Here is a 112243-nt window from a genome sequence, read left to right on the forward strand (position 1 = left end):
CGAGCATGTGGGCCCAGTCGCGGAGCTTGCGGTCCGGGTAGGCGGCGTTCAGGTCGAGGCAGGCTTCGATCAGGCGCCGGGGGTGGTCGGGCACATCGAGGAGGAGCAGGGCCTCCTTGTTGCCGATCCGGCGGTCGACGGTGCCGGTGGTCTCGGCTGCTTTGGTGGCGTACTTGGCGACGTAGGAGGCCACGGCCTGTTCGGTGATTTCGGAGCAGTCGCCGAATGCCTTGATCTCGCGCACGTCGAGGCGGTCACCCCAGCAGAAGACGCGGGCGGGATGCTCGCCGGAGGCGTCCAGGTCGACACGGACCCGGGCAGCCGCGGCGTGGAGCGCGTCGGTCAGCAGGGCGACGCTCGCCCAATGCGGAGGCAAGGAGCCAGGTCCGTCCGGCCCGTCGAAGCGGACCACGGCATGGAAGTGGATGGCGCCGCGCTTTTGGTACTCGGCGACCTTGCCGAAGGACACCTTGGACTGCTCCCGGGCCGCTTTCTGGGTCAGACCCGCGCGGGCGGCGACCTCGCGGCGCAGGTAGATAGTGAAGAAGCGCCACAGCTCGGAGGCGTGGTTGTTCCACAGCACCGCCCCCGCGTAGTCGTAGGTCTCGGGGTCGAGCGGTGTGCCCAACTCGGGCGCGTCTTCGGGGTGGCGGGTGCCGCAGCGGCAGGGCCGGTTGTCGGGCCGGTTGTGGACCGGGCCGAAGCTGGGAGCGGTGAGGGTGGCGAAGACGCGGGGGTGGTCGCGGATGGTGTGCGGGGTGCCCTTGTCGGGGTCGCCGACGAGTCCGGCGCGGATCAGGTGGTAGGTGTCCCCGGCGTAGGTCCAGGCGCAGGAGGGGCAGCGCGAGGCCCGGCGGTTGCCGCACGCGATGCGGAGTCGACCGCCGGGCTCGGTGTCGGTCGAGTAGGAGAACAGGGCCTGTCCGGTAGCGCGGTCGCGGGTGACGGTCGAGCCGGTCAGGTGGATGGGGTCGGAGCAGCCGCCGGTACGGCGGATCTGGTCCTGGATGCGGTCGAAGCCCGGGGACCCGGCGACCCTCAGCACGTCGGCGAGGGTGGCCGGGTCCAGGCCCGCCACGGTGGCGGTGTCGGTCATGTGGTGCACCACCCGTTGTCGCAGCCTTCGTCATCGGTGTCGAAGTCGAACAGCGGGAGCTGGGTGCCTGCCTTAAACAAGTCGCGCAGCGGGCGGCCGGTGCGGGTGAGGTAGACCGACCGTTTGCCCTTGGCCGCGAGGAAGGTGTTGATGGTGTCCTCAATCTCGCAGGCCCGCTCGAAGCGCTCGGGGTCTTCGAGGTGCATCGCCTGCCACTCGGGGATCTTGCGCATGGGGCAGAAGTCGCAGGAACTCTTCGGCGGCACGGGCAGGCCCGCAGAGCGGATGATGCGCGGGCAGTCGGTGCGACGGATGCCGAGTTCCAGGAGCGGATAGACCAGCTCCTCGTACGGCATGGCCTTGCCCGCGTTGGCACGGGCGATCTCATCCAGGCTGATTCCCATGGCGACCGTGGCGCGGTTGGTCTCGGTGGCGCCGTGTGCCTTGAGCCAGGCGCCGGTGACAAGGATCTTGAAGTCGTAGGTGCAGTTGCGCTTGCCCGGCTTGCCGTTGGTCAGGAAGACGGGGATGGTCTGCCGGCTACCGCGGCTGGTCATGATCCGCTGCCGGATCGTCTCCGTCGTGCCCTTGGCCTCTCGATGCAGCTCGATCAGGTCCAGGCCGTGGGCTGCGGCGTAGGGGGCGGCGTAGCGCTCGACGTAGGTGAGGGTGTGCGGGTTCTCGCTGTCAGGCCCGACGTTGGCGAACAGGAAGGTCCGGAAGTCGATACGCCCCTGAGCGGCCAGGACGAGGGCGGCGGTGGACTGCCAGCCGCCCCCGAAGCTGAAAGTACGCAGCGCGGGAGTGGTGGTCATCGGGCACCGCCCTTACGGCTCTCGCGGGGCGGGTCGGAGTGGTAGCGGCTGGTGCCCAAGTCGCGGCCGTTCTCCTGGTGGCGCGGGGCGCTCGGGTTGTTGTCGTTCCAGTCCTCGGCGCACACCTTGTGGACGGGTTCACCGGAGTGGGCGCGCAGCGGGGTCGGCTTGCCGCACTGGGTGCAGGAGCAGTTCCCGGAGTGGTCGTAGTGGTCACCGTTGTTCCAGTTCAGCAGAGCCATCACGGTCACCGCCCGACGCGAGCGAGGAGGGAGGCCGGGGGGGTGTGGCCGTGGCCCTTGCAGGCGGGGCAGGTGGCGGTGAGCGTCTGGCGGGAGCCGTCCCGGTTGCGCAGGCCGGTCGTGATGGCGACGAGAGGGAAGCCGTCGCAGTCGGCGCAGATGCGTGCGCGGGCAGGGGTGGGCTGGGCCATGATGGAACTTCCTTCCGGATCGTTTGGTTCGGGCAGGAGGCGCGGCTCCGGAGCGGACGAAACTTGGCGGTAGAGGCCGCTCCGGGGCCGGTCAGCGGTTCTTGATCTCGCTGTTGATGAGCGAGCGGACGACGAGGGCGACGAGGGCGAGCGAGCCCGCGGTGATCGCGACCGCGAGGAGCATGGAGACCAGCACGGCGCCGACCACGAGGACGGCCGCGGTGCCGCCGCCGACGAGGAGCGCGATCGAGCCGGGAGTGAGCTGGACCGTGGGCCGGTTGTTCGCGGCCGGGGCGGGGGCCGGGTGCTGGCAGGCACAGGCCGGGGCGTGCTGGTGACCGTCCACGGCCGCGGTGTTGAGCGGGATGATCTGGCCGGTGGGCTGGTCGTTGACCGGGATCTTGGGGGTGAACACGAGCGGTCCTCCTTTCGCGGGTGGGTTAGTTGATGAGGGAGCCGACGACCGGGCCGAGGAAGCTTCCGGCGATGAGGTAGCCGCCGAGCAGGAGCAGGACCACGAGCCAGATCGGGGGGCGGGTGAGCTTGATGCCGAGCCATCCGACGACGAGCGCGGCGAGCCAGAGCGGGACGTCCATGGCGGGGTCTCCTAGGCGGTGCAGCGGTGGGTACGGGCGGCGAGTTCGGCACCGGAGCGGTTGTCGTACTCCGTGGAGAAGTCGCAGCGGGGCGCGGTGCAGGCGGCGGCGTGACGTTCGCGTCCGCGACCGTCGTAGAAGGTGGCGACCTGCACGGGGCCGATCTTCTGCACGTTGCGGAACTGGCGGTAGGCGGTCATGACGGGCGGTCCTTTCAGGTGAGTTGGAGGTGGGCGGCGATCGAGTCGACGACCTGTGCGGGGAGTCCGAGTTGGGCGCGCAGGTTGGCGACCGGGAGCTGTGTGCCGGTGGTCGTGCGGTGGTGGTCGGCGAGCTTTCGGGCGTGGTCCAAAAGGGCCGGCGGAACGTTCGCCGGGACCGGCTCAGGCTCCGCAGCCGGTTCGGGGGCGGGGAGTTCAGCAGGCCCGGGCGGCTCGGGGCGCTCATCGAGTTCGGGCGCGGGGTCGGTGCGGTGCATGTCGACCGCGGGTGCGTCCTCGGTCGGCTCCGGGGCCACGGGAGCCGCGGGGGTGTGGACGAGGAGCGTGCCGCCGAGGAAGGCGAGCGCGGGCCATCCCGCGACGACGATCCGGAGCCAGGCCGGGACATGGGCCAGGTTGAGGAGTCCGGCGGTGGCGATGTTGGCGCCGAGCGAGGCGAACAGGGCGATCACGAACCAGGCCCAGGCGGCACGGTCCCGGCGGGCGGTCCGCAGGCGCCGCCAGGCCGCAACGAGCAGCAGGTCGACACTGATCGGGTAGGCCCATGCCTTCCAGCCGGACTGTCCGGCCGCGGAGGCGAGGTCGTGCAGGTGGGAGAAGGACAGGGCACCGGCAATCACGGCCTGAACGAGTACGGCGTCCACGCGGATCGAGCGGTTCATGTCGCTTCACCTCCTTCAGGGCGTTGGGCCGGGGGCGGGGCGGGGAGTCGTGTCCGGCCGCCCCTGCCCCGGGCGGTCATTCGGCGGGGGCTTCGCCCGAGCCGAGGCAGGTCAGGCAGAGGCCGGACTGCTGGCCGACGACGCGGTGCTCACGGCCGACCTGAATGTCACGGGAGACCTCTCCGGAGCCCTTGCAGGTCGGGCACGCGGTGCTGGGTGGTGCGGGGGCGGGTTTCTTGACCGGGGCCATGGGTGGTGCTCCTTCCGGATTCGGGCATGGGCGGGGTAGGGACGTGGCGCGAGGCGGTCACGCCAACCGGGGTGAGCAGCAGGTCAGAAAGCTGCCGGGGCCTGTTTCGGCATGGGCGGGATGATCAGCGTCGGATCGAGCGGCACGACCGGCCGGAACGGCTCCAAGGCCGGGAGATCCGGGATCAGGTGGACGGACTCGCGGCAGGCCGCCACAGTCTCCTCGACCGAGGTCAGCGGGGTGCGGATGCGTCCCCAGCCGCCGGAGGCATCGGCGGCAACGGCCTGCCCGGGGCGGTCGGCGGGGATCGTGCACGCGGCTGGGATCGACTCCGGGGCCACGTCGTTCAGGCCCATTTCCGCGGTCTGCTTGTCGTTGACCCGGTGCACCACGCGGCCGGTGAGCTGGGCACGGAGCATGGTGGCGCCCTTGCCCAGCTCGGAGCCGAAGCGCTGCCCGCAGATCTCCAGGTAGATGCCGACCGCGCGGGAAAGCTGGGCCAGCCGGATCATCCCCGTCACGATCCGCTCGCGGCGTTCCTCGTCCTTCTTGGAGGAGATCAGGAAGAGTTCCGCGATCTCGTCGACCAGAACCACGATGGGCGCCGGGCGCAGGTACTCGGGGAGCTCCCACAGGTCCGAGACACCGTGCTTGGCCAGCAGATCGAAGCGGTCTTCCATCTCCGCCACCAGCACATCGATCAGCGAGGCGGCATCGTCCGGGGTCGTCGCGAGCGCGGACAGGCGCGGGGCGTAGCGAGACTGCTCGACCCCGCGCTTGCAGTCCATCCCGACCAGAGCGACCGGGAGTTGGGCCAGTCCCTTGATGAGGTTGCGCTGGTACATGGACTTGCCGGACTGGTTCGCGCCGAGGGTGAGCGCGTGGGGGATCTCGCGGTAGTTCCGCACGTAGGCGGTTCCGTCGTCGCGGAGGGCGACCGGTACCACCAGATCGCGCGGGGTGGCCTTCTTCGGCATCCGCACCCGGCGGAGCAGGTCGAAGCCGGTCATCCGCAGTTCCACGAAGCCGGGCTTGGTCGCGCGGACGTGGACCGAGTGGACACCCCAGGCGTGGCGCAACCGCTCGGAGGCGGCGGCCAGGTCGGCGGGCTCCAGACCGGCGGGCAGGCGCAACGTGACGCGAAGGCCGGACGAAGTACCCCACACCCGGCGGATCTTCGGGGCCATCGGTCGGACCTCGTGGCGGGCGACCCGGCGCGACATGAACGCCCGCAGTCCCGACGGCTGCACGGTCAGCCCGCACACGTCCATGGTGTTGCGGTAGGAGAGGGCGAACCGGCCGTAGGTGAGCGGCAGGCCGACCGTCGCCCAGTAGGCCCGGGGTGCACGGACCCTGGCGTATCCGGCGCCACCAGCCGCCGCTAAGGCGCCCGACGCCTCCAGCCACACGATCGGGTCGGCCATGATCAGGCCGCCGTCGTGATGGCGATCGCGCGGAACGAGATCCCGTGGCGCTTCTGGCCGTTGAACTCGTTCTCCCAGTCGCGGGCCTTGAGACCGGTGACCCGGACCGGGATACCCGGGGTGAGGTTCTCCGGGAGACCCGTCTCCGGGATGGTCACCTGGTAGAGGTTGCCCTCCCCGTCGTCCGAGACCAGCAGGCCCACGGTCGACAGCGGCGCGTTCGTGTCCCGGTCCATGGCCCGCTCGCCCGTCTTCTGGTTCACCAGCTTCGGCGTCGGCGCTGTCGCCACGAACACCACAGCGGTCTGAAGGTCGATCTTGAAGGACGGCATACAGCTCTCCTTGTGATCCACGACGCCCACGATGAGCGAGCGCCCAACTGGCTTGAGCCACTTACTGGCTTAAGCCAGTTGAGCACACGCAGCGCTCAGGGTCAACAAGGTGGCTTGAGCCAGTTGCTAGACTGCGGACATGACTCCGTCCGGCCCTCCGACCCAACGGCCTCCGAGCAGGCGAATTGCTGATGATCTACGCCGCAGGATCGAATCCGGAGAGCTGAGCAGCGGGGACAAACTTCCGTCGGAGCGCGCCCTGGCCGACGAGTACGGCGCGGCCCGGAACACTGCCCGGGAAGCCGTTCGGATCCTCCGCGAACAAGGCCTGGTGACGTCGAAGCACGGCAGCGGAGTCTTCGTGCGCGAGCCGCAGAAGCTCTTCCGGTTCGGTAGCGATCGGTACTCGCTCAAGAACCGCGAGACGGGCCTCACGCCGTTCAGGCTGGAGTGCGCCCGGCAAGGCAAGGTCCCGAGGATCGATGTCCCGTCCATTGCCCGTGAGCGCCCACCGACGGATGTTGCCGAGCGTCTGAAGGTCTCTGCCGACGAGGAAAGCGTGGTTCACCGCGAGAACCACTACTTCGCGGACGACGAGCCGGTGCAGATCGTCTCGACGTACCTTCGCTGGGATGAGGCTCAGGGAACGCTCCTGATGCAAGCCAAGACCGGCAAGGACGGCATCTACGGACGGCTCCAAGACCTTGGGCACGTCATGACCCGCGTACGCGACGAGATCAGCGCCAGGATGCCGACGCCGGCAGAGGCAGCGATTCTCGACCTACTCCCCGGCGTGCCAGTGCTCGACGTTCTGCACACCAGCCTCGATCAGGACGAAGTTCCCTTCGAGGTCTCCCGCTACGTCCACCGCGCCGACCGCACCGGGCTGCTCTACGAACTGCCCGTTGAGTAGACAGGAGTCCTCATGGCTTCCACGATCGTCCGCCCCTTCGAGAGCGATGACCTAGATCCCGCTGCTGCCGCGCTGGTTGAAGTCCACAAGACGGACGGCTATCCGGTGGAGGGGATTGAAGATCCTCAGGGCTGGCTCTCGTCAGACGATGTGCTGGCCGCATGGGTGGCCGACGAGGAGGGGGAAGTCGTCGGGCATGTCGCCATCATGCGACCGCGAGGCGAGGACGCTGTCCAGATGTGGACCAAGCAGAGCGGTGACGACCAGGCTCATGTAGCCGTCCTGGCACGGCTGTTCGTAGTCAGGGCTGCACGGAAACACAAGACCGGAGAGCGCCTGATGGAAGCCGCGATGCGCTTTGCTCAGGAACGGGATCTGCGCCTGGTGCTCGACGTCATGACGAAGGATGTCGCTGCCATGCGGCTCTACGAACGGCTCGGCTGGCTCAAGATCGGCAAAGCCACTCACCACTTCGGAACCGACCAGAGCATCCCCGCCGTTTGCTACGTCTCGCCCCCAACGGCCTGAGAGCTGTTACAAGTTTCTCTACCTCATCAAGCACCCGGCTGCGCTTCGCTCCGCCGGGCGGGCTTCCCGGCTCCGCTCGGGGCGCCGCTCCTGCCTTCGGCCCGCTCCGCCCCGGCTGCGCCGACGCCCGCCCACTGTGGATAGGCCCGGAGGTCATGAGTCGAGCACTCGACACGCTCGCGGCCCTCGGTCACAGAGGATGCCTCCGGCGGGGGATCGGCCGGCACCGGGTGGGAGGGGGCGCCGTTCCCGGCCGCGGGCACATCGTGGTGAGCGTGGTGGGCTCCCATCCCGTCCGCCGTCGACCCAGGCAGAGCCGAGCAGACGCGGCCCATGGCGTCCAGGTCGTTCGTACAGTGGCGCGCTCCACCTGGACGCCATGAACCACGCCCGCTCCACGGTGTGTGGGTCGACGGCGGACGGGATGGGAGCAGGGAGGGTGGTGGTGAAGGAGTCAGACAGCCCTCAGGTTGGGACGGGCTGCCACGCTGGTCATTTCGCCACCACCGTCGACGACAGTGGGCACGAGACCAAAGACGTGCAAGTTCAACTCTTCAACCGTCAGGTTAATTTCCTCGGCCATACGCGAAACAGGAATCTTCTGAGATCGTAGCGTCGAAAAAACCTTGCTGAGCAACTGGGAACTTTCTCGTGAAATCCCGCCAGGCTCGCTGCGCCTATAACCCATCTGCGACAGTTGCTTGACAGTGGTTCGATAATTCCACTCGGTGATTAGGTCAAGGTCTTTCAGGCGATAAGTGAGAGCAACTGCGGCAACTTGCCACTTGAGCTTAGCGCTGAGGATTCTCTTGGCGTCAGCCGAGTAGAGCTTTTGAGCCAGCAATCCAGACCTCGGCATTAGGAATGCTGAGGCGAACTGCTGCGCTTCCTGCTCCGCTTCCTGCCCATGCGGAATCCGATGCTCGGAGTGCAATACCAGGTGTCCTAGTTCGTGTGCAGCATCGAAGCGCCCTCGCTCGCCACTCTTTTCCAGGTTGAGGACAATAAAGGGCCGTGTCCTTTTCCAGCGAAACGAGAAGGCGTCCACTGATGCGCAGTCTGCAGCTAGGGAGAAGACGCGAACACCGTGAGATTCTAGAAGGTGCACCATATTGGAGATTGGCGCCTCTCCGAGTCCCCACAGTGCACGAACCCGGTCCGCTGCATCTTCTGGAGAGAGGTGCGGCAGGGTTGGGACGTCCGGCGCTGGAAGCCCGAAGCTGCGCTCAATCCAGTCATTGATCTCCACCACGATCCGGCCGGCGCCGCGCGCAGAGTCTCTGTCCAGGGCGCTCATCTTTGACAGAGCGCGGAAGCTCACTGCGTCGAGTTCGATCTCCTCGACGTCAGGTGCAGCGAAAAAGGCCAGCGGGAGGCCCAGTGCCTCAGCAAGGGATTCCATCGTTTCAGGTGCTGGAGCCTTGTGCCCGTTCTCGAAGGCTGTAAGACTCCGCACCGAAATTCCGGACTTGTTGGCCAGAGAAGATAGAGTCATGCGCCTCCTCTTTCGCGCAAGCACCAACCGCGAAGCAGTAAGCATGACTCTATCTCCCTGTCCCAGGGGACCTAGATGGCTCCCTTGAATTCAACCGGAACGTCCACGGGCGCCGCGGGCGGAATCTCGTCCAGGCGCTTGATGTCGAATTCTGCGCCGAGGAACGGATTGTCATCGAGGATGATGCGTTCCAGCCAGGTGTCCACGTGCTTTCCGTGCATTCGCACAGGAAGGGACAGTTCGAACATCAAGCCCGCTTTGCTCGACTTGTAGAGGAGGAACCACGTGGGGAGATCGTTAGCCTCTATCTCCTCTTCCTCGATCTCGTCGAGTTCGGGGAAAAGGGACATCTGGCCAGAGTTCCGCTCGACGAGCTTCGCCACAGCAGAGCCCTTGGGATTCTTCGTTCGAACATCCCCAGAGAAGTCCGCCGCCTCCTCGCCAACCATACCCGAGCCGCTCACGGCGGTGATCGCGAAGGCCCCGGACGGATGGATGGTACGAAGAATCGACTGGGAGTTGCTGTAAGTCCAGGCATTCAGCGTCATTCTCTCCCGGAACGTGCGATTGCTCCGAGACCAGAAGGCATACCCCGCCATGCCGGGAGCGTCCATATCGGTACACAAACGCGCTTCGGCCAAGCCGCCTTCGATCGCCCGGCGCACATCCTTGGGCGTGAGGCCGAGCTCGCGCAGCCGCCGCACTGCGGCTTCGCCGACATGACACACGGGTTCCACGTGCCCTCCATGGGAGTGAAGTAGGTTCCAAAAACTCTACCTCACCTGAGGGCTGTTTTTTGGAACCTTGGCGATGGGAACACTAGTTCGGCTCCTCGGGTGGGTCAACTCGTCGTACGGACCTGGCGCAGCGGTACAGCACGGAAGTACAGCAACCTCGGAGAACGACTACGGCCGACATCACGTCTCTTGGCCGCTCTTGTGGCCGGTATGGCCGTCAACGACCGATCTGCATAGAGCTACGGATCAGAAGGCGTTACGAAGCGGGCAACATGCCGTGCGCGAGGCCCGTCACTGCTTAGGACCGCCCGGCGGAGGAGGGCCCCGGGTGCCTGGCGTAGCTGTCGGTGGCCGCGCGTAGTCTTCCAGCATGCGCAAGGGTGCGATCACACGCGACGCTGTGCTCCAGGCCATCGCCGAATACGACGAGCTTGGTCGGTCGGGGTTCCTAGGCAAGTACGGCTTCAGCGAGGCCCGCTCCTACCTCCTTCTGCACGAGGGGCGGGAGTACGACTCGAAGGCTGTTGCAGGGGCGGCCCATCTGTGGGATCACGGCCGAGCACTGTTGCCAGAAGAGTTCAGCGGCGGGAAGGAACATGCCACGGCATGGCTCAAGCGGGCCGGGTTCAAGGTCAAAGCCATCAAGAATCCGGACTGGGCGCGCGACGAACTGATCCTGGCCTGCCAGCTCGTGATGACCAACGGGTGGAAGGGCCTGGATGCGAACGACCCACGCGTCATAGAGCTGTCTGGCCTCCTTCAGCTCCTGCCGATTCATGCCGAGGTCGACCGCAGCGAGAAGTTCCGCAACCCTAATGGGGTGGCACGTAAGACCTCCGATATCGCTACGCATCACCCGGATTACGAGGGAAGACGCACCAACGGCGGCGCCCTAGACGTTGAGGTCCTGCACGACTTCTTGTCTCGCCCAGCCGAGATGGGCAAGGCTGCCGAGCTCCTACGTCAGGGCATCACCGCCGGAAACTTGGTGTCGCCGCCGCTGGACGAGGATCTGGATGCCTACAGCGCTCCCGAAGGTCGGTTGCTGATGAGTCGGCACAGGCGTCGAGAGCGGAACAAAGGACTGCGGAAGAAGAAGATTGCTGCGGTACTCCAACGAGGCGGAACGCTGGCTTGTGAGGCATGCGGGTTCGACTTTGAAGAGGTCTACGGTGATCGCGGAAGCGGCTACATCGAGTGCCATCACGTGGTCCCGCTGCATGAGGCAGGCGAGGGTCGCACGAAGCTCAACGATCTGGCCCTTATCTGCGCAAACTGTCACCGCATGATCCATCGTCGCGCCCCTTGGCCCACTCCGAAACAGCTGCGGATTCTTCTCCAGAGCCGTAGGGGCAGCACCAACGCACAGATTCCGAGCCAAGAGAACGCAGAAGCCGGCGACTCTGCCGCGAACGTGTCTTGAGACCGGGCAAGTTCGGCGACTCCTACGTGTAGCAACGGCTCCAGGTGCCGGGCTCAGGCGAGGCCCGCGGACACGGCGGACGGGGAACCAGCCCAGCCCTGGTCTGTCCGCCACACTGCCGCGATCCCATGGTGCTCAAGGAGATTGACGTACACGTCGCCAACGGGTTCGGAAAAGAGTGCCATCTTGTGGGGCTGGGAGTCCGCTGGATACAGGCAGAAGGCGTAGGTTGCGAGCTGCCCAAGGGCCTCTCGTACAGCCCCCGTGGCGTTGCCGCGACGGATGAACTTGGCTTCCGAGAGCCAATGAACCCCGTTCTTGATGATGACCAGGTCCCGCGGATGGACGTTGGTACCGACTTCGACGCCCTGCTCGCGCAGATACGTGCCGTACTGGTGCACGAGAGTTTCGTGGCTGCGGCTCTTGCGTAGCCGTCGCGCTGTCACTATCTGGACGTACTCCTCGTCGCTCTTGGGCGCGAAGTGCAGCAAGATCTCCTGGGACTGTGTGGGAGGTTGCTCGACCACCGTGACAATGGTGTCGCGGGTGGTCTGACGTACTTCTTCTCGCACTGCCAGGGCGTCTTGATAGAGGTTGATCATGCGGCTGAGGTCGGCCCGCAGAGTCTGCTCATCCGGCAACGCGGCGATTTCATAGGTGGTGGCCAGGATGTTGCCGGCTTCGTAGGAGCGCGGCAATCCTGACTGGCCGCCAAGGTCAATCGTGTTATCCAGACCAGCTGTTGCCGCGGTCGGGAGGGCTTCCCTGATGGCCGTGGCCTGCGCGGCGAGCCTGTGGCGGGCGTCGCGAGCGCCGAGGGCTTTGGTGATCTCGGTGACGCCCTGGTTGAGGCTCAGCGCGAAGGTCTTCCTGTCCTCGGCCAGGAGGTAGACGAGGTACATGCCGCGCGTAGCCGTCGTGGTCTCATCGGGGTCGAAGAACGACACCCAGGGACAGACTGCTGCATTACCTCGGCCGGGGCTTCCTTCGACGAGGTAGCCCGCTGGTACCAGGTGTCCTATCTCTGTGGGCGCTGCGCGGAGCAGGCGTGCAGCGTCGCTGCTAGTGCTGGCGTCGGAGCCCACCCCGAAGGTGGTGCCGACTTTGTGAAGGTAGTAGCCGAGCTCCATGGTGGGGATGCTACGTGTGGCCACTGACAACGGCCCATCGTCCTTTCTGAGAGGCTGAGTTGACGGCCGCTCCTCTTTGAGATTGGCCGCTGTAGCGCTAGGTCTGTCCTGGCCTCCGGCACGCCTGTCGCACATGCGGCGGAGGTATCGGCCAACGGCGCCCAGGGCTGCGGTTGGTGGTGGCCGTCAGCCCTGGAGCGGGTACCCGCTGATGAGCGAAAGGCGTCGGTCAGTCGTCCAGGGGGTCCGGAAGCTGGAACGTCTCCGCGTCTTCGCCGCGGGCCGTCGCGACGCGCAGGCCCAGCTCCTTGATGTGGTTAGCGGGGAGTTTGTCACCGACCACCAGATAGGTGATCAAGTCGGCGGCGAGGTTGTAGTTCTCCTTCTTCGTCAGGATGTTGTGCGCGGAGTTGATCAGGACGTCGCGCCACAGCGGCGCCGTGATCTTCCAGTCGAGCTGGTAGGCGCGGTCGACCGCGTCCTTAAGGGTCAGGTCCTCATCGGCCCGGAGAATCTGGGACAGCGCCTGGAACAGCACGATGTGGGTGGCCGGCTTGAACAGCAGCCCGTACTCAGCCTCCTTGGCGCGCAGCTCAGGGAGGAGCTTGGTGTTGTCCCGGCCGTACTTCAGCTTCGGCATGCCGTCCAGAACGGCCGCCCACCAGCCCTCCACGTGTTCGTAGCCCTGGTCGATCGTCTCTTCCGAGGGGCGGACGTGGGTCTTCTTCTCGTTCAGGTCGTCCGCCATGTCGTAGTACTCGGCGATGATGCGGACGGTCTCGTAGATGGCGCTCAAGGTGGTGAGCTGGGTACTGCGTTCGGCGATGGTGTTGTTCTTGTAGTTCACCAGCGACTCGCCCTTGTGGTTCCTGCCGGCAAGGGGGCCGCCGTCGTCCGCCAGGCGTCGGGTGAGGATCGCGAAGCCGTCGTCCTCGCTGGTGAGGATGTTGTCGCCGCGGCTGGTGTTCTTCGCGTAGCGGTTGACCTTGTTGAAGATCTTCCGGGTGTGCTGCGTGCTGATACGCGGCACGATGATGACGGTCACCTCATCGTCCCCAACGTCCTTGGCGTACTCGCCTTCAACGGTACGGGCGAGGTGGACCTCGCGCAGGGCGGCGAAGCGGTGCTGACCGTCGAGGATGATGCGCTCGCCGCTGTCGATGGTCAGGAAGCCGAAGGAGTCCTTGCCCATGGTGGACCGGTACGCCTTCGGCAGGCTCTTGGCCACCTCGCTGAGCGGCTCGAACTCCGGCTCCTCATCGGAGTCCAGCAGCAAGATGATGGCGCCGAAGAACCGGTCAGGAGAGTTGGCGAGGTACGGGGCGATCTCGGTGCGCACCCGGGTGTCGTTGAGCTCGCGCTGCAGTCGTTCGGTCAGGCCCGTGGTGGCCCATTCCTCCTGCTCACTCGCCGGCCGGGCGACCTGAACGAGGTCGCTCACCTTCATGGTGGTCACGTAGTACGGGGTCGAGCCCATCTGGGCCCGGATGGCCGTGTGAAGAGTTGCCACGCCTACCTCCTGAGGTTGTTTGTGGCTCCAAAGTATCTGTTTGCGTATACAGTTTGCAACTGATTTTGGAATGTTTGCAAAAACAGTCGCTCGTGATCGCGCAGAGTCACACCTGATCAACGGTGAGCTTGGTTTGGCCAGAAGGGTGAACCTCGATGGAGGACGACGCGACCCGCGGTCCCCAGCTCGGTGCGGACTATCTGTGGACAGAGGTGCCCTTGAAAGCGACCTGCACGACGATGACCAGCGGAGACGCGTGACTCACACGAGCCCTCCGGAGCCGTGTGCGCAGGTTCGAATCCTGCCGGGGGCACCTTGGATCAGGTGCCTAAAAGACCCCGTCATCAGCGGAGACGCTGAGGTCGGGGTCTTTTCGCTCCCAGAGAGCCTGGGGCCCGCCTCTTCCCGTCACAAGAAGCCAAGCGTGTCAGTGGCGTCCGCTTGGATGAGCGAGTGACCGTTCAAGACGTTGCTCGGCAGTTGCCCGAGATATCAGTGCTCCGCGCGCATTGCCGTTCCTTGTCCGTGCTGGAGGCGATCCTGAGCCCCGAGTGGGAAGGCCGGTACTACTCCTTCGACGACCGATGGTCCGATACGGAGTCGATGGCCTCCATGCGAAACGGGTCGGGCGACGAGTTCTCGATCGTCTTCTCCCCCGCCGGCGTCTGCATTCGCGGGTTCGCGCACGAATCACCGATGAGCCCCTACGCAGAGGACGGGCCCTGGCCGGGGGTGCTGGACGAGGTTCCCGATGTCTTTCGATCGTGCGTCGAGGAGCCCGCGTTCTGCGACGAGGACGGGATGCCAGTCGTCACAGCGTGCATGTGGCGTGAGACAGGCCATGCCTCTTGGATGACAGGAACGATCGACTATCCCGACGAGCAGCCGGACGACCCGGACGGTGCGGGGTCCCTTTTCCAACTGCTCGTGGACCGCTCACCGGAAGGGTTCCAGCGGTGGGCCGAGGATTACTACGAAGTTCCGGTGGCACTGGAAGCCGTGTCTCACATCTTCGCTTCCCGTCCTCTGATCGACTCAGTCGTCAACGCGTTGAACCCAGAGGTCACCTTGGCCGATCTCACCAAGGATCTCGCGGAAATCGGCTACCCGCTGAGCTGAGGGTTGTCCCGGGCAGCCGGCGAGGGTGAGGTTGTGGAGGCGAGCGATGCCAAGCATCGCGTGGTGAACGCCGTCGCCCTTGAGTCGGCAGTCGCGGAGGATCTTCCAGCTCTTCATACGGGCGAAGGTGCGCTCCGCCCGGGCGCGGACTCCGGTGCCGGCCGCGCGTGGACGTGGGCCGGACGCCGCAGTCAGGCTGCCTCGTCGTGATGCCCACGCCCGCCGCACCCTCACCTGGGCCGCCTCAACAACCTGGGCGTCGAGTCCAAGTCACCGTAGGATCAGCAGTCCCTTGCGCGCGTCAACCGACCCGTCAGGAGCCTTCGTTGACCCATGCCATGGACGCCTCGGCCGCCGAGCCCCTCGGGCCGGCGCGGCATCGTCTGGATCCGGCGGGCGGTTGCCCCCATGCGCTCAACGCGCGGCTGATGACGCGTGGCGCCGTCGCGCCGGTGCTGTTGCCGGATGACGTGCCGGGCGCGGTCGTGCTCGGTCACGACGCCCTCAGGGAATTCCTCGCGCACCCCGACGTCGCCAAGGACGCCCGGCATTTCGCCGCGCTGGCGGACGGGCGGATACCGCAGGGATGGCCGCTGCGCACGTTCGCGACGGTCCCGGGGATGACGACCGCGGACGGCGACGATCATCGCCGGTTGCGCTCGCTGGTGAGCCGCGCGTTCACCGCGCGCCGGGTGGAGCAACTGCGGCCCCGTGTCGTGGAGTTGGTCGACGGTCTGCTCGACTCGATGGAGCGGGCCGCGGCCGCCGACGGCGTCGTCGAACTGCGCCGGCATTTCGCGCTGCCGCTTCCGATGAGTGTGATCTGTGAACTGTTCGGCGTGGACGTGGAGTTCAGGGAACGGCTGCACCATTTGTCGAGCCAGGTCGTCGCCACCGACACGACTGCCGAGGAGGCGGTCGCCGCCAACCAGGAGATGGTGGCGGTTCTCGCGCGCATTGCCGCGGCCCGCACCCGGGAGCCGGGCGACGACCTCACCTCGGCACTGCTCGCGGCCCGCGCGGAGGACGGTGACCGGCTGAGCCCCGAGGAACTGATCGGGACGCTGATGCTGTTCGTGGTGGCCGGGCACGAGACGACACTCAACCTGATCACGAACGCGGTGCGTGCGCTGTGCGGGCATCGCGAGCAGCTCGACCTGGTGCGCGCCGGAGCAGCCACATGGTCGGACGTCGTGGAGGAGACACTGCGCTGGGACAGTCCGGTCAGCTACTTTCCGTTCCGCTATCCGACCCGCGATCTCACCGTCGACGGCACGGTGATCCCCCGCGGTACGCCAGTGCTCGCCGGGTACTCGGGCGCCGGCCGGGACCCGGGCGTGCACGGCGCGGACGCCGCACAGTTCGACGTCACGCGCCCGGCAAAGGGTCGCCACCTGTCGCTGGGTCACGGCCCGCACTACTGTCTGGGCGCGCCACTCGCCAGGCTGGAGGCGACCGTGGCCCTGGAGCGGCTGTTCGCCCGCTTCCCCGGTCTCGACCTCGCGGTGCCGGACGACGAGTTGCCTGCGCACTCCGGGTTCGTCGGCAACAGCGTCCTCCGACTGCCGGTCAGACCAGGGCCGAGCACAGCCGACCGGTGAAACCGGCTTCGCGGCGCGCTGGTTCCACGAAGGAGATGCCACACGTGGGGCTTTGCATGCGGGTAGTTGGCAGTGCGGCGGGCCTCGACCCGTCCCGTCTCACCACATCTTCGTACCGGGCCCGCCCTTGAAAGGCCCCTGTACCTCCCCAGTGATCCAACCGCCGTAGAAGTCACCGTCCTGCGCCATGACCACCTCACCGCCGACGGTGCACCGGTCCATGAGGCTCGGGTAGAAAGCGAAGTACCCGGCGAGCTGTGCGTAATCAGACTCAGGGCGCGGATAGCTCCAGGCGGCGCGACCACGCACGTCGTTTCCCACCACGACGTCCCAGTACTGGGCCGAGCCCTTCCACTCACACCACGTACTCCGACCACTGACGGGCACCAGAAAGTCGATGCGGACATCCGCCGGAGGAATGTAGAAGACCGGGGGGTGACTGGTCTCCAGCACCCGGACCGCCCTGCACGTGTCCGCGACGATCTGGCCCGCGCACTCGACACGCACGCGGCGGCCGTCCGCCCGCATGGCGGGTGGACGGGGGTAGTCCCAGACGGACTCGTTCTCCCGAGTGGCGGTGGACAGCGAAGATTCGTCTGCTCGCAGCGGGTCGAGATACACCTCGTCCTCGTAGCACCAGGCCCACTTCTCGCCGGTTCCCCAGGAGCATGCCACCGGGTGGCCGCTCGACTCGAAGTGGGCTGTGGCATGCGCTCCGGGCGAGCTGTCGCTGCAACCCACATGTCCGCAGGTCAGACAGAGCAACAGATCGGTCCGGGTACGTCCCCGCTGCGCGCAGGGCACGCACGTCTCGCCGAGCGGCGCCGTCTCCGGAGCTTCGCTCAGGACATGTGGACAGCTGCGGCCCGACGGGCGGCCCCCGTCAGGCCGCACCACCCACCTGCTCATCGGATGCCTCCAGACCTCAGCACACAGCGACCCTGCCCCCGCTGTGCGCCACAGGCATGGGCCCCCGTGCCCACCAGGACGGCATCAAGGGCAGGCATGACGGCTTCTCCGCCAACTTTGATCATGTGGACTATTCTCCCGATCCTTCGCCACGGGATGCGGGAGGCGGACGGCTCCTGCCGGACCGCCCAGCGGACGCGGAACATGCGTCTGTCCCGCGACAGCACGACCGTGGCCGTGACCGTGAGCACCGACGAAGAGAGGTCCTGCTCAAGCACTTCACGATGTCCGGGCCGAAGGGCAGCCGTTGGCAGTTGCTCCCGTTCGACCTCCATAACCCGGGACGGGTACGCAAACTGACGGGCACCGGTGCCTGTGGGCGCTCCGAGAACTTCATCGCGTTTGACTCCTCAACGGCTGAAGCGCTCTGGTGCGGGGTGGAGAAGCGCGTACCCGCGGCGCTCTCCGCCGTGCACGCCGGCACTCCGTTCGCCGACCCGCTTCACGTGGCGGCGCTGCGCGACCTAGTCGTGCTCCACTACGTCCGGTCGCTCCCTTCCCGCGCCGTGCACGCCGACGCGCTTCAGCGGGCCCGCGCGCGCCTGGTCGCCAAGGTGATCAGCCGGTATCCGGAGCAGCTGCGCCGCGAAGCCCTGCGCGAGACAGGCCTCCATCTGTCCGGACGGCAAGCTCTTCCGCACCAGTATCGAAGGCACCTTCTACAAGATGCGGGCTCTGGCTTCGAGGCGGCGGCTGGAGGTGATCACGACCGGGACGGGCCAGTTCCTGATCGGCGACAACCCGGCCATGACCCTGTCCGTGAAGGGGAGTCGCACGAGGTTCGGCATGGCGTTCGGCGACGCTCAGACCCTCATACTTCCCATCGGCCCAAGGCACATGGGCAAGAAGCCCTTCAGGACTCAGCCGTGTGAGACCGCCCGTCAAGCAGCGTGAATCACGCTCTGGCCAGGGTGGCTGCCCTCTCTCGCGTCGAGCGAGAGCGCCGGAGCGGCGGCTGAACGCCACCAGCGGGTACGCCGGCCAGGCGCGGGCGAAGTTCAGGGACCGGGGCCGGATCCTTCAATCCAGAAGCAACGGCACCGCCCCCGGGATAGAAGAACCCCATGGACCTCAACTCTCCCGTCGCCGTCGCCCTCATCGCGGCGTCGGTGTCCGTCGTCGGAACTCTCCTGACGGTGCGGGCCGCTGCGCGGACCAACCACAACGCTGCCGTCCAGACGCAGTTCCAGGAGATCATCAAGAAGCGGATCGAGTGTTACCCCAAGCTCTGGGAGATCCATATTCGCTACGAGACCAACTGGGCCCTCGCAGACAGGCCCAAGACCCGCGAGTGGGCGGAGCAGTACGCCCACGAACTCAACAACTTCAACCTCACAGGTGGCGTCTTCTTCTCCCAGCCCGTCTACGTCAGGTTCGGGGAACTGCGCCACTACCTGTCCCAGGCCGTGCACGACACTCCGCCAGGAGCCGAAGTCTCACCAGAGCTCACGTACAAGATCAGACTGAGTGTGTACGGCGGCCCGGGCTACGGCGATGGTATGTCCACCCACTTGAAGGACGACCTCGGCAGCTATCAGAGCGTCTCCCTGACTCAGGCGGGCAAGACGAGTGGACCGCTGCTGAGAAGGGCCTACGCATGGTTGCCCCGAATCGCCCGCCGTTGACCACTCGACCATCCCTGCTGTTGGCGACGTCTCTGGTCAACACGTTGAGCGGTCCGTGGACTCGGTGGCCCGACCATCTGCCGGCGCCGGCGCCGAAGCCAAAGGGTCTTTGACGGGTTCTTCATAGGTTCTTCATAGGTCGCGCTCTACCTTCGTCGCGGCCGGTCCGGAGGGGGCGGTGAGGGGCAGGGGGAGGAGGCCGTAGGGATGCGTGCGCGTGTGGTGTTCAGGGGGAGATTGTGGGTCGTGGGGGTTGCGGCCGTCGTGGCGTTGGGTGTTACCGGTTGTGGTGGTGGAGGGAACGGGGGCGATGACGAGGTCGCTTCCGTGGCGACGGGGAAGGGTGGGGGCACCGCGGCCTCGCGTGGGGCGTCCAGTGAGTTGGGCGACTACGTCGAGGCTCAGCGCGCGTGGGTCAAGTGCCTGCGCGGCGCCGGGCTCGATGCTCCCGACCCGGATGCCAAGGGCAAGGTCGACCTGGGTGATCAGTCCAAGTGGAAGCGCGACCCGAAGGCCCTCGCGGCGCAGGAGAAGTGCGCGGACCTGAGCGTGCCGGTGCCCGACAGTGTCGAGAAGGCGCAGCAGCCGGAGCTATCCAAGGCGGAGATCGCCAAGAACCGGAAGTACGCGCGGTGCATGCAGGACAACGGGGCCTCGGACTTCCCCGACACCGACGCCGGCGGACACTTCCAGGACGTCACGTGGGACTCGACCTCGGCCGGTGCCAAGCGCGCCACCCGTGCCTGTGCCTCCATCATCGGCATTCCCGACGACGCCCCCACCCCCAAGGGCTGACGGCGCAGTGGACGACGAATACGGCGCGCCCGGCCCGCGACGCGGCAGGCGCGGGCCGATTCTGATCGTCGGGGGGTTCGTGCTGGTGGCCGCCGTCAGCACCGTCGGTGCGCTCGGGCTCGGAGGCGGCGGCTCGGACGACGACAGCGCGGTTCCGGGCCGCAGTGGGCAGGCGGTGCGGGTGACGCGGGAGACGCTCACCGATCAGACCGAGGTGGACGGACAGCTCGGTCACGGGCTCGAGGTTCCCTTCCCGGTGAAGGCGGAAGGGACGATCACCTGGCTGCCCGAGCAGGGCGCCACCGTACGGCGCGGGCAGCCCGTGTTGCGGGTCGACGACCGGCCCGTGACCTTGATGTACGGCAGCCTGCCCATGTATCGGGGCCTCGCTGTCGCCACCCCAACCGATCGGAGTTCCGGGACCGAGAAGTCAGGGGGATCCGGAGAGTCCGGAGGATCTGAGGGCTCCGTAAGTTCCGGTGGCCCCGCCCGCCCCAGTGACCCCGGTGCCCCCGGCGGCGCCACCCGCAGCGCCGCCACCACCACTCCCCTGCGCGGCATGGACGTCAAGCAGTTCGAGACCAATCTCGCCGCCCTGGGGTACTCCGGCTTCACCGTGGACGAGGCGTACAACGAGTCCACGGCGGCAGCGGTCAAGCGGTGGCAGCGGGATCTCGGGGTGCCACAGACCGGCAAGGTCGGCATCGGAGACGTGCTGTACGCGCCGGGCACCGTGCGGATCGCCGGCACCAGCGCGCAGGTCGGCGCCGCGGCGACCGGCAGTCCGGTGACGTACACCACCACGCGTCGCATGGTGACGGTCAACGCCGCCGCGAATGAAGTGGGTTGGGCACAGCGGGGCACCACGGTCGACGTGGATCTCCCGGACGGCACGTCCGTGAAGGGGACCGTGGCGAGCGTCGGCAAGGACGCCAGCGGGGCCGGATCCGGATCCGATGCGGGCGGGGACGGCGGCGGTGGCGGAGGCAGTGGGTCCGGCGACAAGGCGGCCACGGTCGTCGTCGTGGTCACCTTCGCGAACCAGGCGTCGCTGGGCAGGCTGCAGAGCGGTCCGGTGACCGTGCGGTACGTGTCCAAGCGGCACAAGGACGTTCTGGCCGTGCCGGTCGCCGCCCTGGTGGCGCTCGCGGAGGGCGGGTACGGGGTCGAACCCGCCAACGGGGAGGAAGACGCCGGCGGCGGCCCGGCGGGTCGTTTCGTCCCCGTGAAGACCGGGCTCTTCGCGGACGGCAAGGTCGAGATCAGCGGGCGGCTGGTGCGCGAGGGCATGACGGTGAGGATCCCCGAGTGAGGGCGGAGCATGACACTCCCGTGTTGCCGGTCGTCGCGTTCAGCGCGGTGTCCAAGACGTACCCGGGCAACGTCACAGCCGTCAGCGACGTCCATCTGTCCATCGGATACGGGGAGTTCGCCTGCGTGGTCGGGCCTTCCGGCTCGGGCAAGTCGACGATGCTGCATCTCATGGGCACCCTGGACCGGCCCTCCAGCGGGCGGATCACGATCGACGGGCACGCCGTCGCCGAACTGTCGGACCGTGAGGTGTCCGCGTTGCGCGCGCAGCGGATCGGGTTCGTCTTCCAGCAGTTCCATCTGGCGGTCGGGGTGCCGGTCCTGGACACCGTCGCGGACGGTCTGCTGTACGCGGGTGTGCCGCTGCGCGAGCGGCGCCGTCGTGCGGTGCGGACGCTGACCCGCGTGGGGCTCGGCCACCGGCTCGGCCATCTGCCGCACCAGTTGTCGGGCGGCGAGCGGCAGCGGGCCGCCGTCGCGCGTGCGGTGATCGGCGAACCGGCGCTGCTGCTGGCCGACGAACCCACCGGCAACCTCGACTCGGCCTCCGGCGCCGCCGTGCTGGATCTTCTGCGCGACCTGCACGCCTCGGGCACCACCGTGGTGGTCATCACGCACGACCGGGAGATGGCCGAGGCCTTCGAGCGGAAGGTGGAGATGCGGGACGGCAGGGTCGTCACCGACAGCGGCCGGTTGTCATCTCTCCCGTCCGACACGGGAGTTGCCGACAGATGACCTCGCGCCGTCGTCGTACGCGTACCGCTTCCCGTACGTCCTCGCTCCGGCCCGCCCGGCTGAGTCCCGCCGATTTCGTCCGGCTCGGCGGGACCGGGCTGCGCACCCGGCCGTTGCGGGTGTTCCTGTCGGCTCTGGGCATCGCGATCGGTGTGGCCGCGATGGTCGCCGTCGTCGGTATCTCCAGCTCCGGCCGCGCGGAGGTCGACCGCAAGCTCGACCGGCTCGGCACCAACATGCTGCGCGTGGCGCCGGGCCGGTCCCCCGACGGCTCGGCCACCCGGCTGCCGCAGGAGGCGACGGCGATGATCCGGCGCATCGGGCCGGTGCGGCAGGTGGCGGCGACGGGTGACGTCGAGGGCGCGGCCGTCTACCGCAACGAGCACGTCCCCGTCGGGCGTACCGGCAGCATCCGGGTCGCCGCGGCCGACGACCGGTTGCTGCCCGCGGTCGGCGGCAGCGTGCGGGTGGGGCGCTGGCTCGGTCGGGCGACCGAGGAGTACCCGGCCGTGGTGCTCGGGGCCCGGGCGGCCCGTCGCCTCGACGCGTACACGCCGGGGACGCGGCTGTGGCTCGGCGGCCGGTGGTTCTCCCTCGTCGGTGTGCTGCGGCCCGCGCCGCTGGCACCGGAGATCGACGGCTCGGCCCTGGTCGGATGGCGGGCGGCGCGCACCTATCTGGGCTTCGACGGGCATCCCTCGACCGTGTACGTGCGCGCCCGTGACGACCGTGTCGCCGCCGTACGGTCCGTGCTCGCGGCCACCGCCAACCCCGAGAAGCCCAGCGGGGTCCTGGTCTCCCGGCCCTCCGACGCCCTGGCCGCCCGCGAGGCCACCGAGTCGGCGCTGACCGGGCTGCTGCTCGGGCTCGGTGGCGTCGCGCTCCTGGTGGGCGGCGTCGGCGTCGGCAACACCATGGTCATCTCGGTGCTCGAACGGCGGCCGGAGATCGGCCTGCGCCGTGCCCTCGGGGCCACCAGCGGGCAGATCCGCGGTCAGTTCGTGTCCGAGTCGCTGCTGCTGTCCGCGCTCGGCGGGCTCGGCGGCACCGTTCTCGGCACGGCGATCACCGGCGGGTACGCCTCCGTACGGGGCTGGCCGACCGAGGTGCCGGTGTGGGCGCCCGCCGCCGGGATCGGCGTCACCCTGGTGATCGGGGCGGTCGCCGGTCTCTATCCGGCGGTGCGCGCGGGGCGCCTCGCGCCGACGCAGGCGCTGGCCGGGACGTGAGGGGTGCCCCGCTCCCCCGGCGGACCGAGGACTCATGACCGTACGACGTCGAGCGTGACGGTGAACGTCGTCCCGGTTCCCACCTCGCTCTCGACCGTGATCGTCCCCTGGTGGTCGGTGACGATCTGCCGGGCGATGGCCAGCCCCAGGCCGCTGCCGCCGGTGGTGCGGCCACGGGCGGGGTCGGCGCGCCAGAAGCGGTCGAACAGGTGCGGCAGGTGCTCGCCCGGGATGCCCCGGCCGGTGTCGCGGATGCGGACGACGGCCGTGTCGCCCGTCCGGTGCGCGGCGAAGGTCACGGTGCCGCCGGGCGGGGTGGCGCGGATCGCGTTGCCCGCGAGGTTGCCGACGACCTGCCGCAGCCGGTCCGCGTCCGCCCTGACCCACACGGCACCCTCGGCCGCCAACTCCAGCCGTACGCCCGCCGGTTCGGCCTTGGCGCGATGGGCGGTGCACGCGTGGTCGAGGAGTTCGCGCAGGTCGACGACCGAGCGGTGGTAGGTGAGTGCTCCGGCTTCGGCGAGGGCCAGGTCCTGGAGGTCGTCGACGATGCGCTGCTGGAGCATCGCCTCCTCGTGCAGGGAGTCGAACAGGTCGGGGGTGGGCTCGACGACACCGTCCTGGAGCGCTTCGAGATAGCCGCGCAGATTCGCCAGTGGGGTACGCAGCTCATGGGCGATGTCCCCGGTCATGCGGCGCTGGCGCTCCTCGGCGGCCTGGAGGGAGTCGGCCATCTTGTTGAAGGAGCGGCCGAGTTCGGCGATCTCGTCGCGGCCGGAGGCGGGCACCCGCCGTTCCAGGTCGCCTTCGCCCAGATCGTGGGCGGCCACGGTGAGGGCGCGGACCGGGCGGAGCACGGCCCGGCTGAGCAGGAGTGCCGCCAGGACCGCCGCGAGGGCGACAGCGCCGGCGACGGCGACCGTGGGCGCGGCCGGCAGTCCGGCCGGTGCCTCGTCGCGGGCGCCGAGGCTCACCTGGAGTCGGGGCGGGGCGACGTCCGCGGTGCGCTCGTCGAACACCCGCTGCAGGCATGCGGCGAGACGCGGGTCCGGCTCGCACTTCGCCGCCGCGGCGCTGTCCTGCGCACCGCGGGGATCCGCGCTCCGCGTCTGCCGCCCCGCGCACCCAGCGGGCTCGCGGCCGGTACTGATCCGCGGGACGCCGGTGCCGTCCGCGGTCGCCGTCACGGCCACGCCCGCCCTGGTCAGGCAGGCGGCGTAGGCGGCCGCGCGCCGGAAGTCGCCGATCGCGAGCACGGTCCGCTTCACCGACGCCCGGGGCACCTTCGTCACCGGAAGGCGCAGGCGGGGCCGCGGATCCACCAGGACCGGCGGCTGCCCGCTCGCCTCCCGCGGTGCGTGACCGGCCAGCGTGTCGGAGTCGGCGAGCAGGACGTCGGCCTCCGTGGTGACGCGGATCCGCTGCCCGGTGGACTCGGACAGGGCGCGCACGACGGGCTTCACTCCGTGCCACGTCCCGTGGGCGAACCCGTACGAGGTGAGCTCGTCGGTGATCCTGGTGGCCTCCTGCCGTCCGGCCCGCGCCGATTCCACCACCTGGCTGTTGGCCTGCCGCAGCGTCAGCCAGGCCGTCGCCGCCGTGGCGGCCATCGCGACCAGCATCAGCAGGCCCAGCACCCGGAGACGGAAGCTCACCGCCGCGTCCCGTTCTCGTCCAGCAGTCGGTACCCGCGTCCGTAGACGGTCTCCACGTACTGCTTCCGCACGCCGCCGTCGCCGCTGCCCGCCGCCTCCAGCTTGCGTCTCAGCTTCATCACATGGGCGTCCACCGTGCGCTCCAGGATGTTCTGGTCGAACCCGAAGACGCGGTCGATGATCTGCGCCCGGGTGAACGCCCGCCCCGGTTCCTTGACCAGGACGCGCAGGATCGCGAACTCCTTGCCCGTGAGGCCGACCGGCCTGCCGGCCACCCGTGCCTCGAACCGGTGCGCGTCGACCTCCAGGTCCCCGACCACCAGGACCGCCGGCTCACCGTCCCCCCGCACCGCCTTCGACCGGCGCAGCAGCGCCCGCACCCGGGCCGTCAGCTCCCTCGGGCTGTACGGCTTCGTCAGGTAGTCGTCGGCGCCGAGATCGAGGCCCAGCAGCATGTCCTCCTCGGTGGTGCGGGCGGTCAGCAGCAGGATCGGCACCTGGGACTCGGCGCGCAGGATGCGGCAGACGTCGAGCCCGTCGACGTTCGGCATCATCACGTCGAGCACGATCAGATCGGGCCGGGACGCCCGCGCCCGGTCGACGGCGGAGCGCCCGTCGGAGACGACCTGGACGTCGCTCCCCTCCCGCTCCAGATAGATCTTGATCAGCCGGGCCTGTTTCTCGTCATCCTCGGCCACCAATATGCGCGCGTTCACCACGGCCCCCTCCACTGAATTCAGCGATGCCCTGAATAAACCATGATCCGAGCCTCCCACGACAGACCGGAATTCGGAACGGAACCATCCGCGGAATCCGAAGATCCGTCCTGCTTCGTCACAGACGAGAAATCCGGCCACACCCCCGGCGATTCGGCCGTCGGCGCACGTCTTCGCGGCCGAAATTCGTTCGCCACATTTCCGGTCCGACGTGGAAAGCAATGGGCCATCCAACGACGGAATCCTTTCTTCAATTCACGGTGCTGGAGATCGTACTAACGCTGTTCACGCATCAAACGCGCGCACAGCCACTGCCGGCGCACCCGAAAGTCAACAGGAAGGCGAGCTCACGCGCGACGCAGTGCCGACAACACCACAACGAGGGGTCTCCATGAAGCGACGTATCGCAGCCGTCCTGCCGACGCTCGCGGCCGTGGCCGCCAGCATCCCGCTCGTCCTGTCCACCACGCCGGCCTCGGCCTCCGCCGCCTGCGGCAAGACGGCCGCCGACAAGGACAGCAGCGCCTGGAACGCCACGGCCGACGGAGCCAACGAGCGCAGCGGCTCCAGCACCGGCTGTGCCGTCAACGGCATCGCGTACGCCGGGCAGCGGCTGGACTACCACTGCTACACGGTGGCCGGCAGCTACACCTGGACGTACCTCAGAAACGACGCGACCGGCACGTACGGCTGGGTCCGCGACGACCTCCTGAGCGACTACGGGAGCAGCGTGGCCTGCGGGTTCTGACACGCCCGGGGCTGAACCCGCCCGACGGCACGGACCGGCCCGGTCCGTCGAGGCACGCACGGTGAGGTTCCCCGGGGCCGGCTTCTCGGCCGGTCCCGGGGAACGTGGCGGATCGCCGTCGGAGCGGATCGCCGTCGGGGCGGCGCGGTGCGTGGGATCGTTGACGGGTGACGAATCTGGAGGATCTTGTTCGGCTGCGGCGGGCCCGGGACCGGATGGACCGGGAGTACGCCGAGCCGTTGGACGTCACCGCGCTGGCGCAGACCGCGTTGATGTCGCCGGGCCACTTCTCGCGGAGTTTTCGTGCCGCTTTTGGAGAGACCCCGTACAGCTATCTCATGACCCGGCGGATCGAGCGGGCCAAGATGCTGCTGCGCCGGGGCGACCTGTCGGTGACCGAGGTGTGCTTCGAGGTGGGGTGTACGTCGCTGGGGTCGTTCAGCTCCCGATTCACCGAGCTGGTGGGGGAAACGCCGAGTGCCTACCGGGCTCGGGGGCGTGCGGAGGGGGGCGATCTGCCGGCCTGTTTGTCCCGGATTCACACCCGGCCGGTGAAGGGTCAGCCGGACCGTTCCACGGGCGTGTGACAGACACCACCCATGACCGGCACAGGTTTACGCGCGCCGCAATCGGTGACTACGGTGCCTGAGATGTCTCGCCGCCACATGAATCCCGCAAACCAGAGAAGACGCGTAGACGAGAGTCGAGGTTCCATCCGGGAGGGATCATGAGCGAACCACTTCAGCTCGCGGCGCAGCGAGCCCCACTACCGGACCAGCGCGCCGCCGCCGCACCCTCCACGGGCACCGCGGCCCCGGCGCCCGCCGCCGCGGCCGGGAAGAAGCCCGGCAAGGCACGGGACGCGTTCTTAGACAACGCCAAGTACCTGGCGATCGTGCTCGTCGCGATGGGACATTCCTGGGAGCCGCTGCGCGGGGACAGCCGGGCGGCGTCCGCGCTGTACATGACGGTCTACGCCTTCCACATGCCGGCGTTCATCGTCATCTCCGGCTACTTCTCGCGGTCCTTCGACGCGAGCCCGGGCCGGCTGAAGCGGCTGATCACCGGGGTGGCCGTGCCGTACGTCGTCTTCGAGGTCGCGTACACCTTCTTCAAGCGGACCGCCGGCGGCGACCCCGACTACCCGATCAGCCTGCTCGACCCCTGGTACCTGACCTGGTTCCTGATCGCGCTGTTCGTGTGGCGGCTGTCCACCCCGTTCTGGAAGGTCGTCCGCTGGCCGCTGCCGCTGGCGCTGGCCATCGCGGTCCTCGCCTCGGTCTCCCCCGACATCGGTGACGACCTGGACCTCCAGCGCGTGCTGCAGTTCCTGCCCTTCTTCGTCCTCGGGCTGTGCCTCAAGCCCGAGCACTTCCAGCTCGTGCGCCGCAAGGAAGCGCGGCTGCTGGCCGTGCCGGTCTTCGCCGCCGCGCTGCTGTTCGCCTACTGGGCGGCCCCCCGGATGAACGCCGCCTGGTTCTACCGTCGCGACAGCGCGCAGGAACTGGCGGCGCCCGGCTGGTCCGGCGCGGTCATGACCCTCGCCATGTTCGGCTGCTCGGTGATCCTCGCCGCCTGCTTCTTCGCCTGGGTCCCGGGGCGCAAGCTGTGGTTCACGGCGCTCGGTGCCGGGACCCTGTACGGGTACCTGCTGCACGGGTTCGTGGCGAAGGGGTCGCGCTTCTGGGACTGGTACGACGTCGACTGGGTGCACACGCCCTGGGGCGAGATCGTCGTCACCGTCGCCGCCATGTCCCTCATCACCGCGTTGTGCACGCCACCCGTGCAGCGCGCCTTCCGGTTCGTCATGGAGCCGAAGATGGAGTGGGCCTTCAGGAAGGACGCCTCCGAGGTCGCTCGGCGGAGGTAGTCCCGGCGAGACTCGGAACCGGTCGGTTCGGCGCATATATGCGCCGGGCCGACCGGTTTCCTTTTGTCTCCCCGCACCGCCTCAGGCAGACGCCTTTTTCCTCGGGGTCGCCTTTTTCGCCGTGGTGGCTTTTTTCGCCGCCGTGGTCTTCTTAGCCGACGTCGCCTTCTTCTTCGTTTCCGTCGTGGCCTTCTTCGCCGCTGTCGTCTTCTTAGCCGACGTCGTCTTCTTCTTCGCCGCCGCCTTCTTGCTGGTGCGGCCGGCCAGATGTGTCACCTCGGCCATCTCGCCGCCCGAGGCGCGGGCCTCCTTCGCGGCTTTCACGCTGCCTTCCAGCGCGGCCATCAGGTCGATCACCCGGCCGCCCCCGTCACCGGCCGCCGCGGGGGTCTTCTCCTGCTCGTCCCCGGAGGCCTTCGCCGCGATCATGTTCTCGACCGCTTCCCGGTAGTCGTCGTGGAGGTCGGCGAGGTCGACCTCGCCGAGGGTGTCCATCAGGGCGTCGGCCAGGTCGAGTTCGGCGTCGCGCACCGTGACCCGGGTGTCCGGCGCGACGTCCTCGGGGGCGCGGATCTCGTCCGGCCACAGCAGGCCGTGCATGGCGATGACGTCGTCGACGACGCGCAGCATGCCGAGCCGCTCCCGGCCGCGCAGGGCGAACTTGGCGATGGCGACCTTCTGGCTGCGCTTCAGGGCCTCGCGGAGCAGGGTGTACGGCTTGGCGGCGGGGACGCCGTTCGCCGACAGGTAGTAGGCCGCGTCCATCTGGAGCGGGTCGATGCGGTCGGCCGGGACGAAGGCGACGATCTCGATCGTCTTCGCGGTCGGGATCGGGAGGGAGGCCAGGTCGTCCTCGGTGATCGGGATGATCGAGCCGTCGGCGTCCTCGTACCCCTTGCCGATCTCGGCGGTCGTGACTTCCTTGTCCTCCAGCTCGCACACCTTGCGGTAGCGGATGCGGCCGCCGTCCTCCAGGTGGATCTGGCGGAAGGAGATCGCATGGTTCTCGGTGGCGTTGACCAGCTTGATGGGGATGCTGACCAGGCCGAACGAGATGGCGCCGTTCCATATGGAGCGCACGGTGTACCTCCCGTTTCGCCCGCTTTCGCAAGAAGAGTGCGGATTGTCAGGTTGTCTCAGTATGAGCGTATGACGCCCATGACAGAAGTGGAGGGGCGGCGGCTCGCGCTCAGCAATCTGGACAAGGTGCTGTACCCGGCGTCCGGGTTCACCAAGGGCGAGCTGCTGCACTACTACGCGACCACGGCCGGTGCGCTGCTCCCGCACCTGTACGACCGACCGGTCTCCTTCCTGCGCTTTCCGGACGGTCCCGGGGGCCAGCGCTTCTTCGCCAAGAACGTGCCGCCGGGCACCCCCGCCTGGGTGAAGACGGCCGAGGTGCCGCGTTCGGACGGGGACAGCGCGCGGCAGATCCTCGTCCAGGACCTGCCCACGCTGATGTGGGCGGCGAACCTGGTCACCGAGTTCCACACTCCGCAGTGGCGGGCGGACGCGCCGGGCGCCGCCGACCGGCTGGTCCTCGACCTCGATCCGGGGGCGCCCGCCGATGTCGTGCAGTGCTGCGAGGTGGCGTTGTGGCTGCGGGAGCGGCTCGCCGCGGATGGGCTGCACGCCTGCGCGAAGACGTCCGGGTCGAAGGGGCTGCATCTGCTCGTGCCGCTGGTGCCGACACCGTCCGCGCAGGTCAGCGCCTACGCGAAGGCGCTCGCGCAGGAGGCGGAGGGCGCGCTGGCGCACCTCGTCGTGCACCGCATGACGCGCAGCCTGCGGCCCGGAAAGGTGTTCGTCGACCACAGCCAGAACTCCGCGGCCAAGACGACGGCCGCGCCCTACACGCTGCGGGCCCGCGCCGAGCCGACCGTGTCCGCGCCGGTGACCTGGGACGAGGTGGCCGGTTGTGTGCGCGCCGACGACCTGGTGTTCCGCGCCGACGACATCGCGCCGCGGCTGCGCCGGTACGGGGATCTGCTCGGGCCGCTGATCAATCCGAACCGGGCCGGGCGGATTCCCCGGTGAGGCGGCCCGTGGAGGTGGCGCTGGCCGAACCGGTCGACGAGCTTCCGGCCGACGGTACGGGGGTGGCCTGGTCGTTCGAGCCGAAGTTCGACGGGCACCGGATGGTGGTGTTCCGGGACGAGGGCGGGGTGGTGCTTCAGGCACGGTCCGGGCGGACCGTGACACGGGCCTTCCCGGACCTCGTCGAGGCCGCTCTGGAGCTGCCGGCCGGGACCGTGCTCGACGGGGAGGTCGTGGTCTGGCACGGCGGACGTACCGACTTCGCCGCCGTGCAGCGACGGGCAGCCGCCGCGAGTGCCGGGCGGGCGCGGGGGCTCGCCCGTGAGCTTCCCGCGTCCTATGCCGCGTTCGACGTGCTGGGCGCGGAGGGGGTCGATCTGCGGGGGCGCGCCTACCGGGAGCGACGGGAGCGGCTGACCGCGCTGCTGGAGCCACTGGGGCCACCGCTGCAGGCCGTGCCCGCCACGACGGACCGGGGGACGGCGCTGGACTGGTACGAGGCGCTGGTCGCCACCGGGGTGGAGGGGCTGGTCGCCAAGCGGGTCGACGGGGTCTATCGCGGAGGGCGGCGGAGCTGGCTGAAGATTCGGCACAGCGACACCAAGGATGCCGTGGTCGTGGGGTTCACCGGTGCGGTAGGGGCTCCGCGGGCGCTGGTGGTCGTGGTCGCCGGGGACGGGGAGCCGGTGCTGAGCGTGCCGCTGGCCGCGGGGGTGCGGCGGGATGCCGGGCGGCGGCTGCTGGTGGGGGCGGTGAGTGGGGAGGTCGGGGTTGTCGTGGGGGTGGGAGTGGGGGACGTGCCGTATCAACTGGTGGGAGGGGAGACGGAGTTGGTGGTGGAGGTCCGGCAGGCGTCCACCCGGCACGGGGCGTTCTCGGCGGAGGTGGTTCGGTTTCGGTGATGTGGGGTGGGGCGGTGATGCGGGGGGGGGCGGGGGTGGAGGGGGCGTGTTGTCGGGTGCGGGTGCGTCGGGGCTGGTCGCGCAGTTCCCCGCGCCCCTGGAGCGTGCGCTGCGCGCTGCTCATCGTTCCCACGTGCCGGTCCAGTGGGGTTCTCGCGCAGTTCCCCGCGCCCCTGGAGCGTGCGCTGCGCGCTGCTCATCGCTTCCGCATGCCGGACCGGTGGAGTTCTCCGCGCGGCTCGCTTCAGACCCGTTGCCACGTGGCTCGGTCTCGGGCCATCGCGTGGAGGGCCTCCACGTCTGCCGGTTTGAGGAGGCCGCCGGATCGGGTGAGGGTCGGCAGGTCGGTGAGGGTCAGGACGCGTACGTCCCGTGGTGGTGTCTGCACCTCCACCGGACCCGGGTCCACCAGGACCAGCGCCGCGCGCACTTCGGCCGTCAGGGCGAAGGAGGCTCGGGAGGCGTCCGCGCGGACGCGGCGGAGCAGGGGGTGGGGGGCCGCACGGCCCGCCGCGAGCAGGGGGTCCGTGATGCGGATGCGCTGCTTGCGGGCGGGCAGGACGTGCAGGGCGAACAGGCCGCCGGGGCCGATCAGCAGGTGGTGGACGCACGCGCCGCCGGGCAGCGGCACCGAGTGCAGGACGCGCCAGCCGGCCGCTTCGAGTCCGTCGAGCACCTCGCCGACCTGCTGCTGCGCGGCGAGCGCCCTGCGGCGCGGGTCGACGCGCAGCCTGCGCGGGGGTGCGGGGTCCCGGTCGAGGGAGATCAGCAGCGCCTCACCCGGCCGGTTCGGCGCGAGGTCGTCGTCCGGGTGGAGACTGAGGCGGACCAGCTCCACCGGCGTGGGCACCGGCGGCGGTCCGACCGTGTACTGCCCGGTGACGAACGGGCCGAGCACCGCCAGCACGGCCTCCCTGCTGGACTCGCTGAGCAGGTTCACCCGGGCCGCCTCCCGGTCGTACCAGGCGACGGTCGTGCCGTCCTCCCCGTAGACGTAGAGCCGCTCCTGACCGTGTCGCCAGGTCGGAATGACGCGCAGTCCGTTCATGCCCCATCACCACCCCTCCGACCATGGGAGCAGCAAGAACGGCCGCAGGCAAGAAGCCCGCAGGACGCTCGGGGCGGTGCAAGGAGCCGGTCGCGGTCGGGTGATCCGGCGTCGCCCGACCGGCCCCGTCCCGGGCTCTTCCTGCTCAGCGCGCCGGACCGGTTGAAGTACCACCCCACGCCACCCCACCGGGTGCGTGCGGCCCGACGGGCTAATAAAAAGGACCTCCCACAGAAAAAGAACTTCCCTGACCATATGGTGTACGCGGCACGGCGGAAGCCGTGGCCGTCGCGGAAGCCGTCACCAGTACCCGAGGACGGACCGGAAGACAGGCCGGAAGACAGGCCGGAAGACAGGCCGGAAGACAGGAGCGTGGAGCGCAGTGGAGTCCTGGCGCGCCGGGCGTCGTCCGGCGGTGGCGCTCGCTCTCGCCGTACCCGCCGCCGCGCTGCTGCTGTCGGGCTGCGGCGACGCGGGCGGCCTGGAGAGCGCGGGCCCCACCCCGACGGCGGTCGGCCCGCGCGAACTGTGGCCGTCCCTGACCCCCGCCTCCGCCGCGGTCGACGACTACGGGGCGGGCGAGACCGATGTGGTCAAGGGGGTCACCGTGCCGGGCGGCGATCTGCGCCGGGTGGACCCGGTCAGCGTGATCCGCGCCCAGCGGGCCGCGGACCCGGACGCGTACAAGGACATCGAGAAGGGTCTGGCCGACTGCGGTGATCCGGGCACTCGCGGGCCCCGCTGCCCGGTCCTGCACGCCTACTTCGCCGATCTGACCGGGGACGGCAAGGACGACATGGTCGTCGGCTTCAAGGCGCCGAAGCAGCAGTTGGTGGTGCGCGTCTACATGTACGAGGGCGGCACGCTGACCCAGATCATGGACGACGAGGACGCCGTGATCAGCGTCGAGCTGGCCGGGGGCACCGTGGTCGTGCGGGCCGTCGCGGACCTGTCCGGGTACGAGTACCGGACCTCGTGGCAGTACGACGCCCATCAGAAGGCCATGCTGCCGACGCGCGACGAGATCGTGCGGACCGGGCCGCCGCAGACGCCCTCGGCGAGCCCTGCCGAAACGCCGTCCGAGACCCCGTCGGCGACCCCCTCGGCCCGCCCCTCGTCCGCCCTCTCCCCCGGCGCGTCATGACGTCCCCGGCGCGCCGGTCGTGGCTGCCCGCGTGGACCGCGTCGCTCACCTGGAAGGCGGCGGCGTTCATCACGGTGATGTGCTGCGCGCTGACCGCGCTGCTCGGGATCCTCGTGCACGTCTCGGTGACCCGGCAGACGGTGGGCGAGGCCAGGGACCGGGCGCTGTCGCGGCTCGACGAGGCCGCGAAGGCGCTCGCGGCCGGGGACCGGCTCGGGCCCGGCGCCGCGGTCGACCCGCCGGGCCTGCCCGCGCCGCTGCGCGACCTCGCGGCGCGGGGCCGGCACGGCACCATGCTCGGCCGGTCCGACACGCGCCCGGTGATGTGGGCGGCCGGTCCGGCCTCCGCCCCGCGGCCCGACCAGGCCGCGGGCGCGGGCCGCGCCCTCGCCGTCGAGGTCGACTACGAGCAGAGCGCCCGCACCATCGACGGCCTCGACAACGCCATCCTCGGCTCCTCGGTGCTGGCCATCGGCGCGACCCTGCTCGTCGGCGCGTTCGCGGTGACCCGGGTGACGCGGCGGCTGCACACCACGGCCCGGGTCGCCCGCAAGATCAGCGCGGGCGACCTGGACGCCCGCGTCAACGACCCGCGCACCAAGGATCCGCAGCGCCACCAGGACGAGGTCGCCGCCGTCGCCGGCGCGCTCGACTCGATGGCGTCCTCGCTCCAGGCCCGCATCCTCACGGAGCAGCGCTTCACCGCCGACGTCGCCCATGAGCTGCGTACACCGCTGACCGGGCTGCACGCGGCCGCCGAGCTGCTGCCGCCGGGCCGCCCCACCGAGCTGGTCCGCGACCGGGTCGCCGCGCTGCGCACGCTCACCGAGGACCTGCTGGAGATCTCCCGGCTCGACGCGCGCAGCGAGCGGGTGGAGCTGGACGCCGCCTGGCTGGGACCGGTCGCCGAGCGGGTCGTGCGCGCCTCGGGAACCGACTCCGGCCGGACCGAGGTCGTCGTCGTGCGGGACGTGTGCGTGGAGACCGACCGACGTCGCCTGGAGCGGGTGCTCGGCAACCTCGTCGGCAACGCCCACCGGCACGGCGGCCCGCCGGTGGTGCTGACCGTCGACGGGCCGGTGATCACCGTGCGGGACCACGGCGAGGGCTACCCGGACTACCTGGTGGAGCACGGCCCGCAGCGGTTCCGCACCGAGGGCGGGGCGCGCGGGCACGGGCTGGGGCTGACCATCGCGTTCGGCCAGGCCGAAGTGCTCGGCGCGCGGCTCACGTTCACGAACGCGGCGGACGGCGGGGCGCTGGCCACGCTGACGCTGCCGTACGACGAGCCCGCACCTTCCTGGGTCCGGCAGGCCGGGCCCCACTCCCCGTGACCTTTTGCGCACGTTACGTGGCGCTTTTAGTGTGAAGCACGGCTTTACACCCATTTCCGGGCACCCGCCGCACACCCTCCCCAAGGAGGCTCCATGAGCACACGGACCGCAGCCACCCGTCTCGGCATAGCCGTCGCCGCCGTCGCGACCCTGGCGGCCACCGCCTCCCCCGCCCTCGCCGCCGACGCCGGTTCCGGCAGCGGCCACCCCGTCTACAAGGGCCGGGTCACGGCCAAGAGCGGTCTGAACCTGCGCGACGCCCCGACCCGGGGCAGCCGCATCGTGCGCACCGAGCCGTACAACAAGATCGTCCCGATCTTCTGCAAGACGGGCGGCGACTCCGTCGGCGGCAACAACCTCTGGTACCTGCTGACCGACGGCACCTGGGCCTGGGGTTCGGCGAAGTACATCGCGAACATCGGCGCGGCACCCCGTTGGTGCTGACATATCCAGATATCACCGGTGAACTTGCTAGGTTCCGGTCATGACCGGATCAACGGGTTCATCGGGACCGGTGGCCGCCGCGGCCACCTCCACGGTTCCGGCCGTGCGCGTCCCCCGGCGCCGGGGGACCGAACTCGTCCTGATCGTGCTCGCCGTGCTCCTCAGCGTCTACGGCTACTGCGACGTGGGGCTCGCCAGGAACGGAACCGTTCCGCCCGGCGCCGCCGGTTACGGCGCCGGGCTCGGGGTGCTCGCACTCCTCGCCCACTGCGCGGTCCGCTTCCGCGCCCCGTACGCCGATCCGCTGCTGCTGCCGATCGCCGTGCTCCTCAACGGGCTCGGGCTCGTCCTGATCTACCGGCTCGACCTGGAGACCCCGGACTCGGACGCAGCCCCCACCCAGCTGGTCTGGTCGACGCTCGGCATCGGCCTGTTCATCGTCTTCGTGGTCTTCCTGCGCCACCACCGCGTCCTGCAGCGGTACGCATACCTGTCGGTGGTCGCGGCGCTGATCCTGATGATCCTGCCGATCTTCTTCCCCGCCGTGAACGGCGCCCGGATCTGGATCCAGATCGGCGGCTTCTCCATCCAGCCGGGCGAGTTCGCCAAGATCCTGCTCGCGGTCTTCTTCGCCAGCTACCTCGCGGCCAACCGCAACGCCCTGCGCTACACCGGCAAGAAGGTGTGGCGCTTCCAGTTCCCCACCATGCGGGTGTTCGCGCCGATCCTCGTGATCTGGCTGCTGAGCGTCGGGGTGCTGGTCCTGGAGACCGACCTCGGCACGTCCCTGCTCTTCTTCGGGCTCTTCATCGTGATGCTCTACGTGGCCACGGGCCGCGGGAGCTGGATCGCCATCGGGCTGGTGCTCGCCGCCGCGGGCGCGGTCCTCGTCGGATCGTTCGAGCCGCACGTGCACAGTCGCGTCGAGGACTGGCTGAACCCTTTCGCCTCCATCGACGCGGGCCTGGGCGCGGGACAGCTCGCCCAGTCGCTGTTCGCGTTCGCCTGGGGCGGGATGCTCGGCACCGGGCTCGGCATGGGCCACTCCATCCTCATCGGCTTCGCCGCCAAGTCGGACTTCATCCTGGCGACGGCGGGCGAGGAGCTGGGCCTGGCCGGACTGACCGCGATCTTCCTGCTGTACGCGCTGCTCGTGGAGCGGGGCTACCGGGCCGGGCTCGCGCTGCGCGACCCGTTCGGCCGACTGCTCGCGGTCGGGCTCGCCTCGATCGTCGCGCTCCAGGTGTTCGTCATCGCGGGCGGTGTGATGGGGCTGATCCCGCTGACCGGCATGGCGATGCCGTTCCTCGCGCAGGGCGGCTCGTCCCTCGTCACCAACTGGGTCATCGTCGCGATCCTCGTACGGATCAGTGACTCGGCGCGTGGCTCGCTGCTCCCCGAGGGCGCTTCGGAGGCCGGCCCGTGACCAAGTACATCCGCCGCGCGTCCGTCTTCTGCTTCGTGCTGCTGGTCGCGCTGCTGCTGAACGCGGCCCGGGTCCAGGTCTTCGAGTCGCCGTCGCTGGACGACAACCCGGCCAACCGGCGCGAGACCATCCAGCGCTACGACCAGCCGCGCGGCGACATCCTCGTACAGGGCAAGCCGGTCACCGGCTCGCGGGACACCGGCGGGACGTACAAGTACGAGCGAACCTACAAGCACGGGCCGATGTACGCGCCGGTCACCGGGTACGCCTCGCAGACGTACGGCACGACGTTCGTGGAGAGCGCCGAGGACGACGTCCTCTCCGGCACCGACGCGATGCTGTCGACGGTCCCCTTCTGGAACGAGATCTCGCGCTTCCAGAATCCCGGCGGCGATGTCGAGACGACGATCAACGCGGCCGCGCAGAAGGCCGCCTACGACGGGCTCGGCGGCAAGAAGGGCGCCGTCGCGGCGATCGACCCGGCGACCGGGAAGATCCTCGCCCTCGTCTCCACCCCCTCGTACGACCCGGGGAACATCGCGGGCACCGGCCAGTCCGACGTGAGCGCCTGGAACAGCCTGAACGCGTCGTCCAGCCGGCCGATGCTGAACCGGGCGATCCGCGAGACCTATCCGCCGGGCTCGACGTTCAAGGTGGTCACGGCCGCGGCGGTGCTGGAGAACGGCATCGTCGACGGGACCGGCACGGCGACCGACACCCCGTCCCCGTACACCCTGCCGGGCACCACCACCCAGCTGACGAACGAGTCCTCGTCCGACGCCTGTGAGAACGCCACGCTGGAGTACGCGATGGCGGCCTCCTGCAACACCGTGTTCGCCAACCTCGGGGTGAAGGTCGGGCTCTCCGGCATGGTGAAGATGGCGCAGAACTTCGGGTTCAACGACACCCGGATGCGGATCCCGATGACCGCCGCCAAGTCGAACTTCGACACGGACATGGACAAGGCGCAGCTCGCGCTCTCCTCCATCGGACAGTTCGACACGGCGGCCACCCCGCTGCAGATGGCGATGGTGTCGGCGGCCGTCGCGAACGGCGGGACGCTGATGCAGCCGCACCTGGTGGAGAAGACGACGAAGCAGAACGGCACGACGGTGTCGACCACCGACAACAAGAGCTACCAGCAGGTCATGTCGGCCTACACCGCGACGCAGCTCCAGCAGCTGATGGTCGACGTCGTCACCAAGGGCACGGGCACCAACGCGCAGATCCCGGGCGTGACGGTCGGCGGCAAGACCGGCACCGCGCAGAACGGCGTGAACAACGAGGGCGTGCCGTACGCGTGGTTCATCTCCTACGCGCAGGGGCCCGACGCCTCCACCCCGCAGGTCGCGGTCGCCGTGGTGGTCGAGGACGCGTCGGCGAACCGGGCGGACATCAGCGGCGGCGGCAGCGCGGCCCCCATCGCCCGCTCGGTGATGGAGGCCGTGCTCGACACGTCGGCCGGGTGACGGCGCCGCCCACGCCCGTACGCCACGGGGCTCGGTCAGCCCACCGGCTGCCTGATCTCCTCGCGGATCTTCGCGGCCGTCTCGGCGGCGGCGTCCAGGTCGACGTGTTGCGGGTTCTTGGTCGCCGTCTCCGCGGTGACCTCGCCGATGGAGGCGCCGGTGTTGCCGTCGACCCAGGCGCACATCGGCATGGTGATCTTCGTGACGCCGCTGCTCTGGGTCAGCACCTCGCAGGTGATGGTGACGTCGGTGCCCGCCGGGTGGAAGTCCTTCGGGGGGACGGCGACGGTGGCGTTGTCGGACTCCGCGGCGCCCTTCATCATGTTTTCGCGCGCGTCGTCGGTGTTCTTGAACCGGCCATACATGCCGGAGATGACGAGCACGCCCTCGTTCTGGTCGCCGCCGAGCGCGTACTGGCCGATGGCGGCCTTGGTGTCCCGCGCGTCCCAGGCTCCGTCGGCCTCGTCCTCAAGGGCCTGGCCCTTGGAGGCGGACAGGTCCTGCACCAGCTCGTACTTCTCGTCGAGCACCTTCTTCGGCAGCGTCAGCCGGTACTCGGCCTCGGGGAAGCCGGCGTCGGACTTCAGGCCGATGTACGCGAGCGCGCCCAGGCCGAGCGCGCCCACGACGATGACGCCGGCCACGATCCCGATGATCATCCCGACGCGGCGTTTCGGCGGCGGCGGGGGCGCACCCCATTGCGGGGCGCCCGGGTACTGCTGCTGCGGGAAGCCCGGGTAGGCGGGCGGCTGCTGGCCGTACGGGGGCTGCGGCTGGCCGTAGGGGGGCTGCGGCTGACCGTAGGGGCCGGGCTGCTGACCGTACGGGTTCGGGTTCGGCTGCTGCGAGGGCGGTGGTGGCGTGGACACGCCCGAACGCTACTCCATCCGGAGGACACGGGACGGTCGCGCGACGGAGGTCAGCCCGCCTCCCCGGAGCGGATCGCCGCCTCCACCTCGGAGACCCGCGCCTGTTCCTCGGCCGCGAAGCGCTCCGCGTCCAGCTTCTCCGCGATCTCCTCGTCCTGCGCCATCAGCAGATCGAGGTTGGAGTCGCCCATCTCGAAGACGCCCATGTCCACGTACGCCTGCTGGAGGCGCTTGCCCCACAGGCCGATGTCCTTGACGCACGGCACGATCCGGGAGAAGAGCAACTGCCGGAACATGGCGAGGAACTCGGACTCCTCGCTGTACTGCTCGGCCTGCGCCTTCGGGATGCCGAAGTTCTCCAGGACCTCGACCCCGCGCAGCCGGTCGCGCATCAGGTAGCAGCCCTCGATGACGAACTCCTCGCGCTCACGCAGCTCGGCATCGGTGAGCTGCCGGTAGTAGTCGCGCAGCGCCATCCGCCCGAAGGCGACGTGCCGGGCCTCGTCCTGCATGACGTAGGCGAGGATCTGCTTCGGCAGCGGCTTGTCGGTGGTGTCGCGGATCAGCCCGAACGCGGCGAGGGCGAGTCCCTCGATCAGGACCTGCATCCCCAGGTACGGCATGTCCCAGCGGGAGTCGCGCAGGGTGTCGCCGAGCAGCGCCTGGAGGTTGTCGTTGATGGGGTAGAGCATCCCCATCTTCTCGTGCAGGAAGCGGCCGTAGATCTCGGCGTGCCGTGCCTCGTCCATGGTCTGGGTCGCCGAGTAGAACTTGGCGTCGAGGTCGGGGACCGACTCGACGATGCGCGCCGCGCACACCATCGCGCCCTGCTCCCCGTGCAGGAACTGGCTGAACTGCCAGGAGGCGTAGTGCTTGCGCAGTTCCCCCTTGTCCTTGTCGGTCATCTTGGCCCAGTACGGCGTGCCGTACAGGGACATCGACTCGTCAGGGGTACCGAGGGGGTCGTGGGGATCGACCTCCAGGTCCCAGTCGATGCGTCTGGCACCGTCCCACTGCTTGTCCTTGCCCTTCTGGTACAGGGCCAGCAGGCGGTCGCGCCCGTCGTCGTATTCCCAGCTGAGGCGGGCCGAACTGGCCGATGGAACCTGCCAGTTGGACTCACCCACGGCCTCGGTGTACAGCTCATGGGTCGACATACCGGCAGGCTCACACGGTGGTAGACGCGCGGTCAACAAGTCGTGCGCAAGGGATTGACGCTCTTACTGACACGCAGTCTCATAAGTGGGACGGACTGATGTGACAGCCGGTAACTCACCGGCAGGGATGGGGAGTCAGCGATGACCACCGTGACTGATGCCGACGCGCTCGAAGGGCTGCGGGACGCGCTCGGTCTGCTCAAGGACCGGGAGCAGGTGGCCGAGCGGCTGCTCGACTCGTCCGCCAAGCACTCCTTCGACCCGGACAAGGAGCTGGACTGGGACGCGCCGTTCGAGGACGGCAAGTGGTTCTGGCCGCCGGAGCTGGTCTCGCTGTACGGCACCCCGCTGTGGAAGAGGATGAGCGAGGAGCAACGGATCGATCTGTCCCGGCACGAGGCGGCGGCGCTCGCCTCGCTCGGCATCTGGTTCGAGCTGATCCTGATGCAGCTGCTCGTCCGGCACGTCTACGACAAGGCGGCGACGAGCGCGCACGTCCGGTACGCGCTCACCGAGATCGAGGACGAGTGCCGGCACTCGAAGATGTTCGCGCGGCTGATCACGCGCGGCGGGACCCCGCACTACCCGGTGGCCCGCGTCCACCACAACCTCGGCCGGCTGTTCAAGACGATCTCGACGACGCCGGGTTCGTTCACGGCGACGCTGCTCGGCGAGGAGATCCTCGACTGGATGCAGCGGCTGACGTTCCCGGACGAGCGGGTGCAGACGCTGGTCCGGGGCGTGACCCGCATCCACGTCGTCGAGGAGGCGCGGCACGTGCGGTACGCGCGTGAGGAGCTGCGGCGCCAGATGGTGACGGCGCCGCGGTGGTCGCAGGAGTTCACCCGGCTCACCTCCGGCGAGTTCGCGCGCGTCTTCTCCGTCGCCTTCATCAATCCCGCCGTCTACACGAACGTGGGGCTGGACCAGAAGGAGGCCATGGCCCAGGTCAAGGCGTCGGGGCACCGCCGGGAGATCATGCAGACCGGTGCGAAGCGGCTCACCGACTTCCTGGACGACATCGGCGTCCTGCGCGGTCCCGGGCGTCAGCTGTGGCGCGCCTCCGGACTGCTGGCGTGAGCCCGGTGCGGCGTCGAGTGCCGGTCCGGTGGGGGCTGGTCGCGGGGTGTCGGTCGGCTGACGGCCGGTGGCCGCTTCTCGCCCCACCGGCCCGCGGACGAACGAGCCGAGCCAGGGGCACCCTCGTCCCGCTACGCTGCGCAGCATGACGTCGGCAACCGGTACGCCCGCCTACCGACGGCTCAGTGTCGAGGAGCGGCGGGCGCAACTCCTCGAAGCAGCGCTGTCGTTGTTCGCGCACCGGGCACCCGAGGAGGTCTCCCTCGACGACGTGGCGGAGGCCGCCGGCGTGTCCCGCCCGCTGGTGTACCGCTACTTCCCGGGCGGCAAGCAGCAGCTCTACGAGGCCGCGCTGCGCTCCGCCGCGGACGTGCTGGAGCAGTGCTTCGCGGAGCCCGCCGAGGGCCCCCTGACGACCCGGCTCGCGCGGGCGCTCGACCGCTATCTCGCCTTCGTCGACCTGCACGACATGGGGTTCGCCGCGCTGCTCCAGGGCGGCAGCGTCGTGGAGACCTCGCGGACGACGGCGATCGTCGACGGGGTGCGGCGGGCCGCGGCCGAGCACATCCTCAGCCATCTCGCGGTCGCCGTGCCCGGCGCCCGGCTGCGGATGACGGTCCGGATGTGGATCACGGCGGTCGAGGCGGCCTCGCTCATCTGGCTCGACGAGGGCAAGGAGCCACCGCTGGACGATCTGCGCGACGGACTCGTCGACCAGTTCATGGCGGTCCTCGCCGCGACCGCGGGCCGCGACCCGCAGACCGCCTACGTGGTGCGCCACGCGCTCGCCCTGGAGACCCCGGAGGGACCGGTCGGCGAGCTGGCGCGGCGGATGCTGCCCGTGGTGAGCGACGCGGCCCATCTGCTGTGACCGGCCGGGGCGTGCGTCACCGGGCCGTGCGTTACTGGTAGGCGTGAAGAGCGAAGACATCCCCTTTGTCGGCGGCCCCCTCGACGGGCGCAGCCTGCCGGTGCTGGTCACGGCCACCGGCAATCCGCCCAAGGTGTACCGGGTGCCGGTGCCGGACCCGGACGGCGGGCCCGACACCGTCCTCGTGTACGTGCGCGAGCCCGTGCCCGACGGGCGGGCGGTGCGCCTGGTGCAGAAGTGGCGGTACGCGTTCGCGCCGGACGGGAAGGTGGAGCGCTCCGTGAAGTGGCCCTGGACGAAGAAGGCTGAGAAGGCTGAGAAGCCGCAGGATCCGGCGTAAAGGCGGCTCGCCGGGCGCCCCCTCAAGGGATGGCGTAGTTGCGCCGAACCGCGCAGCCCTCCGGGCGGACGAGGTGACTGTCTGTTGATGATCGCGGTGCGGGCAGGCACCGGGGCTGCCCGCACCGGAGGTGACATGGTGTCAGGCAGTGTGGTGCGGTGGGTGTGCACGGCGGCCGTCGCGGGGGCGCTGCTGTCCCCCTCCGCCGCGGGAGCGGTGCCCGCCCCCGACGGAGGCCGGTCCGTGGCCGAGCTCCTGACGGACCTTCAGGGTCTGTACCAGCAGGCCGAGGAGGCCACCGAGACGTACAACGCGACGGCCGAGCAGCTCAAGGAGCGCCGCAGGGCCGCCGACGACCTGTCCGGCAAGCTGGCCGCGGCGCGCGGCGCGCTGTACAGCAGCCGGGTGGCGGCGGGGCGTCTGGCCCGCCAGCAGTACCAGGGCAGCAGCGAGATCTCCCCGTACGTACGGCTGCTGCTGGCCCGCGATCCCGAGCACGCCATCGACCAGGGGCACGTGCTGCGGCGGGCCGCGCGCGAGCAGGAGGCGACCGTCGACCGGCTCGTGGGCAGCGAGAAGAAGGCCGACGCGGTGGCGACGAAGGCGCGGGCCGCGCTGGACGAGCAGCTGCAGCTCGCCGCCCGGCAGAAGAAGGAGCGGGACGCGGTGCAGGCCCGGCTGAAGGAGGTCGAGGAGCTGCTCGCGTCGCTGACGGCCGACCAGCTCGGCGAGCTGGCCCGGCTGGAGGACGCCGGGACGGCGGACGCGCAGCGGACGTTCATGGCCTCGGGGGCGCTCAGCTCGGTGGGCCGCTCGCCGTCGAAGGCCGGGGAGGCCGCGCTCGCCTACGCCGTCCGGCAGATCGGGAAGCCGTACGTGTGGGGCGCGGAGGGCCCGGCCTCGTACGACTGCTCCGGGCTCACCTCGCAGGCGTGGGCGCACGCGGGGCGGCCGGTCCCGCGCACCTCGCAGGAGCAGTGGGCGACGCTGCCGAAGGTGCCGCTGTCCGAGCTGCGGCCCGGGGACCTGGTCGTGTACTTCCCGAAGGCGACGCATGTGGCGATGTATCTCGGCGACGGGATGGTGGTGCAGGCGCCGCGGCCCGGGGCGAAGGTGAAGGTCTCCCCCATCGCCGCGAATCCGCTGCTCGGGGCGGTGCGGCCGGATCCGGGGGCCGGTGCGATGACCGGGTACCGGGCGCCGGAGCTGCCGCCGGACGCGATGTCGGGCGGTGACGCGGGGTACGGCGCGGCCGGGGCCCCGTCCTCGGACGGCTCGTCCTCGGACGGCTAGGGCGTGGTTGTCGGCAGGAGGCTGGATGGCTTGCGACGGCTTCCGGCGAGAAAGGTCCGCCTCATAGGATCCTGAGCCCAGGCAGACCGCAGGCTGAACGGATTCGCCCTTTCTTCGTGCGCCTGACTCCGAACGGTGACGCCGGGCCGCCTCCGGGCTGCTTCACCGGCCCTTGTCCTGGAGTTTCTGGGCCCGGAGTTCACCGAGATCAGCGCCTCCGGCCGTCGGTGGGACGCGAAGTCGGTCCTCACGGGGACAAGTTCGGGATCCGCGTCGTCTCCGTCACCGGTCGAGGTCAACGAGATGTCCGGGGCCGTTCTCGGCACCGGCATCGTTCACTTGACGTTTTTCGCCGACGTGGGCGGCACGCATGCGCCGAGAACTCCACCAGCCCCAGACCGTGTGGCCGACCAGTGCGACCGCAACGGCAACGGACGCGAACCGGATGGTGGTCCAGGTAGCCAGGACGGCCTGGCTCGGTCCGTGCGACTCCATCTCCAGACGCATGGAGGTCTCGTAGAAGGCCACGAGAGGAATGAGCAGCCGGAAGAACAGGCCGCCGATGCCCTGCACCCGTGCGAAGTTCCCCACGAGCCCGACAGGTGCTCCGAACAGGAAGGCCAGCACTCCCCAGAGGGCGACCCCGGATGATCCCGCACCCGCGGAATCCAGTCCGTCCAGGGAGGCCAGGCTCCCCTTGGTCGAGTAGTAGGTCACGACACCGATAGCCAGTCCCAGGGGAGCGAGAACCACCGATTCGATTTTGGATCGGCGGAAATACCCCACCAGAAACGCGTAACAGGCCCATGGCCACCCGCCGGTGAAAACGGCACCCACGACCGCGCCCGGACTGCCGCCCGCATGTTCGGCGACGGGCCCCAGCAGGCCGAGCACCAGGCCAAGTGCGATCGGCACCGCGAACGACGCAGCCCGCGCAACCCAAAAATTCACTTCTCCCCTTCCGGCCCTAATATGATATCGCTCCGGGCTCGCGCGAGCCCGGAGTAATATCACACCCGAGGGAGGTCAGCCCTCATCTGGGCGAACACAATTACGAGACATTGTCGTAATACGCATAGCAGGTCCATCCCGCACCTTGCGTCGAGTTGGCGTAGGAAGTCTTCCCCGCCGCCGTCGTGCCACTATTGTGGTTGACGTCCTGGACCCTGACCGTCGACCTGTGCTTCACATCCGCGATGTAATTCGAGTAGCACTTCTTTCCAGCCGATACCAGGTCGTATCCATAGCACCACTTGCCATGAGTCACGGTCTTGCAGGTATTCGCCCTCGGCTGTACGCCAGAATCTGCGATTTCCAGCTTCACCACGCCCCACTCGGAGGGGTCACCCAGATCCGCAGGCGGGTTGACGCCGTCACCTCTCTCATGGATGACAGGCTGTCCAGGTATGAGATCGTCTCCGGCCTCAATCACCGAATTACCGGTGAGGGTTCCACCCTGAGGGGCATAGGCGACCGCCGGAGCGGCAAAGCTGGATACCGCGAGCGCAGCACCCGAGATACCGAAAAGAATTGACTTCCCGAACTTGTTCACTTTACCCCTTCTCCGATCCCCGCTATCGAGGGTTCGAATGGATCTTCCAATAGGGCAAAGCTGCGGTCAAGGCTTGGCTGATTTACGACCCCAACTCGGCTTGAAATCGGGCCGGCCGTTGAACCTGCCGAATGAAAGGAAAGCTCCCGACTCGCCGCCTCGAGTTCGTGTCGCCTTCTCGCGACCGCTCTTCGCATGGCTCCGTGCCGGCGCTGTCTCGTAGACGTCGTGGGGCGGGGCGGCAGGACACCGTCCATGGTCGCGGCGTGTCGGCCCCGCAGGGCGAGGCCGGTGGGTGGCGAGGCGTGGTGGCGCCACCCACCGGGGTGTGGTGGCGCCGGGGAGTTCGCAGGTCGGCGGCTTGTCAGGCGCCAGTGACCGACGACAGGTAGGCGTTCGTCTTCTCCGGCTCGTAGAAGAAGTTCTCGAAGTCCGCCGGGTTGTTGAAGCCGTTCGCGAAGCGGTCGGCGACGGGCTGGAGCTGGCCGGCCGCGCCGATCAGGTTGAGGACGTGCTCCGGCGGGGCCTGGAGCATGGTGTTCGTCCACTTGGTGACGTGCTGGGCGGTGTCCCAGTAGCGGTCGAACGTGGACTGCATCCACTCCTCGTCGAACGGCTTGTCGCCGTGCTCGACGATGGAGGCGAGGTACGCGGCCGCGCACTTGGAGGCCGAGTTGGAGCCCTGGCCGGTGATCGGGTCGTTGGCGACGACCACGTCGGCGACGCCGAGGACCGCGCCGCCCGAGGGGAGGCGGCCGATCGGGTTGCGCACGGTCGGGGCGTAGCGGCCGGCGAGCGTGCCGTTGGCGTCGGTCAGCTCGACCTTGGTGGCGCGCGCGTACTCCCAGGGCGTGAACTTCTCCATCAGCTCCAGCGTGAGCGCCAGGTGCTCGGAGGGGTCCTTGACGCCCTTGAACGCGTCCAGCGGGCCGCCGGGGATGCCCTCCCAGAAGAGGATGTCGGCGCGGCCCGACGTGGTGAGCGTCGGCATGACGAACAGCTCGCCGACGCCGGGGACCAGGTTGCAGCGGACCGCTTCGAAGTCCGGGTGCTCGGGGCGCGGGCCCATGCCGTGGACGTAGGCGACGGCGAGCGCGCGCTGCGGCTCGGTGTACGGGGAGCGCTCGGCGTCGCGGCCGAACATCGAGACCAGCTCGCCCTTGCCGGCCGAGACCAGCACCAGGTCGTAGGTGCGGGAGAAGTAGTCCAGGTCGGAGACGGCCGCGCCGTGGATGACGAGCTGACCGCCGCGCTGGGCGAACGTCTCCATCCAGCCGGCCATCTTCACGCGCTGGTCGATCGACTGGGCGTAGCCGTCCAGCTTGCCGACCCAGTCGATGGCGCGCTGGGTGGGGCCCGGGTCGTGCGAGCCGGGGGCGGCGACGGAGACGCCGAGGCCCTCGATCTTCGGGGCCTGGGTCTCCCAGAAGTTGAGCTGGAGATCGCGCTCGTGCTGCAGCGCGGTGTGGAACATGCACTGCGTCGACATGACCCGGCCGGAGCGGATCTCGTCGGCGGTGCGGTTGGACATCAGCGTGACCTCGTAGCCCTGGGTCTGGAGGCCGAGGGCGAGCTGGAGACCGGACTGGCCGGCTCCGACGACGAGTATCTTCCGTGACATGGGGTGCCTCTAACTGGGTTACGGGTAAGGAGTTACGCGGGGGTGGCGTCGAGGGCGTGGCCGACCAGGGAGAGCAGCGTCTCGATCACCGCGATCCGGCGGCGCGCGTCCATGATCAGGACCGGTACGTGCGGGGGCACGGTCAGCGCCTCGCGGACGTCGGCCTCCTCGAACTCCTCTGATCCGTCGAAGTGGTTGACCGCGACGACGTACGGCAGTCCGCAGCTCTCGAAGTAGTCGAGGGCCGGGAAGCAGTCCGAGAGGCGGCGGGTGTCGGCCAGGACCACGGCGCCTATCGCGCCGCGCACCAGGTCGTCCCACATGAACCAGAACCGCTGCTGGCCCGGTGTGCCGAAGAGGTACAGCACCAGGTCGTCGTCGAGCGTGATGCGGCCGAAGTCCATGGCGACCGTGGTGGTCGTCTTGTCCGGCGTCGCCGTCAGATCGTCGGTCCCCTCGCTCGCCTGGGTCATCAGCGCCTCCGTCTGGAGGGGCTGGATCTCCGAGACGGCGGTGACCATCGTCGTCTTGCCGACACCGAAGCCGCCCGCGATCACGATCTTCGTCGCGATGGGGGCCCGGGTTCGGTCCGTCTGCCAAGCCTGCACCTGCTCCTCGTCGTCGAGGAGTTCAGAGACGGCGGAGTCCACTCAGCACCCTTTCGAGCAGCGCGCGGTCCGGCTGTCCCGGGCCGTGACCGGTTCCGTACACACGGATCTTTCCCTGGTCGGCGAGGTCGCTCAGCAGTACGCGGACCACGCCCAGGGGCATCTTGAGGAGCGCGGCGATCTCGGCGACCGTGCGCATGCGGCGGCACAGTTCGACGATGGCGCGCATTTCCGGCATCACTCCCGCGAGCGTGCCCTTGCCCAGTTCGAGCCGCTCGTCGGGGGCCTCCAGCGCGGCCACGAAGGTCTCCACGAGGAGGACGTGACCGAAGCGGGTGCGGCCGCCGGTGAGCGAGTAGGGCCGGACGCGGGCGGGTCTGCGGTCGCCGCCGCGCTTGGGGAGTTTGTTCGGGGTCGAGCTCGTACTGCCGGGGGTCATCGGGTGCTCTCCATCGACTGGCGCAGCTCGCTGCGGAGTTCGGGCGTCAGGACGTGCCCGGCACGTCCGACGAAGAGCGCCATGTGGTACGCGATGACGCTCATGTCGCAGTCCGGGGTGGCGTGCACGCCCAGCAGCGAACCGTCGCTGATGGACATCACGAAGAGGCTGCCCTCCTCCATGGCGACCATGGTCTGCTTGACGCCTCCGCCGTCCATCAGCTTGGCGGCGCCGATGGTGAGGCTGCCGACGCCGGAGACGATCGTGGCCAGGTCGGCGCTGGAGCCCTTGGGGCCGCCGCTGTGCTCGCTGGGGGTCTCGGTGTTCCTTCCCGGGTCGGAGGAGAGCAGGAGCAGCCCGTCGGACGAGACGACCGCGACGGAGAGCAGCCCTGGCACCTCCTCGACCAGGTTCGTCAGCAGCCAGTGCAGATTGCGTGCTTCGCTACTCAGTGCAGAGTTGTTGAGTGCAGGGGTGGGCGCAGTCAACTGCTTGCCTCCTCGGCTGTGTCCCCCTTGGCTTCTCCAATACGTGCTGTGGTGTTCCCGGTGGCACCCGTGTCATCGGCGTCAGCGGTGTCACCGATCTCGGCCGCCACGTCGCGCCGCCCCTCCTGGGCGCCCCGGTGGAAACCGCCCAGCCTGCGGCGCAGCGCGTCCGCGTCGACGGAGCCGGTGCGCGGCTTCGGAGCGGCGGCGGGGGCGGCGATCTTCGGGGTGCGCTTGGGCAGGCCCTTGTCCGTGAGGCGCTCGCGGCTCTCGGTGCGCTGCGCGGGGACCTCTTCGCTCCGGGCGCTCGCGTCGGGCGTGCGCTCGTGGGCGTCGGGCTCCGGCTCGCGCGCGGGCAGCGTGCGGGGGCGGACGGGCAGGCCGGGGCCCGCGGCGGGCGGTGCGGGGCGCTCGGCCGGCGGCTCCGCTTCCGGCTCGGGCTCCGGCGTCGGCTCCTCGTCGGCCGGCGGGACCGGCGCGATGAGCTCCATCGTGGTCTCGGCGGCGCTCTCGGCCGGGGGCCCGGGGACGACCGGGTCGGTGTCGGTCTCGGTCTCCGCCACCCGCACCGCCTCCTCGGCGGCCTCGATCAGCGGGTCGGCGCCGGTGTCGGTGTCGGGCTCGGCGAGCGAACGGCCGGACAGGACATTGGAGTTGGCCTCCGCCTCGGAGCCGGGCAGATGCACGGCGGGCGCGCCGCCGGGCACCAGGGCGGGCGGCGGCACCGACGCGGTGGGGGCGGCGGCGAGCAGGGTGGTGGGCAGGACGGCGACGGCGGCGATGCCGCCCTGCTTCTGGTCCCGCAGCCGGACCCGTACGCCGTGCCGCGCCGCGAGCCGCGCGACGACGTACAGGCCGAGCCCGAGTCCGTCGGTGTCCTCCGGGTCGTGGCCCTGCTCGGGGGTGAAGGCGGCGAGCCGGGCGTTCAGCTCGCGCATCCGGTCCTCGGCCATGCCGATGCCCTCGTCCTGGACGGAGAGCATCACCTCGCCGTTCTCCAGGAGCCAGCCGGAGACCTCGACCGAGGCGTCCGGCGGCGAGAACGAGGTCGCGTTCTCCAGGAGTTCGGCGAGCAGGTGGCTGAGGTCGTCGGCGGCGAACCCGGCGATGTGCGCGTGCGGCGGCAGCGCGGCGATGCGCACGCGCTCGTACCGCTCGATCTCGGAGACGGCGGCGCGGGCGACGTCGACGAGCGGCACGCTGCCCGCGTGGCTCTGACCGTGGTCGGCACCGGCCAGGACCAGCAGGTTCTCGCTGTGGCGGCGCATGACCGTGGCGAAGTGGTCCAGCTTGAAGAGCGTGCCGAGCCGCTCGGGGTCCTGCTCGCGCTCCTCCAGGCCCTCGATGACGCCGAGCTGGCGCTCCACGAGGCCGAGGGTGCGCAGGGCGAGGTTGACGAACGTGCCGTGTATGGCGCCCCGGGCGCGCTCCACCTGGACGGCGGCGTCGGCCAGTTCGGCGCGCAGCCGGTCCCGGTCGTCGGCCATCCGCTGGCGCTCGCCGATCAGGTGCCTGCGGTCGGACTCCAGGGTGGTGAGCCGCTCGTGGAGGGCGACGGCGTGGGCGTGCAGCGCGTTGACCGAGCGGACGACCTGGGCGAACTCGTCGTTGCGCCCGGTGAACTTCACGGGCTCCTCGGTCGCGGGCGACTCGGCCACCCGGGCGGAGCCGATGCGCAGTGCGGCGAGCGGCCGGGTCAGCGAGCGGGCCGTGCCCATGCCGACGCCGACGGCCGCGAGCAGCAGGACGCCGACGAGCGCTATCCGGATCTCCAGGGCGGTCACGTCGTCGTCGCGGAGCTGCTCCAGGCGCTTGAGCCGCTGGTCGCCGAGGGCGGACTCAGCGCCGCGCATCAGGTCGACGCGCGAGGTCAGCGCGGCGTCGACGCTCTTCTCGCTGTAGCCGAGTTCGGTGTCGGACAGCGTCGGGGCGTCGGTCAGCTGCTCCAGGTACTTCTCGGCGCGGGCGGCGTCCGGGCCGGTGACCGTCGAGTCGTACGCGTCCACGGTGGCGCCCGGCGCGGACTCGCGGAAGGCGTCGAGGGCGGCCTGCTCGCCGACCCGCGCCTGCATCGCGGCGGCGGTGAGGGCGTCGCGCTGCTTGCTGTCGGAGGCGGAGGACGACTGGCTGGTGACGGTCTTCGGCAGCCCGGTGACGGGGTCGATGACCGTGGTGGTGGTCGAGGTGCTCGGCACGGAGTACGCGGCGAGCAGCAGCCCGCGCGCGGCCGACGCCTGGTCGACGGCGCGGTCCAGGTCGGCGAGGGCCCGGGCGCCGTGGCCGGCCCGCACCGGGATGCTCTCGGCCAGCTCCTCGGCCTGCCGGTGCAGTTCGGTGATGGCGTCGGAGTACGACGTGTGTGCCTGGAGCGCGGTGTCCTTGCCGGTGAGGGCGGCACGGCGGACGGCCGCGACGTCGCCGAGGGCGGCCTTCAGGGAGCCGGGGGCGTCGGTGCGCAGCTCCTCGACCTGGCGGTCGACGCGGGCGCTGCGGCCCTCGCTCAGGCCCTTGCCCTTGGGGCGTCCGGCGGCGATGTAGGCGGTGACCTCGTCCCGCTCGTCGGCCAGCGCGTGCGACAGGGCGAGGGCCTGCTGGGTGCGGGCGGCGTCGTCGACGAGTTCCTGGGTCTGCCCCACCTGGGAGGAGGCGGCGAGCACCGCGGGGGCGCCCGCTCCGGCGACGGCCGCGGCGACGACGGCGACCGCGATGATCAGCCGGTTGCGCACGCGCTTGCGCTTGCCCGTGGGGGCCGGAGGAGGCGTGGGAGCCGGCGCGGACGCCTTGGGCGGGGCACTGGGGGTCGCGGAGGCCGCAGAGACTTCGGAGGCTGCGGAGCCTTCAGATGACTGCGTCCCCTGAGGCGACGGGCTGCTTCCGGACACCCCCGCGCCGTCCGGCTGCGCCAGCCCCTGGGACCCGTTACCGCCGGAGGTGTTCCGCACTGATGCTCGCATTCCTGACTCGTCCTACCCGTGGGTCCGGATGACGATTCGTCACCACATGGGCCCTTCTGGCATGGCTCCCGACCATTCCAGCGCCGGTGGGCAGGGGGCGCACATCACCTCGCCCGCCACCCGAAGGAGTGAACCCCGAACGGAAGTTGGCGGGCAAGTTCCCACGGCACAGTCACCACCTTTTCACAGCGCGCCGGTTGGACGTCCTTCACGGGCTTTGGCAAGATGCCCCGCCGGTGATCGACGGAGTTGATCATTCCTCCCCAAACCCGACGGCTGACCTGCTATGACGGGCCGAGCGGCCGATGTCCGCCGCGTCTGTGAAGAGCTCGTGCAGACTGGCCCGATGCGCATCGAACTGACCAGCGAGCCCGGTGACGTCGCCCGCCCGAACGAGGACTACACATCAGTAGCGCTTCCGGCCTCCGGGCAGGGCGGATCCCTCGTCGTCCTGGACGGTGTCACTCCCCCGCCGGCCGACGACGGCTGTCTGCATTCCGTCCCCTGGTTCACCGCCCGGCTCGGTGGCGCCCTGCTCGAACTGTCCGGTTCGCGGCGGGATATGACTTTGCGTGACATTCTCGCGGCTGCCGTGGCCAGGACCGCCGACGCGCACCGGGCGACCTGTGACCTTTCTCACCCGCGCACTCCTCAGGCAACCGTCGTGCTGGCCCGCTGGGACGCGGAGCGGGTCGAGCATCTGGTGCTGTCGGACTCGGTGTTGCTCGCCGAGGCGCCCACGGGGGCGGTCACGGCACTGCTCGACGACCGTCTGGACCGGGTGCCGCGCGCCTCTCTCGTCTCCGCCGAGGTGGCCGACGCGACCGTCCGGAACAAGGAGGGCGGCTTCTTCACGGCGGCGGCCGATCCGGCGGTGGCGGCCCGGGCGGTGACCGGCACCCTCGCACGGTCCGAGGTCAGGGCGCTGGCCGCGCTGACCGACGGCGTCACCCGCTGGGTGGAGAAGTTCCGCGAGGGCGACTGGGGTGACCTGTTCGCCCTCGTCCGCAAGGAGGGGGCGGAGGCGATGGTGGCGCGGGTCCGGGCCCTGGAGCTCGCGGACGCCCAGGCCCGCACGCATCTGGGCCGCGCCAAGACCCACGACGACGCGACGCTCGCGTACGTGGAGCTGTAGGCATCCAGGGTTCGTACTCGGCCGCAGGTGCGCGGTGGCTGGCCGCGGTGCTACTCGTGCTCGGCCCCGGCGTTCAACTGGTGGAGCAGCCGGGCCAGTTCGGCGACCTCCCGGCGATCCCACCCTGCGAGCTGACGGACGTAACGAGCCCGGCGGGCATCCCGCACCTGGCGGAAGTTCTCGCGGCCGAGGTCGGTCAGGGAGACGAGCCAGGCGCGGCCGTCGGCCGGATCGGGCTCGCGGGAGACGAAGCCGAGGTCCTCCAGGGCGCGGAGCTGACGGCTCATGGTCGCCTTCCCGACCCCGATGTACCCGGCGAGTTCGGTGGCCCGCTGCGCCCCGGACTCCTCCAGGCGCACCAGAAGCCCGTACGCGGCCGGTTCCAGATCGGGGTGCACCTCGCGGGCCATCTCCCCGGACGAGGCCCGGGCGCGGCGCAGGAAGACGGTCAACTCCCTCTCCAGGGACAGAAATTCGTGGTCCACACCACTCGGCGCGATATCGGAATTCGCGGTACGTTCCGCACTCCGTCGCCTGTCGTTCCCGCCTTCGTGCACGTCAGCGCCCATGGCCACAGTTTCCCCGGGTTTCGAGATTCTGAAAGTTTTCGCCAACCGCCGCCATTGCCGCAGCTCCGCCAGTATTTCGCAGGAGTAGACCAACGGCAGCACCCGGACCCCCTTCCCCCGCCCGGGTCTACATGCGTAGCGTCATGCATGGCATGTTCACACCACCATCCCCACGGCAGCATGCCAACAGGTCACCGGCACGTCCCAGCACAGGTCCCAGATCAGCGATCACTGATCCCCCACGAGGCCTTCGGAGGCACACCCATGCCCGTGCACAGACCCGGAACGACCCGCCGCACCCGCTTCGGCGTGGCCGGGACGCTCCTCGCAGCGCTCTCCCTGCTTTTCACCCTGCCGAGTGCGGCACAGGCCGCCGACACCCCCACCCGCGGTGAGGCCCGCATGGGCATCGGCGTCGCAGCGCACGACGGCGACACCGGCTCCGCCCCGTCCGGCAGCGCCACCCAGACGGAGGGGGTCGACGTCTCCGGTCACCAGGGCAACGTCGCCTGGTCCACGCTCTGGGGCAGCGGGGTGAAGTGGGCCTACACCAAGGCCACCGAGGGCACGTACTACACCAACCCGTACTTCGCCCAGCAGTACAACGGCGCGTACAACGTCGGCATGATCCGCGGCTCGTACCACTTCGCGACGCCGGACACGACGAGCGGCGCCACCCAGGCCAACTACTTCGTGGACCACGGGGGCGGCTGGTCCAAGGACGGCCGGACGCTGCCGGGCGTGCTCGACATCGAGTGGAACCCCTACGGCGCGTCCTGCTACGGCCTGTCGCAGAGCGCGATGGTGAGCTGGATCGCGAGCTTCCTGAACCAGTACAAGGCCCGTACCGGCCGGGACGCCGTCATCTACACGGCGACGAGCTGGTGGACCGAGTGCACCGGCAACTACGCGGGCTTCGCGGCCAACAACCCGCTGTGGATCGCGCGCTACGCCTCCTCCGTGGGCACGCTGCCCGCCGGCTGGGGCTTCTACACGATGTGGCAGTACACGTCGTCGGGCCCGACGGTCGGCGACCACGACAAGTTCAACGGCGCGCTCGACCGCGTGCAGGCGCTCGCCAACGGCTGAGCCCGCACCCGCGACGGCAGGCCGAAGGCCCGGATCCCTCACGGGGTCCGGGCCCTCGTCGTCCGGCGGCGTCCGTCACGCCGCCACCGGAACCTCCACCCCGGCCGGGGCCAGGGCCAGTTCGAGGACCTGGCGGACGTCCGTCACCGGGTGGACGTCCAGCTTCTCCAGGACCTCGGCCGGGACGTCGTCCAGGTCGGCCTCGTTGCGCTTCGGGATGATGACGGTCGTGACGCCCGCCCGGTGCGCGGCGAGGAGCTTCTGCTTGACGCCGCCGATCGGCAGCACCCGGCCGGTCAGCGACACCTCACCGGTCATCGCCACGTCCGTACGGACGAGACGCCCGCTGAGCAGCGACGCCAGCGCCGTCGTCATCGTGACGCCCGCGCTCGGGCCGTCCTTGGGGACCGCGCCCGCCGGGAAGTGGATGTGCACGCCGCGCTCCTTCAGATCGGCGACGGGCAGCTCCAGTTCGGCGCCGTGCGAGCGCAGGAAGGAGAGCGCGATCTGCGCCGACTCCTTCATCACGTCGCCGAGCTGACCGGTGAGGGTCAGCCCCGCCGCGCCGGTCTCCGGGTCGGCCAGCGAGGCCTCCACGAAGAGCACGTCGCCGCCCGCGCCGGTCACCGCGAGTCCGGTCGCGACACCCGGCACCGCCGTGCGCCGCTCGGCCGGGTCCTGCGCCGACTCGGGCACGTGGTGCGGCCGCCCGATCAGCGCCCGCAGATCGCCCTCGCCGACGGTGAACGGCAGCTCGCGGTCGCCGAGTTCGTGCTGGGCCGCGACCTTGCGGAGCACGCGGGTGACGGCCCGCTCCAGGTTGCGCACGCCGGCCTCGCGCGTGTACTCGCCGGCCAGCCTGCGCAGCGCGTCCTCGCCGATGGCGACCTCGCCCTCCGCGAGGCCGGCCCGCTCCAGCTGGCGCGGGAGCAGGTGGTCGCGGGCGATGACGACCTTCTCGTCCTCGGTGTACCCGTCGAGCCGGACCAGCTCCATGCGGTCGAGCAGCGCCTCCGGGATCGCTTCGAGCACGTTCGCCGTCGCGAGGAACACGACGTCGGACAGATCGAGTTCGACCTCCAGGTAGTGGTCGCGGAAGGTGTGGTTCTGCGCCGGGTCGAGGACTTCGAGCAGGGCCGCGGCCGGGTCGCCGCGGAAGTCGGAGCCGACCTTGTCGATCTCGTCGAGGAGGACCACCGGGTTCATCGACCCGGCCTCCTTGACCGCGCGGACGATGCGGCCGGGCAGCGCGCCGACGTACGTACGCCGGTGGCCGCGGATCTCCGCCTCGTCGCGGACGCCGCCGAGCGCGACCCGGACGAACTTACGGCCCATGGCGTGCGCGACGGACTCGCCGAGCGAGGTCTTGCCGACGCCGGGCGGGCCGACCAGCGCGAGCACCGCGCCGCCGCGCCGTCCGCCGACGACGCCGAGACCGCGGTCGGTGCGGCGCTTGCGCACGGCCAGGTACTCGGTGATCCGCTCCTTCACGTCGTCCAGGCCGAAGTGCTCGGCGTCCAGGACGTCCCGGGCGCCCTTGATGTCGTAGGCGTCCTCCGTCCGCTCGTTCCACGGCAGTTCGAGGACGGTGTCGAGCCAGGTGCGGATCCAGGAGCCCTCGGGCGACTGGTCGCTGGAGCGCTCCAGCTTGTCGACCTCCTTGAGGGCGGCCTCGCGGACCTTCTCGGGCAGGTCGGCGGCCTCGACCCGGGCGCGGTAGTCGTCGGACTCCTCGCCGTCCTGGTCACCGTTCAGGTCGCGCAGCTCCTTGCGCACGGCGTCGAGCTGGCGGCGCAGCAGGAACTCCCGCTGCTGCTTGTCGACGCCCTCCTGGACGTCCTTGGCGATGGTCTCGGCGACGTCCTGCTCGGCGAGGTGCTCGCGCAGCTGGGCCGTCGCGAGCCGCAGGCGCTCCACCGGGTCGGCGGTCTCAAGGAGTTCGACCTTCTGCGCGGTGGTCAGGAAGGGCGAGTACCCGGAGTTGTCCGCGAGGGCGGACACGCCCTCGATCTGCTGGACGCGGTCCACGACCTGCCAGGCGCCGCGCTTCTTCAGCCAGTCGGTGGCGAGGGCCTTGTACTCCTTGGCCAGCTCGGTCACCGCGCCGGGCAGCGGGTCGGGGACGGTCTCCTCGACGGTCAGGCCCTCCACCCAGAGGGCGGCGCCGGGGCCGGTCGTGCCCGCGCCGATGCGTACCCGGTCGCGGCCCTTGACGAGGGCGCCGGGGTCGCCGTCGGCCAGGCGTCCCACCTGCTCCACGGTGCCGAGCACGCCGATGTTCGCGTACGCGCCGTCGATCCGCGGCACGAGCAGCACCCGGGGCTTTCCGGGCTCGCCGCGCGCGGCGGCCTGCGCGGCCTCCACCGCGGCGCGTACGTCGGTGTCGTTCAGGTCCAGCGGCACCACCATGCCGGGCAGAACCACCTCGTCGTCGAGGGGCAGCACGGGCAGGGTGAGCGGTGCGGACGTCGAAGCCATGATCTCCCCTTTGGCAGTCAAGTTGAGCTATGTGGACTCAATGCACGGGAGGCTTCGGATGTTCCCAGCTCTGCGTTCGCTCTGAGCGATCACGTCTGCCCGGGGCGAGCATGCGGCGCGTAAGGTTCACTTACCGCTATCAACCATTACCCCGGGGGTACGCATGACCGGCGATCGCCACGTACGCGACTGGGTCGACGGCTGGGTCGTCTCCCGCGGGGCCGCGCCCCCTCTGGTCGAACCATGGGGCTACACGATTTATGTCGGCCTGGCGGAACACGTCGGACGGCACGTGCTCGGCGCCACCGGCGACGACGTGCGGGAGGACGACGTCCGCAAGGTCACCGGGTCGGTCACCGGGCGCGGCACCCACCTGAAGGTGTTCGCCGACCGTGAGCGGGTGCTGCCCTGGCTCGGCGCGGGGTGGGAGCCGTACGGCGCGGACGACTTCCTGATGACGGTCGGGCTGACCCCGGCGGCGGCGCCCTCGGCCCCGGCCGGATACCGGGTGCGCGCCTGGGCCCGCGGTGGTGTCACCCGGGTGCTGGTGACCGACGCCGAGGGGGCGTTCGCCGCGCGGGGGCAGGTCGCCGTGGTCGGCGCCGGTGCCGCCGTCGATCAGATCGAGACCTCGCCGGACCATCGCCGGAAGGGGCTCGGCAGCGCCGTGATGCGGACGCTGCACGCCGCCGCGTACGACCGGGGGGCGGTGCGGGGGGTTCTGGCCTGTACTCCCGCCGGGCGGCTGCTGTACGAGTCGCTCGGGTGGGAGGTCGTGGCGCCGCTCACCAATGCGAAGTTCGTGGGCGACACCGTGGGCTGAGGTCTCGGGGCTCCGCCCCGGACCCCGCTCCTCAATCGCCGGAGGGGCTTGTCGTGGCGGAGGGGCTGATTCTGCGCGTGCGCCAGCGGCGGACCAGGGGCCAGGTCGCGACGCCGATGGCCAGAGCCAGCAGATGGCCCCAGCTGGTCATCGGGTCGGTGAAGGCGATCAGGTCCTGGAGCAGCGTCGCAGCGAAGACGGCGAGCGTCAGCCAGCGCAGCCACGGGGTGAGCAGGCCGGCGAGGGCGCCGATGCTCGCCGCGACGCCGAAGCTGATGCCGTAGTCGAGGCGGTGCAGCGAGCTGTCGGGCAGATGGCCCGCCGCCACCGACAGGCCCACCGGCACCTCGGTGGCCAGGGTCGCCAGGACGTGGCCCAGCAGGAAGACGGCCGCCGTGCGCAGGCCCCCTATCCGCCGCTCCAACGCGGTCAGCACGACGACGAAGGCGATCACGAAGGGGGACGCGAGGCCACCCGCGATCCACAGCGCGCTCGCCACCAGGACGAGTACCGGGGACTGAGCCAGATGGGTGACATCGGTGCTCGATGCACGCAGCGCGGCGGACACCGCGTCCGGCGGCGCGAACTCCATGTACAGCGAGGTGACGACGAGCACGGCCGCGTAGCCGAAGGTGAACGGTGTGCCGGTGGGAGTGGGCAGCAGCAGCCACGGCCGCGGACGGCGCGGGCCGGTGCGGCGCACCGTCTCCAGGGCCGGGGGCCCGGGCTGTGCGGGGATGCCGTCGAGCGGACGGCCGCCGGCGGCCGTCGCCCCACCGGCACCGGTGATCACGCCTCCTGGTTCCACGAGGGCACCCCTTTCGCGCGCATCCGACCCAGACTTCGTCCCTGCCGGCCGTCCTGTCTATGACGGACGCCACGTGAGACGCGATGCACAGCAACCTCACAGGCCCCGGCCGCGTCCGCAACCGAACCCCCGACGCGCCAAACCCCTATCCGCCAAGATGGTCCGCATGAGCGTCGCGCACCCGGAAGAGGCCCCTGTCGTCCTGGACCGCCGCGAGGGTCCCCACGGCGAGGTGGTGCTGCGCCGGCACGGCGATCTGCTCCAGATCATCGCCAACGGCACCTTCCTCATGGACACCTCCGACGGCCGCTCCGAGCGGCTGCTCGTCGACGCGGCCCTCGGCGAACTGGACCCCGGCCGCGAGCGGCCCGCCGTGCTGATCGGCGGCCTCGGCGTCGGCTTCTCCCTGGCGCACGCCGCCGCGAACCCGCGCTGGGGCCGGATCACCGTCGTCGAGCGCGAGCCGGCCGTCATCGACTGGCACGTGCGCGGCCCGCTCGCACGGCTGTCGGCCGAGGCACTCGCGGACCCCCGGACCGAGATCGTCGAGGCCGACCTCGTCGACCACCTGAGCACCGGCCCCGCCGCCTACGACGCCCTCTGCCTCGACATCGACAACGGCCCGGACTGGACCGTCACCGAGGACAACGGCGGCCTCTACTCCCCGGCCGGTCTCGCCGCCTGCGCCGCCCGCCTCCACCCCGGCGGTGCGCTCGCCGTCTGGTCCGCACAGCCGTCCGCAAATTTCGAAGGAACCTTGCGGAATGCCGGATTCCGACGGGTCCGCACCGAAGAGATCCCGGTTGTCCGAGGCGTACCCGACGTGGTGCACCTCGCAGTACGGGGCGCGTAGCCGACCGGCGGTAACTCCCCGTACGCTGAGGCCCGAAACCCGATCATTCAAGCGTCAAGCGCGCCACGAAGGCGTGCATTCAGGGGCGGGGCGATGGAGCAGACACACACCTCCCACAACGGCAGCACGGCGACGACGGGGGCTCAACGACGAGTCCTCGTCGTCGAGGACGACCCCACGATCGTGGACGCCATCGCCGCCCGGCTGCGCGCGGAGGGATTCCTGGTGCAAACCGCCCAGGACGGTCCGGCCGCCGTGGACACGGCCGAGGCCTGGCAGCCCGACCTGCTGATCCTCGACATCATGCTGCCGGGCTTCGACGGCCTGGAAGTGTGCCGCCGGGTGCAGGCCCAGCGGCCGGTGCCGGTGCTGATGCTGACCGCGCGCGACGACGAGACCGACATGCTCGTCGGGCTCGGCGTGGGCGCCGACGACTACATGACCAAGCCGTTCTCGATGCGGGAGCTGGCGGCCCGGGTGCACGTCCTGCTGCGCCGGGTGGAGCGCGCGGCCGTCGCCGCCTCGACGCCGCGCAGCGGCATCCTCCGGCTCGGCGAGCTGGAGATCGACCACGCGCAGCGCCGGGTCCGGGTCCGGAACGAGGACGTGCACCTCACGCCCACCGAGTTCGACCTCCTGGTGTGCCTGGCGAACACCCCGCGGGCCGTCCTCTCGCGCGAGCAGCTGCTCGCCGAGGTCTGGGACTGGGCGGACGCCTCGGGCACCCGGACCGTCGACAGCCACATCAAGGCCCTGCGGCGGAAGATCGGTGCCGAGCGCATCCGCACCGTGCACGGCGTCGGCTACGCGCTGGAGACGCCGACCCCATGAGCGTCGGGGACCGGGCACAGCACAGCCGGCCGGACCGGCCCAAGGCGCTCAAGCCACCGCTGAACCCGTACTGGGCGACCGGCGGGCTGCGCCCCTTCTCCATCAAGGCGAAGCTCGGCACCCTCGTCGTCATCTCGGTCTTCATCACCACGGGCCTGCTCATGGTCGCGATGTACACGGCGACCGAGCTGCGCTTCATCACGGTGTTCTCGATCATCGCCACCCTGCTGATCACGCAGTTCGTCGCGCACTCGCTGACCGCACCGCTCGACGAGATGAACACCGTGGCCCGCTCGATCTCCAACGGCGACTACACGCGGCGCGTGCGCGGCGCGGACCGCCGCGACGAGCTGGGCGACCTCGCCGTCACCATCAACCGCATGGCCGACGAGCTGGCCGCCCAGGACCACCAGCGCAAGGAGCTCGTGGCGAACGTCTCGCACGAGCTGCGCACCCCCATCGCGGGCCTGCGCGCCGTTCTCGAGAACGTGGTGGACGGCGTGATGTCCGCCGACCCCGAGACCATGCGCACGGCGCTGAAACAGACGGAGCGGCTGGGCCGGCTCGTCGAGACGCTGCTCGACCTGTCCCGGCTGGACAACGGCGTCGTCCCGCTCAAGACGCGCCGCTTCGAGGTCTGGCCCTACCTGTCGGGCGTGCTCAAGGAGGCCAACATGGCCGTCTCGCAGCGCGCCGGCATCGCCTCCGGGTCCGGTACCCATACGCGGACGGACGTCCATCTCCACCTCGACGTGTCGCCGCCGGAGCTGACCGCGCACGCCGACCCCGAGCGCATCCACCAGGTAGTGGCGAATCTCATCGACAACGCCGTCAAGCACTCCCCGCCGCACGGCCGGGTCACGGTGCGGGCCCGGCGCGGCCTGTACCCGGAGTCGCTGGAGATCGAGGTGCAGGACGAGGGTCCCGGCATCCCGAAGTCCGAGTGGCACCGGGTCTTCGAGCGGTTCAACCGCGGCACCAAGGACCACGGGTCGAGCGGCAAGGGCGACGGCGGCACCGGCCTCGGCCTGGCCATCGCACGCTGGGCGGTGGACCTGCACGGCGGCCGGATCGGGGTGGCCGAATCCGAGCGGGGCTGCCGGATCAAGGTCACTCTTCCGGGAGAGCCCCGACCGCAAAGTTGACGTAGGGTTTCGGTCAGGCGGTGGTCAAGCCACGCCCTGGCGTACCCGGATGTGCCGGGCGCGCGATCCGCGCATGCGGAACCCCGGTTGTTTCCCGCCATTTCCCGGCCCGAAACACGACTTCCAGTGTGACTTACGCGACGGATCACCGGCCCGGTCTGCACGTCCCGCCGATGGAGGCGTAGCCTTTATTCCCGCTGTCCATCACCTTGTGAGAAGCGGAAGAGGGCGGTTCACGCCGTGTCGCCACAGTCCCCCAGTAACTCGACCACCGAGACCGACCAAGCCGGGCAGGGCAGAAACCCTGCGGCTGCCTTCGGTCCCAATGAGTGGCTCGTCGACGAGATCTATCAGCAGTACCTCCAGGACCCGAATTCGGTTGACCGAGCCTGGTGGGACTTCTTCGCCGACTACAAGCCCGGTGCCGCAGCCGCGGGGGCTGCGCCGACTGAGCCTGCAGCGCAGCCGGCCCAGAAGCCTCCGGCCCCGGCCGCCGCTCCGGCGCCCGCCGCCCAGGCCCCCGCCGCGCCCGCCGCGAAGCCCGCAGCCGCAGCTCCCGCACAGACTGCCGCCGCGCCCGCCGCGCCTGCGAAGGCCGCCCCCGCAACACCCGCACCTGCACCCGCACCGAAGAAGGCTGAACAAGTGACGACCGAGGCCCCTGCCGGCCCCGAGCTCGTGACGCTGCGCGGTCCCGCCGCCGCCGTCGCGAAGAACATGAACGCTTCCATCGAGGTCCCCACGGCCACGTCCGTGCGCGCCGTCCCGGTGAAGCTGCTGTTCGACAACCGCATCGTCATCAACAACCACCTCAAGCGCGCCCGCGGCGGGAAGATCTCCTTCACGCACCTCATCGGGTACGCGATGGTGCAGGCCATCAAGGCCATGCCGTCGATGAACTACTCCTTCGCCCAGAAGGACGGCAAGCCGACGCTGGTCAAGCCGGAGCACATCAACTTCGGCCTCGCGATCGACCTCGTGAAGCCCAACGGCGACCGCCAGCTGGTCGTCGCGGGCATCAAGAAGGCCGAGACGCTGAACTTCTTCGAGTTCTGGCAGGCCTACGAGGACATCGTCCGCCGCGCCCGTGACGGCAAGCTCGGCATGGACGACTTCACCGGTGTCACGGTCTCCCTGACCAACCCCGGCGGCCTCGGCACCGTGCACTCGGTCCCGCGTCTGATGCCCGGACAGTCGGTCATCATGGGCGTCGGCTCGATGGACTACCCGGCGGAGTTCCAGGGCACCTCCCAGGACACCCTGAACAAGCTCGGCATCTCGAAGGTCATGACGCTCACGTCGACCTACGACCACCGGGTCATCCAGGGCGCCGCCTCCGGCGAGTTCCTGCGCATCGTCGCGAACCTCCTCCTCGGGGAGAACGAGTTCTACGACGACATCTTCAAGGCCCTGCGCATCCCCTACGAGCCGGTCCGCTGGCTCAAGGACATCGACGCCAGCCACGACGACGACGTCACGAAGGCCGCCCGCGTCTTCGAGCTGATCCACTCCTACCGGGTCCGCGGCCACGTCATGGCCGACACCGACCCGCTGGAGTACCGCCAGCGCAAGCACCCCGACCTCGACATCAACGAGCACGGGCTGACGCTGTGGGACCTGGAGCGCGAGTTCGCCGTCGGCGGCTTCGCCGGCAAGTCGATGATGAAGCTCCGCGACATCCTCGGCGTGCTCCGTGACTCGTACGTCCGCACGGTCGGCATCGAGTTCATGCACATCCAGGACCCGAAGCAGCGCAAGTGGATCCAGGACCGCGTCGAGCGCCCGCACTCCAAGCCGGAGCGCGAGGAGCAGCTGCGGATCCTGCGCCGCCTGAACTCGGCCGAGGCGTTCGAGACGTTCCTGCAGACGAAGTTCGTCGGCCAGAAGCGCTTCTCCCTGGAGGGCGGCGAGTCCGTCGTCCCGCTGCTCGACGCGGTCATCGACTCCGCCGCCGAGGCCCGCCTCGACGAGGTCGTCATCGGCATGGCCCACCGCGGCCGCCTGAACGTCCTGGCGAACATCGTCGGCAAGTCGTACGCGCAGATCTTCCGCGAGTTCGAGGGCAACCTCGACCCGAAGTCGATGCACGGCTCCGGCGACGTGAAGTACCACCTGGGCGCCGAGGGCACCTTCACCGGCCTGGACGGCGAGCAGATCAAGGTCTCGCTGGCCGCCAACCCGTCCCACCTGGAGACGGTCGACCCGGTCATCGAGGGCATCGTCCGCGCCAAGCAGGACATCATCAACAAGGGCGGCACGGACTTCACGGTCCTGCCGGTCGCCCTGCACGGTGACGCGGCCTTCGCGGGCCAGGGCGTCGTGGCCGAGACGCTGAACATGTCGCAGCTGCGCGGCTACCGCACGGGCGGCACGGTCCACATCGTCATCAACAACCAGGTCGGCTTCACCGCCGCCCCGGAGTCGTCGCGCTCCTCCATGTACGCCACCGACGTGGCCCGCATGATCGAGGCGCCGATCTTCCACGTGAACGGCGACGACCCCGAGGCCGTCGTCCGCGTCGCGCGTCTCGCGTTCGAGTTCCGTCAGGCGTTCAACAAGGACGTCGTGATCGACCTCATCTGCTACCGCCGCCGCGGTCACAACGAGTCGGACAACCCGGCGTTCACGCAGCCGCTGATGTACGACCTGATCGACAAGAAGCGCTCGGTGCGCAAGCTCTACACCGAGTCCCTCATCGGTCGCGGCGACATCACCCTCGAAGAGGCGGAGCAGGCGCTCCAGGACTTCCAGGGCCAGCTGGAGAAGGTCTTCACCGAGGTCCGCGAGGCCGTCGCGAGCGCGGGCGAGGACGTCTCCCCGCAGCCGCAGGCCGAGTTCCCGGTGCCGGTGCAGACCGCGATCTCCCAGGAGGTCGTCAAGCGCATCGCCGAGTCCCAGGTCAACATCCCGGACAACATCACGGTCCACCCGCGTCTGCTGCCGCAGCTGCAGCGCCGCGCGTCGATGATCGAGGACGGGACGATCGACTGGGGCATGGGCGAGACCCTCGCCCTCGGCTCCCTCCTCCTGGAGGGCACCCCGGTCCGCCTGTCCGGCCAGGACTCGCGCCGCGGCACCTTCGGCCAGCGCCACGCGGTGCTGATCGACCGGGAGACCGGCGAGGACTACACCCCGCTGCTCTACCTGTCGCCCGAGCAGGCCCGCTACAACGTCTACGACTCGCTGCTCTCCGAGTACGCGGTCATGGGCTTCGAGTACGGCTACTCGCTGGCGCGTCCCGAGTCCCTGGTGATGTGGGAAGCCCAGTTCGGTGACTTCGTCAACGGCGCGCAGACGGTCGTCGACGAGTACATCTCGGCCGCCGAGCAGAAGTGGGGCCAGACGTCCGGCGTCACCCTGCTCCTGCCGCACGGCTACGAGGGCCAGGGCCCGGACCACTCCTCGGCCCGCGTCGAGCGCTTCCTCCAGCTCTGCGCGCAGAACAACATGACGGTCGCGATGCCCACGCTCCCGTCGAACTACTTCCACCTCCTGCGGTGGCAGGTGCACAACCCGCACCACAAGCCGCTGGTGGTCTTCACCCCGAAGTCGATGCTGCGCCTCAAGGCCGCCGCGTCGAAGGTGGAGGAGTTCACGTCGGGCGGCTTCCGTCCGGTCATCGGCGACGAGACGGTGGACGCGAACGCGGTCCGCAAGGTCGTCTTCGTGGCGGGCAAGCTGTACTACGACCTGGAGGCCGAGCGGAAGAAGAGCGGGAACACCGACACCGCGATCATCCGCGTCGAGCGCCTGTACCCGCTGCCGGGTGCCGAACTCCAGGCGGAGATCAGCAAGTTCCCGAACGCCGAGAAGTACATCTGGGCGCAGGAGGAGCCGGCGAACCAGGGTGCGTGGCCGTTCATCGCGCTCAACCTGATCGACCACCTGGACCTGGCGGTCGGCGCCGACATCCCGCACGGCGAGCGCCTGCGCCGCATCTCGCGGCCGCACTCCTCGTCGCCGGCGGTCGGCTCGGCCAAGCGCCACCAGGCCGAGCAGGAGCAGCTGGTGCGTGAGGTGTTCGAGGCGTAGGGCCCCGGATCCAGCGCGCGGAAGGGCCCGGCACCCTCGGGGGTGCCGGGCCCTTCCGCATGCCTGCGCTAGGCGGGCTGGGGCTCGAACTCCCAGTAGGGGCGCACCCGTTCGCGGGCGGACACGGTGTGGATGTGCTGGGCGCCCAGCGTGTGGGACAGCCTGCGCAGCGCCTCGTCCTCCAGCGGCCCTGCTTCCTCGTCGCGCTGCAGGGACCGCAGGTCGTAGGCGACGGCGATGCCGGCGGACAGGGTCAGCGGATGGTCGTCGCCGAGCACCGGGCGGGCGCCGTCGAGCGTGGTGCGGGACAGGGACAGCGCGTCCTCGTACCGGCCGATGAAGTTCCGGCTCCCCGAGGCGTTCATCGCGCAGCCCAGGGTCCACGGGTGCAGGTTGCCGAGCGCCTGCTCCATGCCCACCAGGGCCTGCTCGCACAGGCTGCGGGCCTCCTCGCGGGCGCCCTGTGCGCGCATCACGAGTCCGAGGTTGGACAGGGTCCCCAAGTAGTAGGGGTGGGCGGGGCCCAGTTGCCGCAGATAGATGCCGACGGCGTCCTCGGTACGGGTGCGGGCCTCGTCGAGGTTGCCGTACTCGCGCAGGTAGGACGCGTAGTCGGAGGCGATCATCAGGGTCGCCGGGTAGTCGGCGCCGAAGACCCGGCTGCTGCGTTCGTACACGTCGCGCAGTGCCTGTCCCGCCTCGGTGAGGTCGCCGCCGCGGCGCCGGCACAGGGCGAGGTTGTGCTCGGCGAGCAGGGTGAGCGGGTGGCTCTCGCCGAGCATGGCCTGGTTGAGGCGCAGGCTCTGCTCCTGGCGGGACAGCGCCTCCTTGTACTTGCCCATCAGGCGCAGCCCGCGGGCGCAGGAGATGCCGGAGCCGAGGATGCTGAGGTGCCGGGGGCGCAGCACGCGCTCGCGGCGGCGCAGGGTGTCGAGGTCCAGGTCGTACGCCTCGCCGTAGCGGCCGAGGAGGCGCATCACGACGGCCAGGTTGTTCTGGGCGTCGAGGCTGGTGGCGTCGTCCTCGCCGAGCAGCGCGCGGTAGACGTTCCAACAGTGCTCGAAGAGTGCGTGGGCGCGGTCGTACTTGGCGGTGCGCAGCAGCACGGAGCCGAGCATGCTCATGGCCCGCAGGGTCTCCAGGTCCCGGTCGCCGCGCTCGTCGGTGAGCTGCTCGACCATGGTGCGGCTGAGCTGCTCGGCCTTGCGGAACTCGCCCAGCATGCGCAGGGTGTTGCCGTAGACGTAGCCGAGTTCCCTGACGTGGGCGTGGCGTTCGCCGAGGGTGTCGCGCCAGTTCTCCTCGGTCTTCTCGCACAGGGCGAGGCAGGTGCGGTACTCGCCCGCGTAGTTGAGGTAGCGCAGGCAGCTCAGGACGAAGTTCTGGATCGCCGGGTTGGTGGAGTGCAGGGCGCCGGACGGCTCCAGGTGCGGGATGAGTTCGGCGTAGCGGGGCCAGTTGCGGGGTTCCGCGGGGGCGCCGGGGTCGGCCTGGGCGAGGACGCGGCGCACCGCCCGTGACAGGTGCTCGGTGTCCTTGTCGGACACGTACTGGCGCACCACCTGGTAGACCATGTTGTGCAGTTGGACGGTCTCCATGCCGCCGCCCGCGTCGACCGGCTGCTCGGAGTACTCCAGGCCCGCGATGGAGTACTGGACGAGCCGGTTGAGGGCGGCGTTCCAGCGGACGCGGTCGGTCATCAGGCCCGAGTACTCCTCGGGCAGGTCGCCGGCGGGCATCTCGCGCAGCAGCTTCAGCGGGACGCGGCCGGGGGCGAAGAAGACGCAGAGCCGCAGCAGGGCGCGGGCGTCGGGGTACTCGTCGCGGATGTTGTTGAGGAGTATCGCGATGGACTGCGGGAAGGGCGTCGGGTACTGCTCGGAGACGGTCAGCGTGTCCGGCGAGTCGAGGCGCCGGCCGAGCAGGTCCACGTACTGGCTCACGGTCATCGGCGAGTTGGCGAGCCAGCCGGCCGTCTGGTCCAGGGCGAGCGGGAAGTCACCGAGGGCCTCGGCGAGTTGTCCGGCCTCGGTGCGGTCCAGGCGCACGGCGCGGCGCTGGACGAAGATGATCGACTCGCGGCGGGTGTAGACGGGCACCTCGACGAGCTGGGTGTGGCGGCTGGCCCAGTCCCGGTTGCGGGAGGTGATGAGGACGTCGCCGGCGCCGCTGGGCAGCAGGTCGGTGAGGATGTCGGGATCGTCGCAGCCGTCGAAGACGATCAGCCACTTGCTGTACGGGGTGCCGCGGCGCAGCGCTTCGAGGGCGGTGCGGATCCGCTCGCCGTAGCTGGTGGCGTCGACGCCGAGCTGGAAGGCGGGCGCCAGCTCGGACAGTCGCTCGCGCAGTCCGGCGCGGCCCTCCGCGGGCACCCACCAGACCACGTCGTACTCGGAGGCGTACCGGTAGGCGTACTCGGCGGCGATCTGGGTCTTGCCGATGCCGGACATGCCGAGCAGCGTGACGATCTTGGCGCCGGACGGGGCCTCGGTGAGCTTCTCGCGCAGCTCGGTGATGACTTCGATGCGGCCGGTGAAGCGGGGGTTGCGGCGCGGGACGCCGCCCCAGACCTCGGGCGGGTCGTTGGGGAAGCGCGGTCCGCGCCGGCCGGAGCTGTGGCCGATCCGGTCGGTGGGCAGGCCGAGCCGGCGCAGCACCCGGAACTCGGCCTCGCGCGCGTCGATCCCCCACAGTTCGACCGGTTCCAGGGCGACGGTGGCGCCGGGGGTGTCGCCGCTGCTCAGCGAGATGCCGGCATAGCGCCCCGGGTGGCGTTCGAGGACCGTGGACAGGGCCTCGTTCCACTCCTGGTGGCTGTGGCCGCCGCGGCTGAAGTAGCGGTCGCTGAGCACCATGACGATCCTGCTGTCGCTCCGGGCGAGGTCGGCGAGGGCCTCGGTGAGGCTGCCCGCCGCCTGGGGGTTGAGGGACCGCAGGGAGACCTGGTGTCCCTGTTCCTCCAGACGGTGCTGGATCCAGCGGGCCCAGGGCCCGTCGAATCCGACATAGCTGACCGTGAAGCGCTGGTCACCTGTGCCGTCCTGCGTGTGTGTCGCTGGCCTGGCGCTCACTGGGGCCTCTCCTGATCGGCGTCCTTGACGAGACGCGCCGCCCGACGCGCGGCGCTCCTCTCCTGTATCGGCTCCTGGCTCGCGTGCATGAGGTCCGGTCCCGCTCCCCGGGTCGGCGCGGCCGCCCGGACGGCCAGGCGCGCCTCCCGCCACAGGCCGGCGCTGGGCGGATGCTCGCCCATGGCCCGCTCGGTCGCGGCCATCGCGGCGACGAACTCGCCTCCGGCGCGGGTGAGTTCGGGGGCCCGCTCGACCTCGGGCAGCACGGCGGCGACCTGGGCCCGGTAGCGGGCGTGCCGCGGCCAGGCGCCGGGCATTCCGGCGAGGGCGGCGCGCTGCCAGAGGTCGGCCAGGGCGAGGTGCGCGTAGGTCCCGTGCAGCAGGCCGTCGAACGGCCGCGGGTCGGGGCGCCAGGGTGCCCAGTGCCGGGCCGCGGTGTCGGCGGTGTGGAGTTGTACGAGGTCGCTGAGTGCGGCGAGTTTGCCGTGCTGCACCTCGTGCACCAGGGCGGCGGCGAGGTGCAGGGGCGGGCACGGGCGCACCAGGACGGCGCTGTGCGCGGCCGGGGCGGTGGCGCTCGCCGAGCGGGAGGTGCGGGCCAGCGGGACGACGCAGCGCAGGAGTTCGCCGACCTCGCGATCGCGGCGGTCGTCGATCCGGCGCAGCACCTCCCGTGCGGCGCCGAAGCGCGCGTCCCACTGGGCCCTGCCCTGCGGGCCGAGGCGGCGGGCGGCCCTGGTGCGGTCGGTGGGGGGCGGCACCCGGTAGGGGTCGAGGTCGTCCAGGAGCGGGCCCGCGGGTCCGAGCCGGTGCAGGGTCAGGGCGGCCGCGTCGGGGCCGCCGGGCCATCCGGTGTCGTCGAGGCGGACCGGGCCGGGCGCGGGGCGGCGCAGCGCGCCCAGTGAGGGCAGCGACAGGAGCCGGCCCGGGCTGTGCACGGTGAGCGTGAAGGGGATTCCCGCGCGCAGTGCGGCGGCCGCCGCGAGCGCGCCGAGCCGGGCGGTGTCGGCCGGGAGAGCGGAGCGCGGATCCGCGAGGCGGCGCAGGGTCTCCTCGGCCCAGGTGCCGACGGTCGGGTGGAGCAGCACCTCGCGGACCGGTTCGGGCGCGGCCCGCTGGGCGGCCTCGATCAGCGCCCACTGTTCGACGGCGGCGCCGTCGGTGAGCCGGGTGCGCAGCAGGGCGAGCAGCAGCATCCGTTTGCTGTGTTCCGCGGCGCGCAGCAGGGCGCCGGTGGCCGCGTCGTGGCCGCCGCTGCCGAGCAGGCGCAGCGCGGGCAGCGGCACGCTGAGCCGCCGGGCGACGGCGGCGGTCAGCACGGCGTCTCCCGCGGCCCGGCCGGGGCGAGGGTGCGCAGCCGGGCGGCGATGTGCCGGATGAGCGCCATCAGGTCGGCGCAGTAGACGGACGGGTGGCGGAAGCCGGTGCCCTCGCGGAACCGGTGGGCGTAGTGCCCGCCGCCGCACACGGTGAGCAGTTCGCACCGGCGGCACTGGTCGGCGAGTCCGTCGAGGCCCAGCTGGCGGGCGGCGAAGCCGGGGTGGTCGAGGAGGTCGTCGAAGGTGTGGCGGGTGAGGTCGAGTCCGGTGACGGCGGCGCCGTCGTAGGCGGACTTGAGGGCGTCGGTGAGTTCGAGGGTGCCGTCGGTCTCGACGACGGCCGTCGCGGCGGGGGCGATGCCGAGCGCCTCGGTGCCGGTGGGCAGGCCGAGCAGCAGGGCGATGACCTCTTCGAAGAGCCGGACGCGGGTGGCCCTGCGGCCCTCCTCGAACCACTCGTCGAAGACGGCGGTCAGCCAGTCGCCGTAGACGTGCGCGCCGTCCCGGGCGCCGGGTGGCGGGCTGGACCAGTGGGCGAGCGGGAGCAGCAGGTCGAGGGCGGGCGGCGCGAACCGTAAGAGGGACCGGTAGGTGTCGACGGGGTCCTGCTCGACGTCGACGACGCAGAGCAGTCCGGCGTACGACTCCGGCCGCCGTCGCAGGAGTTCGAGGCCGCGGCTCACCCGCGGCCAGGAGGGCCGGTGCGATGTCCGGTACACCCGGAGGGAGTTGTGCTCCTGATCGCCGCCGTCGAGGCTGACGCCGACCCGGATGCCCTCGGCGGCGAGCGCGTCGAGGCGGTCGTCGGTGAGCCGGGTGGCGTTGGTCTGCACGGCGGCGGTGAGGGTGCAGTACGGAGGCAGGGCGGATCTGGTCTCCCGGACCAGCGAGGTGAGGTCGGCGACCGGGGTGAGCAGCGGCTCTCCGCCGTGCAGGACGAGGTCGACGCGGTCGAGCCGGTGGGCGGCGGCGTGCTCGGCGATCCGCCGGGCGGCGAGCGTGCGCACCCCGGCGCTCATCGTGACGGGCTGCGCGGTCCAGCCGGTGTCCGCCATCTCGTAGACGTAGCAGTAGGTGCAGGCGAGGTTGCACCGGCTGTTGACCTTGAGGACGAACTGCCGCACGGGCGTGGGCCGGTGTCCGGCGGCGCGCAGGGCCGGCACGTCGAGCCGGGTGTACGGCCAGGCCGCGTGCCGGGCGTGCACGGCACGGGAACGGTGGCCGGCCTGTGGGCCGTGGTACGTGGCCTCCATGGATGTCCCCTCCCCGTCCTGCCCTCTCCCCAAGGGCCTGGTGCGAAATCCGCTGAAGGTACGGTGCGGTGTCAGTGCCGGCCGTCGAAGATGCTCTGGGTGTATTCGGCCAGGACCGAGACCGGGTCGACGATGCGGGCGAGCAGGTCGTCGATCACCTCGGCGAGCACCGGGTGGTCGAGGTCGCGCAGTTCGGCCAGGTCGAACCCTCTGAGATCGACGAGCCGGCCCGCGCAGTCGGCGGGCGCCGCGGTGTGGTCCGGTGCGACCGTCGCCGCGTCGTTCGGGTCCTTCATCAGTTCGGCTCCTTATTCCGTGTCCCGTGGACTTTCCCGCGGGCCCGCGCCGGAAAACGGTGCGGGCCGCCGCTCAGCTCCCCGCGAGCGCCTCGATCCGGGCCCGCAGCACGGCGGGGTCGGGCGGTCCCGTTCCGCCCTCGCCGTCCTCACCCGTCGCGGCCTCCTCGCACAGTTCGAGCGCCGACCGGTACGCCTCCAGCGCGCCCCTCGGCCGCCCCATCGCCTCCAGCACCTCCGCGCGCAGTTGCTGGATGCGGGCCGCGTGCCGCAGCGCCAGGGTGCGGCCGGGTCCGCCGGACACCGTGAGCGCGGCCCGCCAGCCCTTGCGGTACGAGTCGGCGGCGTGCTCCAGCCAGCCGAAGTCCGCGGTGACGCGGTGGAGTTCGCGCTGGACGTCGCCGTGCTCGGCCCAGGCGCGGGCCGCCGCCAGCGGGTCGCCCGCGGACCGGGCGGCCTGGGCGAGCAGGTACTCGGCCTCCCTGAGGTCGACCGCGTCGCGCTCCAGGCTGTGGCGCAGCCGCAGGCCCGCCGCGAGGGCGAGCAGCCGCTCGGGGACCCGGGCGTCGTCCCGGGGCAGCGCGGTCCTGGCCTCGCGCAGCACCTGTACGGCGGTGTGCACGTGCACGGCGCGGCCGGCGCCGCTCGCGACGCGGGCCCGCTCCAGGAGGGTGTCGGCCCATTCGGGCAGCAGGGACGCGTAGTCGTTGCCGTCACGGCCGGTCAGCCGGCGGGCCGCCGCGTAGGCCTCGTCGGCGGCGGCCAGGTCGGCCTGGTCCCGCCGCAGGTCGTAGCGGGCCCGGCGGACGCGTCCGGTGCAGAGCAGGATGTCGAGGCGCAGCCGCTGGTCGTCGTCGGCCTCGTCGAGCGCGGTGGCCAGTTCGCCGAGGGCCCGGTCGAGTGCGCCGGGCACGTGGCGCAGGGCGCGGGCGAGGTCGAGCCGGGCCCTGGCCCGCCGTACGGGCGCCGCCCGGGTGCCCAACGCGGCGAGCCCCGCCGTGAGTTGGCGTGCCGCCTGGCCCGCGTCGGCTGCGTCGCCGGTGCTCTCGGCGAGGGCGAGCAGCACCTGTCCGAGCGCGAGGTGGAGTCCGGGGTCGGGTTTGCCGGACGGTTCGCGCCGCTCGAACTCCTCCAGGGCGGCGCGGGCGTCGCGCAGATGGGCCTCGTCCGGGTCGAGCCGGTGCAGGCGCAGCAGGATCCGGGCCCGCCGCACCGCGCAGTCCAGGCCGAGTTCGTACTCGACTCCCTCGGCGAGGCAGACGGTGGCGAACTCCTGTTCCGCGGCGACGAGCAGCGCCGGGTCGAGTCCGCCGGGCGCGGCCAGCGCCCGCTCGTAGAGGACCTGTCCGAGCACGGCGCGGGCCCGGATCATGCCGGGGACGGCGGCGGCGGAGCGCATCGCCGCGTCGGCCTCGTCGAGCAGGCGCGGTTCGTGGGTCACGCTCCACAGCCGCAGCAGCACCCGGCCGAGTTCGAACCCGGCGTCCTCGTGGGTGGGGTCGGCGGCCAGGACGCGGCGCAGCAGCGCGGCGGCCGAGTGCAGACCGCTCTGGTTGCCGTCGCGCTCGTGGTCGGCGAGCAGGATGCGCGCGGTGCGGACGGCCTGGTCGTGGAAGGCGTCGCCGGGGACCGTCGGTGCCGGACCCGGCGGCGGTACGGGCGGGTCCATGAAGCGGCGGACGACGGCGGCGGACACCTCGGCGAAGGCGAGCGGCAGCACGGCTCCGGCCCGGCCGTTGTCGTCGGCGGCGTCGGTGTCCTGCCCCGCGGGTGGTACGGCCGGGTCGCCGGGCGGGCGGTCGCGGTCGATCTGGGCGATGGCCAGCGCGAGGAAGGCGCGGGCGCGGCGGCCGAAGCGCTGCTCCACGTAGTCCGAGCAGTGTTTCTGGACGAGCAGGGCGTCGTCGCGGGTGATCGGGCCGAGCAGCACGTCCCGTACTCCGGGGACGAACGCATAGCTCTCGCCCTGGGTGTCGAAGCCGCGGGCCGTGGGTCCGGCCGGCTCGGAGGGCGTCTCGGTGGTGCGCCGCAGCAGTCCGCTCAGCAGCACCTCGGCGAGTTCGGCGGGGCCCGAGTCGGGCAGCATCGTGCGCTGGACGAGCCGCATGACGGGCAGGATCAGCGGCGCGGCGGAGAGGTAGACGGCCAGCCGCATCGCGTCCGGCGAGGCCACCGAGCGGAACCGGCTGACCAGCTCCTCCGGGGTGCGCCGCGGCGCCGACGCGGGCGGCGGGGTCGCCGGGTGGTCGGCGTGCACCCGGCCGGTCTCGGCGGGCACCGGGCGGGCGCCGAGACCGGCGAGCAGCCGCGCCCAGGCGGAGAGCGCGGACGCGCTGGGCGGCAGCAGCGGCACGGACCGGCCGCCGGCCCCGCCCACGGGCTGCGCGCGCGGCTGGAACCGCAGGGGCGCGCCGGGCCCCTCGCCGCGGTGCAGGAATCCGGGCTCGGCGGGCAGGTGGGTGCGGCGCCACATGCGGTGGGGCAGCGGCTGGAGCACGGCGACCGGGGCGCACTCGGCCCAGCGGTGCAGCAGCCGCTGGGCCAGGCCGCGCCGCCACAGCTGTCCGGCACAGTCGCTGACCATGATCGTGACGGACCGGCCGGTCGGGTCGCGCAGCCGGTCGGTGGGGTGGGCGGCACCGCGCGGGTCGGGTCCGGCGCCGAGGGCCGGGGTGCCGTCGGGCAGCCCGTGCAGATAGTGGGCCTGGATGTCGCGGAACGCGCCGAGCCGTTCGCACACCCCGCGCAGCTCGTCGAAGAGTTCGTGCCACACGACCATGGAGGGCGACGCGTCGAGCACCAGGTGCAGGGTGGCCTCGCGGCGGTCGACGGGCCGCAGCACCGGCACCGTGAGCCCCATCGCGCGGGCGCTGGCGTCGGCGGTGGCCGCCTCGTCGAGCACGGTGCGGCGGCGCGTGCCGGGCGGGCGCAGCCGCTGCAACGGGCGCAGCGCGCGCTGGATCTCCAGGACCCGGGGCAGGGCGGCGGGCAGGGCGACGCGGACCGGCAGTCCCTCGGGTCCGGCGCCCGCGACCCGGCGCCGGTCGCCGTGGGCGGGGCGGGTGGCGCGGGCGTACAGGCCGAGCCGGTCGAACCGGGCGGGTGCCGCGCCGCCGTCGCCCTCGCCGGGCCGGGCCGGTGGCGCGGGTCCGTCCGCGGCCGGCGCCGGGTCCGGGTCCGCGTCCGGTGCGGGCGGTTCGCCGTCGGACGGCCGGGGCGGCGCGGGGGCCGGGTCGTCGCGTGCGGTGAGGTGCTCGCCGAGCCAGAGCGCGTCGGCCACCTCCTCGGGGGTCGGCGCGAGCCCGGCGGTACGCAGCATTCCCGCCAGGCGGGCGATGGGGTCCCGCGGCGCGCTCACCGGGTCACCTCGCGCGGTCGAGCCGCTGGACGAGCAGGTCGGCGAGGTTCTCCCGGGTGGGCGGTGTGGCGTAGTGGGTGAGGTAGATGGCGTTGAGGAGCTGGTCCGCGGCGATGACCTCGTGCTGGGAGCGGACGAGGAACTCGCGGATCAGTTCGGCGCCGCGCTCGGCCGCCTCCGCGCCGAGGTGCGCCTTGACCATGGCGCTGAGCCGCTTCTCGTCGGGCGGGGCGAGTTCGAGGTGGATGCAGCGGCGCAGCAGGGCGGCGGGGAAGTCGCGTTCCCCGTTGCTGGTGAGGACGGTGAAGGGGAAGGCGTGGCAGGCGACGCGGCCGCCGCGCACGGTGACCTTGCGGCCGTCGTCGGTCAGCACCTCGACCTCGGGCTGCCGGTCGGCGGCCCGCTCCAGCTCGGGGATGGCGAACTCGCCCTCCTCCAGGACGTTCAGCAGGTCGTTGGGCAGGTCGATGTCGCTCTTGTCGAGCTCGTCGATGAGCAGCACGCGCGGGCGCGCGCCGGGCAGCAGCGCCGTGCCGAGCGGCCCGAGCCGTATGTAGTCGCCGATGCCGGGGACCTCCTCGGGGCGGCCCGCGTTGGCGGCGACCTGGACGTCCTGGAGGCGGGCGAGCGCGTCGTAGCGGTACAGGCCGTCCTGGAGTGTCGTACGGGAGACGACGGGCCAGCGCAGGACGCGGCCGAGCTTCAGTTCGTGGGCCACGGCGTGCGCGAGGGTCGACTTGCCGGTGCCGGGGCGGCCGGTGACGAGGAGCGGACGGCGTAGGTACAGGGCCGCGTTGACCACGTCCAGTTGTTCGGCGTCCGGGGCGTCGGTGAGCTGTTCGCGCGCGACCCGGCCGAGGCGCCGCTCGGTGCCGGGGTCGGGGGGTGTCCGCGCGGCTTCGGCGGCGGGGACCGTACCGTCGAAATCGCGCCACGGCGGCGGGTCGGGCAGCCGCTCGATGCCGTCGTGCGGGACGCCTACGCCGCGGTAGATGAGCCAGTCGTTCATCAGATCTCCCCGTAGAGGGCCTCGTCGTCGCCGGGCAGAGGGTGTGCGGGGTCGTCCAGGACCAGGCCGATGCCGAGGGCCCAGAAGGAGTCGTAGTCGCGGTCGCGGACCTCGCCGCGCAGCCGTTTCAGCTCGTACGGGAGCTGCGCCACGCGGACGGCGCCGAGCCCCTCGCGCACCCCGCGGTGGAAGTCGGCACAGGCTCCGTCCGTCCCCACGGGGCCGGGTCTTCGGCCCAGGGCGACCGGGTGCCCGGCGCGCCGGGCGGCGTGCAGGGCGCCGAGGGTCGGTTCGGCGTCGGCCGTCCGGCAGTACACGGGCACGGTGTGGTCGGCGAGCGCGTCGAGCCAGGCCGGGTCGACGGTGCGCGGGCGGCCGTCCGCGCAGTCGATCCGCTCGGTGACGAAGGGCTCCGCGCACAGCCGTGCCCACCGCTCCCGCTCGCGTGCGGCGCCCCGCTCCCCGTGCGGCCGTACGCTCTGGTGCCGGAAGACGACCGGGCGCTGTACGCCGAGCGGCTCGTCGCCGTCGACGGACCATTCCTCGACGGGCAGGGTGAACAGCTCGGGCGCGGCGGCCACTTCGAGTCTGACCGGGTCGTCGGTGCCGCGGTCGATGCTGCGGAAGACGGCCAGCAGCGGCCCCCGCACGTCCCGTTCGAGCTGTTCCTCGTCGCCGCTGGTGCCGGAGACGGTGGGTTCGGCGCGGCCCCGTGCGTACAGGACGCCCACGCGCCAGCTGTACGTGCCTTCCCACGCGTCCCGCCACAGTTCGAGCAGCGCGGTCGGTCCGGTGGTGACGGCCGGGCCGCGGCCGTCCGGCGCGGGCCTGCGGACGGGCGGGGCGCCTCGGCGGCTCGCGCGGCGCAGCTGGAGGTCGTCGTAGCGCACGCGGATCTGGGCGTGGACCCGCGCGTCGTGCCACACCGCCTGCTCGAAGACCACCCGCCACAGCTCGGTCTCGACGTCCGGCGGCAGGCTCACGTCCCCGTCGGCGGCCACCGCGGCGACGTAGTGCAGCGCGGCGGCGGTCGCGTGCCGCTCCGGCGGCTCGTACAGCAGGCCGAGCCCGTCGCGCCAGGTCAGCGCGGCCGGACCGAACGCCGACTCGAACCGGTCGCCACGGGCGTCCAGCGCCAGCTCGGTGACCCGGTCCGCGCGGACCGGCGGGGCGAACTCGGCGAGCAGCCCCAGCAGGGTCGTGCGGTGTACGGGGTCGATGCCGTCGTTCACCTGGCACTTGCGCCGCAGATAGGCCCAGGCCGGGATGCGTCCGCTGCCGTCCCGCAGCCGGTCCAGGTGCCAGCGGTCGTGGGCGTGGACGACCTGGACGTAGTACGGGCTGTGGCGGAGCTGGGTGACGGCGACGGTGAGCCCGCCGGGCCGGCCGGGTCTGCTCGCCTTGACCAGACCCACGACCGCGCCGGTCCGCAGGTCGAGGACGGGTCCGCCGGACATGCCGGGTTCCACCTCGTCCTGGAGGTTGAGCCGGACGAACGCGCCGTGTCCCGCTTCCCCGGAGAGCCGGGCCATCCGGCCGGTGATCTCGCGCTCCCCGAACTCGTCGGTGCACCCGTAGTACGCGACGTCCCGCAGTCCGGGCCGGGGCCGGTCCCCGACCCAGACGCAGTCGTGCGAGACCGGGTCGCGCAGCCGCAGCAGCGCCATGTCGGGGGCGGGCCACACCTGTCCGTGGTCGTCGGGCGGCTCCTGCGGGGCGACCCAGTCGACGACGGCGACGGCGACGCCCTCGGCGCCGCCCGAGTCGGTGAAGGTGACGCCGACCTCCTGGCCCACGACGGCACCCTCCTTCCCCGCTCCCCCCGTGCCCCGCAGCCCCTTCACGACCACATGGGCGCAGGTCAGAACCCAGCCGGGGGCCACGAAGAAGCCGCTGCCCCAGGTGTCGTACGCGTCGTGCTTCCCGCGCGTGCCGTCCCTCGTGCCGGCCGCGCCGTGTCCTGTTGCTGCATACCCGGTCCGGACGGCGTGGACGCGTACACATGCGGCCAGCATGGAGCTCGCGAAGACCGTGAAGGCGCGCGCCGCCTCTTCCTCGCGCCCGGTGGAGCCGTCGGGTATGCCGTTGTCCGGCACTACGAGCCCGCGCCGGGGGTGGACGAGGGGCTGGAGGGAGTGCCGGTGCCGGGGGCCGGAGGCTGCGCCGGATCGGGGTCGGCCGGTGCGTCCTCGCCGGTCCGCCAGGCGAGCGTCACGGTCAGGGCCGCCTTGGCCTCGCTCGCGGCGAGCAGCGAGACGACCGCGCCGGGTTTGACGGCGAGCTCGACGCCGAAGGAGACGGTCACCTCGTCGGGCCGGACAGCGGCGGCGGCCTGCCGCATCGCGGTGCCGACCCCCCGGATGAGGTCGTCGAGCCCCTCGACGCCCCGGGCCACCCGGTCGGTCACCCGTCCCGCGTCGGCGTATCCGCTCTGGGTGGGCACCAGCGCGCCCACGTCGGCCGTCCGCAGCAGGACGGGTCTGCCCCCGACCTGCACACGCACCACGTCGTCCCGCCCTGTCACACCGTCCCGCGACGTGTCCTGTGTCACCGCGCCCCCGCCCCCCGACTGCCGCAACGCACCGCCAACTCCGCCTGGACATCGAAGAGTTGACTCACCAGGCTAACGCCGGGAACGACCTCGGGGCGAGCCTCCCGCCAGGGTCGGCCTATCCTGGCCAGGAATCACCGTCAATCAGTCATCTCGTCATCCGCACGGAGCAGATCTTGTACTTCACCGACCGTGGCATCGAAGAGCTGGAGAAGCGGCGCGGCGAGGAGGAGGTCACCTTCGAGTGGCTCGCCGAACAGCTGCGGACCTTCGTCGACCTGAACCCCGACTTCGAGGTTCCGGTGGAGCGTCTGGCGACCTGGCTGGCACGGCTGGACGACGAGGACGAGGACGACGAGTAGGCCGCCGCGCCCGGCGCGGACCCTCAGTCGCCGCGAGCCGCGCGCACCTTGTCGTACGCGAATCCCAGCGCACCGTGGGCGAGCAGGACGGCCCCCGCGGTGATCCAGCCGGCACTGCGCCGGCGCAGACCGTAGAGGGCGAGCGGCACACCGGCGGCGAGCTGGGCGGCGGCCAGGCAGCGAGCCTTGGGGCCGCGCAGCCAGGGCCCGATGCTGCTGCTCTCGACGACGTCGAGTTCGGCGTGCACGGCGTCCCGCCAGCCCGGCCAGTCGACCTGCTCCCCGTCCGGCTGGACGCGGGCGACCTCGCGCAGCCGGTCGGCGGGCTCACCGGGGCTCAGCCCGGCGGGCAGGGTGAGCCCGGTGCGGGTGAGGACGGCGAGCAGTCCGCGCAGCCGGGCCCGGGCATCGGCCTCGGAGTCGGGCAGGGCGAGGGTTTCCAGGGACTGCATGTCGAGCACCGGGTCGAGGCCGAGGCGGGCGGCGAAGGTGCGCAGGGCCTCGTGCTCGCCGACCGGGGTCCCGTCGGCCAGCCAGACGTAGCCGACCGGGCGGCGGAAGCCGGAGGCGAGCGTGAAGCCGCCGCGGTCCGCGTCCCACCAGAGCGCGAGCACCGGCCAGGGCGCACCCACGGCGAGCGCCCCGGCCCAGCCGCCGAGCACCTGCTCGACGGACTCCCCGTCGGTCAGCCAGGGCTTCGCCTCGGGCACGAGGACGCTCCACTCGCGTCCGGCCCGGGCCAGCACCATCCGCTCGCGCAGGAGCTGCGCGGCGGGTCCGACGACGGCGGGTTCGGCGCGGCAGAGAAGCAGGGCACCGGCGGGTTCGGGGGACGGCATGGCCCCACGCTAGGCCAATTTGCCCGGATCGGACCACAAATGACCACCCTCGCGGGCCAGGCCGCGGAACGGACGTTCGCGACAGTCTTGACTTTCCCCATCCGCGATATATCGTGTTTCTCAGGGGATGCGATATGGCGCGTTCACCCCGGAGGAGGTCGCACCATGTCCGAGTGGTCCGTCGCGGAACCGCAGAAGCTCGCCTTCGACGATCCGGTCACGACCCTGCACGTCCGCATCGTCAACGGCACGGTCAACGTGGTGGGCACCGACGAGGGTTCCGCCCGCCTGGAGGTCTCGGACCTGGAGGGACCGCCGCTGCGGGTGACCCAGGAGAGCGGCGTGCTCTCCGTCGTCTACGACGACCTGCCCTGGAAGGGCTTCCTGAAGTGGCTCGACCGCAAGGGCTTCCGGCGCAGCGCGGTCGTCACGCTCGCGGTCCCCACGGGGACCCGGGTCGAGGTCGGCGTGGTCGGCGCGGCCGCCGTCGTCTCCGGCATGGCGGGGCGTACGGAGGTGAAGGGTGTCACCGGGGACACGACCCTGGTGGGCGTCACCGGTCCGGTCCGCACCAGCACGGTCTCCGGCAGCGTCGAGGCTCAGGCGGTCACCGGCGACCTCCGGTTCAATTCGGTCTCGGGGGACCTGACCGTCGTCGAGGGCTCGGGGTCCTTCGTGAAGGCGGACACCGTGAGCGGTTCGATGATCGTGGACCTGGACCCGGCGGGCCCCACGGACGTGGCGCTCACCAGCGTCTCCGGCGAGATCGCCATCCGCATCCCGCACCCGGCGGACACCGAGGTCGAGGCGAACACGGCGAGCGGAGCGGTGTCGAACGCCTTCGACGGGCTGCGGGTCTCCGGCCAGTGGGGCGCGCACAAGATCGCCGGCCGGCTCGGCGCGGGTTCGGGGAAGTTGCGGGCGACGACGGTGTCCGGCTCGATCGCGCTGCTGCGCAGGCCGCCGGGCGAGGACGACCCGCTGGACATGGAGCCGCACGACGCCGCGCAGGACAGCCCCGCCGAGAAGAAGGTGCTCTGACATGTCTCCCGTCTTCGCCCACGGCCGCCTTCGGCTCTACCTCCTCAAGCTGCTCGACGAGGCCCCGCGGCACGGCTATGAGGTGATCCGGCTCCTCGAGGAGCGCTTCCAGGGGCTCTACGCGCCGTCGGCAGGCACGGTCTATCCGCGCCTGGCGAAGCTGGAGAGCGAGGGCCTGGTCACGCACACCACCGAGGGCGGCCGCAAGGTGTACGCGATCACCGACGCGGGCCGCGCCGAACTGGCGGACCGCAGCGGTGAGCTGGCCGATCTGGAGCTGGAGATCCGCGAGTCGGTCGCCGAGCTGGCCGCCGAGATCCGCGACGACGTCCGGGGCGCGGCGGGCGAGCTGCGCCGCGAGGTGCGGGCCGCCGCGGCCGGCACCCGCGCCCGGAGCAACCCCTTCGGCAAGCTGGGCGACCTCGGCGATCTGGGCGACCTCAAGGACCTCACGGACAAGGACTCCTGGCGGGCCGCCAAGGAGGAGATGCGCCGGGCCAAGCAGGAGTGGAAGGAGCAGGCCCGGCGCGCGAAGGACGAGAGCCGCCGGGCCCGCGAGGAGGCCCAGCGGGCGCGCCGCCAGGCCAAGGAGGCGCAGGACCAGGTGCGGGAGCAGGCGCAGGAGGAGTTCCAGCGCATGGCCCGGCGCGTCCAGGACCAGGTGCAGGACCACTTCACGCGCGGCGACTGGCCGACGGGCGTCCGCGAGGGCCTGGCCGAACTGGCTAAGGAGTTCGGCGAGTTCGGCAAGAGCTTCGGCAAGGACACCGCACGCACGCAGCCGGCGCCCGAGCCCGAGTTCCGCCCCGCGTCGGACGCGGCCCCGGCCGAGTACGTCCCGTCCTGGGCCACGGAGGAGTCCACCGGCGACCCGACCCGCGACCTGGACCGCCTCCTGGACCGCTTCCGCGACGACATCCGCGACAGGGCTCGCGACCACGGCGTCACGGAGGATCAGCTCCGCCTGACCCGGGATCATTTGTCGGACGCGGCCGCGCACATCGCGGCGACTTTGGCGCCGGAGCGGAAGTCGAGCACCTCTGACGACCGGGGGACGGATCCCCGATCAAGCCCCTCCGGCGATTGAGGAGCGGGGCCCGGGGCGGAGCCCCGCGACCTCAGCCACGGCGCGGGCCCCGCTCAATCCCCTGGGCAGCCACGGCGCGGGCCCCTGGGCACAGTCACCCGGCAGCCCGCCCCGCGTCACCCCCGTACAGCACCCGCTCCACGCCCACCGCATTCACCCCGTACCCCTCCAGCACCTCGGAGGCGGTACCACCGGTCCGGGACACCAGGGCGAGCAGCAGATGCTCGTCACCGATGGACCGGTCCCCGTGCTGTACCGCGACCCGCAAGGACCCTTCCAGCACCTTCTTGGCCTCGCGCGTGAAGGACCGCCGCCCGCCGACGCGCCGCCCACCGGCCAACGCCCCGACCCCGTGGGCCTCTTCGACCCGGGCGACGATCTCGTCCACGTCGATCCCCAGCCCGGCGAGCGCCTCGGTGTCGGCCCGGGAGAGCCCCGCCCGGCGCCGGGCGACCCCGATCGCCCGCCCGATCTCTGCGCGGCGCGCCTCGTCGGCGAGCCCGAGCGCGTCCAGCACGAAGGCTCCCCGGCTGCCGCGGCGCTCCAGCAGGGCGAGCAGCAGATGCCCCTCGTCGACCTGCTCGGCCCGCTCACGCTCCGCGTGGACGACCGCTTCCTTGACGACGGCCCTGGCCGCCTCGGTGAACCGTTCGAACATCATCGCCTCCCGTACTTCTTGTGCACGGCTTGTCGGCTGACTCCCAGCTCGGCCGCGATGTCCTGCCACGACCAGCCCTGATGGCGCGCACTGCGCACCTGTACCGCTTCCAGCTGCTCAAGCAGCCGCCGCAGCGCGGCGACCGCCCGCAATCCGACCCGCGGATCGCGGGCGCCCGCCTGCTCGGCGAGATCCGTTGCCTCGGTCATGATGTCAATTTAGGTTGACAGCGAGTCGATGTCAACCAGAATTGACACGCGGGGCGGCAGAAAGGGCGCCCCGGAGACCCGGGACGCCCTTCGACCTCGTACGCCCACTGCTCAGACGCTGAGCACGACCTTTCCGAACAGGTCGCCGCCGGCCATCTTCACGAACCCTTCGCGGGCCCGGTCCAGGGGCAGCACCTCGTCGACGACCGGCCGCACACCGGTGGCGGCGCAGAAGGAGAGCAGGTCCTCCAGCTCGTCCTTGGAACCCATCGTCGAGCCGACGACCTTGAGCTCCAGGAAGAAGATGCGGTTCAGTTCGGCGGCGGGCGGGTTGGGGCCGCTGGTGGCACCGGAGATGACCAGGGTGCCGCCCGGCTTCAGGGACTTGACCGAGTGCGACCAGGTCGCGGCGCCCACCGTCTCGATCACGGCGTCCACCCGCTGCGGCAGCCGCGCCCCGGACTCCACGGCCTCGACCGCGCCCAGTTCCAGGGCCCGCTTGCGCTTGGCCTCGTCCCGGCTGGTGGCGAAGACCCGCAGCCCGGCGGCCTTGCCGAGGGCGATCGCGGCGGTCGCGACACCGCCGCCCGCGCCCTGCACGAGCACCGAGTCACCGGGCCGCACCCCGGCGTTGGTGAACAGCATCCGGTACGCGGTCAGCCAGGCGGTGGGCAGACAGGCGGCCTCCTCGAAGGAGAGCTCCTTGGGCTTGGGCAGCACGTTCCACACGGGCACGGTGACCTGTTCGGCGAAGGTGCCCTGGTACTTCTCCGTGAGGATGGAGCGGCGCTCGCGCGGCCCGACACCGTGGCCGGTCTCGCCGATGACGGAGTGCAGGACGACCTCGTTGCCGTCGCTGTCGATCCCGGCGGCGTCGCAGCCGAGGATCATCGGCAGCGACTCCTCGCCGAGACCGACCCCGCGCAGGGACCACAGATCGTGATGGTTGAGGGAGGCGGCCTTGACGTTCACGGTGGTCCAGCCGGGCCGGTTCTCGGGGGCGGGCCGCTCCCCCAGTTCCAGGCCGTTCAGCGGCTGATCACGGTCGATGCGGGCTGCGTAGGCGGCGAACATGACCTTGACGATAGGGCCGGTGCCACGCGCGGGGAACCATCCCCGCCTGTGACACACGTCCTCTAGCCAGCGGGCCCGGCAACGGAAAAGGCCCCGCCGGAGCGGGGCCTCGACCCGTGGCGGACACGCGACGGCTCAGCGCCGGGCGACGCCCTCGGCCCGCGCCGCGGCGGCGACGGCGGCGGTGACGGCAGGCGCCACCCGCTCGTCGAACGGCGACGGAATCACGTACTCGGCCGACAGGTCGTCCCCGACCACGGCGGCCAGCGCCTCCGCGGCGGCGATCTTCATCGTCTCGGTGATCCGGGAGGCCCGGACCTGGAGCGCGCCCGCGAAGATGCCGGGGAACGCCAGGACGTTGTTGATCTGGTTCGGGAAGTCCGAGCGCCCGGTCGCGACCACGGCCGCGTACTTGTGGGCGACGTCGGGGTGCACCTCGGGGTTCGGGTTGGCCATCGCGAAGACGAAGGCACCCGGCGCCATGGAGGCGACCGCCTGCTCGGGGACCGTGCCGCCGGAGACGCCGATGTAGACGTCGGCGCCCGCGAGGGCGTCCTCCAGCGAACCGGACAGACCGGCCTTGTTGGTGATCTCGGCCAGCTCGCGCTTGACCGCCGTGAGGTCCTCGCGGTCCCGGCTGACGATGCCCTTGCGGTCGGTGACCGCGACGTCGCCGAGGCCCGCCTCGATGAGGAACTTGGCGATGGCGACGCCCGCCGCACCGGCGCCGCTGATCACTCCGCGCAGCTCGCCGAGCGTGCGCCCGCTGAGCCGGGCCGCGTTCTTCAGCGCGGCCAGCGTCACGACGGCGGTGCCGTGCTGGTCGTCGTGGAAGACCGGGATGTCCAGGTTCTCCTGGAGCCTGCGCTCGATCTCGAAGCACCGCGGCGCCGAGATGTCCTCGAGGTTCACGCCGCCGAAGGACGGCGCGAGGCGCACCACGGTGTCCACGATCTCGTCGACGTCCGTCGTCGCGAGCGCGATCGGCACCGCGTCCACGCCGCCGAACTGCTTGAAGAGAATGGCCTTGCCCTCCATCACCGGGAGGGAGGCCTCGGGGCCGATGTCCCCGAGTCCGAGCACGGCCGTACCGTCCGTCACGACGGCCACGACGCTCGACTTCCACGTGTAGTCGTGGACGAGCTCCGGCCGCTCGGCGATCGCGCTGCACACCTTCGCGACGCCGGGCGTGTACGCCAGGGACAGGTCGTCCTTGTCGCGGACCGGCACGGTGGCCTGCACGGCCATCTTGCCGCCACGGTGCAGTGCGAAGGCCGGATCGAAGGGCTCGTCAGCGCCTTCGTTGCCGGTATTCGCGTCGCTGCGAGGATTGACGATCTCCGCTGCCACTTGTCTGACCCCTTAAGTCTTATTGCTTCGTTGAGGGTGGGTCCGCCCCTGGTTGAGGAGCGGGCGGGCACCGCGTACGTCCCAGCCGGGCCCGTTTGTGGCCGGCTTCGCGGGTACGTACACGACGGACGCGCCGCACGCGCGCCCTGAGCCCCGGATGAGGGGTGTAAAGAACCTTCTTACCCGACGGACCGTGCCGCGGACGAGCCCATTCGTGATCGATCACGTGGCGGTGACATGACTCATAGCCACATGTCTGGACACGGCATGGAGCCGGGCCGCGCGAGACGGGGGGAAGCGACCCCATAGCGACCGAATAATGAGACAGCGGGCGGTTCGCCGGAGATCCTCCGGCCGGTGGGCGATACGTCCGCAGATGATGTGGACCCCATGCACCGTGATGTGCCGACCTGTTGACCGACTTGAGTCACCCGTTATCCGATTTTGACATCACCGCGCCCCTGAACGACCCGGTCCGAATGGCAAGATGCCTCATCACGCAGGTCGCGACACCCGAAGGCGTGTGCCACGGCGACCCTGACGGCCACTCCCCCATCCCTGCCGGAGGACCCCACCATGACCGCAAGCACCACCCGTCGCTCGACCGCGAAGGCCGGGAAGTCCGTGAAGACCCGGATAGCCGCGGCCGGCGCGATCGCGGTCGCCGGCACGCTGCTGCTCACCGGCTGCGGCGACCAGACGAAGTCGGACGAGTCCGGCTCCGACACGTCCTCCTCCAAGAGCGCGCCGCTCGCGGACAAGCTCCCCAAGGAGATCCGCGACAAGGGTGTCATCCGGGTCGGCTCGGACATCGCGTACGCGCCGGTCGAGTTCAAGGACAAGTCGGGCAAGGCCATCGGCATCGACCCCGACCTGGCCGACGCGATGGGCAAGCAGCTCGGCGTGAAGTTCGAGTTCCAGAACGGCACGTTCGACACCCTGGTCACCGGCCTGCGCTCGAACCGGTACGACCTCGCCATGTCGGCCATGACCGACACCAAGGACCGCCAGGACGGCATCGACTCCGACACCGGCAAGAAGGTCGGCGAGGGCGTCGACTTCGTCGACTACTTCAACGCCGGCGTCTCCATCTACACGCCGAAGGGCAAGACCCAGGGGATCAAGACCTGGGAGGACCTGTGCGGCAAGAAGATCGTGGTGCAGCGCGGCACGGTCTCCCACGACCTCGCCAAGGCGCAGGCCAAGAAGTGTCCGTCGGGCAAGAAGCTCGGCATCCAGGCCTTCGACGACGACCAGCAGGCGCAGACCCGGCTGCGCTCGGGCGGCGCCGACGCCGGCTCCTCCGACTTCCCGGTCGCCGCGTACGCGGTCAAGACCTCGGGCGGCGGCAAGGACTTCGAGATCGTCGGCGACCAGGTCGAGGCGGCGCCGTACGGCATCGCCGTCGCCAAGTCCCAGACGCAGCTGCGCGATGCCATCAAGGCCGCGCTCGACGCCGTCATCAAGAACGGCGAGTACGACAAGATCATCGCCAAGTGGGGCGTCGAGGCGGGCGCGGTGAAGGCCGCCACCGTCAACGGCGGCAAGTAAGGCAACCCGCAACGCCTGACGCGTCGTTGAAAGGCAACATCCGTGTCTGTTGACATAGGCAAGACGGGCGGCGGCCCCGAGGACACGCCGCCGCCCGCGACCCACCCGGAGACCATCAAGGCCATCCCGGTGCGGCACTACGGCCGGTACGTCGCCGCCGTCATCGCCCTCGCGCTGCTCGGCTCGATCATCTACGCCTTCGGCCAGGGCAAGATCAACTGGGGTGCGGTCCCCGACTACTTCTTCGACGACCGCATCCTGACGGGCGTCGGCAAGACGCTCCTGCTGACGGTCCTCGCGATGGTGATCGGCATCGTCGGCGGCATCCTGCTCGCCGTCATGCGCCTGTCGAAGAACCCGGTGACCAGCTCGATCGCCTGGTTCTACATCTGGTTCTTCCGCGGCACCCCGGTCCTGGTCCAGCTGTTCATCTGGTTCAACCTGGGCCTGGTCTTCGAGTACATCAACCTCGGGCCGATCTACAAGGACTACTGGTCGTCCTTCATGACGCCGCTGCTCACGGCCCTGCTGGGCCTGGGCCTCAACGAGGCGGCGTACATGGCGGAGATCTGCCGCGCCGGTCTGCTCTCGGTCGACGAGGGCCAGACCGAGGCGTCGCACGCGCTCGGCATGAGCCACTCCAAGACGCTGCGCCGCATCGTGATCCCGCAGGCGATGCGGGTGATCGTGCCGCCGACCGGCAACGAAGTCATCAACATGCTGAAGACCACCTCGCTCGTCGCGGCGGTCCAGTTCAACGAGCTCTTCCGGGCCGCGCAGGACATCGGCCAGCAGTCCGGTTCGCCGGTGGAGATGTACTTCCTGGCGGCCGCCTGGTACCTGATCATGACGTCGATCCTCAGCGTCGGCCAGTACTACATCGAGCGCTACTACGCGCGCGGTACGTCCCGCCAACTGCCGGACACTCCGTGGCAGAAGGTGAGGGCCACCGTGTTCTCCTTCTCGAACCGTTCGGGGGCGGTGAGCGCATGAGCGAGCAGCAGCACGCGATGGTCAGGGCCGAGGGCGTCCACAAGTCCTTCGGCAACGTGCAGGTCCTCAAGGGCATCGACCTGGAGGTCAAGCAGGGCGAGGTCTTCTGCCTCATCGGCCCGTCGGGCTCCGGCAAGTCGACGTTCCTGCGCTGCATCAACCACCTGGAGCAGATCAACGCCGGCCGGCTCTACGTCGACGGTGAACTGGTCGGCTACCGGCAGCAGGGCGACAAGCTCTACGAGCTGCGCGACCGGGAGGTCGCGATGAAGCGCCGGGACATCGGCATGGTCTTCCAGCGCTTCAACCTCTTCCCGCACATGACGGCGCTCGAGAACGTCATGGAGGCGCCGGTCCAGGTCAAGAAGGTGTCGAAGGCGCAGGCCAGGGCCCGTGCCGGAGAACTCCTGGAGCGGGTCGGTCTCGCCGACAAGGCGGGCAACTACCCCTCGCAGCTCTCCGGCGGGCAGCAGCAGCGCGTGGCGATCGCCCGCGCGCTCGCGATGGACCCGAAGCTGATGCTGTTCGACGAGCCGACGTCGGCCCTCGACCCGGAGCTGGTCGGCGACGTCCTCGACGTCATGCGCGATCTCGCCGAGTCCGGCATGACGATGGTCGTCGTCACGCACGAGATGGGCTTCGCGCGGGAGGTCGGTGACAGCCTCGTCTTCATGGACGAGGGCGTGGTGGTGGAATCAGGCCATCCCCGAGATGTCCTGACCAGCCCCCGGCACGAGCGCACCCAGTCGTTCCTGTCGAAGGTCCTCTGACCCAAGCCCCGCCCCCGCGCCCCTTTCGACGAGATGCCGCACGAAGTGCGCACCTCGGGGGGCGCGGGGAACTGCGCGACCCGCGCCCGACGATCACCGGGGAGCAGCGCGAAGCGCACGCTCCAGGGGCGCGGGGAACTGCGCGAGAAGCGGCCACCGCGCCGCGGACGAACGACAGCCCGACAGGGGCGCGGGGAACTGCGCGAGAAGCCACGACGCACCCGACACCCGGCACCCGGCACTCGCCCCCGGCACCGTCACCTCAAGGCCAGCACCAGCGCATCACTCGGCGACCCCCACACGACCCGCGCCTCCCCGAACCCGGCCCCCCGCAACGCCGAGACATGCCACCCCACCGACGGCGTGTCCCCCTCGGCATGCTCCCCGTAGATCTCGAACCGCCGCGCCGTGGGCCCGGCCAGCACCGGATCGGCGGCGGCCAGCGCCCACCAGTCGGCCCAGTCCACGGCCCCGCGCCCCCGCGCCTCCTCCATGCGAGCGTGCCGAAGAGCGCGCTCGGCACCATTGATCCGCGGGGTCGAGTCGTCGATCATGTGGTCCGCATTCATGAACACACCCCCGTCCCGCACCAGCGGGGCGAGTTGGCCATAGAGGGCGGCGAGAGGCTCGGCGTGCAGCCAGTGCAGGGCGGTGGCGGTGAGCACGGCGTCGTACGAGTCGTGCGGCAGCGCCCGCGTCCAGTCGGGATCCTTCAGGTCGGCGGTGACGAAGGAGACCCGCTCGTCCCCCTCGAACGTGCCGCGCGCGATGGCCAGCAGCGCCGGATCGAGATCGACGCCCACGCTCGTCGCCCGCGGGAACCGCGTGAGCAGCCGGTCCGTGATACTTCCCGTACCGCACGCGAGGTCGAGCACCCGGGGCGCCGTCCCCACACACGCCTCGACCATGTCGAGCATGACCCGGAACCGCTCCTCGCGGTCGGGCATGTACCACTCCTGCTGGCGGTCCCAGCTCTCCTGCCAGGAGCGCCAGTCGATGGTGGTCGGTGTCGTCATGAGAGGCCTCCCGTGCGGGCACCGCTCCCCGCGATGCGTAATACCCTGAAAGCAGTAGTGAGCATTACACTCACACTGGACGACGATAGCCCGCCCCGGTAAGGACTACAAGTGGAACTGGCCTATTACTCGGACTACGCAGTGCGCCTCGTCAACACCGAGGAGCCGGGCCGCGGCAAGGACTCCCTGACCACGGTCGACGCGGTGCGCGACCTCTTCGGCCCCAGTCAGGACGCGGCCCGCCGGGCCACGGACGCCGACCTGACCCGCTTCAGGAGCGTACGAGGGCGGCTGCGCGCGGTGTTCGAGGCGGCCGACGGCGGCGAGGAGGAACTCGCCGTGAACCTGCTGAACTCCCTGCTCCTGGAGTTCCCGGTGAGCCCGCAGGTCTCCGGGCACGACCACCGCGACGACGACGGCCGACCGCTGTGGCACATGCACCTGGCGGACCACCCGTCGAACGCGACCGCGGGTTACGCGGCGATCGCCGCGATGGGCCTCGCCTTCCACCTCACGGAGTACGGCGTGGACCGGCTCGGCCTGTGCGAGGCGGCGCCGTGCCGCAACGCCTATCTGGACACGTCCACCAACCGCTCGCGCCGCTACTGCTCGGACCGCTGTGCGACCCGCGCCAACGTCGCCGCCTACCGCGCCCGCAAGCGCCTGGAGGCCGAGGAGCGTTCGGAGCGCGCGGACCGTACCGAGCGGACGGGACGCACGGCGGAGAACACCCAGGACAGCACGGCGCCGACCGAGCGCTGACGCTCCCCCTCCACCCACGGCTTGCGCATCCGCAGCCGCCCGCGCACCCTGGCGAGCACCAGTTCGTCGGGGACCACGCCGTAGACGGTGCTGTCACCGCCGGCGGCGGCGTTGTCGCCCAGCACCCACCAGCCGCCCTCGCGCCGCTCGGCGATCCGCTTGACGACCAGCAGATCCTGCTGGAACGGATGGCGCAGGATGATCACGTCGCCCGGCCGCACCCGCGCTCCGTGGTGCACGAGCAGCCAGTCCCCCGGATACAGGGTGGGCACCATGGAGGGCCCCTCCACCTCGATGAGCTGGAACGGCACCCTGCCCTCCCGCGCTTCCTCCGCCGCCGTCTCGGGCATCAGACAACCTCCCCGGTCCCTTGCGGTCCCATCCTCCACCAGTCCCAGTCTCACCCTGGACTTTTGTCCTAAGCCCCCGGGGGCACCCGAGAAAACCCGTCCTGCACGGAGTAATGTCCCACCTGAGAAGACGATCACGAGGAAGGACAGCTACATGCTTTCCCGCCTGTTCGCCCCCAAGGTGAAGGCCAGTGCCCACTGCGACCTCCCCTGCGGCGTGTACGACCCGGCCCAGGCCCGCATCGAGGCCGAGTCGGTCAAGGCCGTCCAGGAGAAGATGGCGGCCAACGACGACGCGCACTTCCAGGCGCGCGCCACGGTCATCAAGGAGCAGCGAGCAGAGCTCGCCAAGCACCACGTCTCGGTGCTGTGGAGCGACTACTTCAAGCCCCCGCACTTCGAGAAGTACCCGGAGCTGCACCAGCTGGTCAACGACACCCTGAAGGCCCTCTCGGCCGCCAAGGGCTCGACCGACCCGGCCACGGGCCAGAAGGCGCTCGACTACATCGCCCAGATCGACAAGATCTTCTGGGAGACCAAGAAGGCTTGATCCCTGATCATGCCGTTTGACCTGCGTTTTCCTTGTTCGCATGGTCTTCCGGTCCGCACCTGGTCCACGGTTCGCCGCATCCCGGCACTCTGATGGACCAGGTGCGGTCTTCTTTTTCCCGGACTTCACTGACTTCCTGGAGTTCCCGGAGTTCCCGAACTTCCGGACTTGCTTCCGGACTTCCACCCACCCGCCCCAGGAGCCCCGCCCGTGCCGCGCAGCAGCCCCCGTCCCCGCGTCCTCTACGTCACCGACCTCGCGTACGAGGCCCGTGGCCGCCGCTACTGCGACGAGGACATCTTCCTCACCTCCCGGCTGCGCTCCGCCTTCGACCTGGCGCTGTGCCACCCGCTGGACGCGGCCGGTCTCATGGACGACTTCGACGCGGTCGTGGTGCGCAACAGCGGTCCGGTGCTCGGCTACCAGGAGGCGTACGACGCGTTCCGCGCCCGGGCCCTCGCGCAGGGCACCCTCGTCTACAACCCGCTCCACGGGCGGGCCGACATGGCGGGCAAGCAGTACCTGCTGGACCTGACCGCGGAGGGCCGGCCGGTCATCCCGACCGTCGACCGCCCCGCCGACCTGGAGAAGCTCCCGGAGGCGCCCGCCTACGTGGCGAAGCCGAAGCTGGGCGCGGACTCGATCGGCCTGCGCCGGGTGACCCCGGCGGAGCTCACCGAACTCTCTTACGAAGAGGGCCTCTTGGTGCAGCCCTACATCGACTTCGTCCACGAGGTCTCGTTCTACTTCGTCGACGACGCACTCCAGTACGCCCTCTACGCACCCGACCCGGACCGCCGCTGGGAGCTGCGCCCCTACGAGATCACCGCCGCCGACCGGGAGTTCGCCCGCTCCTTCATCGACTGGAACACCCTCCCGTACGGCATCCAGCGCGTCGACGCCTGCCGCACCCGCGAGGGCGACCTGCTGCTCGTGGAGCTGGAGGACCTCAACCCGTACCTCTCGCTCGACCTGGTGGACGACGCGACGCGGGACGCCTTCGTGGCGGCGATGACGGCGTCGGTCCGGTCGGCGGTCTCCGCGGGCTAGGGCGGAACACGCCCTAGCTCTCCGGCAGACTCCGCACGACCCGGGCCGGATTGCCCACGGCGACCACGTCGGCGGGCAGATCGCGGGTGACGACCGAGCCCGCGCCGACGACCGTGTTCGCGCCGATGGTGACGCCGGGGCAGACGATGACCCCGCCGCCCAGCCAGACGTTGTCACCGATGGTGATCGGCCGCGCGGCCTCCCACTTGGCGCGGCGCGGTTCCGCCTCGAGAGGGTGCGTGGGCGTGAGCAGCTGGACGTTCGGGCCGATCTGGACGTCCTCGCCGATCCTGATGGGCGCCACGTCGAGGAAGACGGCCCCGTAGTTGACGAAGGTCCGCGCGCCGATGCTGACGTACCGCCCGTAGTCGACGGCGAGCGGCGGCCGCACCACGACGTCCTCGCCCACCTCGCCGAGGAGTTCGCGCAGCAGGGCCTGGCGCGCGGGCAGGTCGGTGACGCTGCTGGCGTTGTACCGCTCGCCCAGTTCGGCGGCGCGCAGCGCGTCCGTCTCCAGTTCGGGGTCGTCGGCGAGGTAGAGGTCACCGGCGAGCATGCGCTCCTTCTGACTGCGGTTCTCGGGGCGCGGCCAGTCGCGCACCTCGGTCACCGCCGACACCGGCAGCGGACCGTAGAGGTGCGGGAAGCGCTCCCCGCCCGGCACCGCCTCCTCGACCCGCACCGGGACGCCGTCGAGGCGTGCCGGGTCGACGACGAGGACCACCAGGTCGCCCGGGGCGGGATCCGTCCCGTACAGCAGTTCGGCGACCTGGCGCACCTGGTGCGGGAACGAGAAGTGGATGAAGCCGACCTCGGGGAGGGTCCGGCCGCGGGTCGACATCTCGTACGTCCCCGCGGCCCGGGCGCTCTCCCACAGGCGTCGCTCGGTGATGTGCAGCAGCTCGATCATGCCCCCAACGTACGGGGCCGGTGGGGTCACCGTGTCCTGGTGTAGCGACGCACGAGCACGCCGTTGCCGAACGTGCGGTTCTCCGTGAGGTCGAACCGGTCGAGTGAGTACGCGCGTCCGCCGAACATCGGCATGCCGCCCCCGAACACCACCGGGTAGGTCTTCAGCACGAGTTCGTCGATCTCGTCCGCGAGCAGCCCGGCGAGCTGCGCGCCGCCGCACAGCCAGATGTCCAGGTCGCTGTCCTCGGACTTGAGTTCGCGGACCTTGCCGACCACGTCGTCATGGATCAGCCGCACGTTCGGGTGCGGGGACTCGGCGAGGGTGCGCGTGAGGACGTACTCGCGCAGGTGCCCGTACGGGCTGGTGAGGCCGAGGTCCAGGCCCACCTGGTAGCTGTTGCGGCCCTGGATCACGGTGTCGAACTTCTTGTTCGCGACCCCGTCCAGGCCGAGGGCCTCCCGGCCGGCCGCCGAGACGGTGTCCGGGTACTCGCTGGTCAGATAGGCGAGGAACTCCTCGTCGACGAACGGCATGAACATGGTGCCGTCGCCGGTCTCGTCTCCGATGAAGCCGTCGATGGACACGGCGACGAAGTACGTGAGCTTGCGCAAGCTGGTCTCTTTCCGCTGGGGACAAGGGAGTTGGGGCGTCGGGCGCCCGAACCACTTCAGTTATAGTGCTTCATGTGTAGTGGTTGCAAGGGTCTTTCTCGCGTCCCGTCGGGCGAGGGCGAGAGTCCATGGAGGAGGAGTCGGACATGGTGCGGAATCCCGAGCGCAGAGCGGCCCTGGTCGACGCGGGCGTCGAGGTGCTGGCGACCGAGGGGGCGCGCGGGCTGACCTTCCGCGCGGTGGACACGGCGGCGGGCGTGCCGACGGGCACGGCGTCGAACTACTTCGCCAACCGCGACGACCTGCTGCACCAGATCGACACCTGGCTGCACCAGCGGCTCGCGCCGGACCCGGACGCCGTCGCGGAACTGCTGGCCAGGCCCCGGGACCGGGCCCTGGTCGCTGCGTTCATGCACAACCTGATGGGCCGTGTACAGCGCGACCGCACCGGATTCCTCGCGATGATGGAGATGCGGCTGGAGGCGAGCCGCCGCCCGGACCTGCGCGCGTCCCTGATGAACTCGCTCCGCGGCGACCTCGACGAGGCCATCGCCTTCCACACGCAGTCGGACCTGCCCGGCGGCCCGGAGGAGATCACCCTCCTCTACCTGGGCATGCGCGGCCTCATCCTGGAACACCTGACGATGCCCGGACTGCTGGACGGCGCGGTCCCGGGGGCGATGGTGCCGGACGACCTGGTGACCCGCCTCGTCGAGCGGATCCTTCCCGAGGGCTGAGGGGCCGAAGGCTGAGGGGCCGAAGGCTGAGGGGCCGAGGACTGAGGGGCCGAGGGGCTGGTCAGCCGCCCTGCGGCTCGCGCCACATGGGCCACATCGTCGGTCCGTCCGGCAGCTGGAGGGGACGGTTCATGACGGTGAAGCCGAGCCGCTCGTACAGGGCGCGGCTGCGGGCGCTGCTGGCCTCCAGGTACGCGGGCCGCCCCGCGCGGTCGCACCGGTCGAGCACCGGCGTCATCAGCGCGGTGCCGAGCCCCTCGCCCTGCCGCTCCGGTGCGACGCCGATCATCCAGAGGTAGGTGTGGGCCCGCCCCTGCGGGTGCGCCTCGTCCAGCAGGCGGGCGATCTCCTCGATCCGCGCGTTGTCCGGATCGACGGCCTCGCGCACCTGGGCGGGCCCGTCCTCGTCGTCGGCGTGCGGCGCGTCCGGCACCTCCATCCAGAGCGCGACGGCCGAATCGTCCTCCAGCAGGTCGACGTACCCTCCGGACCCCTCGGCGAGCGTCGCATCGGTGAACGCCCCCATCAGCCCCGAGTGCCGGACCCGCCGGTACTCGGCGCCGGGAAACACCCAGCTGCTGACCGGATCGTCCATGAACGCCCGATCGAGCAGCCCCACTATCCGCTCCCGGTCCCCCGGCTCCCCTCGCCGAACCCCCACACCCACGCCCAACCGCCCCCACTCAACTGACCACGCCTACCTACCAGTTGGCACCCTAAACGATCAGCCCTCCCCCCGCACCCAAGCCCCGAAAGGCCCACGAGGAACTCCCCACCCAGCCTCCCCAAGGGGCGCGAGGAACTGCGCACCCAGCCCCCACCGGCCCGCACACGAAGAACCACCCAGGGGCGCGGGGAACTGCGCACCCAGCCACACCCCACCCGCACCCCACACCCAACAGCCCCCGGCACTCACCACGAACGACGGCGGCCCACCACGAACGACGGCGGCCCGCCACACAGCAGGCCGCCGAACAACACCCGCCCCGAGCGGAGCGCTACCGTTCCCTACGGGTGACGAACTCCGCCAGCGACAACAACCCTCCCGCCGCCTCCGGCACCGGCACCGCCCGCTGCAGCTCGGCCACGGCCCGGGCCATCTGATCGGCGGCCTGCGCCTGCGCCCAGTCCCGCCCGCCGGCCCGCTCGACCGCGAGCGCGATCGCCTCGATGTCGGCCGGTCCCTCCTCCCCCGGACCCGGCGGCCCGTACCGCGCGGCCAGTTCGTCCGCCGCGGGACCGCCGGAGGCCAGCGCCGCGACGACCGGCAGGGACTTCTTGCGGACGACCAGATCGGCGCCCGCCGGCTTCCCGGTACGGGCCGGATCCCCCCAGATCCCGATCACGTCGTCGATCAGCTGGAAGGCAAGACCGGCCGCCCGCCCGAACGCGTCGAGCGCCGCGACCTCCTCCTCCCCCGCTCCCGCATACAGCCCGCCCAGCGCACAGGCGCAGCCGAGCAGGGCCCCGGTCTTGGCCTCCGCCATGGCGAGCGTCTCCGCGAGACCGGTCTCCGCCGGGTCGCGCCGCTCCAGGGCGACATCGGCGGCCTGGCCCGCGCACAACTCCACGACGCAGGCGGCGAGCCGGGCCAGCGCGGCGGGGGCCACCGGGTGCCCGTCGTCGAGGAGCAGCCGCTGCGCCTGGGCCTGCAGCGCGTCCCCCGTGAGGATGGCGTCCGCGTCACCGAACACCGCCCACGCGGTGGGCCGGTGCCTGCGGGTGGCGTCGCGGTCCATCACGTCGTCGTGCAGCAGCGAGAAGTTGTGCGTCAGCTCGACGGCGGCCGCGGCCGGCACCGCCTGCTCGGTCCGCCCGCCGAGGGCACGCGCCGCGGCGAGCACCAGGGCGGGCCGCACGGCCTTGCCCGCGTGCCCCACCGCCGGTGTACCGTCCGCGTGCTGCCAGCCGAAGTGGTAGAGGGCGACGCGGCGTATGGACCCCGGCAGGGCCTCGACGGCCCGCCGCAGCGCGGGGTCGACCGATTTCCTGGCCTGCGCCAGGATCGTCGCGGCTTCCTGGGCCTCGGGCGACTGCAGCGTGTTCGCGGTCTCCGTCGTCTGTGTCACGGGCCCACCCCGGAACAGCGGCGATGCCCGGCCGCGTGGCCCCGCGGCACCCCCGCCCGGGCGGGCGGGGACACGGCGTACCGGGTGCGGCTCGTCACCGCCACCGGCCGATCTCGACGTTCTCCAGAACTCCCAGCGCGTCCGGCACCAGGACGGCCGCCGAGTAGTACGTGGTCACCAGGTACGAGATGATCGCCTGCTCGCTGATGCCCATGAACCGCACCGACAGGCTCGGCTCGATCTCGTCCGGGATGCCGGACTGGCGCAGCCCGATGACGCCCTGTTCCTCCAAGCCCGTACGCATGCAGATGATGGACGTGGTCCGCGCGTCGCTGATCGGGATCTTCCCGCACGGATAGATCGGCACCCCGCGCCAGGTCGGGATGCGGTGCCCGCCGACGTCGATGCTCTCCGGGACCAGGCCCCGCTTGTTGCACTCGCGGCCGAACGCGGCGATCGCCTTGGGGTGCGCGAGGAACACCTTGGAGCCGCGCCGCCTGCTGAGCAGCTCGTCCATGTCGTCGGGGCTGGGCACACCGTCGTGCGGCTGCAGCCGCTGGTCGTACTCGCAGTTGTTGAGCAGGCCGAACTCCCGGTTGTTGACCAGCTCGTGCTCCTGGCGCTCCTTCAACGCCTCGACGGTCAGCCGGAGCTGGTGCTCCGTCTGGTTCATCGGCTGGTTGTAGAGGTCGGCCACGCGCGTGTGGATGCGCAGCACGGTCTGGGCGACACTCAGCTCGTACTCGCGCGGCGCCGCGTCGTAGTCGACGAACGTGCCCGGCAGGACGGCCTCGCCGACGTGGCCGGCCGAGAGATCGATCTCCTTCTCGCCGTAGTTGTTCGACCGCTGCTCCGGCACGGAGCGCAGCTGCTGGAGATGGTCCCGCAGGGCTTCCGACCGCTCGGCGACCTGCTCCAGGTCGCGGCGCGGCAGGACGAGGACGGTGCACGCGGTGGCCGCGCGTGCCGTGTACTCCCAGATGCCCTCGTCGTCGAGCAGGGCCTGCTCGCCGAAGTAGGAGCCGTCGGCGAGGACGCCGAGCACCGCGTCGTCGCCGTACGGGCCCGTGCCGACCTTCTCCACGCGGCCGTGCGCGAGCAGGAACACCTCGTCCGCCTGGCTGCCGAACGAGGCGAGCACGTCGCCGGCCGCGAACTCCCGCTGCGCGCACCGCTGGGCCAGCTCGCCGAGGACATCGGGGTCCTCGAAGTCGCGCAGCGCGGGCAGCTCCCCCAGCTCGGCGGGGATGACCCGCACGTCGTCCCCGGTCTTCACGAAGGTGATCCGCCCGTCACCCACCGAGTAGCTCAGCCTGCGGTTCACCCGGTACGTACCGCCCTGTACGTCCACCCACGGCAGTGTCCTCAGCAGCCAGCGGGAGCTGATCTCCTGCATCTGCGGGGCGGACTTGGTGGTGGTGGCCAGATTCCGCGCGGCGGATGTGCCGAGGCTCTTCTGTCCCCCCGAGCCCGCCTGATCCGCACGGACCTCTTCGCCTACCGACATCGCTATGCCTCCCGATCATGAACCGACCTGCGGGGGAAAGCCTTCCAGTACAGCGAGTGGCGACGCCATTACACGAATGAGGGGGAATGGACCGGCCCGACACGGGGCATGGGCGGCATTTTTCGCACGCGGCGTTGCTCCGTACCGCCGATTTCCGGAACTCGAAGATCCCGGTGCGCGTTGATCGGGGAACGGCTTCCCACACGACTCCGGCAGAACCGACAGAAGAGGTGACCCCCATGGCGGGCTTCCTGGACAAGGCCAAGGAACAGGCGCAGCGCGGACTGACGCAGGGCAAGCAGAAGCTGGACGAGGTGCAGGCGCAGCGTGCGGGCGGCGACCTGCTGAAGAAGCTGGGCGCGGCGTACTACGCGGAGCGCTCGGGCACCGGCAGCCCCGAGGCCACGCAGGCTGCGCTGCGCGCCCTGGAAGCACACATCGCGACGAACGGGGACGGGGTCCTGCACAGCTGACCTCGGCTCCGGGCGGGGCGCACCGCTGTCCGGAACGGCTCGCACGGAATCCGAACGAGTAGTCCTTGCCGGGTCGTTCCGGGTACAAGCAGCAGTATGAGACGGCCCGCGGGAGGCGGCCGTCGCCCCCGCGAAGGAGTCGGTCATGGCCCCACCCATGTCCGCAGCCGGTTTTCTCACCGCTCTCGAGGCCGAAGGCCTGACGGTGGTCGAAGTCGGCGACTGGCAGCACCACAACCGCAACCACAAGGGCGCCTGGGGTCCGGTGAACGGGGTGATGATCCATCACACCGTCACCCGGGGCAGCGCGGCGACGGTCCGCATCTGCCGCGACGGACACGCGGACCTGCCGGGTCCGCTCTGCCACGGCGTGATCACCAAGGACGGCCGCGTCCACCTGGTCGGCTACGGCCGGGCGAACCACGCAGGGCTCGGTGACGACGACGTGCTGCGCGCGGTCGTCGCGGAGAAGGCGCTGCCGCACGACAACGAGGCGAACACGGACGGCAACAGCCGCTTCTACGGCTTCGAGTGCGAGAACCTCGGTGACGGCGACGACCCGTGGCCGGATGTCCAGCTGGCGGCCATCGAGAAGGCGGCCACGGCGATCTGCCGCCACCACGGCTGGACGGAGCGGTCCGTCATCGGCCACCTGGAGTGGCAGCCCGGCAAGATCGACCCGAAGGGCTTCACGATGGCCTGGCTGCGCGAGCGCGTCCGGGACCGGCTGAAGTAGGCCGCGACGGCGGGCGGGCACCCGGACACATGTCCGACAATGGCCGGGTGCCCCGCCCGCCCCTCGCCGACCTGAGCCCCCGACTTCCGTCACCCCTGACGGAGATCGACGACGACCGCTTCGCCCGCCACGGCGTCCGGGTCCTCCTCAAGCGGGACGACCTGATCCACCCGGACCTCATCGGCAACAAGTGGCGCAAACTCGCCCCGAACCTGGAGGCGGCGCACGGCCGCCCGCTCGTCACGTTCGGCGGGGCCTACTCCAACCATCTGCGGGCCACCGCCGCGGCCGGCCGCCTGCTGGGCATCGCCACGACCGGCATCGTCCGCGGCGACGAGCTGGCCGATCGGCCGCTCAATCCGTCCCTGGCCCGCTGCGCCGCGGACGGCATGCGCCTGCACTTCGTCGACAGATCGGCCTATCGGCACAAGGACGATCCGGCCACGCTCGCCGCGCTCCTCGCGGCGGCCGACGCCCACGACGCGTACGTGGTCCCCGAGGGCGGCAGCAACGCTCCCGCCGTGCGGGGCTGCACGGCCCTGGGCCGTGAACTGCGCGGCCGGGCCGATGTCGTCGCCCTCCCCTGCGGCACCGGCGGCACCCTGGCGGGCCTCGCCGCGGGCCTCGCCCCCGATCAGCGCGCCCTGGGTGTCGCGGTCCTCAAGGGCGGGTTCCTCACCGCCGAGGTCCGCGCCCTTCAGGAGGCCGCGTTCGGCGGTGTCCGCGGCGACTGGCAGGTGACGGACGACTTCCATTGCGGCGGCTACGCGCGCGTGCCCGCCGAGCTGAGGGCGTTCGCCGAGGATTTCGGCGAGCGGCACGGCGTCCCCGTGGAGCAGCTGTACGTCGCCAAGATGCTCCACGCCCTCGTCGCACTCACCGGGAGCGGCGCGTTCCACACCGGCACGACGATCGCGGCGGTCGTCACGGGCTCGCCCTCGTAGCCGCGGTCCGCTCAGTCGTCGACCTCGCGGTAGGCCGCGGCCTCCTCCAGGTCGAGCTTGCGCAGCAGCGTCCGCATCATCTCGTCGTCGATGCGCCGCTCGTCACGCAGCCGTACGAACACCTCGCGCTCGGCCGCGATCGCCTCTCGCGCGAGCCGCCGGTAGGTGTCGTCGGCGGACTCCCCGGTCACCGGGTTGGGCTGGCCGAGCCGCTCCCACACGGAGTTGCGCCGCCGCTCCAGGACGGTGTGCAGGCGGTCCTGGAGGGCCTGTGGCAGGCAGTTGCGCTCGTCGCTCATCAAGGCGTCCACCCGCTCCTCCGCGGCCGTCGACGCGGTGTTCTGCGCCTGGGCCTCGACCAGCGTCTCGGCCTGCACGTCCCGGCCCGGCAGCTTCAGCGCCTTGATGAGCGGGGGCAGCGAGAGCCCCTGCACGACCAGCGTGCCGATCACCGTCGTGAACGTCAGGAAGAGCACCAGGTTGCGGGCCGGGAAGTCCTCGCCGCTCTCCGTCACGAGCGGGATCGAGAACGCGATGGCCAGCGACACCACGCCCCGCATCCCGGCCCAGCTCACGATCAGCGGTTTGCGCCAGTCCACGTCGTCCTCGCGCTCCCGGACGCGCGGCATGATCCACCACGGCAGATAGGTCGCCGGATAGGACCACACGAAGCGCACCACGACCACGAGGAGGAACACCCCGATCGCGTACCAGACGGCCTGCGCGACGCTGTACTCGCCGAGACCGCCGAGGACCACGCGCAGTTGCAGTCCGATGAGCGCGAAGACCGACGACTCCAGGATGAAGGCGACGACCTTCCACACCGCCGCCTCCTGGAGCCGCGTCTCGAAGTCGACCTGCCACGACCGGTGCCCCAGGTAGAGCGCGACGGTCACCACGGCGAGCACTCCGGACGCCCCCACCTGTTCGGCGGCCGCGTACGCGACGAAGGGGATGAGCAGGGAGAGCGTGTTCTGCAGGACCGCCTCCTTGAGGTGCGTGCGCAGCCAGTGCAGCGGCACCATCAGGAGCAGCCCGACGCCCACCCCGCCGACGGCCGCCACCAGGAACTCCCGGATACCGCCCGCCCAGCTGGCCCCCTCCCCCACGGCGGCGGCGAGCGCCACCTTGTAGGCGGTGATCGCGGTCGCGTCGTTCACCAGGGACTCGCCCTGGAGGATCGTCGTGATCCGCGAGGGCAGCCCCACCCGCCGGGCGATCGCCGTGGCCGCCACGGCGTCGGGCGGCGCGATCACCGCCCCCAGGACGAGCGCGGCGGTCAGCGGCAGATCGGGGATCAGCTCGTACGCGAGCCAGCCCACGGCCACCGTGGCGAACAGGACGTACCCGACGGACAGCAGTGCGACGGGCCTGATGTTGGCCCGCAGGTCGAGGTACGAGCTCTCCAGGGCCGCGGTGTGCAGCAGCGGCGGGAGGATCAGCGGCAGCACGATGTGCGGGTCGAGCGCGTACTCCGGGACGCCCGGCACATACGAGGCCGCGAGTCCGGCCGCGACCAGCAGCAGGGGCGCCGGCACCGGAGTCCTGCGCGCCGCCCCCGCCACCGCCGCACTCACCGCGACCAGTCCCACCAGCGGCAATACGTCCATGGCCTGCCTTTCGCCCCACGTGATCACGCCACCCGTCGTAACCTGGCCATCATGAACGAGTGCTCGCATGTCGACACGCTGCCGCACCCCGAGCCGGCTCCTCTGAGCGAGACCTGTCTGGAGTGTCTGGCCGTCGGCAGTCACCCTGTGCAACTGCGGCTGTGTCTGGTCTGCGGCCACGTCGGCTGCTGCGACTCCTCGCCCTACCGGCACGGCACGGAGCACTTCAAGGAGACCGGCCACCCGGTGATGCGCACCTTCGAGCCTGGTGAGAGCTGGCGCTGGTGCTTCGTGGACACCGCACTCGTCTGATCCACGACGCCATCGGGATTCGACCGGCAGGCACCTGGGTACGTCAACCCGGCGCCCCCTCTTTCCAATTGGGCCCGCACACCCTCTAGCCACTGTCCGTGCCCGTGGGCTTACTATGAGTGACAGCAATGGGCCGGGGGTCCCCGGGACAGGAAAGTCGGGCGCGCGGTAGCGTCACCGCAGATATATGTGGCGTGTCACCCGGGGGACGACACCTCCGGAGCCCGAAAGTGCTTGTACCACCTTGGAGGTGAGGGTGTCCCAGTTTGCAGGCGAGCCCGGGAATCAGGACTTCGTGGAAGTCCGGCTGCCGGCTGCGGGTGCCTACCTGTCGGTGCTGCGGACGGCCACGGCCGGCCTTGCGGCACGTTTGGACTTCACCCTCGACGAGATCGAGGACCTGCGTATCGCGGTCGACGAGGCCTGCGCGATCCTGCTCCAGCAGGCCGTCGCCGGCTCCGTTCTCAGTTGCGTGTTCCGTCTCGTCGACGACTCCCTGGAGGTGACGGTCTCCGCACCGACCACCGACGGGCGGGCCCCGGAGCGCGACACCTTTGCCTGGACGGTGCTCTCGGCCCTCGCGGGCCAGGTCGACTCCTCGGTCGCGGAGGACAACACCGTCTCGATCAGCCTCTACAAGAAGCGCGGCGCGGGCCCCGGCCCGGCGTGATGAACGGGGAAGGTCCGGTGCGGGACGAGAAACGCGGCACACGGGATCTCCCGGCCGACGGCTCGGGCGGGACACGACGGCTGACCACCGCCATTCCCGAACAGCAGGCCAGGCCACATCCGCAGGACCGGGCGGACTCGGTGACGAGTCCGCCACAGCAGGCAGTACCGACCACCGGGGCCGACGTTCGCGGGGGTTCAGGGGGATCGGACGCGCGACGGGCGGGATTGATGAGCGACCACGAGCGACACGGCGAGCGGCTCAGCCGACGCGAGCAGGACCGCAGTGGTGCACGGGCGATGTTCATCGAGCTGCGCACCCTGAAGGACGGCAGCACGGAGTACGCGGAGCTGCGCAATCAGCTCGTGCGCATGCATCTGCCGCTGGTCGAGCACCTGGCGCGCCGTTTCCGCAATCGCGGAGAGCCGCTGGACGACCTCACGCAGGTCGCGACGATCGGCCTGATCAAGTCGGTGGACCGGTTCGACCCGGAGCGCGGCGTGGAGTTCTCCACGTACGCGACCCCGACCGTCGTCGGCGAGATCAAGCGGCACTTCCGCGACAAGGGCTGGGCCGTCCGCGTCCCGCGCCGGCTGCAGGAGCTGCGGCTGGCCCTGACGACGGCGACGGCCGAGCTGTCCCAGATGCACGGCCGCTCCCCCACGGTCCACGAGCTGGCCGAGAAGCTGGCCATCTCCGAGGAGGAGGTCCTGGAGGGCCTGGAGTCGGCGAACGCGTACTCCACGCTGTCCCTGGACGTCCCCGACACGGACGACGAGTCCCCGGCGGTCGCCGACACCCTGGGCGCCGAGGACGAGGCGCTGGAGGGCGTCGAGTACCGCGAGTCCCTCAAGCCGCTCCTGGAGGACCTGCCGCCGCGCGAGAAGCGGATCCTGCTGCTGCGCTTCTTCGGGAACATGACGCAGTCGCAGATCGCCCAGGAGGTCGGCATCTCCCAGATGCACGTGTCGCGCCTCCTCGCGCGCACGCTCGCGCAACTGCGGGAGCGGCTCCTCGTGGAGGAGTGAGCGCGTGCTCCCGCGTGTACGAAGGCGCCCGGTGCGATGTCCGCACCGGGCGCCTTCGTACACGCGGGAGGTCCACCCGCAAAAGGCTCTACTTCGATTCCTGTGTGCTGCCCGGGGTGCGGATGCCGAGCGCGCGGGTGGTCTCCCGGTTGACCAGCATCACCAGGGCCACGACCGCCACCACACCGAGCACGATGCCGCCGGGGATGGCCGCGCTGTCGGCCTGGAGCAGTGTGTAGGCGACGGGCAGCGCCATGATCTGGGTGATGATCGCGGGGCCGCGGCTCCAGCTCTTGCGGGCCAGCAGGCCGCGGGCGGCGAGCAGCGGCAGCAGCGCGAGCACGATCAGCGTGATACCACCGGTGATCGCCTGCTCGGGATTGTCGGGATGTCCGGCGAGCCCGGCGACCAGCATGTAGCCGCCGCCCGCGACGAGCGCGGCTCCTTCGAGTCCGGCCAGGGCGGCGGCGGCGGTCAGCCGGCCGGGACGCGGGCCTTCGTCCGCGGCGGTCTCGGGGGCGGGATTCTGCTCTGAGGTCACCTTTGCAGAGTAGCCCCCGGCCACGGCGGCGTTCTTACCCGACTCCTACCTCGGTCTGGGCGCGATCAAGGCCGCTAGGTACGCTGCCTTGCATGCGTGCACTTCTCGTGGTCAATCCGGCGGCAACCACCACCAGCGCGCGCACGCGCGATGTGCTGATCCACGCCTTGGCGAGCGAGATGAAGCTCGAAGCCGTCACGACCGAGTACCGCGGCCACGCCCGTGACCTCGGCCGGCAGGCGGCGGAGAGCAAGGACATCGAGCTGGTCGTCGCCCTCGGCGGCGACGGCACGGTCAACGAGGTGGTGAACGGGCTGCTGCACGACGGCCCCGACCTCGACCGGTTGCCGGGGCTCGCCGTCGTGCCCGGCGGCTCCACGAACGTCTTCGCCCGCGCCCTGGGTCTGCAGAACGAGCCCGTGGAGGCCACCGGACAGCTCCTGGACGCCCTGCGGGAGGGCCGGCAGCGCACGGTGGGTCTGGGGCTCGCCGCGGGCACACGGGGCACGGAGGACGAGGCGGTGCCGTCGCGCTGGTTCACCTTCAGCGCGGGCCTCGGCTTCGACGCGGGAGTGGTCGGCCGGGTCGAGCAGCAGCGGGAGCGGGGCAAGCGTTCGACTCACGCACTGTATGTGCGACAGGTGGTGCGCCAGTTCCTCGGCGAGCAGGACCGCCGGCACGGCACGATCACGCTCGAACGGCCGGGCGAGGATCCGGTCACGGATCTGGTCGTCTCCATAGTCAGCAACACCTCGCCGTGGTCCTTCCTGGGCAACCGGCCGCTGTATCCGACGCCCCAGGCGTCCTTCGACACCGGCCTTGACGTGCTCGGACTCAAGAAACTGTCGACTCCGGCGGTGACCCGCTACGGCACCCAGCTGCTGATGTCGACGCCCGAACGCGGCCCCCGCGGAAAGAACGCGGTCACGCTTCACGACCTCACCGACTTCACCTTGCATTCGAAGGTGCCCCTGCCCCTCCAGATGGACGGTGACCACCTGGGGCTGCGTACGAGCGTGACGTTCACAGGCGTACGCCGTGCACTGCGTGTGATTGTGTGAGTGGAAGGGCCCAAAGTCCTTTATCTCGAACGTTTGGGCTGGGCTCCACCCCATGGAAGTACGGCTGTGACCTAGCCGACACCGAGGAATCAAAAAAAACTTTCCTGAAGGGGTTGTATCCGCCGCCGAGGTTTGCGAATCTCTACATGGCGCTCGGGACGGCCCGCAACATCGGCCCCACAGAGAGCCCGAATCCCCTCCTCAAAACAACGGACCACCGTCGCGTATGTGACGTTCGGCCCTTCACTTGTTGAGGGATTCGTGAAAGCGTTCACATTCACAAGCAACCTGCACGTAATACCAAGGAGAGGTAGCAGCCATGGACTGGCGTCACAACGCCGTTTGCCGCGAGGAAGACCCCGAGCTCTTCTTCCCCATCGGCAACACCGGTCCTGCGCTGCTGCAGATCGAGGAAGCCAAGGCCGTCTGCCGCCGCTGCCCCGTCATGGAGCAGTGCCTGCAGTGGGCGCTCGAGTCCGGCCAGGACTCCGGCGTCTGGGGTGGCCTCAGCGAGGACGAGCGCCGCGCGATGAAGCGCCGCGCCGCTCGCAACCGGGCCCGTCAGGCCTCCGCCTGATTCCCCACCCCATCACGAGCCTGAGCCCGGCGGCGCGTACAGCGAGTACGCATCTCCCGCCCCCGAGCCGCAGCGCGCAGTACCCCCGATGCTCCCCCCAGGCTCAGCCCGGGACATGACCCGAGCACGCGAGTATGGAGCCCCGGACCGTATCCCGGTCCGGGGCTCTCTGCTGTGTACGTCCGCTCGGTTCTACTTCTGGGAGCGTACGGGGATGTCGAGGATCACCTGGGTGCCGCGCTCGGGTGCGGGCACCATGTCGAACGTCCCGCCCAACTCACCCTCCACCAAGGTGCGTACGATCTGCAGGCCCAGATTGCCGGCCCGCTTCGGGTCGAAGTTCTCGGGCAGGCCGACGCCGTCGTCCTGGACGGTGATCAGCAGGCGGGTCTCCTTGCTCGTGCCGCCGCGCACCGCCGAGACCTCGACGGTGCCGGTGTCGCCCTGGCGGTAGCCGTGCTCAAGGGCGTTCTGCAGCACTTCGGTCAGGACCATGGACAGCGGCGTCGCCACCTCGGCGTCGAGGATGCCGAACCGGCCGGTGCGGCGGCCGGTCACCTGACCCGGGGAGATCTCCGCCACCATCGCGAGGACCCGGTCGGCGATCTCGTCGAACTCCACGCGCTCGTCCAGGTTCTGGGACAGCGTCTCGTGCACGATCGCGATGGAACCCACGCGCCGGACCGCTTCTTCGAGCGCTTCGCGCCCCCGGTCCGACTCGATGCGCCGGGCCTGGAGGCGCAGCAGCGCGGCGACGGTCTGGAGGTTGTTCTTCACCCGGTGGTGGATCTCCCGGATGGTGGCGTCCTTGGTGATCAACTCGCGCTCGCGTCGGCGCAGTTCGGTGACGTCGCGCAGGAGGACCAGGGAGCCGATGCGGGTGCCCTTGGGCTTGAGCGGGATCGCCCGCAGCTGGATCGAGCCCTCCTCGCCCTCGATCTCGAACTCGCGCGGGGCCCAGCCGCTGGCGACCTTGGCCAGCGCCTCGTCCACCGGACCGCGGGACGGCGCGAGTTCGGCGGTCGTGCTGCCGAGGTGGTGGCCGACCAGATCGGCCTGGAAGCCCAACCGGTGGTAGGCGGACAGGGCGTTGGGCGACGCGTACTGGACGACGCCGTCGGCGTCGAGCCGGATCAGACCGTCTCCGACGCGCGGGGAGGCGTCCATGTCGACCTGCTGCCCCGGGAACGGAAACGATCCGGCGGCGATCATCTGGGCCAGGTCGGACGCCGACTGGAGGTAGGTCAGCTCCAGCCGGGAGGGGGTGCGCACGGTGAGCAGGTTGGTGTTCCGGGCGATGACCCCGAGGACCCTCCCCTCCCGGCGGACGGGGATGGACTCGACCCGGACCGGGACCTCCTCGCGCCACTCGGGGTCGCCCTCGCGCACGATGCGGCCCTCGTCGAGCGCGGCGTCCAGCATCGGGCGGCGGCCGCGCGGCACCAGATGGCCGACCATGTCGTCCTGGTAGGACGTGGGGCCGGTGTTGGGGCGCATCTGCGCGACGGAGACGTACCGCGTGCCGTCGTGCGTGGGCACCCACAGCACGAGGTCGGCGAAGGAGAGGTCGGAGAGCAACTGCCACTCCGAGACCAGCAGGTGGAGCCACTCGAGGTCGGAGTCACCGAGGGCGGTGTGCTGGCGTACGAGATCGTTCATGGAGGGCACCAGGCGAGCGTACCTGCCGGTCGGGAAAGGCCCGAACGGTCCCGAAAAGACCGACGAGCCGCGGCGCCGGGGGTCGGGACCCTCAACCCTTTCCCTGGCACCGCAGCCCTTCAGGTGCATCGGCTTCCAGGTGTGCGGTGCCCGGTGCCGATCGAGGAGCCGACGCAGTCAGGGCAGAGAGCGACGGGTCCTCTGTCCGTCCTCCTGTGCGGGGAGGGCGGAGGTCTCGTTACGCATTGTGGACTAGACCATTCTCCGATGTCCATGCATCGGCGGAGGATTGTTGTCGTCTGTTCCTACGACATCCACCGCCCTGCGCGCCCACGGTTACTCCAACGTACGTCCTTCACCACGCGCACCGGAACAGGTGGGTTCAATCCCGGGCCAGACCGCCATCGCCAGGTCCGCCACGGCCTCGAGATCGGCCCGGCTCGCGCCGTCCCGCGACTGCTGGGACATGCCCTGGAAGACAGCGGCGAAGCAGCGGGCGAGGGCGGTGGCGTCCGTACTCTCGGGCAGCTCCCCCGCGGCGACGCCCTGCCGCAGCCGGTCGGCGATGGCGCCGATGCTGGCGGCGCGCCGCTCGCGCAGGACCTGCTCGACCTCGGGCGTGGTGCAGTTCGTCGCGGCGTGGATGACCAGGCAGCCGTGCGGGAGCGCCGGGTCGGTGAAGTCGTCGGCGGCCTCCCGCAGCAGCCGCTCGATCGCGCCGCGGGCCGTCGGCTCCTCGGCGAGGGCGCGGCCGGGGCCGGCCCCGTGCGTGGTGCCGTAGACCCGCACGACCTCCTCGAACAGGGTGCGCTTGTCGCCGAACGCGGCGTAGAGACTCGGGGCGCCGATCCCCATCTCGCGGGTCAGGTCGGAGACCGAGGTCGCCTCGTACCCGTGCTCCCAGAAGGCTCGCAGGGCCTTCTCCAGGGCGGTCTCCCGGTCGAAGGAGCGGGGCCGCCCGCGCTGCTTGGTCACCATGGAGTGAATTCTATAGCGCCCACTAGAAAACCGGCCAGGAGCTCCGCTACGGTCATTTCACTAGCGATCGATACACATGACTCGATACACGCAGGGGGAGTTCATGGACGGGACGGAGAACGGCTATCGGGTCTCGGTGACCTTGGCGAGGGCGCGCGGGGCGTCCGGGTCCTGGCCGCGGGCGATCGTCACCTCGTACGCGAGCAGTTGCAGCGGCAGGATCTCCAGGACGGGCTGCACCTCCTCCGCCACCCCGGTGGTGGGCAGCACGAACCCGGCGGAGGCCCGGGCGACCTGGGCCTCGGGGCCGACGACCATCAGGTCGGCGCCGCGGCCGCGCAGCCGGTCGAGGACGGGCTGGAGGGCGATCCCGCCCTGGCCGTCGGTGACCACGGCGATGACCGGGGAGATGTTGTCGACCATGGCGAGGGGGCCGTGCAGCAGGTCGGCACCGGAGTAGGAGAGGGCGGGGATGTAGCTCGTCTCCATCATCTTGAGGGCCGCCTCTTTGGCGGTCGGGTAGCCGTAGCCACGGGAGGTGATGACCATGCGCCCGGCGAAGCGGTAGCGGGCGGCGAGGGTGCGGACCTCGTCCTGCCGGGTGAGCAGCTCGGCGGCGAGGTCGGGCAGGACGGCGGCCTCGGCCGAGCCGTCGGCGCCGCGCAGCCCCTCCACGAAGAGGTAGAGCGCGAGCAGGGACGCGGTGTACGTCTTCGTCGCGGGCAGCGCCTTCTCCGGCCCGGCCATGATGTCGATGTGGTGCTCGGAGACGGCGGCGAGCGGGGAGTCCGGGTTGTTGGTCACGGCGAGGGTGATCGCTCCGGCCTCGCGGGCGGCCTTCGTCGAGGCGACGAGGTCGGGGGAGCCGCCCGACTGACTGACCGTGATGACGAGGACGTCGCGCAGATCGGGCCGGGCGCCGTAGGCCGTCGTGGTGGACATGGAGGCGAGACCGCAGGGCAGGCCGAGCCGGATCTCCAGGAGGTACTTGGCGTAGAGGGCGGCGTTGTCCGAGGTGCCGCGGGCCGTGAGGAGGACGAAGCGGGGGGCGCGGGCGGCGACCTGGCGGGCCACGTCCTGGATGCGCGCGGCGCCGGTGCCGAGGAGGCGGCGCAGGACCTCGGGCTGCTCACGAATCTCGCGGGCCATGATCCGGCCGGGCCGTTCGTGCTCGGGCGTGGCGGTCATTGGGGTCACCTCCGGTGGGTCGGCACGACCGGACTCCTTCCACTGTGACCGCCCACGGCGCGCGACGCCCAGCGAAGCGGGTCCAGCAGGACGGACCCCTCCGAGGTGCCGACCCTCCGCCCAGCGTCGAGCATGGTCGGAACGGGTCCGTGGAGGGCCCTGACCGGTAGGGCCTCGCTCTGCTAGATTGGTCTATACCACATGAACTCCGGTTCTCCGAGTCCCCTCTGACCAGAACGGCAGGCCCTACGTGGAAGTTGTGATCGTTCCGGACGCCAAGGCAGGTGGCGAGCTGATCGCCGAGGCCATGGCCCAGCTGCTGCGGCGCAAGCCCGACGCGTTGCTCGGTGTGGCCACCGGCTCGACCCCGCTGCCCATCTACCAGGCGCTGACGGCGAAGGTCGGCGGCGGCGAGGTCGACGCGTCCCGGGCGCGCATCGCCCAGCTCGACGAGTACGTGGGGCTGCCGACCGGACACCCCGAGTCGTACCGGGCGACGGTGCTGCGCGAGGTCGTGGAGCCGCTCGGGCTCGGCGAGGAGTCCTTCATCGGTCCCGACGGCAGCGCCGAGGACGTGCAGGCGGCCTGCGAGGCGTACGACAAGGCGCTGCAGGAGGCCGGGGGTGTCGATCTCCAGCTGCTGGGGATCGGGACCGACGGGCACATCGGGTTCAACGAGCCGTGTTCGTCGATCGCGTCGCGGACCCGGATCAAGACGCTGACCGAGCAGACCATCGCGGACAACGCGCGGTTCTTCGACGGCGACCTCAGCCAGGTGCCGCGGCACGTCATCACGCAGGGCATCGGGACCATCCTCGAGGCCCGTCACCTGGTGCTGCTCGCGACCGGTGAGGGCAAGGCCGACGCGGTCGCCGCCACCGTCGAGGGGCCCGTCGCCTCGGTGGTGCCCGCCTCGGCGCTGCAGTTGCACCCGCACGCGACGGTCGTCGTGGACGAGGCCGCCGCGTCCAAGTTGAAGCTCGCGGACTACTTCCGGCACACGTACGCCAACAAGCCGTCGTGGCAGGGGCTTTAGGCTCCGCCCTCACCGGGCACAAAGGTGCCGGCCCCCATGGTGGGGGCCGGCACCTTTTTCTGTCTCGTCGTCGGGTGACCGCCGGTGGGGGCTGGTCGCGCAGTTCCCCGCGCCCCTGAAGCATGCGCTTCGCGCAGCTTCCCCTGGGGCGCACGGAGTGTGCCTCCCAGGGGCGCGGGGAACTGCGCGACCAGCCACGACGGACCCGCGGCCGAGATCCGGACCGGACGGGGCTACGCCCCCACGATCACCTCGGCGGCAGCCGCGCCGCACACCCGGGCCGCACCGTGCGTGGCGATGTAGAGCGCGCCGCGCGGGGTGGCCTGCGGGACGCCCATTTCCACGACAACCGTGTCGGGCCGCGCCGCCAGCAGCGCGTCGACGGCGGCCGCCATCCACCCGTGCCGGTGCTCGTCGCGGACGACGGCGACGATGCGCCGCTCCCCCGCGGCGGCGAGCGCGTCGGCTCCCGCGTCGGCCCCCGTGTAGGAGTCGGTGGTGGTGCCGGGCAGCAGGCGTTCGAGTTCGGCGGCGACGCCCCAGGGGGTCTCGTCGCCGACCGCGATGTTGGCGACCGGGGAGAACGCCGCGACATGGACGGGCGCCCCGGCGGCCGACGGCGCGTACCCGGCGGACCGGGTCACCCGCAGCGCGCGCCGGGCGGCGACCAGACCGACCTCAGGGTCGGCGGGCGTGCCCCCCGATGCGCCCGCGGCGTCGGAGGTCCACGCGGCGAGGGCGCGCACCCGGGCGGCGGCGTCGGCGAGCCGCTCCTCGGCCAGTTCCCCGGACCGCACCGCGGCGACCAGCGCGTCGCTCAGGGCCACCACCGTCTCGTCGTCGGCGAGCCCGCCGCCCACGCAGATCGCGTCGGCGCCGGCCGCGATGGCGAGGACGCTGCCGCGCTCGATGCCGTAGGTGGCGGAGATGGCCTGCATCTCCATGCCGTCGGTGACGATGAGGCCCTCGTAGCCGAGTTCCTCGCGGAGCAGGCCGGTGAGGATGCGCCGGGACAACGTTGCCGGACGCTCCGGGTCGAGCGCCGGGACCAGGATGTGGGCGCTCATCACGGCGCGCGAACCCGCCGCGATCGCCGCGCGGAACGGGGCGAGGTCGCGGGTGTGCAGCACGTCCAGGCCGACGTCGATGCGCGGCAGGTCGTGGTGCGAGTCCACCGCCGTGTCGCCGTGCCCGGGGAAGTGCTTGGTGCAGGCGGCGACGCCCGCGGACTGCAGGCCCGAGACGTACGCGGCGGTGTGCCGGGCGACGAGGCCGGGGTCGGCACCGAAGGAGCGGACGCCGATGACCGGGTTGCCCGCGTTGGCGTTGACGTCGGCGGACGGCGCCCAGTTGAAGTTGACGCCGCATTCGGCGAGCCGGCGGCCCAGTTCGAGGGCGACGGCCCGGGTCAGCTCGATGTCGTCGACCGCGCCGAGCGCGTGGTTGCCGGGGAAGGACGAGCCGGTGCGCACCTCGAGGCGGGTGACGTCGCCGCCCTCCTCGTCGATGGCGACCAGGATGTCGTCCCGCTCGGACCGCAGCTGGGCGGTCAGGGCGGCCAGCTGCTCCGGGGAGTCGATGTTGCGGCCGAACAGGCCCACCGACGCCAGGCCCTCGCCGACCCGGCGCAGCAGCCAGTCGGGCGCGGTGGTGCCGGGGAAGCCGGGCTGCAGGACCGTCAGAGCGTCCCGCGTCAGGGTGTCCGTACCGTGTGCGAGTGTCGTCATCAGGTGGCGTTATCCCTTCACGGCGCCGGCGGTGAGACCCGCGGCCATCTTGCGCTGGACGAAGAGGAACAGAACCACGATCGGCACGGCCATCATCGTGGATCCGGCCATCATCGGGGCGTACTCCGTGCCGTGCTTGGTGGTGAAGTTGCCGAGCCAGACGGTGGCCGTCATGTGCTTCTGGCTCATCAGCATCAGGGCGTAGAGGTACTCGTTCCAGGCCTGGATGAAGGCGTAGACCGAGGTGGCGACCATGCCCGGGGCGAGCAGCGGGAAGACGACGCGGACGAAGGCGCCGGTGCGGGTGCACCCGTCGACCTGGGCGGCCTCCTCCAGCTCCTTGGGGATGTTCACGATGAAGCCGCGCAGCGTCCACACCGTGAACGGCAGGATGAAGGTCAGGTACGTGATGACCAGACCGGAGAGCTTGTCGTACTGGTCCAGGTCGTTCAGGAGCAGGAAGACCGGGATGATCATGGCGACGAGCGGCACCATCTGCACCGCGAGGATGCCGACGATCACGACCTTGCGGCCGCGGAAGGCGAACCGCGAGATGGCGAGCGCCGCGAG

General features: G+C 70.7%; 109 protein-coding genes and 3 pseudogenes (2 of these 112 running past the window's edge). 50 read left to right on the forward strand and 62 right to left on the reverse strand.

Annotated elements, in window-relative coordinates:
- The 11 genes from repSA to ABT127_RS19635 form a co-directional block, all read right to left on the reverse strand.
- Positions 1 to 1096: the 5' portion of a replication initiator protein RepSA gene (gene repSA / locus ABT127_RS19585; RefSeq protein ID WP_351451360.1), read on the reverse strand. The gene continues 284 nt to the left of window position 1, outside the view; the window shows 1096 of its 1380 coding nt (coding positions 1-1096); the start codon lies at positions 1094 to 1096; the stop codon falls past the left edge of the window.
- Positions 1093 to 1911 (reverse strand): adenine nucleotide alpha hydrolase family protein, encoded by an 819-nt coding sequence (locus ABT127_RS19590; RefSeq protein WP_351451363.1) that lies wholly within the window; start codon positions 1909 to 1911, stop codon positions 1093 to 1095. Before ABT127_RS19590 ends, repSA begins: the two co-directional genes overlap by 4 nt.
- Positions 1908 to 2153: a hypothetical protein gene (locus ABT127_RS19595; RefSeq protein ID WP_351451366.1), complete on the reverse strand. Its 246-nt coding sequence runs from the start codon at positions 2151 to 2153 to the stop codon at positions 1908 to 1910. The genes ABT127_RS19590 and ABT127_RS19595 overlap by 4 nt, the downstream gene beginning before the upstream one ends.
- 5 nt (positions 2154 to 2158) lie before the next feature.
- Positions 2159 to 2344 carry a hypothetical protein gene (locus tag ABT127_RS19600; RefSeq protein WP_351451369.1) on the reverse strand — a complete coding sequence of 62 codons (186 nt, stop codon included), beginning with the start codon at positions 2342 to 2344 and terminating at the stop codon, positions 2159 to 2161.
- Positions 2345 to 2435: 91 nt separating this feature from the next.
- The gene (locus ABT127_RS19605) at positions 2436 to 2759 is read right to left on the reverse strand and encodes a SpdD-like protein (RefSeq protein ID WP_351451371.1); all 324 of its coding nucleotides are present in this window, start codon (positions 2757 to 2759) and stop codon (positions 2436 to 2438) included.
- A gap of 25 nt (positions 2760 to 2784) precedes the next feature.
- Entirely contained in the window at positions 2785 to 2940 is a 156-nt protein-coding gene (locus ABT127_RS19610; RefSeq protein WP_351451374.1) for a hypothetical protein, read from the reverse strand.
- 11 nt (positions 2941 to 2951) lie between these two features.
- A complete protein-coding gene (locus ABT127_RS19615) occupies positions 2952 to 3140 on the reverse strand; it encodes a mobile element transfer protein (RefSeq protein ID WP_018470795.1) in 189 nt (62 codons plus the stop codon).
- A gap of 14 nt (positions 3141 to 3154) precedes the next feature.
- Positions 3155 to 3823 carry a DUF2637 domain-containing protein gene (locus ABT127_RS19620; RefSeq protein ID WP_351451377.1) on the reverse strand — a complete coding sequence of 223 codons (669 nt, stop codon included), beginning with the start codon at positions 3821 to 3823 and terminating at the stop codon, positions 3155 to 3157.
- A 76-nt stretch (positions 3824 to 3899) separates the two neighbouring features.
- Entirely contained in the window at positions 3900 to 4073 is a 174-nt protein-coding gene (locus tag ABT127_RS19625; RefSeq protein ID WP_351451380.1) for a hypothetical protein, read from the reverse strand.
- Between the two features lie 83 nt (positions 4074 to 4156).
- The gene (locus ABT127_RS19630) at positions 4157 to 5497 is read right to left on the reverse strand and encodes an FtsK/SpoIIIE domain-containing protein (protein ID WP_351451382.1); all 1341 of its coding nucleotides are present in this window, start codon (positions 5495 to 5497) and stop codon (positions 4157 to 4159) included.
- A 2-nt stretch (positions 5498 to 5499) separates the two neighbouring features.
- Entirely contained in the window at positions 5500 to 5829 is a 330-nt protein-coding gene (locus tag ABT127_RS19635; protein WP_351451384.1) for an SCO3933 family regulatory protein, read from the reverse strand.
- Between the two features lie 139 nt (positions 5830 to 5968).
- On the opposite strand from ABT127_RS19635, the gene ABT127_RS19640 reads away from it, so the two are divergent.
- Both ABT127_RS19640 and ABT127_RS19645 read left to right on the forward strand, forming a co-directional pair.
- Positions 5969 to 6742, forward strand: coding sequence for a GntR family transcriptional regulator (locus ABT127_RS19640; protein ID WP_351451387.1), 774 nt, complete (start codon positions 5969 to 5971; stop codon positions 6740 to 6742).
- Positions 6743 to 6754: 12 nt separating this feature from the next.
- Positions 6755 to 7270, forward strand: coding sequence for a GNAT family N-acetyltransferase (locus tag ABT127_RS19645; protein ID WP_351451389.1), 516 nt, complete (start codon positions 6755 to 6757; stop codon positions 7268 to 7270).
- Positions 7271 to 7724: 454 nt separating this feature from the next.
- On the opposite strand, the gene ABT127_RS19650 is transcribed toward ABT127_RS19645, so the two are convergent.
- Positions 7725 to 8810, reverse strand: coding sequence for a helix-turn-helix domain-containing protein (locus tag ABT127_RS19650; RefSeq protein ID WP_351451392.1), 1086 nt, complete (start codon positions 8808 to 8810; stop codon positions 7725 to 7727).
- A gap of 26 nt (positions 8811 to 8836) precedes the next feature.
- Positions 8837 to 9502: a hypothetical protein gene (locus tag ABT127_RS19655; protein WP_351451394.1), complete on the reverse strand. Its 666-nt coding sequence runs from the start codon at positions 9500 to 9502 to the stop codon at positions 8837 to 8839.
- A gap of 370 nt (positions 9503 to 9872) precedes the next feature.
- Here ABT127_RS19655 and ABT127_RS19660 point away from each other — a divergent pair, with 370 nt between their 5' ends.
- Positions 9873 to 10925 (forward strand): HNH endonuclease, encoded by a 1053-nt coding sequence (locus tag ABT127_RS19660; protein WP_351451396.1) that lies wholly within the window; start codon positions 9873 to 9875, stop codon positions 10923 to 10925.
- Positions 10926 to 10978: 53 nt separating this feature from the next.
- Here the strand turns inward: ABT127_RS19660 and ABT127_RS19665 are convergent, their stop codons facing one another.
- The gene (locus ABT127_RS19665; protein WP_351451398.1) at positions 10979 to 12055 is read right to left on the reverse strand and encodes an MrcB family domain-containing protein; all 1077 of its coding nucleotides are present in this window, start codon (positions 12053 to 12055) and stop codon (positions 10979 to 10981) included.
- Positions 12056 to 12284: 229 nt separating this feature from the next.
- Complete coding sequence (locus tag ABT127_RS19670) at positions 12285 to 13565, reverse strand: DNA sulfur modification protein DndB (protein ID WP_351451400.1); 1281 nt, start codon at positions 13563 to 13565, stop codon at positions 12285 to 12287.
- Positions 13566 to 14018: 453 nt separating this feature from the next.
- On the opposite strand from ABT127_RS19670, the gene ABT127_RS19675 reads away from it, so the two are divergent.
- Positions 14019 to 14684, forward strand: coding sequence for a hypothetical protein (locus tag ABT127_RS19675; RefSeq protein WP_351451403.1), 666 nt, complete (start codon positions 14019 to 14021; stop codon positions 14682 to 14684).
- On the opposite strand, the pseudogene ABT127_RS19680 reads toward ABT127_RS19675, so the two are convergent.
- Positions 14601 to 14834, reverse strand: a pseudogene (locus ABT127_RS19680) (hypothetical protein); the annotation flags it as partial. The gene ABT127_RS19675 and the pseudogene ABT127_RS19680 sit on opposite strands and share 84 nt — an antisense overlap.
- 188 nt (positions 14835 to 15022) lie before the next feature.
- Here ABT127_RS19680 and ABT127_RS19685 point away from each other — a divergent pair.
- The gene (locus tag ABT127_RS19685; RefSeq protein WP_351451747.1) at positions 15023 to 16285 is read left to right on the forward strand and encodes a cytochrome P450 family protein; all 1263 of its coding nucleotides are present in this window, start codon (positions 15023 to 15025) and stop codon (positions 16283 to 16285) included.
- A 99-nt stretch (positions 16286 to 16384) separates the two neighbouring features.
- Here the strand turns inward: ABT127_RS19685 and ABT127_RS19690 are convergent, their stop codons facing one another.
- Positions 16385 to 16906: a DUF427 domain-containing protein gene (locus ABT127_RS19690; protein WP_351451749.1), complete on the reverse strand. Its 522-nt coding sequence runs from the start codon at positions 16904 to 16906 to the stop codon at positions 16385 to 16387.
- Positions 16907 to 17194, reverse strand: a pseudogene (locus ABT127_RS19695) (UBP-type zinc finger domain-containing protein); the annotation flags it as partial.
- Positions 17195 to 18318: 1124 nt separating this feature from the next.
- On the opposite strand from ABT127_RS19695, the gene ABT127_RS19700 reads away from it, so the two are divergent.
- The 5 genes from ABT127_RS19700 to ABT127_RS19720 all read left to right on the forward strand — a co-directional run bounded on the left by ABT127_RS19700 (position 18319) and on the right by ABT127_RS19720 (position 22949).
- Positions 18319 to 18879, forward strand: coding sequence for a hypothetical protein (locus tag ABT127_RS19700; RefSeq protein ID WP_351451406.1), 561 nt, complete (start codon positions 18319 to 18321; stop codon positions 18877 to 18879).
- Between the two features lie 327 nt (positions 18880 to 19206).
- Positions 19207 to 19674, forward strand: a complete 468-nt coding sequence (locus ABT127_RS19705; protein WP_351451409.1) for a hypothetical protein — start codon at positions 19207 to 19209, stop codon at positions 19672 to 19674.
- A gap of 7 nt (positions 19675 to 19681) precedes the next feature.
- Positions 19682 to 20986 (forward strand): peptidoglycan-binding domain-containing protein, encoded by a 1305-nt coding sequence (locus tag ABT127_RS19710; RefSeq protein ID WP_351451411.1) that lies wholly within the window; start codon positions 19682 to 19684, stop codon positions 20984 to 20986.
- 23 nt (positions 20987 to 21009) lie between these two features.
- Entirely contained in the window at positions 21010 to 21720 is a 711-nt protein-coding gene (locus ABT127_RS19715) for an ABC transporter ATP-binding protein (RefSeq protein WP_351451414.1), read from the forward strand.
- On the forward strand, positions 21717 to 22949 hold the full coding sequence (locus tag ABT127_RS19720) for an ABC transporter permease (protein WP_351451417.1): 1233 nt from the start codon (positions 21717 to 21719) through the stop codon (positions 22947 to 22949). The genes ABT127_RS19715 and ABT127_RS19720 overlap by 4 nt, the downstream gene beginning before the upstream one ends.
- Positions 22950 to 22981: 32 nt before the next feature.
- On the opposite strand, the gene ABT127_RS19725 is transcribed toward ABT127_RS19720, so the two are convergent.
- Both ABT127_RS19725 and ABT127_RS19730 read right to left on the reverse strand, forming a co-directional pair.
- On the reverse strand, positions 22982 to 24604 hold the full coding sequence (locus ABT127_RS19725; RefSeq protein WP_351451419.1) for a sensor histidine kinase: 1623 nt from the start codon (positions 24602 to 24604) through the stop codon (positions 22982 to 22984).
- Positions 24601 to 25320, reverse strand: coding sequence for a response regulator transcription factor (locus ABT127_RS19730; RefSeq protein WP_351451752.1), 720 nt, complete (start codon positions 25318 to 25320; stop codon positions 24601 to 24603). Before ABT127_RS19730 ends, ABT127_RS19725 begins: the two co-directional genes overlap by 4 nt.
- Before the next feature lie 391 nt (positions 25321 to 25711).
- On the opposite strand from ABT127_RS19730, the gene ABT127_RS19735 reads away from it, so the two are divergent.
- From ABT127_RS19735 to ABT127_RS19745, 3 genes are all read left to right on the forward strand, one after another.
- The gene (locus ABT127_RS19735; protein WP_351451421.1) at positions 25712 to 26068 is read left to right on the forward strand and encodes an SH3 domain-containing protein; all 357 of its coding nucleotides are present in this window, start codon (positions 25712 to 25714) and stop codon (positions 26066 to 26068) included.
- 167 nt (positions 26069 to 26235) lie between these two features.
- Positions 26236 to 26655: a helix-turn-helix domain-containing protein gene (locus ABT127_RS19740; RefSeq protein ID WP_351451424.1), complete on the forward strand. Its 420-nt coding sequence runs from the start codon at positions 26236 to 26238 to the stop codon at positions 26653 to 26655.
- Between the two features lie 140 nt (positions 26656 to 26795).
- Positions 26796 to 27938, forward strand: a complete 1143-nt coding sequence (locus ABT127_RS19745; protein ID WP_351451426.1) for an acyltransferase family protein — start codon at positions 26796 to 26798, stop codon at positions 27936 to 27938.
- An 81-nt stretch (positions 27939 to 28019) separates the two neighbouring features.
- Here the strand turns inward: ABT127_RS19745 and ku are convergent, their stop codons facing one another.
- Entirely contained in the window at positions 28020 to 29018 is a 999-nt protein-coding gene (gene ku / locus ABT127_RS19750; protein ID WP_351451429.1) for a non-homologous end joining protein Ku, read from the reverse strand.
- Between the two features lie 69 nt (positions 29019 to 29087).
- On the opposite strand from ku, the gene ligD reads away from it, so the two are divergent.
- Together ligD and ABT127_RS19760 are read left to right on the forward strand one after the other, a co-directional pair.
- Positions 29088 to 29975 (forward strand): non-homologous end-joining DNA ligase, encoded by an 888-nt coding sequence (ligD, locus tag ABT127_RS19755; RefSeq protein WP_351451431.1) that lies wholly within the window; start codon positions 29088 to 29090, stop codon positions 29973 to 29975.
- Complete coding sequence (locus ABT127_RS19760) at positions 29972 to 30877, forward strand: ATP-dependent DNA ligase (RefSeq protein ID WP_351451433.1); 906 nt, start codon at positions 29972 to 29974, stop codon at positions 30875 to 30877. Before ligD ends, ABT127_RS19760 begins: the two co-directional genes overlap by 4 nt.
- A 244-nt stretch (positions 30878 to 31121) precedes the next feature.
- Here the strand turns inward: ABT127_RS19760 and ABT127_RS19765 are convergent, their stop codons facing one another.
- On the reverse strand, positions 31122 to 31925 hold the full coding sequence (locus tag ABT127_RS19765; protein WP_351451436.1) for an NERD domain-containing protein: 804 nt from the start codon (positions 31923 to 31925) through the stop codon (positions 31122 to 31124).
- 382 nt (positions 31926 to 32307) lie between these two features.
- Here ABT127_RS19765 and ABT127_RS19770 point away from each other — a divergent pair, with 382 nt between their 5' ends.
- The 5 genes from ABT127_RS19770 (at position 32308) to ABT127_RS19790 (ending at position 37742) form a co-directional block, all read left to right on the forward strand.
- A complete protein-coding gene (locus ABT127_RS19770; protein ID WP_351451439.1) occupies positions 32308 to 33069 on the forward strand; it encodes a hypothetical protein in 762 nt (253 codons plus the stop codon).
- Positions 33066 to 34403, forward strand: coding sequence for an ATP-binding protein (locus ABT127_RS19775; RefSeq protein ID WP_351451442.1), 1338 nt, complete (start codon positions 33066 to 33068; stop codon positions 34401 to 34403). Before ABT127_RS19770 ends, ABT127_RS19775 begins: the two co-directional genes overlap by 4 nt.
- 93 nt (positions 34404 to 34496) lie before the next feature.
- Positions 34497 to 34847 (forward strand): SH3 domain-containing protein, encoded by a 351-nt coding sequence (locus ABT127_RS19780; protein ID WP_351451445.1) that lies wholly within the window; start codon positions 34497 to 34499, stop codon positions 34845 to 34847.
- A 40-nt stretch (positions 34848 to 34887) separates the two neighbouring features.
- Positions 34888 to 36273, forward strand: a complete 1386-nt coding sequence (locus ABT127_RS19785) for an FtsW/RodA/SpoVE family cell cycle protein (protein ID WP_351451448.1) — start codon at positions 34888 to 34890, stop codon at positions 36271 to 36273.
- Positions 36270 to 37742 (forward strand): peptidoglycan D,D-transpeptidase FtsI family protein, encoded by a 1473-nt coding sequence (locus tag ABT127_RS19790; protein ID WP_351451451.1) that lies wholly within the window; start codon positions 36270 to 36272, stop codon positions 37740 to 37742. The genes ABT127_RS19785 and ABT127_RS19790 overlap by 4 nt, the downstream gene beginning before the upstream one ends.
- Positions 37743 to 37777: 35 nt before the next feature.
- Here the strand turns inward: ABT127_RS19790 and ABT127_RS19795 are convergent, their stop codons facing one another.
- Both ABT127_RS19795 and ABT127_RS19800 read right to left on the reverse strand, forming a co-directional pair.
- Positions 37778 to 38611 (reverse strand): hypothetical protein, encoded by an 834-nt coding sequence (locus ABT127_RS19795; protein WP_351451454.1) that lies wholly within the window; start codon positions 38609 to 38611, stop codon positions 37778 to 37780.
- 50 nt (positions 38612 to 38661) lie between these two features.
- A complete protein-coding gene (locus tag ABT127_RS19800) occupies positions 38662 to 39768 on the reverse strand; it encodes a ferritin-like domain-containing protein (protein ID WP_351451456.1) in 1107 nt (368 codons plus the stop codon).
- A 141-nt stretch (positions 39769 to 39909) separates the two neighbouring features.
- Here ABT127_RS19800 and ABT127_RS19805 point away from each other — a divergent pair, with 141 nt between their 5' ends.
- The 4 genes from ABT127_RS19805 (at position 39910) to ABT127_RS19820 (ending at position 43352) form a co-directional block, all read left to right on the forward strand.
- Positions 39910 to 40848, forward strand: coding sequence for an AurF N-oxygenase family protein (locus ABT127_RS19805; protein WP_351451458.1), 939 nt, complete (start codon positions 39910 to 39912; stop codon positions 40846 to 40848).
- Between the two features lie 145 nt (positions 40849 to 40993).
- Positions 40994 to 41719: a TetR/AcrR family transcriptional regulator gene (locus tag ABT127_RS19810; RefSeq protein ID WP_351451460.1), complete on the forward strand. Its 726-nt coding sequence runs from the start codon at positions 40994 to 40996 to the stop codon at positions 41717 to 41719.
- A 43-nt stretch (positions 41720 to 41762) separates the two neighbouring features.
- Positions 41763 to 42059, forward strand: coding sequence for a DUF8847 domain-containing protein (locus ABT127_RS19815; RefSeq protein WP_351451463.1), 297 nt, complete (start codon positions 41763 to 41765; stop codon positions 42057 to 42059).
- A gap of 138 nt (positions 42060 to 42197) precedes the next feature.
- The gene (locus ABT127_RS19820) at positions 42198 to 43352 is read left to right on the forward strand and encodes a C40 family peptidase (RefSeq protein ID WP_351451755.1); all 1155 of its coding nucleotides are present in this window, start codon (positions 42198 to 42200) and stop codon (positions 43350 to 43352) included.
- 282 nt (positions 43353 to 43634) lie between these two features.
- Here the strand turns inward: ABT127_RS19820 and ABT127_RS19825 are convergent, their stop codons facing one another.
- The 7 genes from ABT127_RS19825 to ABT127_RS19855 form a co-directional block, all read right to left on the reverse strand.
- The gene (locus tag ABT127_RS19825; RefSeq protein ID WP_351451466.1) at positions 43635 to 44267 is read right to left on the reverse strand and encodes a hypothetical protein; all 633 of its coding nucleotides are present in this window, start codon (positions 44265 to 44267) and stop codon (positions 43635 to 43637) included.
- A 136-nt stretch (positions 44268 to 44403) separates the two neighbouring features.
- A complete protein-coding gene (locus ABT127_RS19830; protein ID WP_351451468.1) occupies positions 44404 to 44904 on the reverse strand; it encodes a lactococcin 972 family bacteriocin in 501 nt (166 codons plus the stop codon).
- A gap of 364 nt (positions 44905 to 45268) precedes the next feature.
- Complete coding sequence (locus ABT127_RS19835; RefSeq protein WP_351451471.1) at positions 45269 to 46525, reverse strand: styrene monooxygenase/indole monooxygenase family protein; 1257 nt, start codon at positions 46523 to 46525, stop codon at positions 45269 to 45271.
- 32 nt (positions 46526 to 46557) lie between these two features.
- The gene (locus ABT127_RS19840; RefSeq protein ID WP_351451474.1) at positions 46558 to 47175 is read right to left on the reverse strand and encodes a GTP-binding protein; all 618 of its coding nucleotides are present in this window, start codon (positions 47173 to 47175) and stop codon (positions 46558 to 46560) included.
- Positions 47156 to 47572, reverse strand: a complete 417-nt coding sequence (locus tag ABT127_RS19845; RefSeq protein ID WP_111666305.1) for a DUF742 domain-containing protein — start codon at positions 47570 to 47572, stop codon at positions 47156 to 47158. The genes ABT127_RS19840 and ABT127_RS19845 overlap by 20 nt, the downstream gene beginning before the upstream one ends.
- The gene (locus tag ABT127_RS19850; protein WP_351451476.1) at positions 47569 to 48060 is read right to left on the reverse strand and encodes a roadblock/LC7 domain-containing protein; all 492 of its coding nucleotides are present in this window, start codon (positions 48058 to 48060) and stop codon (positions 47569 to 47571) included. Before ABT127_RS19850 ends, ABT127_RS19845 begins: the two co-directional genes overlap by 4 nt.
- The gene (locus ABT127_RS19855) at positions 48057 to 50786 is read right to left on the reverse strand and encodes a sensor histidine kinase (RefSeq protein WP_351451478.1); all 2730 of its coding nucleotides are present in this window, start codon (positions 50784 to 50786) and stop codon (positions 48057 to 48059) included. The genes ABT127_RS19850 and ABT127_RS19855 overlap by 4 nt, the downstream gene beginning before the upstream one ends.
- A gap of 574 nt (positions 50787 to 51360) precedes the next feature.
- Here ABT127_RS19855 and ABT127_RS19860 point away from each other — a divergent pair.
- Entirely contained in the window at positions 51361 to 52149 is a 789-nt protein-coding gene (locus ABT127_RS19860) for a hypothetical protein (protein WP_351451481.1), read from the forward strand.
- Between the two features lie 50 nt (positions 52150 to 52199).
- Here ABT127_RS19860 and ABT127_RS19865 read toward each other — a convergent pair whose 3' ends face one another.
- Positions 52200 to 52706, reverse strand: coding sequence for a MarR family winged helix-turn-helix transcriptional regulator (locus tag ABT127_RS19865; protein WP_502971745.1), 507 nt, complete (start codon positions 52704 to 52706; stop codon positions 52200 to 52202).
- Positions 52707 to 52982: 276 nt separating this feature from the next.
- Here ABT127_RS19865 and ABT127_RS19870 point away from each other — a divergent pair, with 276 nt between their 5' ends.
- On the forward strand, positions 52983 to 53807 hold the full coding sequence (locus ABT127_RS19870) for a lysozyme (protein WP_351451485.1): 825 nt from the start codon (positions 52983 to 52985) through the stop codon (positions 53805 to 53807).
- Between the two features lie 75 nt (positions 53808 to 53882).
- On the opposite strand, the gene lon is transcribed toward ABT127_RS19870, so the two are convergent.
- Positions 53883 to 56285, reverse strand: a complete 2403-nt coding sequence (gene lon, locus ABT127_RS19875; RefSeq protein WP_351451488.1) for an endopeptidase La — start codon at positions 56283 to 56285, stop codon at positions 53883 to 53885.
- Positions 56286 to 56448: 163 nt separating this feature from the next.
- On the opposite strand from lon, the gene ABT127_RS19880 reads away from it, so the two are divergent.
- Positions 56449 to 57108, forward strand: a complete 660-nt coding sequence (locus ABT127_RS19880; RefSeq protein ID WP_351451491.1) for a GNAT family N-acetyltransferase — start codon at positions 56449 to 56451, stop codon at positions 57106 to 57108.
- Between the two features lie 31 nt (positions 57109 to 57139).
- On the opposite strand, the gene ABT127_RS19885 is transcribed toward ABT127_RS19880, so the two are convergent.
- On the reverse strand, positions 57140 to 57916 hold the full coding sequence (locus ABT127_RS19885; RefSeq protein ID WP_351451494.1) for a rhomboid-like protein: 777 nt from the start codon (positions 57914 to 57916) through the stop codon (positions 57140 to 57142).
- 166 nt (positions 57917 to 58082) lie between these two features.
- On the opposite strand from ABT127_RS19885, the gene ABT127_RS19890 reads away from it, so the two are divergent.
- The 4 genes from ABT127_RS19890 to ABT127_RS19905 all read left to right on the forward strand — a co-directional run bounded on the left by ABT127_RS19890 (position 58083) and on the right by ABT127_RS19905 (position 64777).
- On the forward strand, positions 58083 to 58769 hold the full coding sequence (locus tag ABT127_RS19890; RefSeq protein ID WP_351451497.1) for a spermidine synthase family protein: 687 nt from the start codon (positions 58083 to 58085) through the stop codon (positions 58767 to 58769).
- 93 nt (positions 58770 to 58862) lie between these two features.
- On the forward strand, positions 58863 to 59600 hold the full coding sequence (locus ABT127_RS19895) for a response regulator transcription factor (protein WP_351451499.1): 738 nt from the start codon (positions 58863 to 58865) through the stop codon (positions 59598 to 59600).
- Entirely contained in the window at positions 59597 to 60745 is a 1149-nt protein-coding gene (locus ABT127_RS19900) for a HAMP domain-containing sensor histidine kinase (RefSeq protein ID WP_351451502.1), read from the forward strand. The genes ABT127_RS19895 and ABT127_RS19900 overlap by 4 nt, the downstream gene beginning before the upstream one ends.
- Positions 60746 to 60985: 240 nt before the next feature.
- Positions 60986 to 64777: a multifunctional oxoglutarate decarboxylase/oxoglutarate dehydrogenase thiamine pyrophosphate-binding subunit/dihydrolipoyllysine-residue succinyltransferase subunit gene (locus ABT127_RS19905; RefSeq protein WP_351451505.1), complete on the forward strand. Its 3792-nt coding sequence runs from the start codon at positions 60986 to 60988 to the stop codon at positions 64775 to 64777.
- A gap of 68 nt (positions 64778 to 64845) precedes the next feature.
- On the opposite strand, the gene fxsT is transcribed toward ABT127_RS19905, so the two are convergent.
- The 8 genes from fxsT to ABT127_RS19945 all read right to left on the reverse strand — a co-directional run bounded on the left by fxsT (position 64846) and on the right by ABT127_RS19945 (position 77589).
- Positions 64846 to 67848 (reverse strand): FxSxx-COOH system tetratricopeptide repeat protein, encoded by a 3003-nt coding sequence (fxsT, locus tag ABT127_RS19910; RefSeq protein ID WP_351451508.1) that lies wholly within the window; start codon positions 67846 to 67848, stop codon positions 64846 to 64848.
- On the reverse strand, positions 67845 to 69167 hold the full coding sequence (locus ABT127_RS19915) for an aKG-HExxH-type peptide beta-hydroxylase (RefSeq protein ID WP_351451510.1): 1323 nt from the start codon (positions 69165 to 69167) through the stop codon (positions 67845 to 67847). Before ABT127_RS19915 ends, fxsT begins: the two co-directional genes overlap by 4 nt.
- Positions 69161 to 70420, reverse strand: a complete 1260-nt coding sequence (locus tag ABT127_RS19920) for an FxsB family cyclophane-forming radical SAM/SPASM peptide maturase (protein ID WP_351451513.1) — start codon at positions 70418 to 70420, stop codon at positions 69161 to 69163. Before ABT127_RS19920 ends, ABT127_RS19915 begins: the two co-directional genes overlap by 7 nt.
- A gap of 71 nt (positions 70421 to 70491) precedes the next feature.
- Entirely contained in the window at positions 70492 to 70716 is a 225-nt protein-coding gene (locus tag ABT127_RS19925) for an FxSxx-COOH-like cyclophane-containing RiPP peptide (RefSeq protein WP_351451516.1), read from the reverse strand.
- A gap of 73 nt (positions 70717 to 70789) precedes the next feature.
- Positions 70790 to 74074 (reverse strand): SAV_2336 N-terminal domain-related protein, encoded by a 3285-nt coding sequence (locus ABT127_RS19930; RefSeq protein WP_351451519.1) that lies wholly within the window; start codon positions 74072 to 74074, stop codon positions 70790 to 70792.
- Between the two features lie 4 nt (positions 74075 to 74078).
- Entirely contained in the window at positions 74079 to 75083 is a 1005-nt protein-coding gene (locus ABT127_RS19935) for an AAA family ATPase (RefSeq protein WP_351451521.1), read from the reverse strand.
- Complete coding sequence (locus ABT127_RS19940; protein WP_351451523.1) at positions 75083 to 77179, reverse strand: VMAP-C domain-containing protein; 2097 nt, start codon at positions 77177 to 77179, stop codon at positions 75083 to 75085. The genes ABT127_RS19935 and ABT127_RS19940 overlap by 1 nt, the downstream gene beginning before the upstream one ends.
- The gene (locus tag ABT127_RS19945) at positions 77179 to 77589 is read right to left on the reverse strand and encodes a CU044_2847 family protein (RefSeq protein ID WP_351451526.1); all 411 of its coding nucleotides are present in this window, start codon (positions 77587 to 77589) and stop codon (positions 77179 to 77181) included. Before ABT127_RS19945 ends, ABT127_RS19940 begins: the two co-directional genes overlap by 1 nt.
- 221 nt (positions 77590 to 77810) lie before the next feature.
- On the opposite strand from ABT127_RS19945, the gene ABT127_RS19950 reads away from it, so the two are divergent.
- Positions 77811 to 77996 carry a DUF6104 family protein gene (locus ABT127_RS19950; protein ID WP_007266501.1) on the forward strand — a complete coding sequence of 62 codons (186 nt, stop codon included), beginning with the start codon at positions 77811 to 77813 and terminating at the stop codon, positions 77994 to 77996.
- Positions 77997 to 78019: 23 nt separating this feature from the next.
- Here the strand turns inward: ABT127_RS19950 and ABT127_RS19955 are convergent, their stop codons facing one another.
- Positions 78020 to 78835: a hypothetical protein gene (locus ABT127_RS19955; protein WP_351451529.1), complete on the reverse strand. Its 816-nt coding sequence runs from the start codon at positions 78833 to 78835 to the stop codon at positions 78020 to 78022.
- Between the two features lie 165 nt (positions 78836 to 79000).
- Between ABT127_RS19955 and ABT127_RS19960 the strand changes: the two genes are divergently transcribed.
- A complete protein-coding gene (locus ABT127_RS19960) occupies positions 79001 to 79876 on the forward strand; it encodes a DUF4097 family beta strand repeat-containing protein (RefSeq protein WP_351451532.1) in 876 nt (291 codons plus the stop codon).
- Position 79877: 1 nt separating this feature from the next.
- Positions 79878 to 80963 (forward strand): PadR family transcriptional regulator, encoded by a 1086-nt coding sequence (locus tag ABT127_RS19965; protein WP_351451535.1) that lies wholly within the window; start codon positions 79878 to 79880, stop codon positions 80961 to 80963.
- Between the two features lie 94 nt (positions 80964 to 81057).
- On the opposite strand, the gene ABT127_RS19970 is transcribed toward ABT127_RS19965, so the two are convergent.
- The 4 genes from ABT127_RS19970 to ABT127_RS19985 all read right to left on the reverse strand — a co-directional run bounded on the left by ABT127_RS19970 (position 81058) and on the right by ABT127_RS19985 (position 84254).
- Complete coding sequence (locus tag ABT127_RS19970; protein WP_351451758.1) at positions 81058 to 81621, reverse strand: Clp protease N-terminal domain-containing protein; 564 nt, start codon at positions 81619 to 81621, stop codon at positions 81058 to 81060.
- Entirely contained in the window at positions 81621 to 81830 is a 210-nt protein-coding gene (locus tag ABT127_RS19975) for a helix-turn-helix domain-containing protein (protein ID WP_351451537.1), read from the reverse strand. Before ABT127_RS19975 ends, ABT127_RS19970 begins: the two co-directional genes overlap by 1 nt.
- 111 nt (positions 81831 to 81941) lie before the next feature.
- Positions 81942 to 82904 (reverse strand): zinc-binding dehydrogenase, encoded by a 963-nt coding sequence (locus ABT127_RS19980; RefSeq protein WP_351451538.1) that lies wholly within the window; start codon positions 82902 to 82904, stop codon positions 81942 to 81944.
- A 135-nt stretch (positions 82905 to 83039) separates the two neighbouring features.
- A complete protein-coding gene (locus ABT127_RS19985; RefSeq protein ID WP_351451541.1) occupies positions 83040 to 84254 on the reverse strand; it encodes an NAD(P)-dependent malic enzyme in 1215 nt (404 codons plus the stop codon).
- A 576-nt stretch (positions 84255 to 84830) separates the two neighbouring features.
- On the opposite strand from ABT127_RS19985, the gene ABT127_RS19990 reads away from it, so the two are divergent.
- The 3 genes from ABT127_RS19990 to ABT127_RS20000 are packed head-to-tail and all read left to right on the forward strand — an operon-like array spanning position 84831 to position 87568.
- Positions 84831 to 85805: an ABC transporter substrate-binding protein gene (locus ABT127_RS19990; RefSeq protein WP_351451543.1), complete on the forward strand. Its 975-nt coding sequence runs from the start codon at positions 84831 to 84833 to the stop codon at positions 85803 to 85805.
- Positions 85806 to 85847: 42 nt separating this feature from the next.
- On the forward strand, positions 85848 to 86798 hold the full coding sequence (locus tag ABT127_RS19995; protein WP_351451546.1) for an amino acid ABC transporter permease: 951 nt from the start codon (positions 85848 to 85850) through the stop codon (positions 86796 to 86798).
- Positions 86799 to 86815: 17 nt separating this feature from the next.
- Entirely contained in the window at positions 86816 to 87568 is a 753-nt protein-coding gene (locus ABT127_RS20000) for an amino acid ABC transporter ATP-binding protein (protein WP_351451761.1), read from the forward strand.
- A 257-nt stretch (positions 87569 to 87825) separates the two neighbouring features.
- On the opposite strand, the gene ABT127_RS20005 is transcribed toward ABT127_RS20000, so the two are convergent.
- Positions 87826 to 88584, reverse strand: coding sequence for a class I SAM-dependent methyltransferase (locus ABT127_RS20005; protein WP_351451548.1), 759 nt, complete (start codon positions 88582 to 88584; stop codon positions 87826 to 87828).
- A 111-nt stretch (positions 88585 to 88695) separates the two neighbouring features.
- Between ABT127_RS20005 and ABT127_RS20010 the strand changes: the two genes are divergently transcribed.
- Positions 88696 to 89346 carry a CGNR zinc finger domain-containing protein gene (locus ABT127_RS20010; protein WP_351451551.1) on the forward strand — a complete coding sequence of 217 codons (651 nt, stop codon included), beginning with the start codon at positions 88696 to 88698 and terminating at the stop codon, positions 89344 to 89346.
- Here ABT127_RS20010 and sodX read toward each other — a convergent pair.
- On the reverse strand, positions 89229 to 89696 hold the full coding sequence (sodX, locus tag ABT127_RS20015; protein ID WP_351451553.1) for a nickel-type superoxide dismutase maturation protease: 468 nt from the start codon (positions 89694 to 89696) through the stop codon (positions 89229 to 89231). The genes ABT127_RS20010 and sodX overlap by 118 nt on opposite strands.
- Positions 89697 to 89850: 154 nt before the next feature.
- Here sodX and sodN point away from each other — a divergent pair, with 154 nt between their 5' ends.
- Together sodN and ABT127_RS20025 are read left to right on the forward strand one after the other, a co-directional pair.
- On the forward strand, positions 89851 to 90246 hold the full coding sequence (gene sodN / locus ABT127_RS20020) for a superoxide dismutase, Ni (RefSeq protein WP_111666332.1): 396 nt from the start codon (positions 89851 to 89853) through the stop codon (positions 90244 to 90246).
- A 210-nt stretch (positions 90247 to 90456) separates the two neighbouring features.
- Positions 90457 to 91296, forward strand: a complete 840-nt coding sequence (locus ABT127_RS20025; protein ID WP_351451556.1) for an ATP-grasp domain-containing protein — start codon at positions 90457 to 90459, stop codon at positions 91294 to 91296.
- A gap of 13 nt (positions 91297 to 91309) precedes the next feature.
- Here ABT127_RS20025 and ABT127_RS20030 read toward each other — a convergent pair whose 3' ends face one another.
- From ABT127_RS20030 to ABT127_RS20040, 3 genes and pseudogenes are all read right to left on the reverse strand, one after another.
- Positions 91310 to 91852 (reverse strand): sugar O-acetyltransferase, encoded by a 543-nt coding sequence (locus ABT127_RS20030; protein ID WP_351451764.1) that lies wholly within the window; start codon positions 91850 to 91852, stop codon positions 91310 to 91312.
- Positions 91853 to 91885: 33 nt separating this feature from the next.
- Positions 91886 to 92206, reverse strand: a pseudogene (locus tag ABT127_RS20035) (DUF952 domain-containing protein); the annotation flags it as partial.
- 26 nt (positions 92207 to 92232) lie between these two features.
- Positions 92233 to 92820: a dihydrofolate reductase family protein gene (locus ABT127_RS20040; RefSeq protein ID WP_351451559.1), complete on the reverse strand. Its 588-nt coding sequence runs from the start codon at positions 92818 to 92820 to the stop codon at positions 92233 to 92235.
- A 146-nt stretch (positions 92821 to 92966) separates the two neighbouring features.
- Here ABT127_RS20040 and ABT127_RS20045 point away from each other — a divergent pair, with 146 nt between their 5' ends.
- The gene (locus ABT127_RS20045; RefSeq protein ID WP_351451562.1) at positions 92967 to 93557 is read left to right on the forward strand and encodes a TetR/AcrR family transcriptional regulator; all 591 of its coding nucleotides are present in this window, start codon (positions 92967 to 92969) and stop codon (positions 93555 to 93557) included.
- Positions 93558 to 93618: 61 nt separating this feature from the next.
- Here ABT127_RS20045 and ABT127_RS20050 read toward each other — a convergent pair whose 3' ends face one another.
- The 3 genes from ABT127_RS20050 to ABT127_RS20060 all read right to left on the reverse strand — a co-directional run bounded on the left by ABT127_RS20050 (position 93619) and on the right by ABT127_RS20060 (position 97133).
- Positions 93619 to 94224 carry a GNAT family N-acetyltransferase gene (locus tag ABT127_RS20050; protein ID WP_502971741.1) on the reverse strand — a complete coding sequence of 202 codons (606 nt, stop codon included), beginning with the start codon at positions 94222 to 94224 and terminating at the stop codon, positions 93619 to 93621.
- Between the two features lie 331 nt (positions 94225 to 94555).
- Complete coding sequence (locus ABT127_RS20055; RefSeq protein ID WP_351451564.1) at positions 94556 to 95626, reverse strand: family 2 encapsulin nanocompartment cargo protein polyprenyl transferase; 1071 nt, start codon at positions 95624 to 95626, stop codon at positions 94556 to 94558.
- A 94-nt stretch (positions 95627 to 95720) separates the two neighbouring features.
- Positions 95721 to 97133, reverse strand: a complete 1413-nt coding sequence (locus tag ABT127_RS20060) for a family 2B encapsulin nanocompartment shell protein (protein ID WP_351451567.1) — start codon at positions 97131 to 97133, stop codon at positions 95721 to 95723.
- A 239-nt stretch (positions 97134 to 97372) separates the two neighbouring features.
- Between ABT127_RS20060 and ABT127_RS20065 the strand changes: the two genes are divergently transcribed.
- The 3 genes from ABT127_RS20065 (at position 97373) to ABT127_RS20075 (ending at position 99286) form a co-directional block, all read left to right on the forward strand.
- Positions 97373 to 97606, forward strand: a complete 234-nt coding sequence (locus ABT127_RS20065; protein ID WP_351451570.1) for a hypothetical protein — start codon at positions 97373 to 97375, stop codon at positions 97604 to 97606.
- 145 nt (positions 97607 to 97751) lie between these two features.
- Positions 97752 to 98342 (forward strand): N-acetylmuramoyl-L-alanine amidase, encoded by a 591-nt coding sequence (locus ABT127_RS20070; protein ID WP_351451573.1) that lies wholly within the window; start codon positions 97752 to 97754, stop codon positions 98340 to 98342.
- 29 nt (positions 98343 to 98371) lie between these two features.
- On the forward strand, positions 98372 to 99286 hold the full coding sequence (locus ABT127_RS20075; protein WP_351451576.1) for a 1-aminocyclopropane-1-carboxylate deaminase/D-cysteine desulfhydrase: 915 nt from the start codon (positions 98372 to 98374) through the stop codon (positions 99284 to 99286).
- Positions 99287 to 99297: 11 nt separating this feature from the next.
- Here the strand turns inward: ABT127_RS20075 and ABT127_RS20080 are convergent, their stop codons facing one another.
- The gene (locus tag ABT127_RS20080) at positions 99298 to 100896 is read right to left on the reverse strand and encodes a Na+/H+ antiporter (RefSeq protein ID WP_351451579.1); all 1599 of its coding nucleotides are present in this window, start codon (positions 100894 to 100896) and stop codon (positions 99298 to 99300) included.
- 51 nt (positions 100897 to 100947) lie between these two features.
- On the opposite strand from ABT127_RS20080, the gene ABT127_RS20085 reads away from it, so the two are divergent.
- From ABT127_RS20085 to ABT127_RS20095, 3 genes are all read left to right on the forward strand, one after another.
- Positions 100948 to 101208: a UBP-type zinc finger domain-containing protein gene (locus ABT127_RS20085; RefSeq protein ID WP_351451582.1), complete on the forward strand. Its 261-nt coding sequence runs from the start codon at positions 100948 to 100950 to the stop codon at positions 101206 to 101208.
- A 256-nt stretch (positions 101209 to 101464) separates the two neighbouring features.
- Positions 101465 to 101878, forward strand: a complete 414-nt coding sequence (locus ABT127_RS20090; RefSeq protein ID WP_207827272.1) for an ATP-binding protein — start codon at positions 101465 to 101467, stop codon at positions 101876 to 101878.
- Positions 101875 to 102906 (forward strand): RNA polymerase sigma factor SigF, encoded by a 1032-nt coding sequence (locus ABT127_RS20095; RefSeq protein ID WP_351451585.1) that lies wholly within the window; start codon positions 101875 to 101877, stop codon positions 102904 to 102906. Before ABT127_RS20090 ends, ABT127_RS20095 begins: the two co-directional genes overlap by 4 nt.
- An 88-nt stretch (positions 102907 to 102994) precedes the next feature.
- On the opposite strand, the gene ABT127_RS20100 is transcribed toward ABT127_RS20095, so the two are convergent.
- Complete coding sequence (locus ABT127_RS20100; protein ID WP_351451587.1) at positions 102995 to 103447, reverse strand: hypothetical protein; 453 nt, start codon at positions 103445 to 103447, stop codon at positions 102995 to 102997.
- 92 nt (positions 103448 to 103539) lie between these two features.
- Between ABT127_RS20100 and ABT127_RS20105 the strand changes: the two genes are divergently transcribed.
- Positions 103540 to 104508: a diacylglycerol/lipid kinase family protein gene (locus ABT127_RS20105; RefSeq protein ID WP_351451589.1), complete on the forward strand. Its 969-nt coding sequence runs from the start codon at positions 103540 to 103542 to the stop codon at positions 104506 to 104508.
- A gap of 319 nt (positions 104509 to 104827) precedes the next feature.
- The gene (locus ABT127_RS20110; protein WP_016639615.1) at positions 104828 to 105085 is read left to right on the forward strand and encodes a WhiB family transcriptional regulator; all 258 of its coding nucleotides are present in this window, start codon (positions 104828 to 104830) and stop codon (positions 105083 to 105085) included.
- Between the two features lie 192 nt (positions 105086 to 105277).
- Here ABT127_RS20110 and ABT127_RS20115 read toward each other — a convergent pair whose 3' ends face one another.
- The 3 genes from ABT127_RS20115 to ABT127_RS20125 all read right to left on the reverse strand — a co-directional run bounded on the left by ABT127_RS20115 (position 105278) and on the right by ABT127_RS20125 (position 108910).
- A complete protein-coding gene (locus ABT127_RS20115) occupies positions 105278 to 106744 on the reverse strand; it encodes a sensor histidine kinase (RefSeq protein WP_111666347.1) in 1467 nt (488 codons plus the stop codon).
- Positions 106745 to 107080: 336 nt separating this feature from the next.
- Complete coding sequence (locus ABT127_RS20120) at positions 107081 to 107722, reverse strand: TetR/AcrR family transcriptional regulator (protein WP_351451592.1); 642 nt, start codon at positions 107720 to 107722, stop codon at positions 107081 to 107083.
- A gap of 123 nt (positions 107723 to 107845) precedes the next feature.
- A complete protein-coding gene (locus ABT127_RS20125; protein WP_351451594.1) occupies positions 107846 to 108910 on the reverse strand; it encodes an SIS domain-containing protein in 1065 nt (354 codons plus the stop codon).
- A gap of 250 nt (positions 108911 to 109160) precedes the next feature.
- Between ABT127_RS20125 and nagB the strand changes: the two genes are divergently transcribed.
- Entirely contained in the window at positions 109161 to 109946 is a 786-nt protein-coding gene (gene nagB, locus ABT127_RS20130) for a glucosamine-6-phosphate deaminase (RefSeq protein ID WP_351451597.1), read from the forward strand.
- Positions 109947 to 110179: 233 nt separating this feature from the next.
- On the opposite strand, the gene ABT127_RS20135 is transcribed toward nagB, so the two are convergent.
- On the reverse strand, positions 110180 to 111673 hold the full coding sequence (locus ABT127_RS20135) for a glycoside hydrolase family 3 protein (protein WP_351451600.1): 1494 nt from the start codon (positions 111671 to 111673) through the stop codon (positions 110180 to 110182).
- Positions 111674 to 111682: 9 nt separating this feature from the next.
- Positions 111683 to 112243 carry the 3' portion of a carbohydrate ABC transporter permease gene (locus tag ABT127_RS20140; RefSeq protein WP_351451768.1) on the reverse strand. It continues 282 nt past the right edge of the window, so only the last 561 of its 843 coding nucleotides appear in the window; its start codon lies off the right edge, out of view; the stop codon is at positions 111683 to 111685.

The sequence above is a fragment of the Streptomyces sp. NPDC001904 genome (assembly GCF_040297005.1).
In the GTDB taxonomy this organism is placed as follows: Bacteria; Actinomycetota; Actinomycetes; order Streptomycetales; family Streptomycetaceae; genus Streptomyces.

What these genes read in the sequence shown, in the direction of transcription:
- ABT127_RS19600 (WP_351451369.1), bottom strand. Translation starts at nt 2,344, where the DNA reads ATGGCCCAGCCCACCCCTGCCCGCGCACGCATCTGCGCCGACTGCGAC.
- ABT127_RS20075 (WP_351451576.1), top strand. Translation starts at nt 98,372, where the DNA reads ATGTCCGACAATGGCCGGGTGCCCCGCCCGCCCCTCGCCGACCTGAGC.
- ABT127_RS19775 (WP_351451442.1), top strand. Translation starts at nt 33,066, where the DNA reads ATGACGTCCCCGGCGCGCCGGTCGTGGCTGCCCGCGTGGACCGCGTCG.
- ABT127_RS19765 (WP_351451436.1), bottom strand. Translation starts at nt 31,925, where the DNA reads ATGAACGGACTGCGCGTCATTCCGACCTGGCGACACGGTCAGGAGCGG.
- ABT127_RS20065 (WP_351451570.1), top strand. Translation starts at nt 97,373, where the DNA reads ATGGCGGGCTTCCTGGACAAGGCCAAGGAACAGGCGCAGCGCGGACTG.
- ABT127_RS19920 (WP_351451513.1), bottom strand. Translation starts at nt 70,420, where the DNA reads ATGGAGGCCACGTACCACGGCCCACAGGCCGGCCACCGTTCCCGTGCC.
- ABT127_RS19635 (WP_351451384.1), bottom strand. Translation starts at nt 5,829, where the DNA reads ATGCCGTCCTTCAAGATCGACCTTCAGACCGCTGTGGTGTTCGTGGCG.
- ABT127_RS19745 (WP_351451426.1), top strand. Translation starts at nt 26,796, where the DNA reads ATGAGCGAACCACTTCAGCTCGCGGCGCAGCGAGCCCCACTACCGGAC.
- ABT127_RS20080 (WP_351451579.1), bottom strand. Translation starts at nt 100,896, where the DNA reads ATGGACGTATTGCCGCTGGTGGGACTGGTCGCGGTGAGTGCGGCGGTG.
- ABT127_RS20045 (WP_351451562.1), top strand. Translation starts at nt 92,967, where the DNA reads ATGGTGCGGAATCCCGAGCGCAGAGCGGCCCTGGTCGACGCGGGCGTC.
- ABT127_RS19785 (WP_351451448.1), top strand. Translation starts at nt 34,888, where the DNA reads ATGACCGGATCAACGGGTTCATCGGGACCGGTGGCCGCCGCGGCCACC.
- ABT127_RS19810 (WP_351451460.1), top strand. Translation starts at nt 40,994, where the DNA reads ATGACGTCGGCAACCGGTACGCCCGCCTACCGACGGCTCAGTGTCGAG.
- ABT127_RS19700 (WP_351451406.1), top strand. Translation starts at nt 18,319, where the DNA reads ATGGACCTCAACTCTCCCGTCGCCGTCGCCCTCATCGCGGCGTCGGTG.
- ABT127_RS19645 (WP_351451389.1), top strand. Translation starts at nt 6,755, where the DNA reads ATGGCTTCCACGATCGTCCGCCCCTTCGAGAGCGATGACCTAGATCCC.
- ABT127_RS19800 (WP_351451456.1), bottom strand. Translation starts at nt 39,768, where the DNA reads ATGTCGACCCATGAGCTGTACACCGAGGCCGTGGGTGAGTCCAACTGG.
- ABT127_RS19895 (WP_351451499.1), top strand. Translation starts at nt 58,863, where the DNA reads ATGGAGCAGACACACACCTCCCACAACGGCAGCACGGCGACGACGGGG.
- ABT127_RS19720 (WP_351451417.1), top strand. Translation starts at nt 21,717, where the DNA reads ATGACCTCGCGCCGTCGTCGTACGCGTACCGCTTCCCGTACGTCCTCG.
- ABT127_RS19630 (WP_351451382.1), bottom strand. Translation starts at nt 5,497, where the DNA reads ATGGCCGACCCGATCGTGTGGCTGGAGGCGTCGGGCGCCTTAGCGGCG.
- ABT127_RS20120 (WP_351451592.1), bottom strand. Translation starts at nt 107,722, where the DNA reads ATGGTGACCAAGCAGCGCGGGCGGCCCCGCTCCTTCGACCGGGAGACC.
- sodN (WP_111666332.1), top strand. Translation starts at nt 89,851, where the DNA reads ATGCTTTCCCGCCTGTTCGCCCCCAAGGTGAAGGCCAGTGCCCACTGC.
- ABT127_RS20060 (WP_351451567.1), bottom strand. Translation starts at nt 97,133, where the DNA reads ATGTCGGTAGGCGAAGAGGTCCGTGCGGATCAGGCGGGCTCGGGGGGA.
- ABT127_RS19900 (WP_351451502.1), top strand. Translation starts at nt 59,597, where the DNA reads ATGAGCGTCGGGGACCGGGCACAGCACAGCCGGCCGGACCGGCCCAAG.
- ABT127_RS19780 (WP_351451445.1), top strand. Translation starts at nt 34,497, where the DNA reads ATGAGCACACGGACCGCAGCCACCCGTCTCGGCATAGCCGTCGCCGCC.
- ABT127_RS19615 (WP_018470795.1), bottom strand. Translation starts at nt 3,140, where the DNA reads ATGACCGCCTACCGCCAGTTCCGCAACGTGCAGAAGATCGGCCCCGTG.
- ABT127_RS19975 (WP_351451537.1), bottom strand. Translation starts at nt 81,830, where the DNA reads ATGACCGAGGCAACGGATCTCGCCGAGCAGGCGGGCGCCCGCGATCCG.
- ABT127_RS20125 (WP_351451594.1), bottom strand. Translation starts at nt 108,910, where the DNA reads ATGACCGCCACGCCCGAGCACGAACGGCCCGGCCGGATCATGGCCCGC.
- ABT127_RS19935 (WP_351451521.1), bottom strand. Translation starts at nt 75,083, where the DNA reads ATGAACGACTGGCTCATCTACCGCGGCGTAGGCGTCCCGCACGACGGC.
- ABT127_RS19665 (WP_351451398.1), bottom strand. Translation starts at nt 12,055, where the DNA reads ATGGAGCTCGGCTACTACCTTCACAAAGTCGGCACCACCTTCGGGGTG.
- ABT127_RS19735 (WP_351451421.1), top strand. Translation starts at nt 25,712, where the DNA reads ATGAAGCGACGTATCGCAGCCGTCCTGCCGACGCTCGCGGCCGTGGCC.
- ABT127_RS19990 (WP_351451543.1), top strand. Translation starts at nt 84,831, where the DNA reads ATGACCGCAAGCACCACCCGTCGCTCGACCGCGAAGGCCGGGAAGTCC.
- sodX (WP_351451553.1), bottom strand. Translation starts at nt 89,696, where the DNA reads ATGCCCGAGACGGCGGCGGAGGAAGCGCGGGAGGGCAGGGTGCCGTTC.
- ABT127_RS20000 (WP_351451761.1), top strand. Translation starts at nt 86,816, where the DNA reads ATGGTCAGGGCCGAGGGCGTCCACAAGTCCTTCGGCAACGTGCAGGTC.
- ABT127_RS19980 (WP_351451538.1), bottom strand. Translation starts at nt 82,904, where the DNA reads ATGTTCGCCGCCTACGCAGCCCGCATCGACCGTGATCAGCCGCTGAAC.
- ABT127_RS19620 (WP_351451377.1), bottom strand. Translation starts at nt 3,823, where the DNA reads ATGAACCGCTCGATCCGCGTGGACGCCGTACTCGTTCAGGCCGTGATT.
- ABT127_RS19870 (WP_351451485.1), top strand. Translation starts at nt 52,983, where the DNA reads ATGCCCGTGCACAGACCCGGAACGACCCGCCGCACCCGCTTCGGCGTG.
- ABT127_RS19805 (WP_351451458.1), top strand. Translation starts at nt 39,910, where the DNA reads ATGACCACCGTGACTGATGCCGACGCGCTCGAAGGGCTGCGGGACGCG.
- ABT127_RS19890 (WP_351451497.1), top strand. Translation starts at nt 58,083, where the DNA reads ATGAGCGTCGCGCACCCGGAAGAGGCCCCTGTCGTCCTGGACCGCCGC.
- ABT127_RS19650 (WP_351451392.1), bottom strand. Translation starts at nt 8,810, where the DNA reads ATGCTTACTGCTTCGCGGTTGGTGCTTGCGCGAAAGAGGAGGCGCATG.
- ABT127_RS19590 (WP_351451363.1), bottom strand. Translation starts at nt 1,911, where the DNA reads ATGACCACCACTCCCGCGCTGCGTACTTTCAGCTTCGGGGGCGGCTGG.
- ABT127_RS19880 (WP_351451491.1), top strand. Translation starts at nt 56,449, where the DNA reads ATGACCGGCGATCGCCACGTACGCGACTGGGTCGACGGCTGGGTCGTC.
- ABT127_RS19955 (WP_351451529.1), bottom strand. Translation starts at nt 78,835, where the DNA reads ATGCCGTCCCCCGAACCCGCCGGTGCCCTGCTTCTCTGCCGCGCCGAA.
- ABT127_RS19970 (WP_351451758.1), bottom strand. Translation starts at nt 81,621, where the DNA reads ATGTTCGAACGGTTCACCGAGGCGGCCAGGGCCGTCGTCAAGGAAGCG.
- ABT127_RS19925 (WP_351451516.1), bottom strand. Translation starts at nt 70,716, where the DNA reads ATGAAGGACCCGAACGACGCGGCGACGGTCGCACCGGACCACACCGCG.
- ligD (WP_351451431.1), top strand. Translation starts at nt 29,088, where the DNA reads ATGACGCCCATGACAGAAGTGGAGGGGCGGCGGCTCGCGCTCAGCAAT.
- ABT127_RS20110 (WP_016639615.1), top strand. Translation starts at nt 104,828, where the DNA reads ATGGACTGGCGTCACAACGCCGTTTGCCGCGAGGAAGACCCCGAGCTC.
- ABT127_RS20005 (WP_351451548.1), bottom strand. Translation starts at nt 88,584, where the DNA reads ATGACGACACCGACCACCATCGACTGGCGCTCCTGGCAGGAGAGCTGG.
- ABT127_RS20115 (WP_111666347.1), bottom strand. Translation starts at nt 106,744, where the DNA reads ATGAACGATCTCGTACGCCAGCACACCGCCCTCGGTGACTCCGACCTC.
- ABT127_RS20105 (WP_351451589.1), top strand. Translation starts at nt 103,540, where the DNA reads ATGCGTGCACTTCTCGTGGTCAATCCGGCGGCAACCACCACCAGCGCG.
- ABT127_RS19640 (WP_351451387.1), top strand. Translation starts at nt 5,969, where the DNA reads ATGACTCCGTCCGGCCCTCCGACCCAACGGCCTCCGAGCAGGCGAATT.
- ABT127_RS20135 (WP_351451600.1), bottom strand. Translation starts at nt 111,673, where the DNA reads ATGACGACACTCGCACACGGTACGGACACCCTGACGCGGGACGCTCTG.
- lon (WP_351451488.1), bottom strand. Translation starts at nt 56,285, where the DNA reads ATGGCTTCGACGTCCGCACCGCTCACCCTGCCCGTGCTGCCCCTCGAC.
- ABT127_RS19965 (WP_351451535.1), top strand. Translation starts at nt 79,878, where the DNA reads ATGTCTCCCGTCTTCGCCCACGGCCGCCTTCGGCTCTACCTCCTCAAG.
- ABT127_RS19625 (WP_351451380.1), bottom strand. Translation starts at nt 4,073, where the DNA reads ATGGCCCCGGTCAAGAAACCCGCCCCCGCACCACCCAGCACCGCGTGC.
- ABT127_RS19835 (WP_351451471.1), bottom strand. Translation starts at nt 46,525, where the DNA reads ATGTCACGGAAGATACTCGTCGTCGGAGCCGGCCAGTCCGGTCTCCAG.
- ABT127_RS19660 (WP_351451396.1), top strand. Translation starts at nt 9,873, where the DNA reads ATGCGCAAGGGTGCGATCACACGCGACGCTGTGCTCCAGGCCATCGCC.
- ABT127_RS19845 (WP_111666305.1), bottom strand. Translation starts at nt 47,572, where the DNA reads ATGACCCCCGGCAGTACGAGCTCGACCCCGAACAAACTCCCCAAGCGC.
- ABT127_RS20085 (WP_351451582.1), top strand. Translation starts at nt 100,948, where the DNA reads ATGAACGAGTGCTCGCATGTCGACACGCTGCCGCACCCCGAGCCGGCT.
- ABT127_RS20030 (WP_351451764.1), bottom strand. Translation starts at nt 91,852, where the DNA reads ATGCTCGCCGGTGACCTCTACCTCGCCGACGACCCCGAACTGGAGACG.
- ABT127_RS20070 (WP_351451573.1), top strand. Translation starts at nt 97,752, where the DNA reads ATGGCCCCACCCATGTCCGCAGCCGGTTTTCTCACCGCTCTCGAGGCC.
- ABT127_RS19960 (WP_351451532.1), top strand. Translation starts at nt 79,001, where the DNA reads ATGTCCGAGTGGTCCGTCGCGGAACCGCAGAAGCTCGCCTTCGACGAT.
- ABT127_RS19860 (WP_351451481.1), top strand. Translation starts at nt 51,361, where the DNA reads ATGCGCATCGAACTGACCAGCGAGCCCGGTGACGTCGCCCGCCCGAAC.
- ABT127_RS19685 (WP_351451747.1), top strand. Translation starts at nt 15,023, where the DNA reads ATGGACGCCTCGGCCGCCGAGCCCCTCGGGCCGGCGCGGCATCGTCTG.
- ABT127_RS19595 (WP_351451366.1), bottom strand. Translation starts at nt 2,153, where the DNA reads ATGGCTCTGCTGAACTGGAACAACGGTGACCACTACGACCACTCCGGG.
- ABT127_RS19610 (WP_351451374.1), bottom strand. Translation starts at nt 2,940, where the DNA reads ATGGACGTCCCGCTCTGGCTCGCCGCGCTCGTCGTCGGATGGCTCGGC.